This is a genomic window from Saccharopolyspora ipomoeae, from assembly GCF_029952525.1.
Classification (GTDB): Bacteria; Actinomycetota; Actinomycetes; order Mycobacteriales; family Pseudonocardiaceae; genus Saccharopolyspora; species Saccharopolyspora ipomoeae.
In genome coordinates this window covers 1-101,140 of record NZ_JASAOF010000023.1, presented here as the reverse complement: position 1 = coordinate 101,140, position 101,140 = coordinate 1, and the positions used below count along the sequence as shown (strand labels likewise).

The 101,140-nt window shown below is 71.5% G+C and carries 80 protein-coding genes, 1 tRNA gene and 2 pseudogenes; 40 read left to right on the top strand and 43 right to left on the bottom strand.

The window, feature by feature from the left end; translation table 11 throughout:
- The 6 genes from QFW96_RS25620 to QFW96_RS25595 form a co-directional block, all read right to left on the bottom strand.
- On the bottom strand, positions 1-18,738 hold an 18,738-nt coding region (locus QFW96_RS25620), incomplete at its 3' end, for an SDR family NAD(P)-dependent oxidoreductase (RefSeq protein WP_281458286.1).
- Positions 18,735-20,723, bottom strand: coding sequence for an asparagine synthase (glutamine-hydrolyzing) (gene asnB / locus QFW96_RS25615; protein WP_281458285.1), 1,989 nt, complete (start codon positions 20,721-20,723; stop codon positions 18,735-18,737). The genes asnB and QFW96_RS25620, both read right to left, overlap by 4 nt.
- Before the next feature lie 14 nt (positions 20,724-20,737).
- Positions 20,738-20,983, bottom strand: coding sequence for a phosphopantetheine-binding protein (locus tag QFW96_RS25610; RefSeq protein ID WP_281458284.1), 246 nt, complete (start codon positions 20,981-20,983; stop codon positions 20,738-20,740).
- A gap of 3 nt (positions 20,984-20,986) precedes the next feature.
- Positions 20,987-21,862, bottom strand: coding sequence for an acyltransferase domain-containing protein (locus QFW96_RS25605; protein WP_281458288.1), 876 nt, complete (start codon positions 21,860-21,862; stop codon positions 20,987-20,989).
- A gap of 600 nt (positions 21,863-22,462) precedes the next feature.
- Positions 22,463-23,530 carry an AI-2E family transporter gene (locus tag QFW96_RS25600; protein WP_281458283.1) on the bottom strand — a complete coding sequence of 356 codons (1,068 nt, stop codon included), beginning with the start codon at positions 23,528-23,530 and terminating at the stop codon, positions 22,463-22,465.
- A gap of 418 nt (positions 23,531-23,948) precedes the next feature.
- Positions 23,949-24,782, bottom strand: a complete 834-nt coding sequence (locus QFW96_RS25595) for an aldo/keto reductase (protein WP_281458282.1) — start codon at positions 24,780-24,782, stop codon at positions 23,949-23,951.
- A 99-nt stretch (positions 24,783-24,881) separates the two neighbouring features.
- Between QFW96_RS25595 and QFW96_RS25590 the strand changes: the two genes are divergently transcribed.
- A complete protein-coding gene (locus tag QFW96_RS25590) occupies positions 24,882-26,012 on the top strand; it encodes a pyridoxal-phosphate-dependent aminotransferase family protein (RefSeq protein ID WP_281458281.1) in 1,131 nt (376 codons plus the stop codon).
- 4 nt (positions 26,013-26,016) lie between these two features.
- Here QFW96_RS25590 and QFW96_RS25585 read toward each other — a convergent pair.
- The 3 genes and pseudogenes from QFW96_RS25585 to QFW96_RS25575 all read right to left on the bottom strand — a co-directional run.
- A pseudogene (locus QFW96_RS25585) lies at positions 26,017-26,307 on the bottom strand (thiamine pyrophosphate-dependent enzyme); the annotation flags it as partial.
- 35 nt (positions 26,308-26,342) lie between these two features.
- The gene (locus QFW96_RS25580) at positions 26,343-26,672 is read right to left on the bottom strand and encodes a hypothetical protein (protein WP_281458280.1); all 330 of its coding nucleotides are present in this window, start codon (positions 26,670-26,672) and stop codon (positions 26,343-26,345) included.
- A gap of 215 nt (positions 26,673-26,887) precedes the next feature.
- Positions 26,888-27,760, bottom strand: a complete 873-nt coding sequence (locus QFW96_RS25575; RefSeq protein WP_281458279.1) for an AraC family transcriptional regulator — start codon at positions 27,758-27,760, stop codon at positions 26,888-26,890.
- A gap of 86 nt (positions 27,761-27,846) precedes the next feature.
- Here QFW96_RS25575 and QFW96_RS25570 point away from each other — a divergent pair, with 86 nt between their 5' ends.
- From QFW96_RS25570 to QFW96_RS25560, 3 genes are all read left to right on the top strand, one after another.
- Complete coding sequence (locus QFW96_RS25570) at positions 27,847-28,863, top strand: aldo/keto reductase (RefSeq protein ID WP_281458278.1); 1,017 nt, start codon at positions 27,847-27,849, stop codon at positions 28,861-28,863.
- A 242-nt stretch (positions 28,864-29,105) separates the two neighbouring features.
- Positions 29,106-30,815 carry an FAD-binding dehydrogenase gene (locus QFW96_RS25565; protein ID WP_281458287.1) on the top strand — a complete coding sequence of 570 codons (1,710 nt, stop codon included), beginning with the start codon at positions 29,106-29,108 and terminating at the stop codon, positions 30,813-30,815.
- Between the two features lie 88 nt (positions 30,816-30,903).
- Positions 30,904-33,186, top strand: a complete 2,283-nt coding sequence (locus tag QFW96_RS25560) for a helix-turn-helix transcriptional regulator (RefSeq protein ID WP_281458277.1) — start codon at positions 30,904-30,906, stop codon at positions 33,184-33,186.
- A gap of 3 nt (positions 33,187-33,189) precedes the next feature.
- Here the strand turns inward: QFW96_RS25560 and QFW96_RS25555 are convergent, their stop codons facing one another.
- Entirely contained in the window at positions 33,190-33,393 is a 204-nt protein-coding gene (locus tag QFW96_RS25555) for a hypothetical protein (protein ID WP_281458276.1), read from the bottom strand.
- A gap of 224 nt (positions 33,394-33,617) precedes the next feature.
- Between QFW96_RS25555 and QFW96_RS25550 the strand changes: the two genes are divergently transcribed.
- From QFW96_RS25550 to QFW96_RS25530, 5 genes are all read left to right on the top strand, one after another.
- The gene (locus tag QFW96_RS25550) at positions 33,618-34,013 is read left to right on the top strand and encodes a hypothetical protein (RefSeq protein ID WP_281458275.1); all 396 of its coding nucleotides are present in this window, start codon (positions 33,618-33,620) and stop codon (positions 34,011-34,013) included.
- 183 nt (positions 34,014-34,196) lie between these two features.
- Positions 34,197-35,192: a helix-turn-helix domain-containing protein gene (locus tag QFW96_RS25545; protein WP_281458274.1), complete on the top strand. Its 996-nt coding sequence runs from the start codon at positions 34,197-34,199 to the stop codon at positions 35,190-35,192.
- A 475-nt stretch (positions 35,193-35,667) separates the two neighbouring features.
- Positions 35,668-36,012, top strand: a complete 345-nt coding sequence (gene tgmA / locus QFW96_RS25540; RefSeq protein ID WP_281458273.1) for a putative ATP-grasp-modified RiPP — start codon at positions 35,668-35,670, stop codon at positions 36,010-36,012.
- 9 nt (positions 36,013-36,021) lie between these two features.
- On the top strand, positions 36,022-36,978 hold the full coding sequence (gene tgmB / locus QFW96_RS25535) for an ATP-grasp ribosomal peptide maturase (RefSeq protein WP_281458272.1): 957 nt from the start codon (positions 36,022-36,024) through the stop codon (positions 36,976-36,978).
- The gene (locus tag QFW96_RS25530) at positions 36,975-38,093 is read left to right on the top strand and encodes a methyltransferase domain-containing protein (protein WP_281458271.1); all 1,119 of its coding nucleotides are present in this window, start codon (positions 36,975-36,977) and stop codon (positions 38,091-38,093) included. The genes tgmB and QFW96_RS25530 overlap by 4 nt, the downstream gene beginning before the upstream one ends.
- Positions 38,094-38,154: 61 nt before the next feature.
- On the opposite strand, the gene QFW96_RS25525 is transcribed toward QFW96_RS25530, so the two are convergent.
- The 4 genes from QFW96_RS25525 to QFW96_RS25510 all read right to left on the bottom strand — a co-directional run bounded on the left by QFW96_RS25525 (position 38,155) and on the right by QFW96_RS25510 (position 40,535).
- Positions 38,155-38,985, bottom strand: a complete 831-nt coding sequence (locus tag QFW96_RS25525) for an SAM-dependent methyltransferase (protein WP_281458270.1) — start codon at positions 38,983-38,985, stop codon at positions 38,155-38,157.
- Positions 38,986-39,043: 58 nt separating this feature from the next.
- Positions 39,044-39,805: a 3-oxoacyl-ACP reductase gene (locus QFW96_RS25520; RefSeq protein ID WP_281458269.1), complete on the bottom strand. Its 762-nt coding sequence runs from the start codon at positions 39,803-39,805 to the stop codon at positions 39,044-39,046.
- A gap of 143 nt (positions 39,806-39,948) precedes the next feature.
- Complete coding sequence (locus tag QFW96_RS25515; protein WP_281458268.1) at positions 39,949-40,152, bottom strand: DUF397 domain-containing protein; 204 nt, start codon at positions 40,150-40,152, stop codon at positions 39,949-39,951.
- Between the two features lie 110 nt (positions 40,153-40,262).
- Entirely contained in the window at positions 40,263-40,535 is a 273-nt protein-coding gene (locus QFW96_RS25510) for a Scr1 family TA system antitoxin-like transcriptional regulator (RefSeq protein WP_281458267.1), read from the bottom strand.
- A gap of 279 nt (positions 40,536-40,814) precedes the next feature.
- On the opposite strand from QFW96_RS25510, the gene QFW96_RS25505 reads away from it, so the two are divergent.
- Positions 40,815-41,402, top strand: coding sequence for a DUF1097 domain-containing protein (locus QFW96_RS25505; RefSeq protein ID WP_281458266.1), 588 nt, complete (start codon positions 40,815-40,817; stop codon positions 41,400-41,402).
- Positions 41,403-41,462: 60 nt separating this feature from the next.
- On the opposite strand, the gene QFW96_RS25500 is transcribed toward QFW96_RS25505, so the two are convergent.
- Positions 41,463-42,848 (bottom strand): hypothetical protein, encoded by a 1,386-nt coding sequence (locus tag QFW96_RS25500; RefSeq protein WP_281458265.1) that lies wholly within the window; start codon positions 42,846-42,848, stop codon positions 41,463-41,465.
- A gap of 238 nt (positions 42,849-43,086) precedes the next feature.
- Between QFW96_RS25500 and QFW96_RS25495 the strand changes: the two genes are divergently transcribed.
- Positions 43,087-43,767 carry a haloacid dehalogenase type II gene (locus QFW96_RS25495; RefSeq protein ID WP_281458264.1) on the top strand — a complete coding sequence of 227 codons (681 nt, stop codon included), beginning with the start codon at positions 43,087-43,089 and terminating at the stop codon, positions 43,765-43,767.
- Positions 43,764-44,516, top strand: a complete 753-nt coding sequence (locus QFW96_RS25490) for an SDR family NAD(P)-dependent oxidoreductase (RefSeq protein ID WP_281458263.1) — start codon at positions 43,764-43,766, stop codon at positions 44,514-44,516. Before QFW96_RS25495 ends, QFW96_RS25490 begins: the two co-directional genes overlap by 4 nt.
- Positions 44,517-44,832: 316 nt before the next feature.
- Here the strand turns inward: QFW96_RS25490 and QFW96_RS25485 are convergent, their stop codons facing one another.
- From QFW96_RS25485 to QFW96_RS25440, 10 genes are read right to left on the bottom strand one after another with little or no spacing between them, the layout of a single operon-like run.
- Positions 44,833-46,293 carry an ABC transporter ATP-binding protein gene (locus tag QFW96_RS25485; RefSeq protein WP_281458262.1) on the bottom strand — a complete coding sequence of 487 codons (1,461 nt, stop codon included), beginning with the start codon at positions 46,291-46,293 and terminating at the stop codon, positions 44,833-44,835.
- On the bottom strand, positions 46,290-47,087 hold the full coding sequence (locus tag QFW96_RS25480) for an ABC transporter permease (protein WP_281458261.1): 798 nt from the start codon (positions 47,085-47,087) through the stop codon (positions 46,290-46,292). The genes QFW96_RS25485 and QFW96_RS25480 overlap by 4 nt, the downstream gene beginning before the upstream one ends.
- Positions 47,084-48,022, bottom strand: a complete 939-nt coding sequence (locus tag QFW96_RS25475; protein WP_281458260.1) for an ABC transporter permease — start codon at positions 48,020-48,022, stop codon at positions 47,084-47,086. Before QFW96_RS25475 ends, QFW96_RS25480 begins: the two co-directional genes overlap by 4 nt.
- Positions 48,019-49,554 carry an ABC transporter substrate-binding protein gene (locus QFW96_RS25470; protein WP_281458259.1) on the bottom strand — a complete coding sequence of 512 codons (1,536 nt, stop codon included), beginning with the start codon at positions 49,552-49,554 and terminating at the stop codon, positions 48,019-48,021. The genes QFW96_RS25475 and QFW96_RS25470 overlap by 4 nt, the downstream gene beginning before the upstream one ends.
- A 31-nt stretch (positions 49,555-49,585) precedes the next feature.
- A complete protein-coding gene (locus QFW96_RS25465) occupies positions 49,586-50,356 on the bottom strand; it encodes a class I SAM-dependent methyltransferase (protein WP_281458258.1) in 771 nt (256 codons plus the stop codon).
- Positions 50,341-51,615: an MFS transporter gene (locus QFW96_RS25460; RefSeq protein ID WP_281458257.1), complete on the bottom strand. Its 1,275-nt coding sequence runs from the start codon at positions 51,613-51,615 to the stop codon at positions 50,341-50,343. The genes QFW96_RS25465 and QFW96_RS25460 overlap by 16 nt, the downstream gene beginning before the upstream one ends.
- Entirely contained in the window at positions 51,612-52,622 is a 1,011-nt protein-coding gene (locus QFW96_RS25455) for a dipeptide epimerase (RefSeq protein ID WP_281458256.1), read from the bottom strand. The genes QFW96_RS25460 and QFW96_RS25455 overlap by 4 nt, the downstream gene beginning before the upstream one ends.
- The gene (locus QFW96_RS25450; protein ID WP_281458255.1) at positions 52,619-53,668 is read right to left on the bottom strand and encodes a PLP-dependent cysteine synthase family protein; all 1,050 of its coding nucleotides are present in this window, start codon (positions 53,666-53,668) and stop codon (positions 52,619-52,621) included. Before QFW96_RS25450 ends, QFW96_RS25455 begins: the two co-directional genes overlap by 4 nt.
- Entirely contained in the window at positions 53,665-54,465 is an 801-nt protein-coding gene (locus QFW96_RS25445; RefSeq protein ID WP_281458254.1) for a Rossmann-like domain-containing protein, read from the bottom strand. Before QFW96_RS25445 ends, QFW96_RS25450 begins: the two co-directional genes overlap by 4 nt.
- Positions 54,462-55,718, bottom strand: coding sequence for an ATP-grasp domain-containing protein (locus tag QFW96_RS25440; RefSeq protein ID WP_281458253.1), 1,257 nt, complete (start codon positions 55,716-55,718; stop codon positions 54,462-54,464). The genes QFW96_RS25445 and QFW96_RS25440 overlap by 4 nt, the downstream gene beginning before the upstream one ends.
- A gap of 102 nt (positions 55,719-55,820) precedes the next feature.
- On the opposite strand from QFW96_RS25440, the gene QFW96_RS25435 reads away from it, so the two are divergent.
- On the top strand, positions 55,821-57,317 hold the full coding sequence (locus tag QFW96_RS25435) for an alpha/beta hydrolase (protein ID WP_281458252.1): 1,497 nt from the start codon (positions 55,821-55,823) through the stop codon (positions 57,315-57,317).
- Positions 57,318-57,511: 194 nt separating this feature from the next.
- Complete coding sequence (locus tag QFW96_RS30185; protein ID WP_343231407.1) at positions 57,512-58,519, top strand: TRIC cation channel family protein; 1,008 nt, start codon at positions 57,512-57,514, stop codon at positions 58,517-58,519.
- 1 nt (position 58,520) lies between these two features.
- On the opposite strand, the gene QFW96_RS25425 is transcribed toward QFW96_RS30185, so the two are convergent.
- Positions 58,521-59,408 carry a LysR family transcriptional regulator gene (locus QFW96_RS25425; protein ID WP_281458251.1) on the bottom strand — a complete coding sequence of 296 codons (888 nt, stop codon included), beginning with the start codon at positions 59,406-59,408 and terminating at the stop codon, positions 58,521-58,523.
- Positions 59,409-59,535: 127 nt separating this feature from the next.
- Between QFW96_RS25425 and QFW96_RS25420 the strand changes: the two genes are divergently transcribed.
- A complete protein-coding gene (locus QFW96_RS25420) occupies positions 59,536-59,871 on the top strand; it encodes a hypothetical protein (RefSeq protein WP_281458250.1) in 336 nt (111 codons plus the stop codon).
- A 123-nt stretch (positions 59,872-59,994) separates the two neighbouring features.
- Positions 59,995-61,410, top strand: coding sequence for an alkaline phosphatase PhoX (locus QFW96_RS25415; protein ID WP_281458249.1), 1,416 nt, complete (start codon positions 59,995-59,997; stop codon positions 61,408-61,410).
- A gap of 283 nt (positions 61,411-61,693) precedes the next feature.
- Here QFW96_RS25415 and QFW96_RS25410 read toward each other — a convergent pair whose 3' ends face one another.
- On the bottom strand, positions 61,694-62,968 hold the full coding sequence (locus tag QFW96_RS25410) for an ATP-binding protein (RefSeq protein WP_281458248.1): 1,275 nt from the start codon (positions 62,966-62,968) through the stop codon (positions 61,694-61,696).
- A 104-nt stretch (positions 62,969-63,072) separates the two neighbouring features.
- Positions 63,073-64,650, bottom strand: a complete 1,578-nt coding sequence (locus tag QFW96_RS25405; RefSeq protein ID WP_281458247.1) for a BCCT family transporter — start codon at positions 64,648-64,650, stop codon at positions 63,073-63,075.
- Between the two features lie 426 nt (positions 64,651-65,076).
- Here QFW96_RS25405 and QFW96_RS25400 point away from each other — a divergent pair, with 426 nt between their 5' ends.
- Entirely contained in the window at positions 65,077-65,868 is a 792-nt protein-coding gene (locus QFW96_RS25400) for an acetoin reductase (protein WP_281458246.1), read from the top strand.
- A gap of 42 nt (positions 65,869-65,910) precedes the next feature.
- Here the strand turns inward: QFW96_RS25400 and QFW96_RS25395 are convergent, their stop codons facing one another.
- From QFW96_RS25395 to QFW96_RS25385, 3 genes are all read right to left on the bottom strand, one after another.
- The gene (locus QFW96_RS25395; RefSeq protein ID WP_281458245.1) at positions 65,911-66,795 is read right to left on the bottom strand and encodes a universal stress protein; all 885 of its coding nucleotides are present in this window, start codon (positions 66,793-66,795) and stop codon (positions 65,911-65,913) included.
- Between the two features lie 719 nt (positions 66,796-67,514).
- Positions 67,515-68,171: a response regulator gene (locus QFW96_RS25390; protein ID WP_281458244.1), complete on the bottom strand. Its 657-nt coding sequence runs from the start codon at positions 68,169-68,171 to the stop codon at positions 67,515-67,517.
- Entirely contained in the window at positions 68,168-69,757 is a 1,590-nt protein-coding gene (locus QFW96_RS25385; RefSeq protein ID WP_281458243.1) for a sensor histidine kinase, read from the bottom strand. The genes QFW96_RS25390 and QFW96_RS25385 overlap by 4 nt, the downstream gene beginning before the upstream one ends.
- A 163-nt stretch (positions 69,758-69,920) precedes the next feature.
- Between QFW96_RS25385 and QFW96_RS25380 the strand changes: the two genes are divergently transcribed.
- The 3 genes from QFW96_RS25380 to QFW96_RS25370 all read left to right on the top strand — a co-directional run bounded on the left by QFW96_RS25380 (position 69,921) and on the right by QFW96_RS25370 (position 73,326).
- The gene (locus tag QFW96_RS25380; protein WP_281458242.1) at positions 69,921-71,258 is read left to right on the top strand and encodes a CitMHS family transporter; all 1,338 of its coding nucleotides are present in this window, start codon (positions 69,921-69,923) and stop codon (positions 71,256-71,258) included.
- Between the two features lie 139 nt (positions 71,259-71,397).
- Complete coding sequence (locus QFW96_RS25375) at positions 71,398-72,285, top strand: alpha/beta fold hydrolase (protein ID WP_281458241.1); 888 nt, start codon at positions 71,398-71,400, stop codon at positions 72,283-72,285.
- Positions 72,286-72,351: 66 nt separating this feature from the next.
- On the top strand, positions 72,352-73,326 hold the full coding sequence (locus QFW96_RS25370) for a MucR family transcriptional regulator (RefSeq protein WP_281458240.1): 975 nt from the start codon (positions 72,352-72,354) through the stop codon (positions 73,324-73,326).
- Here QFW96_RS25370 and QFW96_RS25365 read toward each other — a convergent pair.
- From QFW96_RS25365 to QFW96_RS25335, 7 genes are all read right to left on the bottom strand, one after another.
- Positions 73,284-73,865 carry a PadR family transcriptional regulator gene (locus QFW96_RS25365; RefSeq protein WP_281458239.1) on the bottom strand — a complete coding sequence of 194 codons (582 nt, stop codon included), beginning with the start codon at positions 73,863-73,865 and terminating at the stop codon, positions 73,284-73,286. The two genes, QFW96_RS25370 and QFW96_RS25365, sit on opposite strands and share 43 nt — an antisense overlap.
- Before the next feature lie 33 nt (positions 73,866-73,898).
- Positions 73,899-74,210 (bottom strand): EthD family reductase, encoded by a 312-nt coding sequence (locus QFW96_RS25360; protein WP_281458238.1) that lies wholly within the window; start codon positions 74,208-74,210, stop codon positions 73,899-73,901.
- Between the two features lie 45 nt (positions 74,211-74,255).
- A complete protein-coding gene (locus tag QFW96_RS25355; RefSeq protein WP_281458237.1) occupies positions 74,256-75,191 on the bottom strand; it encodes an alpha/beta hydrolase in 936 nt (311 codons plus the stop codon).
- A gap of 9 nt (positions 75,192-75,200) precedes the next feature.
- Positions 75,201-76,889 carry a flavin-containing monooxygenase gene (locus QFW96_RS25350; RefSeq protein WP_281458236.1) on the bottom strand — a complete coding sequence of 563 codons (1,689 nt, stop codon included), beginning with the start codon at positions 76,887-76,889 and terminating at the stop codon, positions 75,201-75,203.
- A gap of 102 nt (positions 76,890-76,991) precedes the next feature.
- Complete coding sequence (locus tag QFW96_RS25345; protein WP_281458235.1) at positions 76,992-78,002, bottom strand: AraC family transcriptional regulator; 1,011 nt, start codon at positions 78,000-78,002, stop codon at positions 76,992-76,994.
- Between the two features lie 98 nt (positions 78,003-78,100).
- Positions 78,101-78,856, bottom strand: a complete 756-nt coding sequence (locus tag QFW96_RS25340; RefSeq protein ID WP_281458234.1) for a sunset domain-containing protein — start codon at positions 78,854-78,856, stop codon at positions 78,101-78,103.
- Between the two features lie 143 nt (positions 78,857-78,999).
- Positions 79,000-80,244, bottom strand: a complete 1,245-nt coding sequence (locus QFW96_RS25335; protein WP_281458233.1) for a COG1470 family protein — start codon at positions 80,242-80,244, stop codon at positions 79,000-79,002.
- Positions 80,245-80,509: 265 nt separating this feature from the next.
- Between QFW96_RS25335 and QFW96_RS25330 the strand changes: the two genes are divergently transcribed.
- Positions 80,510-81,133: a helix-turn-helix transcriptional regulator gene (locus QFW96_RS25330; protein ID WP_281458232.1), complete on the top strand. Its 624-nt coding sequence runs from the start codon at positions 80,510-80,512 to the stop codon at positions 81,131-81,133.
- A 272-nt stretch (positions 81,134-81,405) separates the two neighbouring features.
- Here QFW96_RS25330 and QFW96_RS25325 read toward each other — a convergent pair whose 3' ends face one another.
- The 4 genes from QFW96_RS25325 to QFW96_RS25310 form a co-directional block, all read right to left on the bottom strand.
- Positions 81,406-81,546, bottom strand: a complete 141-nt coding sequence (locus QFW96_RS25325; protein WP_281458231.1) for a hypothetical protein — start codon at positions 81,544-81,546, stop codon at positions 81,406-81,408.
- Between the two features lie 648 nt (positions 81,547-82,194).
- On the bottom strand, positions 82,195-82,410 hold the full coding sequence (locus QFW96_RS25320) for a hypothetical protein (RefSeq protein WP_281458230.1): 216 nt from the start codon (positions 82,408-82,410) through the stop codon (positions 82,195-82,197).
- Positions 82,411-82,449: 39 nt separating this feature from the next.
- Positions 82,450-82,965, bottom strand: coding sequence for a hypothetical protein (locus tag QFW96_RS25315; protein ID WP_281458229.1), 516 nt, complete (start codon positions 82,963-82,965; stop codon positions 82,450-82,452).
- A 126-nt stretch (positions 82,966-83,091) separates the two neighbouring features.
- A complete protein-coding gene (locus QFW96_RS25310; protein ID WP_281458228.1) occupies positions 83,092-83,433 on the bottom strand; it encodes a hypothetical protein in 342 nt (113 codons plus the stop codon).
- Here QFW96_RS25310 and QFW96_RS30250 point away from each other — a divergent pair.
- From QFW96_RS30250 to QFW96_RS25285, 6 genes and pseudogenes are all read left to right on the top strand, one after another.
- Positions 83,330-83,545, top strand: a pseudogene (locus QFW96_RS30250) (hypothetical protein); the annotation flags it as partial. The gene QFW96_RS25310 and the pseudogene QFW96_RS30250 overlap by 104 nt on opposite strands.
- A 453-nt stretch (positions 83,546-83,998) precedes the next feature.
- Positions 83,999-84,064: transfer RNA gene (locus QFW96_RS25305), tRNA-OTHER, on the top strand.
- Positions 84,035-84,283: a hypothetical protein gene (locus tag QFW96_RS25300; protein ID WP_281458227.1), complete on the top strand. Its 249-nt coding sequence runs from the start codon at positions 84,035-84,037 to the stop codon at positions 84,281-84,283. Before QFW96_RS25305 ends, QFW96_RS25300 begins: the two co-directional genes overlap by 30 nt.
- Positions 84,280-84,951 carry a Pvc16 family protein gene (locus tag QFW96_RS25295; protein WP_281458226.1) on the top strand — a complete coding sequence of 224 codons (672 nt, stop codon included), beginning with the start codon at positions 84,280-84,282 and terminating at the stop codon, positions 84,949-84,951. Before QFW96_RS25300 ends, QFW96_RS25295 begins: the two co-directional genes overlap by 4 nt.
- Complete coding sequence (locus QFW96_RS25290) at positions 84,948-86,912, top strand: ATP-binding protein (protein ID WP_281458225.1); 1,965 nt, start codon at positions 84,948-84,950, stop codon at positions 86,910-86,912. The genes QFW96_RS25295 and QFW96_RS25290 overlap by 4 nt, the downstream gene beginning before the upstream one ends.
- Positions 86,913-86,939: 27 nt before the next feature.
- Positions 86,940-88,280 carry an eCIS core domain-containing protein gene (locus QFW96_RS25285; protein ID WP_281458224.1) on the top strand — a complete coding sequence of 447 codons (1,341 nt, stop codon included), beginning with the start codon at positions 86,940-86,942 and terminating at the stop codon, positions 88,278-88,280.
- 48 nt (positions 88,281-88,328) lie between these two features.
- Here QFW96_RS25285 and QFW96_RS25280 read toward each other — a convergent pair whose 3' ends face one another.
- Entirely contained in the window at positions 88,329-88,790 is a 462-nt protein-coding gene (locus QFW96_RS25280) for a nuclear transport factor 2 family protein (protein ID WP_281458223.1), read from the bottom strand.
- 225 nt (positions 88,791-89,015) lie between these two features.
- On the opposite strand from QFW96_RS25280, the gene QFW96_RS25275 reads away from it, so the two are divergent.
- From QFW96_RS25275 to QFW96_RS25215, 13 genes are all read left to right on the top strand, one after another.
- Positions 89,016-90,527 (top strand): phage tail sheath family protein, encoded by a 1,512-nt coding sequence (locus QFW96_RS25275; RefSeq protein ID WP_281458222.1) that lies wholly within the window; start codon positions 89,016-89,018, stop codon positions 90,525-90,527.
- Between the two features lie 10 nt (positions 90,528-90,537).
- The gene (locus QFW96_RS25270) at positions 90,538-90,978 is read left to right on the top strand and encodes a phage tail protein (RefSeq protein WP_281458221.1); all 441 of its coding nucleotides are present in this window, start codon (positions 90,538-90,540) and stop codon (positions 90,976-90,978) included.
- Positions 90,975-91,424: a hypothetical protein gene (locus QFW96_RS25265; RefSeq protein WP_281458220.1), complete on the top strand. Its 450-nt coding sequence runs from the start codon at positions 90,975-90,977 to the stop codon at positions 91,422-91,424. Before QFW96_RS25270 ends, QFW96_RS25265 begins: the two co-directional genes overlap by 4 nt.
- Positions 91,421-91,579, top strand: a complete 159-nt coding sequence (locus QFW96_RS25260) for a DUF6760 family protein (protein ID WP_281458219.1) — start codon at positions 91,421-91,423, stop codon at positions 91,577-91,579. Before QFW96_RS25265 ends, QFW96_RS25260 begins: the two co-directional genes overlap by 4 nt.
- 2,224 nt (positions 91,580-93,803) lie before the next feature.
- Positions 93,804-93,998: a hypothetical protein gene (locus tag QFW96_RS25255; RefSeq protein ID WP_281458218.1), complete on the top strand. Its 195-nt coding sequence runs from the start codon at positions 93,804-93,806 to the stop codon at positions 93,996-93,998.
- Positions 93,999-94,014: 16 nt separating this feature from the next.
- Positions 94,015-94,440 (top strand): phage tail protein, encoded by a 426-nt coding sequence (locus QFW96_RS25250; RefSeq protein ID WP_281458217.1) that lies wholly within the window; start codon positions 94,015-94,017, stop codon positions 94,438-94,440.
- Between the two features lie 6 nt (positions 94,441-94,446).
- Complete coding sequence (locus QFW96_RS25245; protein WP_281458216.1) at positions 94,447-95,154, top strand: CIS tube protein; 708 nt, start codon at positions 94,447-94,449, stop codon at positions 95,152-95,154.
- Entirely contained in the window at positions 95,154-96,950 is a 1,797-nt protein-coding gene (locus QFW96_RS25240) for a VgrG-related protein (protein WP_281458215.1), read from the top strand. The genes QFW96_RS25245 and QFW96_RS25240 overlap by 1 nt, the downstream gene beginning before the upstream one ends.
- 15 nt (positions 96,951-96,965) lie before the next feature.
- Entirely contained in the window at positions 96,966-97,277 is a 312-nt protein-coding gene (locus tag QFW96_RS25235; protein ID WP_281458214.1) for a PAAR domain-containing protein, read from the top strand.
- Positions 97,274-97,684: a GPW/gp25 family protein gene (locus QFW96_RS25230; protein WP_281458213.1), complete on the top strand. Its 411-nt coding sequence runs from the start codon at positions 97,274-97,276 to the stop codon at positions 97,682-97,684. The genes QFW96_RS25235 and QFW96_RS25230 overlap by 4 nt, the downstream gene beginning before the upstream one ends.
- Entirely contained in the window at positions 97,684-99,639 is a 1,956-nt protein-coding gene (locus QFW96_RS25225) for a putative baseplate assembly protein (RefSeq protein ID WP_281458212.1), read from the top strand. Before QFW96_RS25230 ends, QFW96_RS25225 begins: the two co-directional genes overlap by 1 nt.
- Positions 99,636-100,190, top strand: coding sequence for a phage tail protein (locus tag QFW96_RS25220; RefSeq protein WP_281458211.1), 555 nt, complete (start codon positions 99,636-99,638; stop codon positions 100,188-100,190). Before QFW96_RS25225 ends, QFW96_RS25220 begins: the two co-directional genes overlap by 4 nt.
- Positions 100,191-100,194: 4 nt before the next feature.
- The gene (locus tag QFW96_RS25215) at positions 100,195-101,109 is read left to right on the top strand and encodes a zinc ribbon domain-containing protein (protein WP_281458210.1); all 915 of its coding nucleotides are present in this window, start codon (positions 100,195-100,197) and stop codon (positions 101,107-101,109) included.
- The last annotated feature ends 31 nt before the right edge of the window (positions 101,110-101,140 follow it).

Sequence of the window (101,140 nt, the reverse complement as noted above, 5' to 3'; positions counted from 1 at the left end):
CAGGATCGAGTCCAGCCCGTAGTCCACCAGCGGCACGGCCGGGTCGATCCGGTCGGCGGGGACGCCCAGCACGGATGCGGCCTGCCGCCGGATCTTCTCGGCCAGGTCGGGTGCCGCCGCGTGCGGTTGGTCGAGCTCCGGACCGCCCGGAGCGAGGGCGGCGAGCCCGTCGATCGACCCGGCGTCGAAGACCATCGCGGGCGAGACCTCCGGCAGGTCACCGCGCACCGCGTTGACCAGCTGCAGCACCAGGATCGAGTCCAGCCCGTAGTCCACCAGCGGCACGGCCGGGTCGATCCGGTCGACCGGGAGGTGGAGGACCTCGGCGGCGCGTTCCCGAAGGTTCCGCACCAGGTCCCCGGAGGGCTCGGCCGTTCCGGTTTCGATCACGCGCCGCGGCGGTCCGGCCGGGGTGTCCCCGCCGAGCGGGGTCGCGGCCGGGCCGGGTTCGACCGCGATCGCGGGGGTCCCGCCGTGCGCGGGCCGCGGCGGTGCCGCGGGCGGTTCCTCTCCCTCGACGAGCCGCTGCCGCGCGATCCCGTCGCTCTCGGCGGCGATGATCTGCTGCCCCAGCGCGAGAGCCTCCGGCAGGACCTGCACCACAGCGGAGAAGCCCTCCCCAGCGAGGACGCCGCGCCAGCTCTCCGGGGACAGCGCCGGCGAACCCGGCACCCGCAGCGCGGTGTCCTCGAACAGCCACCAGCCGTCCAGCAGGCCGAAGGTCAGGTGGGTGAACACGTCGAACGCGGCCAGCTCGTTGAGCAGCAGCCACCCGCCGTCGCGCAGCGCCGCTTTCGCGTTGCGCAGGGTGTTGCGGGTGTCCCGCGTGGCGTGCAGCACGTTGGCGGCGATCACCAGGTCGTAGCTTCCGGGCTCGATGCCCTGGCCGGTCAGCGGCCGCTCGGCGTCGAACAGCGCGCATTCCAGGTACGGCACGTCGGGCCCGTACGCGGTGCGGGCGTGGTTGAGGAACGCCTTCGACAGGTCCGTGTAGGTGTAGGTCTCGATGCTGTCCTGGTAGGGGCGCAACGCGGTGAACATCCCCGCGCTGGTGCCGCCGGTTCCGGCGCCGATCTCCAGGATGCGCAGCCGCGCGCCCGGTTCCCGGCGCACCCGCTCGGCGACGACGGCGACCGCGGCGTCGCGCAGTGCCCGGTTGAACGCGTCGGCGAGCCGGTTGTCCCGGTAGCAGCCCTCCACCAGCTCCACCGATCCGCGCGGGAACAGCACGTCCGTGGCGAGGGTTCGGCCGGTCAGGATCGCGGGCAGCTCGGCGATCGTGGCGCTGACGAGCCGGATCTCGGCGGCCTTGTCCGGGTCCTGCGCCCACTCGGCGGCCCTCCGCTGCCATTCGCGGGTGACCTCCGACAGCGGCTCGACGGAGTCCGGGGCGGCGCGCAGGGCGTGCTCCAGCCAGCTCGTGTACTGCTCCCGGATCCCGGCGCGGTCGCGCAGGGCGACCACGTCGGCGTCCGCGGCGGTCTCGGTGATGCCGAGTTCCGCCAGGTGCGCCCGGAGCACCCGCGCCAGCAGCGGGTCCCGCTCGGTGCTGCGCCACTGCGCGAGGAACTCCAGCAGGGGCCCGTCACCGAGCGCGCCGCGCGAGCGGAGCAGGTCCGGGTCCACGCGCCCGCTCGTGCGGGCGTAGGCGGTGCTGCGTGTGCCGGGGTCGACGACGGCGAGCGCGTCCGGTCGGGTGGTCCCGATGTAGCTCAGCTGCCGCTGCGTTGCGGCGAACAGCTCGTCGAGCGCGGCCATGCCCTCGGCGGGCTCGATCGAGCGCAGGCCCCACCCGCGCATCCGGCGCGCGAAGAACTCGGTGGAGACGCTGCCGACGCTCCCCCACCAACCCCAGTGCACCACCTTCACCGGGCAGCTCCAGTGCTGCGCGAGGTGGTGCGCGTAGGAGTCGGCGAACAGGCACCCAGCCGCGTAGTTGCTCTGCCCGGCGGCGGTCGTGAACGACTGCAGCGAGGAGAAGAACAGCGCGAAGTCCAGCGGGTCGTCGCCGAAGACCTCGGCCGCGGCGGCACCGGCGTCCACCTTGGCCGCCAGCCCGGCTCGGAAGTCCCGCTCGCTCATCCGCGCGAGGCTCTGGTCCCGGAGCACCAGGGCCGCCTGCACGAGGCCGCGGATCGGGCCGCAGCGGGCGATGATCTGCTCGCGGGCCGCGCGCAGCGCCACGGGATCGGTGGCGTCGGCGGTGAGGTAGTGGACCTCGCCGGGGATGCTCGCCAGCTTCCGCTCGATCTCCTCGTCCCGCTCCCGGCGACCGATCCAGACCACGGTCGCCCCGTAGTGCTCGACGACGTGCCGGGTCCACTCCGCGCCGAGCCCGCCGGCTCCGCCGATCACCACGAAAACGGCGTCGCGGCGGTATGTTTCAGCAGGTGCGGCAGCTGATTCGGCGGGGACGAGCCTGCGCCGCAGCCACTGCCCGTTGCGGCGCACCCACACGTCGTCGGGGCTGCCCGGCAGGGTGGTCAGGTCCGCGGGCCACTCGTCGCCGTCGACGTCGGCCCCTTCGATGTCGGCGCGGCGCACCTGCCAGTGCGGGTACTCGCGGGCCGTCGAGCCGAACAGCCCGTGCAGCCCGGCGTGGGCGGGCTCGACCGGGTCGTCCGGGCAGGTCGGCACCGCGCGCCGGGTGAGCAGCGTGATGCCCAGCTCGCGGCTGTCGGAACCGGCCCGCAGCAGCGCCTTCAACATCCGGAAGGCGGCGAGGACGCCGGTCTCCTGGGCGCCGGTGAGCGCGGCCGCACCGGTCGGCGGCAGCGGCGCCTCGGGGGCGAGCCAGATCAGGTGGTCGATCGGCCCGATGGCCGCCAGCGCCTCGGCGACCTCGTCGACTTCGGCCGTGCTCGGCAGGTTCCAGCCCAGCGCCGCCGGGTGCGCGGCGGCCACCGCCGCGCGCTGCCGCTCGGTGCCGCCGACGACGAGGACGCGGTCCGCGGCGGCGGGCGCCGGCGTGCCGAACTCGTCCTCCCGGACCGGCTCCCACACCGGCTCGAACAACGCGGGGACCGCCTGTTCCGGGGCCTCCGGCCGCTCCGGTGCTGGAGCGAGGCGGGAGGTGTAGCCGGACATCCGCACGCGCACGACGCCGGAGGCGTCGACCAGGTCGACGTCGAGCCTGCTCAGCGGGCCGGGTTCGCCGGAAGCCCGGACCACCGCCCACATCCGCTCGTCGAGCGGGCCGAACCGCTCCACCGACTCCAGCGCGAACGGCACCGCGGTCGTGGTCGCCGCCGCGCCCTCGGCCAGCTGCAGCGCGATCGAGGCCTGGATCGCCGAGTCGAGCAGCGCCGGGTCGAGTGCGGCCGGGTTCGCCGGGGCGCGCAGCTCGGCGAGCACGACACCGCGGCCGACGTGCGCGACGGTGACGGCTCGCAGCGCCGGACCGTGCTCGATGCCCATCGCCGCGAGGGCCTCCCGGATCCGCTCGGCGGAGACCGGGGTGGGGCACTCGGCGCGCAGCGCCGCCAGGTCGACCGGCTCCGGTGCCGCGCCGCTGCCGCGAGCGAGGCGTCCGGCGCAGTGCACCGCGCGCTCGCCGCCGGTCACGGCGGCGATCTCGAAGGTGAACCCGGAACCGGCCGGCTCCACCCGGACCTCAGCGGGCACCGGTCCGCCCTCGACGGTCAGCGGCCGGACCCAGGTGACGTCGCGCAGCACCGGCTCGGCGCCGAGGGCGCGCTCACCGGCCTGCCGCGCCTGTTCCAGGTAGGCCACCCCGGGCAGCACGCGTGTGCCGTGCACCCGGTGGTCGCGGACGTGCGGTTCCGCTCCGGTCACCACGAACTCGGTGCGCCGCGATTCCCGCGCGGTGATGCGGTTTTCGGCACCACCGCGCTCGTCCCGGGGTTCCGGCCAGTACCGCTCGCGGGCGAACGGGTAGGTCGGCAGCGGCACGCGCAGGTGCGCGCCCGCGGGGAAGAGCTCGGCGGGGTCCAGCTCGGCACCGGCGACGTAGTGCTCGGCCAGCACGTCGAGCTCGCTGCGCAGCGCGGCGCCGTCCGCCTCCCGGCAGCAGCGCAGCTGCTCGGCCGCGTCCATTGCGCGCTGCTTCCGGCCGGTTCGGCCGCGCGGGGAGTCGAGCCCGCCGTCCAGCGCCTCGATCAGCTCCGCGACATCGCCCGCGACGCAGGCGAAGCGGTGCTCGAAGTGCGCCCGCCCGGCCAGCAGCGTGTGGGCCAGGTCCCCGAGGTCGACCGAGGGTTCGCGGCGGCAGTGCGCCGCCAGCCGCGCCACCTGCGCGGCGAGCTGCTCGCGCGACCGGGCCGACAGCACGACGAGGTGAGCCGCGCGCTGCGGCGCGGCCGCCCGCCGCGGCGGAGGTGCTTCCTCCAGCACGACGTGCGCGTTGGTGCCGCTCGCGCCGAAGGAGCTCACCACGCCGCAGCGGGGGCCCGCGTCCGACGTCTCCCACTTGTGCGTCCGGGTGTTCACGTAGAACGGGCTGCCCTCCAGCGGAATCGCCGCGTTCGCCCGCTCGAAGTGCAGCGCGGCGGGGATCTGCTCGTGCCGCATCGAGAGCAGCACCTTGAACACGCCCGCGACGCCCGCGGCGAACTGCGCGTGCCCGATGTTGCTCTTGATCGAGCCGACCGCGCAGTAGCCGGACCGGTCGGTCCGGGCGCGGAAGGCCCGCTGGAGGGCCTGGAACTCGATCGGATCGCCGAGCGGCGTGCCGGTGCCGTGGGCCTCCACGACGCCGATGCGCTCGACGTCGACCCCGGACTCCTCGTGGACCTCGCGCAGCAGGCGCTCCTGGGACACCGAGCTCGGGGCCGTGATGCCGTTGGTCGCGCCGTCCTGGCCGACGCCGGAACCGCGGATCACCCCGTGCACGTGGTCACCGTCGGCCAGCGCGTCGGACAGCCGCTTGAGCACCAGCACGCCGACGCCCTCGCCCGGCACGAAACCGTCGGCGCGGTGGTCGAAGGTGCGGCAGCGCCCGGTGGGCGAGAGCATCCCGGCGCGCCCGGCCAGCCGGTACAGCCGCGGCGTCGACTGCAGGAAGACACCGCCCGCCAGGGCCATCGACGTCTCACCGGCGCGCAGGTCCTTGCAGGCCAGGTCGATCGCCACCAGCGAGCTGGAGCACGAGGTGTCCACCGCGATCGCCGGTCCCCGCAGGTCCAGGAAGTACGACACCCGGCTCGGGATGACCGAGGTCATGTTGCCCCACAGGGTTTGCGCGGGGCTCTCGTCGGCGAGCAGGTCCTGGTAGTCCCCGGCCCACGCCCCCACGTACACCCCGCAGCGGCGGCGGCCCATCGTCCCGGCGTAGCCGGCGTCCTCCAGGGCCTTCCAGGACTCCTCCAGCAGCAGGCGCTGCTGCGGGTCCATGACCGCGGCCTCGACCCCGGAGATGGTGAAGAACAGCGGGTCGAACTCGTCGATGCCGTCCACGAAGCTGCCGTGCTCGCAGCGCGGGGAGTCCTGCTCGCCGGTGTCGCCGAGGTCCCAGCGGGTCACCGGGGTGACCAGGTCGTGCCCGGCGGCGAGGTGCTCCCAGAGCTCGTCGAGGTCGGCGGACCCGGCGAACCGGCCGCTCATCCCGACGACGGCGATCGGTTCCCGGTCAGCCGGGGCGGTGCGCCGCTCGGTGTCCGATGTGGAGCTCTCGGAAACCGAAACCGGCTCCACCGTTGCTGATCCGGTTTCCGGAGCGGTCTGCGGAGCCGGAGCGGATCCCGGGGCCGGTTCCGCCTGGGTGAGCCGGATGTCCGCCGCGTGCTCGGTCAGCAGGTGCTCGACCAGCCGGTCGGCGGAGCTGAAGTCGTAGAGCGCGTTGGTGGACAGCTCCAGCGACAGCGCGTCGTTGAGCTCGTGCACCACGCGGACCCCGAGGATCGAGTCCAGGCCGTAGTCGGCGAAGGCGTGCGCACCGTCGATCTCGTCCGGGCGCATCGCCAGCGCCCCGGCGAGCTTCTCCCGCACCAGCCTCGGTATCACCACCTCCAGCCGGGGCGGTGCGTCGGCCTCGGGTCGTGCCGAGAAGTCCGGAGCGCTCGCGGAATCCTCGGTGCCCGCGGGCGCGGCGTCCGGGACGGCTGCGGCCACCGGCTCCGCCGCGCGGGCCTCGGGGCCCGGGTCGGCTCCGGGGGCGGCGGCCGGGGGCAGGTCCCCGATCCAGTAGCGCTCCCGGGAGAACGGGTAGGTCGGCAGCGAGATCGGCCGGGGCGGTCGCGTCCCGCTCCCGTCGAGGGCGCGCCAGTCCAGCCGCACCCCGTCGACCCACAGCGCGGCGAGCTTGTCCAGCTCCCCGGTCGCGGCCCAGCGCCGCACCAGCTGCTCGCGCAGCTCGGGATCGCCCGAGATCACCGCGAGCGCGCCCCGCGGGCGGTCCGCCGTGCCCCGGTGGGCACCCGAGGCATCACCCTCGGCGACCCGGCCCAGCACCTGCCGCAGCTGCTCGGTCGAGGAGACCACCACGGCCAGGCGTTCGGCCATCGCCTCGCGCCCGGTGCGCAACGTGCGGGCCAACGCGGCCAGATCCGGCTCCGCACCCTCCAAGTGGGACAGCAGGCGCCCGGCCGCGCGGCGCAGCTCCTCCTCGGTCCGCGCGGACAGCACCACCAGCTGCTCGCCCGGACCGGCCGGCGGCTCGGGCTCGGGCACGTGCTCGGCGACGATCACGTGCGCGTTGGAGCCGCCGGCGCCGAACGAGGACACCGCGGCGATGCGCGGCCGGTCGGATCGCCACTCCCGCGTCTCGCGCTGCAGGAAGAACGGGGTCCGCTCGAAGGAGATCCCGGGGTTGGGCTCGTCCGCGTGCAGGCTCGGCACCAGCGTCCGGTGCCGCAGCTGCAGCACCGCCTTGGTCAGCCCGGCGATGCCCGCCGCGGCCTCCAGGTGCCCGATCCCCGACTTCACCGAGCTCAGGGCGCAGAACCCGAGCTCGCCGGTGTCCGCGCCGAACGCCTTGGTCAGCCCGGCGATCTCGATGGGGTCGCCGAGCTCGGTGCCGGTGCCGTGCGCCTCGACGCACCCGACGTCGCGCGCCGAGATCCCGGCCCGCGCCAGCGCGGCGCGCACCAGCTCGGCCTGCGCGGCCGGGTTGGGCACGGTGTAGCCGTTGACGCCGCCGCCGTGGTTGGCGCTGCTGCCGAGGATGACGGCCTCGACCCGGTCGCCGTCGGCGAGCGCGCGCGACAGCGGCTTGAGCAGCACCGCCCCGACGCCCTCGCCGGGCACGAAGCCGTCGGCCCCGGCGCCGAAGCTGCGGCACTCCGGGCCCGCGGACAGCATCTGCGAGCGGCACAGCTCGACGTAGTCCAGCGGGTGCGCGTAGACGTTCGCGCCACCGGCGATGGCGATCTCGCAGCTGCCGCGGCGCAGGTGCTCGCACGCCTCGTGCACCGCGGTCAGCGACGCCGAGCACATCGTGTCCAGCGTGATGCTCGGCCCGCGCAGGTCCAGCACGTGCGAGGTGCGCGCGCTCAGCGACGCGAACGACAGCCCCGGCACCACCGCTTCACCGGAGGGCAGCAGGCCCGCGCCGTGCCGGGCGTGGCCGGACTTGGTCACCCCGGCGAAGACCCCGACGTCGCGGGAGTGCCGCTCGGCCAGCAGTTCCCGCGTGTACCCGGCGTCCTCCAGCACCTCCCAGGCCGCCTGCACGAACAACCGCTCCTGCGGATCCATGGCGTAGGCGTCGCGCGGGGCGATGCGGAAGAACCGCGGGTCGAACTCGGCGAAACCGTCCAGGAAACCGCCCCACTTGCTGTAGCTGCGGCCGGTCTCGATCGCGGTCTTCGGGTCGGGCTCGTAGAAGCCCTCCAGCGGCCAGCGGTCGGCGGGCACCTCGCCGGTGCAGGTGCGCCCGGAGCGGAGGTTGTCCCAGAACTCGGGGAGGTTGCGCGCCCTCGGGTAGCGGCCGCTGAGCCCGATGATCGCGATGGGTTCCTCGGCCGAGGCCGGCTCAGCGGGCCGCTCGGAGGCGGTCACCGGGACCGTCCTCGGCGGTTGTTCGACCGGGCGGGCCGCCGGGGCCGGGTGGTGGCCGGTCCAGGCGGCGGCTTCCGCGGTGCGCTCGCACGCGAGGTGCGCGGCGAGCTCGCTGAGCGCGGGGAACTCGTAGAACAGCGTCGTGGGGAGCCCGTCGAAGCCGCGGGCGAGTTCCCGGTTCAACTGCACCACCATGATCGAGTCCAGGCCCATCGCGGCCAGCTCCCGATCCGGGTCGACGCCGGTGGCGGGCAGCTTCGTCGTCTCGGCGAACAGCTCGACGAGCTTCCGCTGCACCGCGCGCCGGAGCCCGTCATCGGCCGTCGCGGGAGCGGCCACCGCTCCCGGGGCGCGGTCGAGATCCCCGTGGTGCACCCACACCTGCGGGGTGTCGAGCGCGCACGCGGCGTCGAGCGCGGCGAGTCCGTCGGTCGTGTCCATCGGCACCAATCCCCTGCTGCGCCACAACTTCTCCCGCGCGGCCGCGTCGACGGCCATGCCGCCGTCGCGCCACAGCGGCCAGGCGATCGAGGCCGTCCTGCCGGGCCGCTCTGCCGCCCTCAGCGCCGCGTAGGCGTCGGTGAAGGCGTTGGCCGCGGCGTAGTCGGCCTGCCCGGCGTTGCCGGTGATCCCCGCTCCGGAGGAGAACGCGAGCAGGAAGTCCAGCGGCAGCTGCGCGGTCGCCCGGTCCAGGTGCACGAGGCCGCTGACCTTCGGGGCGAGCACCGCGTCCCAGTCCTCGGCGGTCTTGCGCACCAGCGCGGCGTCGCGGACGACCCCGGCGGAGTGCACGACGCCGTGCAGCGCCCCGGCCTCGGCGCGCACCGACGCCACCAGGTGCCGGGTCTCCTCCCAGCGGGAGACGTCGGCCTGCCGGTAGTCGGCGGTCGCACCGGCCGCGCGCAGCTCGTCGAGGAGCTCGGACACCCCGGCATCGGGCGCCGAACGACCGGCCAGCACGAGCACCGGTTCGCTCACCGAGCCGGCGACGTGGCGGGCCACCTCCGCTCCGACACCCCGCGCGCCGCCGGTGATCAGGTAGACGCCTCCGGACCGCCACGGCGGTCCGCTCCGCCGCGCGGCCGGGTCGGCGCGGTGCCAGGTCCGCACGTGCCGCACGCCGTCGCGGTGGAGCACCAGGTCGTCGGTGCTGGTGACGTTCTCGTCGAGCGCGGTGCGCACGGCCTCGGCGGTGGTGTCCGCGGGCAGGACGAGGACCTGCCCGGTCAGCCGCGGGTTCTCCTGCTCGGCGGTGCGCAGGAGGGCCGCCAGGCCCGGACCCGTCGCGTCCTCGGCCGTGGTCACGACCTGCACGAGCGCGGAGTTCTCCGGCTCCAGGTCGCGCACCGCTTCGAAGACCTGGCGGGACAGGTCGGTGAACCGGCCGTCCGCGCGCGACTTCTCGCTCGTGGCCCGCAGGTGGCGCGCTCGCGCGATCTGCAGATCCGCACCGACCTGACCGCAGGTGATCACGACGCGTTCGGCCGGGGCGGTGCGGTCCGCGGACGCGGGCCGCGGGGTCCAGCTCGGCATCAGCAACGTCGTGCCGACGCCCGTCTCCCCTGCGCGCGCCGGAAGTTCCGCGTGCGCCGCCTCCCCGACCGGCTCAGCGATGTTTTCCGCGGCGCCGTCGTTCTCGCCCGGGATCCAGTAGCGCTCCCGCTCGAACGGGTAGGTCGGCAGGTGCGCCCGCCCCGGCGGGTGCTCGCCGTGGAGCACGCGCCAGTCGATCACGGCACCCTCCGCCCAAGCGGTGAGCGCGGTCGTCAGGTCCCCGCTTTCGAGGGCCCGCTGCTCGTCCGGACCGGCCGGGCGCTCGGCCAGGCCGCCGGGGCGCCGCGACACCCGGCCCCGGACGCCGCCGGAGAGTTCGCCGTTCAGGAACTCGCCGAGCCGCTCGACGAGCGCCGCGCGGGAGCGCACGACCCAGCCCACCCGCTCGTCGAGCGCGACCCGGCCGCTCTGCAACGTCCAGGCCAGCGACGCGAGCGGCTCCGATGTCGCGGAGTTCTCCAGGTGTGCCAGCAGGTTCCGGGCCACGTCCCGCAGCTGCGCGTCGGTGCGCGCGGACAGCGGGACCAGCACCGGCCCGCCCGCGTCCGGGCGCTCGGCGGTGACGTGCTGCTCCAGCACGACGTGCGCGTTGGCGCCGCCGAAGCCGAAGCTGCTCACCCCCGCCCGCAACGGCGCGACGCCGCCCGTCCGGTCGCGGACCGGCTCCCAGCGCTCGGTCTCCCGCACGATGCGGAAGGGACCGTCGTCGAGGCGGAGGTGGGGGTTGAGCTCGCCGCTGATCGGGGTCGCCGGCAGCACGCCGTGGCGCATCGCGAGCAGCACCTTGAGCAGCCCCGCGATGCCCGCAGCGGCCTCCAGGTGCCCGATGTTGGCCTTGACCGAGCCCAGCCCGGTGCGCCCGGCTTCGGAACTCCCGAACGCGCTGCGCAGCGCCCGGACCTCGACCGGGTCGCCGAGCGCGGTGCCGGTGCCGTGCGCTTCGACGTAGCCGACGGTGCGCGGGTCCAGCCCGGCCAGCGCGGTGCGCACCAGCTCGGCCTGGGCGTCGGCGTTCGGCGCGGTCAGCGAGTTCGCGCGGCCGCCGTGGTTCTCGGCGGTGCCGCGCAGCACCGCCAGCACCGCGTCGCCGTCCCGTTCGGCGGCGGCCAGCGGCTTGAGCACGATCGCGCCGACACCTTCGCCGCGCACGTACCCGTCGGCCGCCGCGCTGAAGGTCTTGCAGCGCCCGTCCGGGCTGAGCATCCCGGCCCGGTGCGCGCTGACGAAGGTGTCCGCGCTCAGCAGCAGGTTCACCCCGCCGGCGATGGCGAGCTCGCAGGCTCCGGAGCGGATCGCCTCGGCCGCGCGGTGCACCGCCACCAGCGAGCTGGAGCAGGCGGTGTCGACGGGCTCGCTGGGGCCGCGGACGTCGAGCAGGTAGGAGATCCGGTTCACCAGGATCGAGTGCGCGTTGCCGGTGGCGGTGAACGCGTCCGGTGCGACGCCGTGGGCGTGCAGCAGGGTCGCGTAGTCGGTGCCGGAGACGCCGAAGAACAGGCCGGTGCTCCGCGGCAGGGCGTCCGGGGTGCGGCCGCTGTCCTCCAACGCGTGCCAGACGGTCTCCAGCGCCAGCCGGTGCTGCGGGTCCATCAGCTCGGCTTCCCGCGGGTAGATCCCGAAGAAGCCGGCGTCGAAGGCGTCCACCTCGTCCAGCGCGCCCGCGTGCTTCGGGAAGTCGGACTCGGCGACGACCTTCGCGTAGGCCGGGCCGTAGCGCTCGACGGGGAAGGACCCGACCGAGTCCCGGCCCGCGAGCAGGTTCGCCCAGAACTCGTCGAGGTCCCGCGCTCCGGGGAAGCGGCCCGCGGCGCCGATGATGGCGATCGGCTCGCCGGTGTCCGCGTCCCCGGCGATCGGGTGGGGGAGGTTTTCATGAAAACTTCCCTCACCCTCGCACTCGGAGTCCTCAATGGACGGAGGATTGGCGACCGTCTCGGATGCCGGGTCGCTTCCGGATGCCCCGGCGGTCGCCGCGCGCACCTGGTCTCCGAACTCCGCGAGCAGGTGGCGGCCGAGCGCGTCGAAGGTGGACTCGTCGAAGAACACCGCCGGGGTCAGCTCGACGCCGAACCGGGCGTGGACCTGCTTGGCCAGGGCGACCAGCGAGATCGAGTCGAAGCCGAACGCGTCGAACCCGGTGTGCGGATCGAGTTCGCCGACCTCGAACTTGAGCAGTTCCGCCGCCATCGCCCGGAGTTCGCCGACGACGGAGCCGAGCTCGTCGTCCCGGTCCTCCGGCTCTCGCCGCGCGGCCTCCTGCGGGTCGGGGGACGGCGGGACCTGGGCGCGCACGACCTGTCCGGCGGTCACCGCGGCGAACGCCGGTGTCGGTGTCGGCGCACCGAGCGCGGTGCCTTCACCGCACCGCACACCGTTGAGCTCGCCGGCCACCGCGCCGTCCCGGTCGACCAGCAGCACGCGTCCCCTCCCGTCGCGCAGCTCCAGCACGACGTGGGCGACCTCCGGTGCCTCCCGCACCCGAACCTCGTCGACGATTTCGAGGACCTGGTGCTGCCAACGGGGAACGCCGGAGCGCTTGGCCTCCAGCAGCACGCCCTGCGCGATGGCCGCGAGCACCGGTGCGTCGAAGGTCGTGTTCCGCCGCACGTGATCGCGGCGCACCTGCGGTTCGGCGGCCTCCAGCACCAGCCGCCCGTCCGGCAACCGGCAGGCCCCCGCGACACCGCAGAACAGCGGTTCGCGCACCAGCCCTCCCTCGGCCAGCTCGGCGGCGATCCGGTCCCGGTCGAGCACCTCGGCGGCCGCGGCGCGCACGTCCTCCGGAAGCCCGGCCGAGGCGGAGACCGGTTCCCCCGGGTGCACGTCGAACTCGACGACCGGAGTCCGCTCGCCGCCGGTGTCCTCGGCGAACACCGCTCCGGAGGCGGCGCCGCCCAGGACCCCGCCGAACCCGGTCACCAACCGGGACGTCCGCGACCACGGCACCGCGGCCGAGCGCAGCCCGCGCACCGCGACGGGGCCGGCGACACCGCCCGCGCGGGCCGCGCCCAGCGCCAGCTCGACCGCGAAGGACCCGACCAGCTCGGGGACGCCGTCCCGGTGGAACGCGTAGTCGCGCAGGTCGTCGAAGTGCAGGTCCAGCCCGAAGCGCAGTCCGTCCAGATCGGACTCGTTGCGGCCCAGCAGCGGATGGACCTTGTCCCGCAGCGCCAGCGGCGCCGGCACACCGGGCGCGTCCTCGTGCTGCGGAACCCAGCACCGCACCCGCTCGAACGGGTAGGCGGGCAGCGAGACCCGGCGCGGCGGCCGAGCCCCGACGACGCGGCTCCAGTCCACGGGCGAGCCGCCCAGCCAGGTGCGCGCGACCTCCCGGGGCGTCTCGGCCCGCTCGTCCCGACCGGCCAGCGCCGCTTCCTCGTCGTGCTCCCCGGCCAGGTACCGGTCCACGGCGGCGAGGGCGGCCGCCTTGTCGGCCGCCAGGAACGCCACCCGGAGCGGCAGCTCGTTCTTGCCCACGCGCAGCGTGTGCGCGATCGCCGAGAGGTCGGACTCGTCCGCCGCGGCCAGGAACGCGCGGAACCGGGTCAGCGACTCCTCCAGCGCCCGCTCGGTCATCGCCGAGAACACGAACAGCTCGTCCCGGCCGTCGCCCGGCTCCCGCTCGGCCGTCGCCGGGTGCTCCTCGACGATGATGTGCGAGTTCATCCCGCCCGCGCCGATCGAGGTGACCCCGGCCCGACGCGGGTGCACCACCGGGTGCCCGTCCTCGGTGGTGGTCACCGGCTCCCAGTCGGCGAGCTCGCGCTGCACCCGGAACGGGGTGCCGTCGAACGGGATGTCCGGGTTGAGCTGCTCGGAGTGCAGCGAGGGCGCCAGCTTCCCGGCGCGCAGCTGCAGCAGCACCTTCGTGAACCCGGCCATGCCCGCCGCCGCGAGCAGGTGGCCCACGTTCGACTTCACCGACCCGAGCGCGCAGTAGCCGCTGTCCTCGGTGTGCGCGCGGAACGCCGTGGTCAGCGCCTTGACCTCGATCGGGTCGCCGAGCGCGGTGCCGGACCCGTGGCCTTCGACGTAGCCGATCGTGCGGGCGTCCACCCCCGCGTCGTCGAGCGCCTTGCCGATCGCGCGGGCCTGCATGTGCGGGTTGGGCACCGTGAAGCCGTTGCGCACGCCCGCGTTGCTCAGCGCGGTCCCCTTGATGACCGCGTAGACGTGGTCGCCGTCGCGCTCGGCCTCGGCCAGCGGTTTGAGCACGACCGCGCCGACGCCCTCGCCGAGGATCGTTCCGTCCGCGCCGACGCCGTAGCTGCGGATGATCTCCGAGGTGGCGGTGGTGAAGTGCTCCTGCGAGGAGGAGATCAGGTTGTACGGGTGCAGCAGCAGGTTCACCCCGCCTGCCACGACCATCCGGGTCTCACCGGCCCGCAGCATCTGCACCGCCTGGTGGATGCAGGTCGAGGCGGCCGAGCACATCGTGTCCACGAAGATCGACGGGCCGGTGAACCCGTAGAAGTAGGACAGCATGTTCGGCAGCGTCGCGGTGTAGCTGCCGCTGGCCGGGGCGCCGCGCAGCAGGTTCTCGGCGAAGCCGTAGAGGTTGTAGTGGTTGCTCATCGTCCCGGCGAGCACGCCGACGTCCCCGTCGTAGTCGCGCTGCAGCGTTTCGCGGGAGTACCCGGCGTCCTCCAACGCCTGGACCCCGGCCTGCAGGAACAGCCGCACCTCCGGCGACATCTGCTCGGCGGCGCGCTTGGAGACCCGGAAGTAGCGCGGGTCGAACTCGTCGATGCCGTCCAGGAACGTGCCGGTGCGGATGGAGCTCTTGCCGAGGACCTCCCGGTCCGGGCTGTAGATCGCGTCGTGGTCCCACCGGTCGCGCGGCACCTCCGTGAAGGCGTGGCGGCCCTCCGCCAGCGCGGTCCACAGCAGGTCCGGGTCGTCGGCTCCGGGGTAGCGGCCGGACAGGCCGATGACGGCGATGTCGTGCCGCCGGGCGCGCGGGTCGTCCGCGGGCTCCGCGGTGACCGAGGCGCGGGCGAACCGCGCGCGGTGCTCCCGCTTCGCCGGTTCCCCGGTTGTGGCCGGGGTTTCGGGTTCCCCGGTCTCGGCGGGTTCCGCGGCACCGGCCTCGCCGAGCAGGGCCGCGAGGGTGCCGGGGTGCTCGGCCGCGAAGTACCCGGCGACGCCGTCGAGCGTGGTGTGCTCGAAGAACAGCGTCTTCGACAGCGGTCCGAAGAGGTCCTCCAGCCGCGTGGTCATGTCCAGGATGCTCAGCGAGTCGATCCCGTACTCGACGAGGTTGACCGCGCCGTCGATGGCACCGGGATCGCGGTGCAGCACCTGCCCGAGCAGGTCCTTGAGCAGCGTCACCGCACCGGTGGCCAGTTCCTGGGCGGACTGATCGCCGACCTGGACCGGACCATCCGATGTGGACGGATCGGCCCATTCCCGGGGAACGAGAACGGGATCCGCGCCGTAGGCGACGATCGCGTGCTCCGGCCCGTCCTCCAGCAGTCCGCCCAGTGCGCGCAGTCCCGCTTCGGTGGGCAACGGCTCCCAGCCGCGCCGTCGGCGCAGCGCCTCCTGGGTCACCTCGTCGGCGGTCATGCCGCCGTCGGCCCACAGCGGCCAGCTGATCGCGACGGTGCGGCCGGTCCGCTCTCCCGCGGAGACCAGCACCTGGCGGTGCTCGGCGAAGGCGTCCAGGAAGGCGTTCGCCGCGGCGTAGTCGGCCTGCCCGGTGCCGCCGTAGACCCCGGCCACCGAGGAGAACAGCGCGAAGAAGTCCAGATCGAGCTCGCGGGAGGCCGCGTCCAGGTGCAGCGCCCCGCGCACCTTCGGCGCCAGCACACCGCGCACGTCGTCGAGGTCCTTGCGCAGCAGGTATTCGTCGGCCAGCACCCCTGCGGCGTGCACGATCCCGTCGAGGCGGCCGTGCTCGCGCACGATCGCCCGCGCCGCGCGCAGCACCTCTTCGGCGTCGGTGACGTCGGCGACGAGGTGGTGGGCGTCCACACCGGACTCTCGCAACTCGGCCAGCGCCGCACCGGGTTCCGACCGCCCGCTGAGCACGACGACGGCGCCCGCGCGGGCGAAGTAGCGGGCCACGTGGCGCCCGAGGCCGCCGAGTCCGCCGGTCAGCCAGTAGACCCCGCCGTCCCGCAGCGGTGGCACGCGCGGTCCGGCGGGAGTCGCGGCGTCGATCGGGCGCCGGACCCGGCGGGTGCCGTCGGCGGCGTGGTGCACCTCGGCGTCACCGCTCGCGTCCGCGGCCTCGGCGCGCAGCACCTCCGCGAGCCGCGCGGTTCCGGCGACCCGGACGACCCGGCCGGACACCAGCGGGTTCTCCAGCGCGACCGTGCGGAACAGACCGGTCAGCGGGGCGTGGAAGTGGCGCGGCAGCCGGTCGTCGACGAGCACGACGAACCGGTGCGGACTGCGGGGAGCGCTGCGCAGCACCTCCTGGACCCGTTCGAGCACGAGGTGCGCGGTGCGCTCGACGCCCTCACCGGCGCCGTCGGGGGCGATCAGCGGCAGGTGGGTCGCCGCGAGGCCGTCGGGCAGGGACCGACCGGCGTAGAAGGCGTGCACCTCGGCCGTGTCGGCCTCCGGTGATGCGGCCTGCTCGACCCAGCCGGTGGTGGCGGTGACCAGCGAGCGGGACCGATCGCGCCGCTGCACCAGACCCCGCAGCCGGGCGCGCACCGCGCCCTCGGCGTCGCAGACGTCGATGTCGAAGGTGTCCGGGGCGTCCTCCCGGTACCGCACCCACGCCCAGGTCTCGGCGGTGCACGGCGCGAACACCTCCAGGCTCTCCAGCGCGAACGGCATCGCCGGGCCACCGGCCGGGTCCGCACCGCCGGAGTCGAGCAGCGCCACGGACGCCTGGAAGGCCGCGTCGAGGACGGCGGGCGCGAGCACGACACCGTCACCGGAGTCGCCGGTCGGTTCGATCCGCGCCAGCAGTTCCCGCCGGCCCGAGAAGATCTCGCGCAGCCCGCGCATCGCCGGGCCGTACTCCAGGCCCTGCTCGTGGAACTCCGCGTAGACCTCGTCGCTCCCGCGCCGCTCGGGGCACGCCGCGCGCAGCCGCTCCAGGTCCACCGGCGCTGGCCGGTCGGCGGGTGCGATCTCGACGGAACCGCGGGCGTGCACCACGGCGTCGTCCCGCCCGCCCGCGTACACCTCGAAGGCGGTGCGGGTCTCCCCCGGGACGAGCGCCACGTGCACCTCGACGGGCTCGGCACCGGCCACGACCGGCCGGAGCCAGGTCGCGCCGCGCACGACCGGAACCCCGGTCGAGACCTCGGCGAACGCCCGCTCGGCGGCGGCGCGCACCATCTCCAGGTGGGCCACCGCGGGCAGCACGCGCTTGCCGCGCACCCGGTGGGCGGCCAGGAACGGCTCGGCACCGGTGAACGCGGAGGTGTAGCGCTGCTCGACGAGGTCCGAGGTGTTGCGGTGGAGCAGCGGGTGCAGCGCACCACCGGTCTCCGGGGCCCGTTCGGGCACCCGGAACCAGTACCGCTGCCGGTCGAACGGGTAGCCGGGCAGCCGAACCCGGCGCGGCCGGGGGCCGTCGCCGCGCAGCGCGGCCCAGTCGACGTCGTCGCCGCCGACCCAGCGCTCGGCGGCGGCCCGCAGCTCGGGTGCTGCGGCGTCGCCGCGCACGGCCGCGTCCTCCGCGCCGGAGGCGAACCCCTCCAGCGCGGCGATCAGCTCCGGGGTCCCGTCCACCACGAACGCCGCCCGCGCGGCCATCGGCTCGCGGCCGATCTGCAGGGTGTGGGCGACGTCGGCGAGCTCCTGCGGTGCGCGCAGCGCCGCGGCCTCGGCGGCCGGGCCGCGCAGGTGCTCGGCCAGCCGGTGCGCGACCGCGCGCAGCCGCTCGGGGTTCTTCGCCGACAGCGGCACCAGGTGGGGCCCGGGGATCGGCTCGCGCTCGCGGCCGTCGGGGTGTTCTTCGAGCACCACGTGCGCGTTCGTCCCGCCGAACCCGAACGAGCTCACGCCCGCGCGCCTCGGCTCCGGGGCGTCCGGCCACTCCTGGGTCCCGGCGACGATGAAGAACGGGCTGCCGTCCAGCCGGATCATCGGGTTCTGCTGCTCGAAGTGCACCGTCGCGGGCAGCGTGCGCCCGGCCATCGCGGCGATCACCTTGACCATCCCGGCCACGCCCGCCGCACCTTCGAGGTGCCCGATGTTCGTCTTGATCGAGCCGATCCCGGTGCTGCCGGGGCGCGGCTCGGTGCCGTGGCGCGCGTGCAGCGCGGCGAACGCGCGCTTGAGCGCCACCACCTCGATCGGATCCCCGACCTGCGTGCCCGGCCCGTGCGCCTCGATGTAGCCGACGCTGTCCGGGCGGATCCCCGCCCGCGCGTACAGGCCCTCGATCAGCTCGCTCTGCGCGGACGGGTTGGTGACGGTCAGCGAGCTGGTGCGGCCACCGTGGTTGGTCGCCACGCCCTTGATCACCGCGTGCACCGGGTCCCCGTCGGCGACCGCCCGCTCCAGCGGCTTCAGCAGCAGCACCGCGCCGCCCTCACCGCGCACGTAGCCGTCGGCGTCCTGGTCGAAGGCCTTGCTGCGGCCGGTGCGGGACAGCATGCTGGCCTGGCTGAAGGCCACGAAGTGCTTCGGCGACCAGACGAGGTTCACTCCCCCGGCCAGCGCCTGCTCGCACTCCCCGCGCTGCAGCGCCGACACCGCCTCGTAGACCGACACCAGCGAGCTGGAGCAGGCGGTGTCGTTGGTGATGCTCGGACCCTGGAGGTCCAGCGAGTACGACACCCGGTTGGCGATGATCGAGTAGGCGGTACCGGTCGGGAAGTAGGCGTCGGTGGCCGCGCCCTCCCGCTCCATCAGCTCCGCGTAGTCCTGGTGGCAGACGCCCATGAACACGCCGGTGCGGGTGCCCGCCAGCTCCGCCGCGCGGTAGCCGGCGTCCTCGACGGCCTGCCAGGACAGCTCCAGGGCGAACCGCTGCTGCGGGTCCATGGACTCGGCTTCGCGCGGGGAGATGGCGAAGAAGTCGGCGTCGAAGCGGTCCGCGCCTTCCAGGAAACCGCCCCAGATGCTGCTGGTCTTCTCGGCGCCGCGACGCGCGTCGCCGAACCAGCGCTCCTTGGACCACCGCTCGGCGGGCACCTCGCTGATGAGCGAGCGGCCCGCGGTCAGGTGGCCGTACAGCTCCTCCAGGGTGTCCGCGCCGGGGAAGCGCAGTGCCAGGCCGGTGATCGCGATGTCGCCGGTGTGCTCGGTGCTCATCGGGTTCCTCCCAGGCGGGCGCGGCCCCGCCGGTCAACGGTGGTGCGCAGGTTCAGGGCGCCGTCGGGTCCTGCGCCGCCGGGCAGTGCGGCGCCTTGCACGAAGCGGTGGTGCAGGACGGCGGTCGAGAGCAGGAGGACGAACGCCTGGTCCTCCTTGGTGCTGATCTCCGCCGCCGGGGTCGCCATGATCTTGTTGACCAGCTTGCGGGCGAAGACCGGATCGATCGGGTCGATCCGGCTGAGCTCGGTCTCGGACAGCAGCAGCTCCAGGTACTCCGGGCGCTGCTCCTTGAACGCGGCGCTGCCGGGGGCGCGGTACGGCTGCTTGGGCCGGGTGACGCTGCGTTCCGGCAGCACGGCGCGGAACGCGTCCTTGAGCAACCGCTTCTCGTCCGAGCCGTCGTCGAAGCGCAGGTTCACCGCGCGCGCCGCGCGCACCACGTCCGGGTCCAGGAAGGGGCAGCGGTTCTCCACCGAGTGCGCCAGGCCCATCCGCTCTCCCTGGGTGGACAGCAGGTACCCGGCCAGGAGGGTCTTGTACTCCAGCCACTGGGCCTTCTGCGTCGCCGACAGGTCCGCGTAGCCGGGGGTGTCCCGCACCAGCGCGAACAGGTCGGCGAACGGGTCGGTGGCCCGGTCCTTGAGCAGGCGGGTGGCGAATCTGCCGTTCTGGTAGCGGATCTCGTGCGAGAAGAGGCCGGGCATCCGCTCGGTGGCGAACTGCTCGAACAGCCCCAGCAGGTGCTTGCGGTGCGCGGAGCCGAAGTGCGCGAGTTCCGGGTTGAGCCCGGCGAGCCGGTCGAGGCGCTGCTGCTCGGACAGCTCGCCCCACTCCGCGCGCAGGGTGGTCTCGCGGAACAGCGAATAGCCGAGGAAGGCCTCGTCGGCGCCCTCCCCGCTCAGGATCGTCTTGATCCCGGAGTCCCGGACGTGCCGGGACAGCAGGAACATCGGCACGAAGGCGGTGCGGAACGCGGGCGCTTCGGCGTGCTCGACGGCGTCCGGGAAGTGCGCGGCGATGTCGGCGCCGGTGATCTTCAGCGCGGAGTGCCGGGTCCCGAGGTGCTCGGCGACGAGCTCCTGGTGGCGGGACTCGTCGAACTCGGCGTCCTCGAACGACACCGAGAAGGTGCGCACCTGGTGCGGCGAGAGCTGCGTCGCGAGCTGGGTGACGATCGACGAGTCCAGGCCCCCGCTGAGGTAGACCCCGACCTCCACGTCGCTGCGCAGCCGCAGTTCCACGGCGCGGTGCAGGCTCTCCCGCACCAGTTCGACGGCCTCGTCCGCGCCGCCCTCGAACGGCAGCGCGCCCACCGCCAACGGCTCGTAGGTGCGCACTTCGCGGCGATCGCCCCGCACCACCATGCAGGAGCCCATCGGCAGCTGCCGCACGCCCTGGAACACCGACCGGTCCGGCAGCGGGGTCCAGGTCGCGAACGTGGAGGCCAGTTCGCGCGGGTCCAGCTCGTAGCGGAATCCGGGCACCGCGCGGAACGCCTTGAGCTCGGAGGCGAACAGCAGCTCGCCGGGCCGGTCGGCGTAGAACAGGGGCCGCTTGCCGAAGCGGTCGCGGGCCAGGAACAGCTCGTCCGCCTCGGCGTCGCGGACGGCGAACGCGAACGCTCCGTTGAACCGACGCAGGCAGTCCGGGCCCCATTGGATCCAGGCCTGCAGCACGACCTCGGTGTCCGAGCGGGTGCGGAACGGGCGGCCCAGCGCGGCCAGCTCGGCGCGCAGCTCGACGTGGTTGTACAGCTCGCCGTTGAAGCAGATCCAGAACCGCTCGGTCGGGTCGCCGATCGGCTGGGAACCGCTGTCGATGTCCACGATGGACAGACGGGCGGTGCCCATCGCCACCCCGTCGTCGACGTAGTACCCGGCTTCGTCCGGCCCGCGGTGGTGGATCAGCGCGAGCATCGAGGGCAGCACCTCGTCGGCCCGCCCCGTCAGCGCTGGAGCGGCGAATCCCGTGATTCCGCACATGCTGGTTCTCCCCGTTACCGCGCGAGCTTCGCGGCCACGTAGCCGTCGATGGACTCCAGCGAGACCAGGACGTTGGTGAGCATGTCCTCGTGGTCGATCTGCAACGCGAACTCCTGCTCCAGGAACGCCATCAGCTGCACGTAGCCGAAGGAGTCCAGGACGCCGACCTTGAACAGGTCGTCCTGCGGGGTCACGTCGGTGCCGAACTCGACGAGGCAGCGCTCCTCGATGAACTGCGTGATCTTGGTGGTGCGGTCCACTGCTCACTCCCTGCTCTCGGTGGTGGCGACCGGGGTCGCCTGGCGGATGCGGGTGACCATGCGCTGCACGGCCCGGCCGCCGATCTCCTCGTGCTCCAGGTCCGGGTCCGCGGACAGCAGGTGCCGGACGCTGTCGGTCCAGCGCACCGGCGACACCAGCTGCTCGCCCAGCGCCGCGACCAGGCCGTCCGGCCGGTGCGGGCGTCCGGTGGTGTTGGCGATGACCGGCGTGTGCGGGGTGTCGAAGGTGAAGCCCCGCAAGAACTCCTCGAACTCCGCGCGGACCGGAGCCATGTAGCGGGAGTGGAACGGGGCGCTGACCTTCAGCGGCGCGAACCGCACGCGGTGCTCCTTCAGCGCCGCGTGCGCGGCCCGCAGCACCTCGTCGGTGGCGGCGATCACCAGCTGCTGGTCGGTGTTGTACCCGGCGATGTCCACACCGGACACGTCGTGCTCGGCGAAGATCTCCCGCAGCCGGGGCTCCGGGACGTCCATCACGGCGGTCATGCCGCCACCGGAGGCGGCGTCCATCAGCTCGGCGCGCTTGGCGACCAGCCGCAGCCCGGTCTCGAAGTCGAAGGCACCGGCGGCCAGCAGCGCGTTGTACTCGCCGAGGCTGTGGCCGAGGTAGTAGTCCGCCCGCCGCTGCTCGTCGTGCTCGCGCTCGAAGGTGTGCAGCGCGTTGACGACGAACAGAGCGGGCTGGGTGTAGCGGGTCCGGGCGAGCACCCCGTCCGGATCGTCGCGGCACAACGCGGCCAAGTCGTAGCCGAGCACACCGGCCGCGAACCGGGTCAGCCCCGGATACCGCCAGAACAGGTCGTCCCCCATTCCGCGGAACTGGGCCCCTTGCCCGGGAAAGAGCAGCGCAAATACCATACTCACCCTCGACTCGGAGAATTGAGATCAGCGAAGACCCGCCGGAGGCACTCCGGTGTGCCCGGCGAATCCTGACTGCGACAGCGCGCAGAACAGCACGGCCCAGCGCACCGCGAACTCCGGGTGCCGAGCCGTGGAAATGCGAGAACGGGCAGACGCGCGAACGCGCCCTGCGACGAACAGGTCGGATCGCTTGAGGTCACCGCTAGATGATCAAGCTCTTCCGTCAACCTAGAGTAACCGCACGACTACCCGCAAGAGCTCGTCGCGTGGCCAGCGACACGGCCCCGCGCGCGGACACTGACAATTTCCCTAGCCGTGCGCGGACTAAAAGGCGGCGCTCGCACCCGAGCACCAATTCAGCTCCGGCAGCCTCCGCATAACACCGCCGAAATTCGACGCACAACGCCTGAACGGATGACTCGAGAAACAACCGGACGCGGCGGAAAACCGACACCGATTACCATCGGCCGCGCGCGCAAATGCGCCTTATACAGTTCGTCTCCGATTTCTTCCAAACGGGAATTTCCACGGGGGTTCAACACGCAACGGACACGCATTCACACCGCGGAATCGCGCCGGTGGCGGAACGCGTTCTCCTCAGGCGGCCGATCGGGTCGTCATCTCGGTCCTCGCGTGGCGGTAGAGGACCTTGAGCGCCGCGGTCACGGGAAGGGCCAGCATGGCGCCGAGGACTCCGGCGAGCGCCCCTCCGATGAGGATCGCGACGAACGCGCCCAGCGGGCTGAGCTCGACCGCCTTGGCGAAAACCCGTGGTGTGATCAGGTAGTTCTCGACGGCCTGGTAGACGATGAAGAACAGCAGCGTGATCACGGCCAGGGGCAGGCTCTCGCTCAGCGCGACCACCGTGCCCGCCACCGAGGCGAGCGTGGCCCCGATCTGCGGGATGGTGTCCAGCAGCGCCACCACGATGGCGAGCAGCGCCGGGTACGGCACGCCGGCGATCAGGAAGAACGCGTAGGACGCGATCCCCGCGCACAACGAGACGACCGCTTGCCCGGTGACGTAGCCGCCCACCCGGCTCATCGCGGTGCGCAGCGCCTCCGCACGACCCCGGCCGGTCTCCTCCGACCGGTCGACCGCGGCGTGGATGCGCGGCATGGCCAGCGCGAAGTAGACCATCAGCGCCCCGGCCGTGCAGGCGGCGAACACGCCGCCGAAGACCACGCCCAGGGCGGCGAAGCCCGCGGTCAGCGCCTGCAGGGCGAACGTCGCCGCCGCGCTCGCGGTCTCCTTCAGCTTCTCCTGCACGGCCGGGTCGTGCAGGTGCGCGCGCAGACCGCCGGGTTCGCCGAGGTTCGCACCGAGGCCCGCGAGCAGGTCGGGGACGCGCGCGACGAAGTGGCCGAGCTGACCGATCGCCGGGACCAGCGCGAGCAGGACCAGCGCTCCGACGACGATCAGGACCGCTGCGACCAGGCACGCGATCGCCAGACCTCGTCGCACGTGATGCCGCTGCAGCCAAGCGACCGCCGGCTCGATGCCGAGCGCGAAGAAGAACCCCAGGAACACCAGCACGAGCATGCCGCGCACCGTGTAGGCAAGGACCGCGAGCACGCCCACCGCCAGGTACACGCAGGCGATCTGCGCGTGGCGCACCAGCGCTGCGGGACCGCTCCCCCGTCCGTCCGGCGAGTTGCTGGTCATGGGCGCCGCCCTTCGGAGCGACAACGGTGGTCAGCCCACAGCCTAAGGACGAGCTCGGGAATCGCACGTCGGCGCCGACCCGGCCTCCCGCGTGAACGGAGGTTCGACAGCTACCCGTTCACCGCTCCCGCTCGAACAGTCGTCCGAGCCGACGGTTCACCGCGCTCCCGTTGCGCGTTCGGGCAGCCGAGTTGCCCCGCGTCCATCACCCGCGGCAGGACCAAGCGAGAACGCCGAGCAAGTACGTGATTCTCGTTGGCCGCGCGCACACCGGACAGCACTCGTTCACCGGAGACCGAACCAAGCTGATCGACGAACCCACCCACCTCGTGGGTCGAACGCCATCCTCGTACCGGCCACCCCACCAGGAATCCGTGAGCACCGCCGTTACGACACCGCCCGTGGTGGCGGCGGTCGCTCAGAGGATTTCGAGCGGTGTTGCGCGGTTCGGGGCGGGGAACTGGGCGTCGAGCTCGGCGAGATCGTCCGCTGACAGCCGGACGTCCAGTGCCGCGCGGTTCTGCTCGACGTGGTCGCGGGTCGCGGCCTTGGGGATCGCGCACAGACCTTCGCCTGCCAGGACCCAGGCGATGGCGATCTGCGCGGGCGTGGCCTCGTGGCGCTCGGCGACCCGTCGCAGCACCGGGTCCCCGAGCAGCCGCCCCTGCTCGATCGGCGAGTAGGCCATCACCGGCAGCTCGCGTTCCCGGCACCACGGCAGCAGGTCGTGCTCGATGCCGCGCCGGGTGAGGTTGTAGAGCACCTGGTTGACCGCGCAGTCGCCACCGCCGTCCTGCGCCGACAGCTCGGCCATGTCGTCGGGGTCGAAGTTGCTGACCCCGAAATGCCCGATCTTGCCGCTTTCGCGCAGTTCCTCGAACGCGTCGAGCGTCTCGGACAGCGGTGTTCCGCCCCGCCAGTGCAGCAGGTAGAGGTCGAGGTGATCGGTCTTCAACCGGCGCAGGCTGCGCTCGCACGCCTCGACCGTCCCCCGCCGGTCGGCGTTGTGCGGGAACACCTTGCTGACCAGGAACACCTCGTCCCGCCGACCGTCGATCGCCTCGCCGACGACTTCCTCGGCACCGCCGCTGCCGTACATCTCCGCGGTGTCGATGAGGCCCATGCCGAGGTCGAGCCCGTGTCGCAGCGCCGCGGTCTCCGCGGCGCGGTCCGCACCGCGCTCGCCCATGCCCCAGGTGCCCTGCCCCAGCGCGGGCAGGTCGCCGCCGGACGGGAGTCGCAGGTGTCGCATCGTTCGCACTCCGTTTCGCGTCGCCGCTGAACAGGCCGCGTCGGACCCGGCCGCGGTGCTGTCCGCAGCCGGCTCCACCGCATGTGTCAGGCTAACGTCATGGCACTGCCTCATGACGACATCGACCCCGGTGGCCTGCTGGAATACTCCGTGGTGTTCACCGACCACTCGCTGAATCACATGTCGCAGCGGTTCGCAGGCGTGATGCAGGGCATCATCGACGTCCTGCGGACGACCTACCGGGCGCACGGCGTCGCGGTGGTCCCCGGCGGTGGCACCTACGGCATGGAGGCCGTCGCGCGCCAGCTCGCGACCGGCCGCCGCTGCCTCGTGGTGCGCAACGGGCTCTTCTCCTACCGCTGGTCGCAGATCCTCGACATGGGGTCGATCGCGCAGGAGCACGCGGTCCACCGGGCACGACCGGTCGACGAGTCGCACCAGGCCCCGTGGCGGCCGGCGCCGATCGACGAGGTCGTGGCCGCCATCCGCGAGCAGCGACCCGAGGTGGTCTTCGCTCCGCACGTCGAGACCGCCGCGGGCATGCTGCTGCCGGACGACTACGTCCGCCGCCTCGGCGAGGCCGCCCACGAGGTCGGTGGCCTGCTGGTCCTGGACTGCATCGCGTCCGGAGCGCTCTGGGTCGACATGACCGACCTCGGCGTCGACGTGCTGCTGAGCGCACCGCAGAAGGGCTGGAGCGGGTCCCCCTGCGCCGCCTACGTCATGCTCAGCGAGGCCGGTCGGGCCGCGGTCGAGGCGAGCACGTCGACGAGCTTCGCCGCCGACCTGAAGAAGTGGCTGTCGATCTCGGACGCGTACACGCAGGGCCAGACCCCGTACCACGCGACCATGCCGACCGACACCCTCGCGCACAACCTGGAGCTCATGCTCACGACCCGCGATCGCGGCTTCGAAGACCTCCGCGCCGCGCAGGTCGACCTCGGCGGCCGCGTGCGCGCGCTCCTCGCCGAGCACGGGCTCCCGTCGGTCGCCGCCGACGGGTTCGCCGCCCCCAGCGTGGTCGTCGTCCACGCGGACGACCCGGAGCTGCGCAGCGGCGCCGCCTTCAAGGAGGCAGGCATCCAGGTCGCGGCCGGAGTGCCGCTGCACTGCGACGAACCCGCCGACTTCTCCACCTTCCGCGTGGGCCTCTTCGGCCTCGACAAGCTCGGCGACGTCGAAGGCACCGTCGCCCGCCTCCGGACGGGGTTGGAGAAGGTCAGCGGCTGACGGCTCAGAGGTGGGTCGATGCGAACATCCGCAAGGCGGCGGGCAGGACGACCACGCTGGGGCCGCGCGTGCTGAGCGCTTCTGCGAGATCGGCGCGCAGCGACTCGGCGTCGGTCAAGGTTGCCGGGACGCCGAATGACCTGGCCAGCGCCACGAAATCGGGCCTGGCCAGCTCGGTGGCGTGCGTCTGCCCGAACGCGCTGGTCAGGTAATCGCGCAGGATCCCGTAGCCGCCGTCGTCGGCGATGAACCAGGTGACGTCGAGCTGGTGCTGCACCGCGCTCGCCAGCTCGGCACAGCATCAAGGCTTGTGGGAACAGCGCGCGTAGCCTAGGGCTTCGTCACGGGGTCGAACAGGGCCAACTGGCCGTCCTCGTCTTCGGCGAATTCGACGTCCGAGCACGGATCCGCCGTGTTGCACAGCTTTCGGCACTTTCGGCAGTCGGCTCTCAGCTCGACCGCTTCGCACTCGAACAGCGGGCCTCGGCTGATCAGCTGGCCGCAGACCGTCGTCGGCTGGTGCACGCCACTCTCGGAGGTGACCTTGACGCGGTGCACCTTGCGTCCGGGACCGATGCGGAGGTTGCGGTCTCGGAATCGTCTGAGCTGCTTCTCGGCTTCTGCTGCGACCTGGTCCGGACTCCCATCGGACGTAGACACATGATCATGCTCGCCCGGCCTCGACTCCCGGCGGAACCGCGAGACCGGTGATTGCATTGCTCCAACCGGCAGGCACCGCACGGATTCACGGGAATCTGCAGCCGACTCCAGGGATCAGTTGAGGGAACGACGGCTTGAGCTGGACCGGTTGGGCGTCGACCGGGATTCGGTCCCCGGCGCGAGGGAGCTCGCGGAGGTCAAACCAGCGCGTCCGGCTACTGCGCCCGGCCGGTGCTGGTCAGCTCTCCGCGGAGGCGGGCGGTGTCCTGGGCCGGTGGGAGGCCGTAGGTGCGGCGGTATTCGCGGTTGAACTGGGTGGGGCTGACGTAGCCGACGGCTTCGGCGGCTTGGGCTGCGGTGGTGTTTCCGGCGAGGAGTCGGCGGCGGGCTTCCTGGAGCCTGAGGTGCTTCTGGAAGTTGAGCGGGCTCATGCCGGTGGCGGCCTTGAAGTGCCGGTAGAGGGTCGCCGTGCTCATGTGGGCGACCGCCGCGATCGCGTCGACGGTGAGCGGTTCGGTGTAGTGGGCGCAGATCCACCTGGCCGCCGACCGGATCCGGGCCGTGGCGGTGTCGGCGAGGGTGAGGTCGCGCAGCATCGGACCGAGGGGGCTGACGAGCAGGCGGTAGAGGATCTCGGCCTCGACTCGGTGCGCCAGCGGGCCGATGTGCTCGGGTGTGTCGAGCAGCCGCACCCAGCGGGTCACCGCGTCGGTGATGTCCGGGGTCATCGGTGCGGTGATCTGGCCACCCGGGTTCGGACGCGCGGGCGCGCTCGGCGCCAGCTCCAGGACGAGGTCTGCGAGCGTCCCGCCGTCGAGGCTCAGCACCGCTGAGCAGTAGGGCAGCTCCTCGAACGTGGCCGTGACCGGCATGACCAGCGAGTTGAGGAACATCTCGCCGCGGCCGACGGTCCAGCTCCGCTCCCCCGCGACACCGCGCTTGGAACCGGCGGCGGTGAAGCAGACCAGCGGCTCGTAGAGCACGTCGGAGGGCACGACGGGCTCGTCGATGATCGCCAGCGAGAGGCGGGGCACGGCGGACCCGTCGCCGACGTGCCGGGTGATGGCGGCTTCGAGATCGTCGAGCACGGAGCACTCCCCGTTGAGAAGATCAGGCAAGTTCATGCTACCCGCAGCCCATGCCCCCGGGACGCGGCGAACCTAGCGTTGACGGCATGACGCAGCAGGACAACACCACGACTCCGCCGAAGCGCGCGCTCGGCACGCAGGGCCTTCAGGTCGGGGCGATCGGCCTCGGGACGATGGGCATGACGATGGCCTACGGCGCCGGCGACGAGTCCGGCGGCATCGCCGCCATCCGCCGGGCGCACGAACTGGGCGTGACGCTGTTCGACACCGCCGAGCTCTACGGCATGGGCACGGGCAGCAACGAGCAGCTCCTCGGCCGCGCCGTCGAGGGCATCCGCGACGAGGTCGTGCTCGCCACCAAGTTCGGCTTCGACATGGGCACTCCGCCCGGCCCCGACGGGTTCGCGCTGAACAGCAGGCCCGACAACATCCGCCAGGTCGCCGACAACAGCCTGCGCCACCTGGGCACCGACCACGTCGACGTGCTCTACCAGCACCGGGTCGACCCGGAGGTCCCGATCGAGGACGTGGCCGGAACGGTCGGCGAGCTGATCGCCGCGGGCAAGGTGCGCTACTTCGGGCTCAGCGAGGCGGGCCCGGACATCATCCGGCGCGCCCACGCCGTGCACCCGGTGTCGGTGCTGCAGACCGAGTACTCGGTGTTCGAACGCGCCGTGGAGCCCGACGTGCTGCCGGTGGTGCGCGAGCTGGGCATCGGCTTCGTGCCGTACTCGCCGCTGGGACGGGGCTTCCTCACCGGTTCGGTCAAGCCCGCCGCCGAGTACCCCGCCGATGACATGCGCAGCTGGGACGAGCGGTGGCAGCCCGGCAACTACGAGGAGAACCTGACCGCCATCCGCGAGCTGACGGCCGTCGCCGGCACCAAGGGCATCACGGTCACCCAGCTCGCCCTGGCGTGGCTGCTGGCCCAGGGCGACGACATCGTGCCCATCCCGGGGACCCGCAGCCCTGAGCGGGTCGCCGAGAACACCGCGGCGGCGCACATCGCGCTCACCCCGCAGGATCTCGCGCGCATCCGGGAAATCCTGCCCCGCGGCTCGGCCGGATCCCGCTACCCGGAGTCGGTCATGCCGACCTGGTGAGCCGAGCGGACGCTCCCGTTCCGCCGACCTGCGTCCGTTTCCTAACGAATGATCCGGAAGTCTTGTGCCCCGTTCGGTAAACGGTGTTCATTGCACGGTGGCGCGGTCGCCGAGAGCCCGGTGTCTCCGCGCTGTCGATGCAGACCGAACGGCGGAAGGACGTCATGAGCGATCGCGAGAACGGCTTGGTCAGTCGACGCTCCGTGCTGGTCAGCGGCGGTGTGGCCGCCGCAGGTGCCGCGATGCCGGTGGGGGCCGCGGGTGCCGCTCCGGCGGCTGGTGGCGATGCCGACGCGATCGTGGTGGGCGGTGGTCTGGCCGGGCTGGTCGCGACCTCGGAGCTGGTGGCGCAGGGCCGCAAGGTGCTGCTGGTCGATCAGGAGCCCGAGGCGAGCCTCGGTGGTCAGGCGTTCTGGTCGCTGGGCGGGTTGATGTTCATCGACTCCGAGGAGCAGCGGCTGGCCGGCATCCGCGATTCGCTGGAGCTGGCCCGCGCGGACTGGTTCGGGAGCGCCGGTTTCGACCGGGGCGTCGACGACCCGCTGGGTGAGGACTACTGGGCGGCGCGGTGGGCCGAGGCCTACCTGCAGTTCGCCGCGACCGAGAAGCGTTCCTGGCTGCACGGTTTGGGCGTGCGGTGGGTGCCGGTCGTGGGGTGGGCCGAGCGCGGCGGGCAGCACGCCGACGGCCACGGCAACTCGGTGCCGCGCTTCCACCTCACGCTCGGCACCGGCCCCGGTGTCATGGAGCCGTTCGAGAAGATCGTGCGCGAGGCCGCCGACAACGGCCTGGTGACGTTCAAGTTCCGCCACCAGGTCGACGAGCTCACGGTCACCAACGGCGCCGTCGACGGTGTGCGGGGCGGAATCCTGGAGCCCAGCAACGCGCCGCGCGGCAAGCCGAGTTCGCGCACCAGGGTCGGTGATTTCGAGCTGCGCGCGCCCGTGGTCATCGTGACTTCCGGTGGTATCGGCGGGAATCAGGACCTGGTTCGGCAGAACTGGCCGGAGTGGCTGGGCGCCCCGCCGAAGCGCATGATCACCGGCGTTCCGGCGCACGTGGACGGCCGGATGCTCGGGATCACCGAGCGGGCCGGTGCGCGGCTGGTCAACCGGGACCGGATGTGGCACTACACCGAGGGTTTGGCCAACCACACCCCGATCTGGCCCGATCACGGCATCCGGGTGCTGGCGGCGCCGTCATCGCTGTGGTTCGACGCGCGCGGGCGGCGGTTCCCGAACCCGGGCATCCCGAGCTACGACACGCTCGGCACGCTGAAGCTGATCAAGGACACCGGCTACGACTACTCGTGGTTCGTGCTCAACCAGCGGATCATCAACAAGGAGTTCATCCTCTCCGGTTCCGAGCAGAACCCGGAGCTCACCCGCAAGGACCTCGCCGCCTACCTGGCGAGCCGCGCGCTCAACGACACCCCGCCGCCGGTCAAGGCGTTCCAGGACTTCGGCGAGGACTTCGTGGCGGCCGATTCCGTCTCGGAGCTGGTGGCCAGGATGAACGACCTCAGCGGTGACGATCTGCTCGACGCCGCCGACCTGGAACGCCAGATCGTCCAGCGGGACCGCCAGGTGGACAACAACTACACCAAGGACGAGCAGGTCATGGGCGTCCGCAACTCCCTGGCCTACGTCGGCGACAACCTGATCCGCACCACCCCGCTGCACAAGATCCTCGACCCCGAAGCGGGCCCGCTGATCGCGATCCGGATGAACCTGCTGACCCGCAAGACCCTCGGCGGCCTGCAGACGAACCTCGACGGCCAGGTCCTCGACGGCCGGGCCAACCCCATCCCGGGCCTCTACGCCGCGGGCGAGGTCTCCGGCTTCGGCGGCGGCGGAGTCCACGGCTACCGGGCGTTGGAGGGCACGTTCCTCGGAGGCTGCCTCTTCTCCGGCCGCCAAGCGGGCAAGGCAGCGGCCCGGGCGACGGCCTGATCCGCGCGCCGGGACGAGCTTCTCACCAGGACTACACTCGGAGGTAGCGGTGCTGGGCACCGAGCTGACGGTGTGAGCTGGTGGTGACATGTCCCGGCGTGTGGGCAACCTCCCCGGCTCGGAGAGCGTCACGAGCTTCGTCGGCCGGCGGGCGATGGTCGGCGAGATCCGCGGGCTGCTCGGATCCGCCCGCCTGGTGACGCTGGTCGGCACCGGTGGCATGGGCAAGACCCGACTGGCCATCCGCGTCGCCGAGTCCGCGCACCGGGCTTTCACCGACGGGGTCTGGATCGTCGAGCTCGCCGAGCTCCGCGATCCGACCCTGACCGACCACGCCATCATCGACGCCCTCGGCGTCCCGGACCGCTCGGCGGAGTCGTCCCGGGACGTGCTGGTCGAGCACGTGCGGGACAAGTCGCTGCTGCTCGTCCTCGACAACTGCGAGCACCTGATCGACGCGTGCGGCGAGGTGATCGCCGCCGTGCTGCGCGCGGCACCCGGCGTGCGCGTCCTCGCGACCAGCCGGGAAGCGCTGCACGTCCTCGGCGAGCACATCGTCCCCGTCCCGCCGCTCAGCTTCTCCGGCAACGGGGACCCGCTCCAGCACGAGGCGATCCAGCTGTTCGCCGAGCGAGCGGCCGCCGCCGTGCCGGGGTTCACCCTCGACGCCGACAACCGCGAGGCCGTCGCCAGGTTGTGCGCCAGGTTGGAGGGGATGCCGCTGGCAATCGAGCTCGCCGCCGTGCAGCTGCAGGCGATGGGCGCCGACGAGATCCTGGACCGCCTCGAAGACCGGTTCCAGGCGCTGCCGACCGTGCTCCGGGGTGCGCCGGCCCGCCAGCAGACCCTGCGCGCCGCCGTGGAGTGGAGCTACGCGCTGTGCTCGCCGGCCGAGCAAACGGCGTGGGCGCGGCTGTCGGTCCTGCCAGGGGGGTTCGACCTCGCCACGGCCCTCGCCGTCATCGGCCGAGATTCCCTCACGACGCAGGAGGCCACCGACGCGATCACGGGCCTGGTCTCCAAGTCGGTCCTGTCCCGCTCGGCCCGCAGCAGCCGCTACCACGTCCTGGAGACCATCCGGCAGTTCGGCCGGGAGCTCCTGCGCGGCAGCGACGCCGAGGTCGACGTGAGCAGACGGCACCTGCACCACTTCGCCGACCTGGCGGCGCGGGCCCGCCACGACTGGTCGGGGCCGCGGCAGCCGGAGTGGGCGGCGATGGAGCGGCGGGAGCAGGTCAACTTCCGGGAGGCGCTGCGCTTCGGCTTCGACACCGACGCGGACCGGCCCGCGACCGTGCGGATGGCCGTAGACCTGCGCCACCTCTGGGTCATGGGCGCCGGCCGCGAGGGGCGGGAGTGGGTCGACCGGGCGCTCGCCGAGCTCCACGACGACACTCCCCTGCGGGCCGAGGCGCTGTGGGTGGCGGGATGGGTCCGGCAGGTCCAGGGCGATCCGATCGGCTCCGCGGCGATCTTGACCGAGTGCATCGCCGTCGCCGAGCGTCTCGGCGAGCAGCTCACGCGTGCCCGCGCCGAGCAGTTCCTCGGGGTCAACGAGCTGCTCGGCGGCCACCTCGACGAGGCGGACGCGCTCCTCTCCGGCGCGCAGAGCACCTACCGGTCACTCGGAGTCGCCGACTCGGAGTCGCTGATCGGGTTGGCCGCTCACGGGTGGCTCCGCCTGATCGAGGGCGAGGACCGGGAGGCCGAACGCATCGCCGAGCAGTGCCGCCGCCTCAGCAGGGAGGTCGGCGAGAGCTGGGCGGCGACGTGGGCGCTGTGGGTGCTGGGCCTCATCGGCTGGACCCGTTCCGACGAGATCCTGGCCTCGGCGGCGCTGCGCGAAGCGATCGAGATCAAACGGGAGCTCGGCGACTGGCTCGGCATCCCCTGCTGCGTCGAGGTGCTGATCTGGGTGCTGGCCGAATCCGGTCGGCACCGGCGCGCGGCCCGGCTCGTGGGAGCGAACCAGGAGCTCTGGCTGCCGATCGGCCTGCCCATGTTCGGTTTCGCCGACTACCTCCAGGCCCACGAGCACTGCACCGCCACCCTGCGCGAAGCGCTGGGCGACACGCGGTTCGACGCCGAGCGCACTGCGGGCGCGCACATGTCACCGGAGGCCACCGTCGACTACGCGCTCGGCACACCGCAGCAGACCCGCACCGCCGATTCCTCACCGCTGACCCGCAGGGAGGGGCAGGTCGCGCGACTGGTGGCGGACGGGCTGACGAACCGGGAGATCGCCGCGCAGCTGATCATCTCGCCGCGCACCGCCGAAGCGCACGTCGAGAACATCCTGAGCAAGCTCGGCTACACGTCGCGGACCAAGATCGCCGCGTACCTGCGCGCGGATCCCGACCTGGCCGACTGATCCTCAGACCTCGGCAGCTCGGGCCGGGATCGTGGTCACCGCGACGAGCACCGCCTCGCGGTGGGTGCGGCAGACCGTGCGAGCGCTGTCGGGGCCGGGCTCGGCGCGGGTGCCCTCGAAATCGCAGATCCACGTGCCGGTGCACGGGTTGCGGTACACGTGGGACGTCTGGTGCGGCAGCTGACCGGTGGTTCGGCGGGAGGACATGATCGAGCTTTCTCGCGAAGGGCCGGGGGATCTGATGCACTCCAACTTCCCGTGCGGGTGCTCGGACGACCAGGGCAGAACTACCGAGTTCGCTACCTAGACCGCCACCGTCCTCGGCCCGCCCCGCCCGGTCTACGCAGTGACCTACGCAGTGCCACGGATGCCACCGGGACCGGGACCAAAGACCCTGGACAAGTCCTCGCACCACCGACCTGGGCGTCCAGATGCTCCTCCAGAACCGACCGCACCCACATCCCGCCGAGACCCACCGCCGCTACGCGCACCTCCGCGACCGCCGCCTGGCCGGTGTCCTCATCGACGAGGACACCGCCGAGGACCGCGAGGAGCTCTCCGCCCTCGAACGCATCAGCTGTCGCGTGCACCGCCGCTGGGCCCACGAGTGCATCAGCTCGCCCACCCACGTCATCGCCGTCACCGGCCACCGCTGGTGCCGCCCCTGCGAAGCCGAGGCCAACATCGCCGTCGACGAGCTCACCGGCGACATCACCATCACCTGCACCCGCTGCGCCCGAACCCCCACCACCCCGGCAACCAGGCAGATCCTCCGCACCTGCAGAGCAAGCCTCGCCACAGCCACCGAACACCGCCGACGCGCATAGCCGCACGAAAACCAAGAGCGACCGCTGCGCGGGTTAAATGCGTGACACGCTCGGCCCGGACAAGTCCTGTCCGGGCCGAGCGGTATCTCGGTAGCCTTGGTTTTCTGCGTCCCACCGGACGTAGCGCCCCCGGGTCATTGTTGGGGCATCGGCGGGCGAGTTCTCCAGCGGGAGGCACAACCCATGACCAACGAGTCATTCGGCCAGGCGCTCAAACGGCTCCGCGAAGCAGCCGACCTGTCCCAATCGACCCTGGCGCGTCGTGCCTACATCAACCAAGGCAACCTGTCGCGGTACGAGGCGGACCGGCAACGCCCCACCGCGAAAACCGCCGAGGTCCTGGATGGCGTGCTCGACGCGAACGGAGAACTCGCACGGTTGGCCACAACGCCTGGTGAAGATGCGCTGAATCCCGATCAGCGCGAGCGCCTGGCCGTCGTCATGGACCGACCTCACCGGCTCGACGGCGGGACCGTGGAGGCGCTGGCCGGAGTGCTGGCTACCCAACGCCGATTGGACGACACATTGGGCCCGGCGCCGCTGCTGCCGGTGACCCTCGCGCAGCAGCAGCTGGTGGAAACGCTGGTCAAACAAACCGCAGGTCCGCACCGGGCCGCGCTCGCGGAGGTCGCCGCGGAGTGGACCCAGTTCGTCGGCTGGCTCTACGCCTCGCTGCGGCAGGATGCTCAAGCGCTGCGGTGGCTGGCTGAGGCTGAACAGGCCGCTGACGAGATCGAGAACGGTGTTCTGGCTGCTCAAGCCGCGAATTTCAGGGGCTACGTGGCCAGGCAGCAGGGCAATTGGCGCGGTGTCGTGCGCTGGTTCCTCGCTGAGCACTCCACTCCTGGCGCCTCGGTTCACCAGCAGATCGGCGCCGCTGCACAAGCCGCCCAAGGTGCCGGTCGGCTCGGTGACCGTGACGGCGCACGCCGGATGCTCGACACCGCTGACACTCTCCTCGAGCAGGCCAGCCAGAACCCGGCACCGCGAACCGCGTACTGGCTGGACAGCAATTTCCACCGGCTGAACCTCGGACTGGCCAACCTCTCCCTCGGGGCCTACGACGTCGCCGCCGATCACCTGAACGCCGCTCTCAACTCCCTACCCGCTGATCAGCGGGGTGCGGCTTGGACGGTCGAGTACCGCGAAGCGCTGGCCGCAGCCAACTCCCAGATGTAACCGGTAGACCTATGCGCCGCTATGCGCATAGGTCCGCAATCTCTCAACCGGCCGTCGCCGATCGACGACGGTGAGTACATGACCATGGGGGACTTCACCGCCACTCGCAGTGGGGCGGTACTCGGACCAGCCCGGACCGTCGTGCACATCCGCAACGCCGTAACCGGCGAGACCTTCTGCGGCGAAAAGGTCGCGCCCGCACCAACGCTCGCGCGGCCGAGGCGTCCGGCTCCTGCCGTACCTCGAACCGCGCTGTGTCGGCCCACGCCTGCCCGGAGTGCGTCGCAGCCCACCTGGAAGCCGAGGGCGACCGAGACCGCCTCGCCCGGTGCGGAGAGGCCCACCCCTCCCGGCCTCGTCCCCTCCAGCCCGCACCGGGCGAGGCATCCACCCGATCCGCGACCGGAACGGAGGTTCCGCAACCACCCAAACACGCGCAACGATCAGCGAAACCAACACAAGGGAGATTTTGAGGATGACCGCTGTACTGAACGACACCTTCGCCAAGGACCCGTTCGCGCCGCACTCCGGGCAGTTCCCACTGGGACGCGTCAACGAGACCGAGGGCAACGCCGACGTCCCGTCCGAGCCGGACGTGCGGCCGTGGAACCTGCGGCGCATGACACCGGTCGAGATGCCCGCCGCGACCGGGACGGCCGGGGTGTACGACCCGCAGAAGCAGTACGCGGTGACCGCCGACGGCGCCCCCGTGGTCGCTGCGGAGCCGTCGGCGAACTCCGTGTCCAACCTGGACGGTGACGAAGGCGCGTCGGAGGACTGGACGTACGACTTCGCTCCTGACGCCCCGTACCAGGTGTAAGGAGTCGCCATGTCGATCCTGCTCTTGGCCGCCGAGGACGATCCGAGCGCTGACGCGATGGTGCGCACCCTGACCGGCCGTCAGGCGGCCGTGCACCGGATCGACACCGCCTGGTTCCCGCGTCAGCTCACCCTCGCCGCCGAGCTGACGCGGGGCCGGTGGGGCGGCACCCTGGCAACCCCGCACCGCACGATTGACCTCGGCGAGGTCAGCGCGATCTGGTACCGCTCACCACGCGCCTACGAGTTCCCCGCCGAGATGTCACCGACCGAACGCCACCACGCCGGCATCGAAGCGAAGTACGGACTGGGGGGAGTGCTGTCCTCGCTGCCGGTGATCTGGATCAACCACCCCGCTCGAATGGCCGACGCGACCTACAAACCGCACCAACTCGCGCTTGCCGCTTCCTGCGGACTGACCGTCGCTGACACCGTGATCACCAACAGCGCTCGGGCTGTGCGGGACTTCGCCGCAGGCGGGCCGACCGTGACCAAGATGCTCGGCATGGGATCGCTGGTCGAGAACGGAGCACGCCGGGCGCTCTACACCCAACCGCTGGATACCTCTGACCTGGCAGACCTGCGCGGCATCGAGCACACCGCCCACCAGTTCCAGCGATGGGCGGACAAGCACCACGAGGCCCGCGTCATCGCCATCGGGCACCGGATCAACGCCTTCGCGATCTACGCGGGCAGCGACGCCGGGCACGTCGACTGGCGCACCGATTACGACGGCAACCGCTACGAGCTCACCGAGCCGCCAGCCGACGTGGCCACCGGAATCCGCGACCTGATGAAGCGACTCGACCTGGTTTACGGGGCACTGGATTTCGTCATCGGCCCCGATGGGCAGTGGACGTTCCTGGAGATCAACCCGGGTGGCCAGTACGGGTGGTTGGAACACCACACCGGAGCGGACCTGACCGGCCAGCTGGCCGACCTGCTAATGACCGGGGAGACACGATGAACTGGCAGCACGACCTCAACCAGCTGGCCGAGGAACTGATCAAAGCTGGGAAACTCAGCTCTGCACGGTGGGTAGATGCCTTCACGCAGGTGCCCCGCCACGTGTTCGTGCCCCGCTTCTGGCTCCAGGACAAGAACGGTTGGCGGCAGGTCGAGGCCAGCTCCGACGAAGGTTGGGAGGCCGTCTACTCCAACCGCGGATTGTTCACCGCGCTGGATGACAACCAGCTCGGGATCTCTTCCTCGTCCATGCCGAGCCTGATGACGCGGATGCTGGAAGCCCTGGACATCCAACGCGGCCATCGCGTGCTGGAGATCGGGACCGGCACGGGCTACAACGCCGCCTTGCTGTCGACTTTCCTCGGCGACGGCGACGTCTACAGCATCGATATCGACTTCGTGGGCACCGCCGCGCAACGCCTCGCCTCGATCGGATTGCAACCCACCCTCGCCACCCGCGACGGCCGAGAAGGTTTCCCCGAGGCCGCCCCGTTCGATCGGATCATGGCCACCTGCGCTGTCTCGTCGATCCCGCTCACATGGGTTGAGCAGCTGACCCCGGACGGGATGATCCTGGCAGACCTCAAGACCGGCCGATGCGCCGGAAACCTGGTGCTGCTGCACCGGCTCGGACCCGAGCATGCAGAGGGCAGGTTCGTGTCCGGCTGGGCCGATTTCATGCAGATGCGCACCGGCACCACAGCCGACGTTCCCGCCACCGGGCAGGCCGACGACCACGGCCAGCCGGAGTGCAGCACCACTCGCATCACTGGACGTCCCTGGGCGCACACCGTGCCGTGGTTCCTCGCGAGCTTCCGCCTACCGGCCGGAACCGGATTCGGGATGCGCATCCGGGAGGGGGAAACCTGGTGGACCATCACCAGCCCAGACGGCTCCCGCGCCGAGGTCCGAGACATCGACACCGGCCAGGACCGGGACGTTCTCCAGTTCGGCCCCCACCGGCTGTGGGACGACATCGAGACCGCCTTCGACGAGTGGGAGAAGGCAGGCACACCGGACTGGGACCGGTTCGGATTCACCGTCGAACCAGGTGCGCAGGTCGTGTGGTGCCTGGACACCGACCAGTCGTGGAAGGTCGAGTCCGGCACGAGCTGACCAGCCTCAGGCCGACTCGTTCACGTTCATTTTCGCCCCCGTGGAGCTGGCCGCCGCCACGTCAGGTGCGGAGGATTCCGACTGCTCCGAGGACGTTGCCCTTGTTTGCTTCTTCGTCCTTGACCGGGGTGTCCGGGCGCCAGTGGGCTGCGGCGACTACTCCTGGGGTGACCAGGGTGTAGCCCGGGAACAGGGCTTCTACTTCGTCGGGGGTGCGGATGTGCAGGTGTGGGGTGGAGGTTCCTGCGAGGAGGGAGCGGAGGGCTTCGATCTCGGTGTCGGTGCGGGAGAGCTGGGCGTTGTTGGAGACCGCCAGGGCACTGCCGGGGACGCAGGCGTCGCGGTAGCGCTCGACGAGCGCTGCGCCGTCCGGGTCGGGGACCAGGTCGAGGATGCCGAAGGCCAGGACCGCGACCGGTTTCGAGAAGTCCAGCAGATCGGCCACGCCTGGGGCTCGGAGGACGGCTTCGGCGTCGCTGACGTCGAGTTCGGTGACCGAGACCTGCGGGTCGTCGCCGAGGAGGTGGCGGGCGTGGTGGCAGGCGATGGGTTCCCAGTCGACGTAGGCGACCTTCGCGTGCGGGCAGTGCTCGCGGGCGATCTCGTGCACGTTGCCGACCGTGGGGACACCGGACCCCAGGTCGAGGAACTGGTCGATCCCGGCCTCGGTCGCCAGGTACCGGACCGCGCGGCCGAGGAACGACCGGTTCGTGTAGCTGTAGTCCCGTTCGGTCGGGACGAGCGCGAGGGCGTGATCGGCCGCCTGGCGGTCCACCTCGAAGTTGGCGGAACCGCCGAGCAAGTAGTCGTACATCCGGGCGATGTTCGGCCGGGTGAGGTCCGCGTGCGAAACCTCGGCCGCCAGCTCGACTTCCCCGGTCTCGTCGGTCATGATCTCACCGTATCGGAACGGGCGGCGACCGATCAGCCACTCAGCGCGATCGCCTCGATCAGTCGTTGACCAAGCCGCCGTCGACCACCAGGTTCTGGCCCGTGACCGCCCGCGACCACGGCGAGGCGAAGAACAGAGCGGCGTCGGCGAACTCGACGGGCGTCACCACGCGACGCAGCGGCGTGTTCGCGGCGATCGCGTCGAACACCTCCTCGGGAGTGGCGGCGCTCGCGTCGGTGGTGCGCAGCAGCCCACCAGAGACCATGTTGACCGTGATGCCGCCCGGCCCGAGATCGGCGGCGAGAGTGCGGGTCAGCGACAGCAGCGCCGCCTTCGCAGCCGTGTAGTCGTGGTAGGGCACGACCGGGTTCTGGAACAGGTTCGTCCCGACGTTGATGATCCGGCCGGCACCGAGCTCCCGCATGCCCGGCAACGCCGCCTGCGCGACGTTCAACGCACCTCGAACGCTGCCCTCGAACTGCCCGGCGAACTCGTCCCACGTGATCGCGTCGGCGTGCGAGCGGGCGTCGCCGTTGAAGGCGAAGTCGGCCAGAGCGTTGTTGACCACCGTCGTCACCGGGGTTCCGAAACGCTCACGTGCCGTGGCGAACAGGGCATCGACCTGGGTCCGGTCGGTGACGTCGGCCGCGACGGCGATCGCCCGGTCGCCGAGCTCGTCGGCCAGCGCTTCGGCCTGCTCGCGGCTGCGGCGGTAGTCGATCACGACGCGGGCGCCCTGCCCCGCGAACGCGCGCACCAACGCGGCACCCAGTCCGCGCCCACCTCCGGACACCACGACAACCTGATCGGCGAAATCCATAGGCCGCACGGTAACGCCCGGCAGCAGCACACCAGCACCCGCGGGTGCCCCTGACCTGCTAAGAGGATGCCCGAACTCCGGTCACGACAACGATGCCCCCGCATCCCCGGTGGCGAGGAGCGGGGGCACCGCACGAGCCGTGCTCACGGTCGATCGAACCTGTTGGCCTTCACCGCGCGGATGAATAACGACCACTGATCGCCGGTGGCCGTGAAGAAACCCGCAGCTCGGTCCTTGGTGTCGCGCACGGCAGCGCCGTCGCCGACCCGGCCCACCTCGACGCAGTTGTCGACTTGCGCCGAGCGCGAGCTCTTGCGCCATCCGATCGGACCGGTGTGGTCAGGCATCCTGTTCCTCCCATTCCTCGACGATGTCGGCGATGAGCGAGGTGGACTCCGCCTCGCTCATCGCCATCTGCTCAACCCTAGGCAAGGCGGAGCGGTATGCCGACACATCTTCAGGTTCGCCGAGGCGGGTCGCGATCGTCGAACTCGAACAGGCTGAACGGACCCTCAAGTCCGGCGTGCCAGCCAGTGCGGATCGGGATCACGCGAAGTTCGATGTTGCGCTGCTTGGCGAGTTTCAGCAGTTCACGCAGTTGGTCGGCCATGACCTCAGAGCTGCCGACGATCTGCCGCAAGTCCACCTCTCCGACGTAGGCAGTGAGATGCGCGGGCACTTTGCGCGCGATCGTGTCGCGCCGCCCAAGTCGGATGGCCCCGGGGAACATCCGTTCGCCCGGGGCTGGCGGTCCGCGAGGACGGTGGCCGGTTCTTCGCGCACGTGTTCACATTCCGACACCCGCAATGCGAGAAGTTCTACAACGGAGCCACTTTCGTTGTACGGAGTGGGCGCACCGGGCCTGTGAGTGGAAGTCTGACAACGACCCGCTGGTCGGTTTTCCGTCCGACGCCGCTCACCCGGTGTCCCGCACGTTCACGAACCGATGTGCGAGGCGAGTGCGCACGACGAGGTTGGTCAAAGGAGTCGACCTTCAAGAGGAGCAGCAATGAAGTCCATTCCCCTGTGGGTGGCCGTGCCGGTGACCGTCGCTGTCGCCCTCCCCTTCGGACTGTGGCTGGGCACGTGGTCGCTGCCGTTGTGGCTGGCGTTCATCGTGTGGGCCGAGTACTTCGCCCTGGGCGCGAGGCCGACGGTGCTCCGCATCGTGGTCCCGTCATTCCTGAGCGGTGTGGTCAGCGCGGCGATCGCGCTGATCTTCTCGCTGCTCGTCGGAACGGTCGTGGGCAACGCCGCGATCGTCACGAGCGGTGACGTGTCGTGGTTCGTAGGCCTGCCGGTGGCCCTCGTTCCGCTCATCTACGCGATGCAGTTCCTGCCGTTCGCGCGGGACACCGGGACCCTCCCCTTCTTCAACGGCCTGTCCATGGGTCTGGCCACGTTCTTCATCGGGATCTACACGAACTTCGGAGGCCTGGCGCTGCCCGCTGACAGCGTGCTCCTGCCGCTGATCACCTCGGTTCCCGCGGTGCTGGGCGGACTGCTCGGCGCTTTCCTCGGATGGTTCAACGTCGCCATCATGACGCCCTTCGGCCGCCGAGCACCCCAGGAGGCCGAAACGTCCGTCGACGCCTGACCTCCCGTCGCGCACGCCGAGCAGCCGCCCGCATCCCTCGGCCACCGAACGCGGTGAGAATCAGGGTCGCGGGAAGCGGCCTTCGCCGCGGCGGCCGACGAGGCCGGCGACCAGTTCTCGCAGCTCGTCCTCGGTCTGGGCCGCGCTGATGCGGGCGTTGTAGTCGCTTTCCACTTTGCGCAGGAAGTCCGGCCAGGGCTGGGGGAACTCGGCGAGGTTGACGTAGCGCTGGTTGTCGCGCAGCTTGCCCGCGCCGATCTTGTCCTGCTTGTGTCCGTGGACGCTGGACTCGGGGTTGGCGGTGGCCTCCGTCGAGCGCCAGTTGTGCACGTGACCGACCGGGCTGTCGTGGTTGCCGGGCGCGAGCGTCTCCAGCCCGACCTCCAGGGAGCCCGCCCTGGTCGACCGCGGCGGTGTGTAGATCAGCAGCAGGTGGCCGTGCGCCCCGTTGGGCATGATCAGGTCACCGTTGCAGTCGAGATTGCCCTTGCCGCCCATGCCGGCGTCCAAGCCCCTCACCAACACCTGGTGCTGCTTCAAGCGGGGCAACAAGTTGCGGACCGTGGCGGGCCAGCCGCCACGCTCCTTGAACGCCCCTTCACTGCCGCCTCGGTCGTCGCTGATGGACATGTGGTGGCTCGCGTACGTCCGTTCGGTGACGTGCTCGGGGAGCTCGCCCTGCGCGTCGGCGATCTCCAGCCACTCCGCCAGTTCGTAGCGCCCGGGCCCGTCCTGCGACAGCGGCGGGATGCGGATGTTGACCCGGCCCCCGTGCGCGAGCGCCCGCGCCACGTCGCCCTCCCGGTAGTCAATGTGCTCCGCCCCCGGGGCCGGCCGGATCTTCAGGCCGTTCTGCAGGATCAGGAAGACGCGGGTCAGCAGTTGTTGCGCGTGGGCCTGCTTCTGCTGCTCGGCGGTGGCACCCTCCCCGGACGGTTCCTGCGGGTGCAGGGTGTCGACGAAGGCGTTGCGGATCTGCTCGTCCCGCTCGGCGTGCAGCGGTGCTCGCTCCTCCGCGGGCTGCGCGTTCGCGGTGAGCGTGCGGCCGAGGGTGTAGGCGGGACTGTCCTGCCGTCCCTCGCGCACCCTCTCGCGGAATTCCAGGGTGGCGATGAGCAGGCGTCGGCCCGGGGGCAGCTGCAACCAGTCGTGGTACTTCCCGTTGCGGGCGTAGGACGCGGCGTCGTCATAGGTGCCTACCCCGGCCGATTCCAGCCAGCCCCGGCGCTGCTCCTTGATCACCCGAACCTCGTCGTCGCTGAAGAGCGGCCCCTTCTTCAACCGCTGCAGCAGATCGGATCTCAGCCGCTGGGCGCTGACCAGCCTCCCCAACCACCAGGCCTCGTCCGGCGCGGCCACCGACCGCTCCCCCGCCCGCTGCACGGCAACCGCCGTGGCCCGGTTCCCGGCCTTCCGCTGCAGCGCGAGCAAATCCTCCGGCGCCACACCCGAAGCGCTCCGCCGCAGGTCAAGGGCAGGACGGGACGTGCCGGCCCCCTCCATCCGGCTGTCCTGCCGACGTTCCGTGTTCCGCGCGTTGCCCATCCGCTCCAGCTTCACGATCACTCCCGCACACCACCAGGCACCGAAGGGCAGAGGTGCGGGCAGATCGCTCACTGGCGTGGTGCCGTGCGGGCGGGTACGAATCGTTCGAGGCTTCATCTCGATCTGGGAGGGGATCGTCATGCCCACGCGACCGCAGGTGGTGGCGTTCGACGTGGTGGAGACGCTCATGGCGCTGGAACCCTTGCGGCCGCGGTTCGCCGAGGCCGGGTTGGCGCCTGAGCTGGTGGAGCGCTGGTTCGACCGGTTGTTGCGGGACGGGATGGCGTTGAGCCTGGCCGGTGACTACGCGGACTTCCCCACGGTCGCCGCGTCCGCGCTGCGGACCCTCTCGCGGGGGCGGATGAGCGACGCCGGGGTCGCGCACGTGCTCGCCGGGTTCGGGGAGCTTCCCGCGCATCCCGACGTCGAACCGGCCATGCGCACGTTGGCCGACGCCGGTATCTCGATGGTCTGCCTGAGCAACGGCACCGCCGAGACGACGACCGCGTTCCTGGAGCGCACCGGGCTCGCCCACCACGTCGACCGGGTCATCAGCGTGGCCGACGTCCGCAGCTGGAAACCGCCGGTCCACGTCTACGAGCACGCCCTCGACCAGCTCGGCCGGGCTCCGCACGAGGTCGCCCTGGTCGCCGTGCACGCCTTCGACTGCCACGGCGCGAAACGCGCCGGGCTCACCACCGGGTGGGCCGGCCGCCTGGAGGGCCACTACGCCGAGGTGTTCGCTCCCGCGGACATCGTCGGGGACGACCTCGTCGAGGTCGCCCAGCAGATCGCCGCAACCGCTCAGGAGGAACGGTGACCGACCTCTTCACGCTCAACGGCAGGAACGCGATCGTCACCGGTGGCGCGCAGGGCATCGGCGAGGCCATCGTGCTCGCGCTCCGCGACGCGGGCGCGCGCGTGTTCATCTGCGACGTCAACCCCGACACCGGCAGAGCGGCGGCCGAGCGCCACGGGGTCGAGTTCGTGGCGGGCGACGTCACCGACCCGGACAGCGTGGAGGCCGCGTTCGAGCACGTCGTGGACGCGGGAGGTTCCGTCGACGTCGCGGTGAACAACGCCGGCATCGTGCACAACCACCCGAGCGAGGAACTCGATCCCGCCGACTGGCGCCGGGTCATGGCCGTCAACCTCGACGGCGTCTTCTACTGCTGCCGAGCCGCGGGCAAGCGGATGCTGGCGCAGGGCTCCGGCAGCATCATCAACACCGGCAGCATGAGCGGGCACATCGCCAACCACCCGCAGCCCCAATCCGCCTACAACACCGCGAAAGCGGGCGTCATCCACCTCACCAAGTCGCTGGCGGGCGAGTGGTCCGGGCGCGGTGTGCGGGTCAACTCGATCTCCCCCGGCTACGTCGGCACCGACATGACCAAACGCGGCCTGAGCAACGAGGAGTGGCGCCGCGTCTGGCTCGACGACACCCCGATGGGCCGGGTCGCCGAACCCCGCGAGATCGCCCCGGCGGTCCTCTTCCTCGCCTCCGACGCGAGCAGCTACTGCACCGGCACAGACCTCGTCGTAGACGGCGGCTACACGGTCTGGTGACCGGGTTTCTCCCGTCGTCAGGCTGATCACCCGGGGCGGGGCCGCTCCGGGGGCCGAGTCCTGGGCAGTGGACAGTTTCAGCCATAATCACCCATGATCGATGCCCGAATTGTCCGGACAGTTATGGCTAAAACTGTCCACTGGTGACCAAGGCACGAGGCGGTGGGGCACCACTCCGGGTGAGGCTCCGCGATGAGCGCCGTGGCCGCCGTTGAGGTCGGTAAGAGGTTGCCGTTGAGGTCGGTAAGAGGTTGCCGTTGAGGTCGCGGAAGAGGTTGCCGTTGGGGTTGGGGGCTTCCTCGAGGGACGGGGAGTTCTAGGTGCTGCCCGGGTTTTGGGCCAGCGGGCGGGCCGGGCGGACCAGGTCGGCGGTGGCCGGGTGCTGCGGTGATTCGAGGACGTCGGTGGTGGGCCCGTGCTCGACGGCGCGGCCTTCGTGGAGGACCAGGGTCCGGTGGGTGAGGGCCGCCACCGCGCGGACGTCGTGGGTGATCATCAGCAGCGCGCAGCCCGTGTTCGCCTGCAGCTCGGTGAGCACGCGCAGCAGGTCTTCGCGGTGGCGGGCGTCGAGCCCGGAGGTGATCTCGTCGCAGATCAGCACGTCCGGTTCGGCGAGCGTCGCGCGCACCAGGGCGGCGCGCTGCAGCTCACCGCCCGACAGGCCCGAGGGCAGGCGTCGGGCGGTGGGTTCGGGGAGGCCGAGCGCGGCGAGTTCGGCGGTCGCGCGGGCTCGGGCCCCGTCGCGGTCGGTGCCGCGGAGTCGTTCGGCGGTGCGAGCGACCTGGTGCAGGACCGGGGTGAACTCGTCGAACGAGGCGCGGGAGTCCTGGAAGACGTACTGGACGCGGGCCAGCTGCTCCCGGGTCCGGCGGCGCAGCACGGGTGGGAGCGGGTGGTCGTCGAGCAGGACCTCGCCGCGGAAGCGGTGGAGCCCCGCCAGGCAGCGGGCCAGGGTCGTCTTGCCGCTGCCGGACCGGCCCAGCACCGCCACCCGCTCCCCCGCCGCGACGTCCAGGTCGATGCCGTGCAGGACGTCGGCGCGTCCGTGCGCGGCGCGCAGGCCGCGCACCCGCAGGATCGGCTCGTTCGAGTTCGCCTGCGGCGTCGGCAATCCTGGCGGCAGAAGGTCCACTTCGGACTCGGTCAGGTGGCCGTCGGCGAGGGTCAGGACGCGGTCGGCGATCTCGCGCACCAGCTCCAGGTCGTGGGTGAGCAGCAGGATCGCGATGCCCTGCTCGGCCGTCGCGCGCAGCTCGGCCGCCAGCTGGGCGCGGATCACCGGGTCCTGGCCGGTCGTGGGCTCGTCGGCGATGAGCACCCGGGGCCGTCCGATGAGCGCCTGGGCCAGCACCACGCGCTGCTGCTGGCCGCCGGAGAGCTGGTGCGGGTAGCGGCGCAGGTACCGGTGCCCGTCGGGCATCTGCGCCTGCCGCAACGCCTCCAGAACCCGCTCGCGGACCTGCGGTTTCGGCACGTGCAGGCGGGCGATCTCGGCGAGAACCGAACCCACCCGGCGCACCGGGTTGAGGGCGGCGGAGGGCTGCTGCGGGATGTGACCGACGGCGCCCGGCTCGGACGGGATGCCCTCGACCTCGCCGGACACCCCGATACCCGCCGGGGTGTCGCCGAGCAGGACGCGGGCCAGGGTCGTCTTCCCGCTGCCGGATTCGCCGACCAGCGCGGTGATCTGCCCGGCCGGCAGGGTGAACGACGCGCCCGCGAGCAACGTCCGCTCCCCTGCCGAGATCGTGATGTCGTGTGCGGCGACAGCGGTCACCGTGCCTCCAAGAAGTTCACGTCGCGGTGGCGGAGCCAGCGGTCGAACAGCAGGTTCACCCCGACCGACAGCCCCACGATCAGCAGCGCGGGCACGACCACCGCCCACGGTTGCAGGAACAGGCCGACGCGGTTCCGGTCGACCATCGCCGCCCAGTCGCTCACACCGGGGGCCACGCCGACGCCGAGGAAGCTCGCCGAGGCCGCCAGGTAGACCGCGCCGGTCAGCCGGGTGCCCAGGTCTGCGGCCAGGGTGCGGCGCATCGCCCGGGCCACGTAGCGGATCGCGATGCGGGCGCGGTGCTCGCCCTGCAGGCGCATCGCCTCCACGGCGGGCCGGGTCGACAGCGACAGGGCGGCGGCGCGGCTGATGCGCACCACGTCGGGCAGGTTGATCAGCACCACGACGCCGACCAGCACCCACGTGTTGCCCGGGGCCAGCGCGGCCAGGAGCAGAAGCATCAGCATCGACGGCAGCGCCAGCAGCACGTCCAGCGGCCGCATGAGGATCTCGTCGAGGACGCGGCTGCGGGTCATGCCCGCGATCAGGCCCATCGGCACCGCCAGCAGGTAGGTGCAGGCCGTGGCGGTCAGTGCCGTGACGACCAGGGTGCGGCCGCCGCGCAGCACCTCGTCGGTGACGTCGCGGCCGAGGAAGTCGGTGCCCAGCAGGTGCCCGCCGCCGAGCAGGAACGCCACGTCCTTGGTGGTGTCCTCGGAGGCGAACAGCGGTCCGAGCAGCGCCAGCAGCACCGGCACCGCCACCAGCGCGCCCGGGAGCAGGTACTTGGTCATCGGCCCACCTCCGAGGTCGGTGACAGGGCGCGGGCGGTGATGTCCGCGCCGAGGTTGACCAGCACCGTCGTGCAGGCGAACACCAGCGCCAGCCCCTGCACGACCGGCAGGTCGCGGGCCGAGACGGCGTCGAGCAGCGCGGTTCCCAGGCCGGGCACCACGAAGATCGCCTCGACCACGATCACCCCGCCCAGCAGCCAGTCGGCGGTGCGGGCCAGCTGCTGCACCGCGGGGGCGGCCGCGTTGGGCAGCACGTGGAACACGCGGATCCGCGTCGGCGAGAGACCGAGGCGCCGGACGTGCTCCACGTGGGGGGCGCGTTGGGCGTCGATCGCGCCCGCTCGGACGAGCCTGCTCAGCGAGCAGATCGGGCGCAACAGCAGGACCAGCACCGGAAGCACCAGCAGCGCCGGGTTCGCGGTGAGCGAGCCGCCGACGGCCGTGGGCGGGAACCAGCCCAGCTGGACGGCGAACACGGTGACCAGCAGGACCGCCATCGCGAACTCCGGTGCGGCGTAGAGGCCGAGGGTGGTGCTGGTGATCGCCCGGTCCAGCCGCCCGCCCTCGCGGCGTGCGGCCAGCATCCCGAGACCGGTGGCCAGCGGGATCAGCAGCGCCAGGGCCAGGACCGCCAGCAGCAGGCTCGGGCCGAAGGCCGAGCCGATGACCTCCGACACCGGGCGCGGCGCCACCAGGGACGTGCCGAGGTCGCCGTGGGCGGCGGCCGCCAGCCACTCCGCGAAGCGCTCCCCGACCGGCCGGTTCAGGCCGAGCTGCTCGCGCAGCCCGGCGATGACCGCCGGGTCGGGGTTGTCGCCCGCGATGGTGACCGCCGCGTCCCCCGGCAGTGCCTCGGTCAGCGCGAACACCCCGGCCGCGACCAGCAGGACCTGCACCACGCCGAGCAGCAACCGGCGGGCGATGTAACCGATCACGCCAGCCACACCTTGTCGAACCGCGCCCAGTGCAGAGTGTTCGCCGGTGAGCGCTCGTCGATGCCGCCCACGTTGGGCGCCGAGCCGACGATCCAGTCGGACACGCCCCACCAGAGGAAACCGCCCTCGTCGAACAGCTGCCGCTGCATCCGGGTGTAGAGCTCGGCGCGCCGGGCTTCGTCCGCTGTGGACTGGGCGGTGTCGTACAGCTCGTCGAACTCCGGCCGCCGCCACGCGGTGTTGTTGGTGGTGGAGCCGCTGAGCAGGCGCTGCGAGAAGTGCGAGTCCAGCGGCATCCCACCGGACCGGTAGCTGGCCAGCACGCCGCTCTTGTTGATGTCGGACCAGTAGGTGTCCTTGTTGCCCAGCTTGACGTTCAGGTTCAGGCCGATCTCGCGGGCCTGGTCGCTGATGGCCAGCGCCGCCTCCTTCAACCCGGTGGAGGCGTCGGAGGTGTCGAAGTCGATGGTCATGCCCTCGGCGCCCGCCCGGCGCACCAGGTCGCGGGCGCGGTCGAGATCCTGCCTGCGCTGCGGGAACTCGGCGTAGTAGCGGTACCCCTGGCCGTAGACGTCGTTGCTCACCTGGCCGGAGCCCTGCAGCACCGACCGCACCAGCTCCTCCCGGTCGACGAGGTGGAACATCGCCTGCCGCAGCTCCGGCCGGTCGAACGGCGGGCGGTCGACCTTCATCGCCAGGCCCTGGAAGTTGCTCAGCGGCAGCCGCACCACCCGGATCTGACCGCCGGCCTCGTAGGTGCGGGCGCTGGTGAGGGTGAGGTCGTTGGCGTAGTCGACCTGCTTGCCCAGCAGCGCGTTGACGCGGGCGGCTTCGTCGTTGGTGACCACGATCTGCAGCTCGTCGAGCAGCGGCGCGCCGTCGAAGTAGTCCGGGTTGCGCGCGCCCAGGAACGACCGGCCGGGTTCGAAGGAGGTGAAGCGGAACGGTCCCGACCCGATCGGGCGGGAGAAGTCGGTGGTGCCCTCGGGGATGATGTAGGCGCCGAGGGTGGCCAGCGCGTTCGGGAACTCCGCGTAGGGGCGCTTGAGGCGGAACTCGACGGTGCGGTCGTCGATCGCGCGGCTGTTGGGCAGGTCGATCACCGAAAGGCTCGACTTGGCGCGCCTGCTGCTGCCCGGTTCGGTGATGCGCGCGTAGCTGGCGAGCACGTCGGCCGCCCGCACCGGCCGCCCGTCGTGGAAGGTGGCCTGGCGCAACGTGATCCGCCAGGTCTGCAGGTCGGCGGAGGGCTCCCAGCGCTCCGCCAGGCGCGGTTGCGGGGACATGTCGTTGCCGTAGTCGGCGAGCTTGTCGTACAGGGCCTTCGCGCGGGCGATCTCGACGTAGAGGTCGCTGTCGTGCGGGTCGAGGACCTCGGCGGAACCGCCACCCGCGAAGGCCGCGCGTAACCGGCCGCCGGGCCGGGGCGCGCCCGCCCGGGGACCTCCGCTCGGGCCGCAGCCCGCGAGCAGGGCGCCGGTGGTGGCGGCACCGGCCAGGCCGAGGAAGCGTCGTCGGTCGAAGGTGAACATCACAGGTCTCCTGCTCCGTCGGGGGTGTGCGTCAGATGCGGCGGGCGACCAGGTGCAGCCGGTCGCCGGACATGCGCTCGGACAGCTCGGCGTCGGCCGTCCACGGGGTGTCGGTGCGCGGGCCGGGCTCGTCGAACAGCGCGAGGACCTCGAAACCGGTGCGGGCGGCGAAGTAGCGCAGCTCCTGCGGGAACAGCAGCCGCCAGGCCGAGCGCTGTTCGAGCTCGTCGCCGTCGGGCAGCCGCCAGCGGCGTTCGCGGCGCAGCAGCTGCGCGGCGTGGTCGATCCACAGCCGCGTGCGGGAGCTGTAGGACCGCCCGTCGTGGTGCAGGGTTCGTTCGGCGACGCCGTCGAGGAGTTCGGTGCTGCCGAGGAAGAACGCGCCGTTGCGGGCTTCGGCGACGAGCAGCCCGCCGGGTCGCAGGTGGTCGTGGCAGCGCCGGAGGAACTCCTCCAGCTCGGCGTTGTCGTGGCAGTACAGCAGCGCGCTGTCCAGGCAGGTGATCACGTCGAACCCGCCGGGCAGCGAGAACTCGCGCATGTCGGCGACGACGAACTCCGCGTCCGGGCAGTGCCGCGCGGCGTGGGCGATCATCTCCGGCGAGTTGTCCAGCCCGGTCACCCGGTAGCCCCGGCGGGTCCAGAACCGGGCGTCGCGGCCGGTTCCGCAGCCCACGTCGAGCAGGTCGGTGCCGCCGCCGAAGCGGCGCGCGACGTCGTCGACGAAGCGGGCCGCGACGTGCTCGGGATCGGGGAACCAGGCCTCGTAGACGGCCGGGTTGTCGGTCAGGAAGTTCGGCACGAGGTCTCCTCGTTCGTGGTGGGGCGCGGGCCGATGCCGCTGCGCCGGTGCAGCGCCAGCACGGCCGCGGCCGAGGCGAGGCCGATGGCCAGGCACAGCGCCGAGGGCAGCCACGGCACCTCGGCCCCGGCCAGGTCGGTGGCCCAGCCGATGAGGGCGTTGCCGCCCGCGGCGGTCAGCCCGGAGGCCAGGTAGAACACGCCGAAGTAGGTGCCGGAGAGCTCGTCGCGGCCGTAGGCGGGGATGAGCTCGTAGGCGAAGGGCTGCGCGAGCATCACCCCGACCGACAGCGCGAACGCGGTGACCAGCACCGGGCTCAACCGCAGCACCAGCTCCCCCGTCGAGCTCGCCGGCTGCGCCGGGATGGCCGTCGCGGCGATCGCGGTGACCGCGAAACCGCCGCCCATCACGGCCAACCCGGTGGCGATCGCCCTCCCCCGGCTCCAGCGGCCGTCGCACCAGCGGGTGATGCGCACCTGCAGCGCGAGACCGGCGACGGTGGTCACCAGGAAGATCACCGACACCGACACTGCCGTGCCGGTGAAGCGCGAAGCGAGCATCGGCAGCACCAGGTACAGCTGGTTCTGCAGCGCGAACAGCCCGGTCATCGCACAGGTGAACAGCACGAACCGCCGGTCGGTGAGCACCTCGCGCCAGTCCGCCAGCAGCGTCGTGCGCGGCGTGGGCACCTCGCGGGCCGGCAGCACCAGGACCTGGGCGACGGTGAGGACCGCGAAGATCAGCGCGGCGCAGATCGCCGAGACCTGGAAGTCCACCAGCAGCAGGGCGCTGCCCAGCAGCGGGCCGATCAGCATGCCGGTGTTGGCGAAGACGTTGAACATCGAGAACATCTCCGCGCGCCGCTCACCGGCCTCGTGGCTGAGGTAGGAGCGCACGGCCGGGTTGAACAGCGCGCCCGCCAGCCCGGACAGCACCGAGGCCGCCAGCAGCACCGGCAGCGACGTGCCGAACGCGAACAGCCCGAACCCCACCGCCCGCAGGGCGCACCCGGCGATGATGACGCCGCGCGCCCCGAGCCGGTCGGAGGCCGACCCGCCGAGCAGGAACAGGCCCTGCTGGCTGAGGTTGCGCACCCCCAGGATCACGCCGATGACCGCGGCCGATAACCCCAGGTCGTGCCCGAGATACCCGGCCAGGTAGGGAATCAGCAGGTAGAAGGCGGTGTTCACGCCGAGCTGGTTGATCAGCAGCACCTGCACGGCCAGCGGGTAGCCGCGGAACAGTCGCAGCGCGCTCACGCCGGACGCACCCCGAGACCGACGAGTCCGGCGATGCGCAACGTCCCGCTCTCCCCGCCGAGCCCGGTCCACGGGTCGCGGGCCAGCAGCAGGTGCCCGTCGAGGTCGACCCAGCGGGCCGCGCCCGCCAGGTGCACGGCGGGCGCGATCCCCAGCGAACTGGCGACCTGGCAGCCCAACATCACGTCAATATCCAAATCCCTTGCGGTATCGATGATTTCGAGCGCCGCGCGCGGGCCACCGCACTCCGGGAGCTTGATGTTGACGCCGTGCACCCGCGAACCCAGGCGCCGGACGTCTCCGGGGGTGCGGGCGTCCTCGTCGGCGATCACCGGGACCGGCGAGTCCGCGGCGACCTCGGCGAGCAGGTCCGGGGTGCCCGAGGCGATGGGCTGCTCCACCGCCTCCACCTCGAACTCCGTTGCGGCGCGCAGCATCCGACGGGCCTCGTCGGGCTGCCACGCCCCGTTGGGGTCGAGCAGCAGGCGGGCGTTCGGGGCGGCGTCGCGGATCGCCGCCACCCGGGCGAGCTCGTCGGCACCGGTGCCGAGCTTGACCTTGAGCACCTCGAACCCCTGCCCGACCAGCCCGGTCGCCTCGGCCACGGCCCGCTCGGCGGAGGTGATGCCGATCGTGCGCGCGGTCGGCACCGCACCCGGTGCTGCGACGCCGAGGAGTTCGTGGACGGCGATGCCGCGGCGGCGCGCGACGAGGTCGTGCAGCGCCGCGTCGAGCGCGGCCCGCACCCCCGGCGAGACCTGCGGCAGATCGGTGACCAGCGCTTCCTCCGGGGTGAGCGCGGCCAGCGCCGCGCGCGCCCCGGTCAGCTCGGCGTCGATGCGCGCCACGTCGAGCTCGTAGTGGACGCTGGTGACGACCTCGCCGTGGCCGAGCTCGCCGTCGTCGTCGAGGATCACGGTCACCGCGTCGCGCTCGGCCATCACCGACCGCGAGATCCGCAGCGGCTCGCGCAACGCCAGGCCGCTCGCTCGCCAGTCGAGCCTCAAGCGGGCACCTCCATCGTCATCAGCGGGTCGAAGACCGTCCGGCAGCGGGTCCAGCCCGTCGCCTCCACCTCCGGGCGCGCCACCTCGATCGGGCGGGTGGCGACCGGGGCGTCCAGCAGTCCCCGCGCGCGGCAGTAGTCGTCGTCGAACACCGTGCCCAGGTAGCGGTGCGGGCCGTCGGGGAACACCGTCACCACGTTCGCGCCCGGATCCACCCGCGCCGCCCACGCGGACACGAGAGCCACCGCGCCGGTGCTCCAGCCGCCGGTGACGAAGGCGTTGCGCGCCAGCTCCCGGCAGGTCGTGACCGCCTCACCGGCGCCGACCCAGTGCACCTCGTCGAACTGCGGGTAGTCGACGTTGCGCGGGTGGATGCTGCTGCCCAGCCCGCGCATCACCCTCGGGCGGTTCGGCTGGCCGAAGATCGTCGAGCCCACGGTGTCCACGCCGATCAGCCGCACCTGCGGCCACCGGCGGCGCACCGTGCGGATCATCCCGGCGCTGTGCCCGCCCGAGCCGACGCTGCACACCAGGACGTCGACCCGGTCGAGCTGGCGGCAGATCTCCGCGCCCATCTCCGCGTACCCGGCCGGGTTGTCCGGGTTGTTGTACTGATCCGGCCAGTACGCGCCGGGCAGCTCCCGGCAGATCTCGCGCACCCGGTCCAGGCGCGCCTGCTGCCAACCGCCCTCGGGATGCGGCCGGTCGACGATCTCCAGGCGCGCGCCGTGGGCGCGCAGCAGCGCCCGCATCCCGGGTTCGAGCTCCTCGTCGACCACCAGCACGATCGGATGGCCGAGCGCGTTGCCCGCGAAAGCCAGTCCCACGCCCAGGGTTCCGCTCGTCGACTCCACCACCGGCGCACCGGGCCGCAGCTCACCGCGAAGACGGGCGCCGCGCAACATCGACAGCGCGGCGCGGGCCTTCATCCCGCCCGCGCTCAGGCATTCCAGCTTCGCCCAGAAACCCGGGTGGGTCCGGGGAAGCGGCGCCGAGACCCGGGCGAGCGGCGTATCGCAGACCAGGTCGAGCAGGTCCGGATTCATGCGGGTTTCTCCTCCGAGTAGCGGTAGAGCAGGCTCGGGCCGCCGTCGAGCCAGAAGAACGGGTACGGCTCGGCCGACACGGCGGTGACCCCGGATCCCAGGAAGCGCGGCAGCACACCGCTACCGGTCTGGGCGAACAGCACCAGGGGTTGTCCGGTGTCGCGGGCGTGGGTCAGCAGCGGGTCGAAACTGCCGTTGCCCAGCACCATCCCGGAGGCCAGCACGGCGTCGCACTCGCCCAGCACCGCCTCGGCGTCGGCGTGCACCGGCTCGCCCCACTCGGTCCGGCCGCCCTTGTAGTCGCAGGCCAGGTAGTCGACGCCGCGTTCGCGCAGGTGGTGCAGCAGCGAGTTGACCACGCCGATCACCAGCACCCGCCGCACCGGTGGCAGCAGATCGACCACGATTTTCGCCCGGTGCAAGGACTTCTGCAGCGAACCGCCGCGCCCGATCACCACCTCCTCGGCGTGCCGGTGGTGCGGGCGCATCGACTGGAGGTAGCCGTCGAGCGCCGCCACGCGCACCGCCGTCGACGGGTGGCGCAGGAGTTCGGCGACGGGCGTGCCGACGCAGTCGAGCACGACGTCCTCGGTGAGCTCACCGGGTTCCACCGCGCACGAGCCGACGGCGTCGCCGACGCGCAGGCTCAGCACGTGGTTGCGGTAGGAGGTGCTGCGGGAGGCGTGCCGGACGCCCTGCTGGGTCAGGAAACCCACGCTGACCTCGGCTTCGCCGATCTCCTCGCCGTGCTGTCCCCCGTGGACTTCGTCGATCAGGGCTGCCAGCGACAGGTTCACGCGGCGTCCTCGTAGCGCACGTCGAGACCGGAGACCAGCAGCTCGGCGTGCGGGCGCGCCGCACCCGGCCGGTCGCTGGTCACCATCACGTGCCCCAGGTAGTTGTTGTTGCTGGTCGCAGCTCCGGCGTGGTGCCCGGCGGGCTTGATCCGGTAGTCCACCACCGCCGGGTCCTGCAGCGCGTCCGCACCACCGATCTCGGCGATCGGGCCGGTCTTGGGCGGCAGCAGGAACGAGATGGCCGCGCTGGCCGCGCCGGTGTCCACCGGGGTCAGGTCGGGCTTCTCCCCCAGCGCGACCTGCGCGTGGACGGCGGCGAGGTCGATGCCGGTGACCCGGCGGATCAGCTCGGTGATCTGGTTCCCGGCGGGCCTCGGGTTGACCTCGACGATCTTCGGGCCGTCGCCGGTCAGCTTGATCTCGGTGTGGCACACGGTGTTGTCCAGCCCCAGCGCCTCGATCGCGGCCACCGCCGTCGCGGAGACGGCTTCGCGGGTGTCGTCATCGAGGGCGGCCGGGAACATGTGGCCGGTCTCGACGAACCACGGTGCGCCGGCGACGCTCTTGTCGGTGACGCCGACGACCGTGGTCCGCCCGCCGAAGGTGACCGTCTCCACGCTCACCTCGGCACCGGTCAACAACTCCTCCAGCAGCACCACGGGACTGCGCTGCTGGCCGCGAGCGTTGACCGGAAACCCTTGCAGCGCCTCGAACGCCTCGCGCAGCTCGGCCTCGGATTCGACCTTCCGCACGAACATCCCCGCGCACAGGTCCACCGGCTTGAGCACCAGCGGGAAGCCCATCGCCGCGGCGGCCTCCTCCAGCCCGCGCAGCGTCTCGGCCAGCGCGAACGCCGGGCCGGGCGCACCGGCCTCGCGCAGCGCGCGCCGGGTGCGGTCCTTCGAGCAGGCGGCTTCGACCGATTCCGGCGCGGGGCCGGGAAGTCCGAGCCGCTGCGCGATCCGCGCCGCGGTGGGCAGGTAGTAGTCGCACGAGGTCGTGACGCCGTCGAAGCCCAGCACGGGCTGCAGGCGCTCCAGGTGCGGCAGCAGCACGTCGAGGTCGTTGGTCTCGCAGGTGAGCACGTTGTCCGCGCCGAGCAGCGGGTGCGGCCCCGGTCCGGGCGCGGATCGCAAGTAGTGCTGCAGATCCCGGGTGACGAAGCTGAACCGGTGTCCCTCCTCGTGAATCGCCCTGGGGAGCAACGTGCTCATCGCCCCGACCCAGCTCTCCACCAACAGCAGGTGACTCACCAACGACTCCCATCCCGACGATTGCACTGCAACAGTCGGTGATGATAATCGTTTTCAAAAGGGGGATCAACCTCCATTTAGTGCGAATGGATGTGACTCGACGTGACGAAGAAAACGGCAGCCGCCGCAGCCCTGGTGCTCGCCGTTCCCCTGCTCGGCGCCGCGCCCGCGGAGGCGAAACCGCTGGCCTTCGGCCCGTGCCCGTTCGAAGGCGCCGAGTGCGCCGAACTCGCGGTACCGCTGGACGAGCGGCATCCCGAGGACGAGATCATGATCTCGATCTCACGCGTTCGGGCCACCGGCACTCCCGAGGAGTACCGAGGGGCACTGCTGGTCAACCCGGGCGGCCCGGGCGGCTCCGGCCTGGAGTACGCGGTGAGCAAGGGGGCCAAGCTCCCCGAACAGGTGCGCCGCGCCTACGACATCGTCGGCTTCGACCCGCGCGGCGTCGGCCGCAGCGCCCCGCTGGACTGCGGCGACCTCGGCGGCCTGTTCCAGCACCCCTCGCCGGAACCGGTCCCCGCCGGCCCCGACCAGGAACGCGCGCACCTCGACCGATTATCCGCCCAGGCGCGAGACTGCCTGCGGCACAACCCGAACGCGGCCGCGATGAACACCACCAGCACCGCCCGCGACATGGACCGCATCCGCGACGCCCTCGGCGAGGAGGAGCTGAACTTCCTCGGCGTCTCCTACGGCACCTACCTGGGTGCCGCCTACGCCCACGAGTTCCCCGAGAACGTGGGCCGGATGGTCCTCGACAGCGCCGTCAGCCCCGACCGCTGGCACGACTTCGACGTCCTCCAAGCCCACGCCATGCTCCACCAGCGCGATATCCTGTTCGACTGGATCGCCGCCCGCCCCGACCTGGGCCTGGGCACCACCCGCGAGGAGGTCCGCGACACCTACACCCGCGCCCGCGCGAGCCTTTCCTCCGCTGACGACGATTTCGGCGCGGGTTCTCGAAACGCCTTCGGCGCGGGTGCACGAAACGCCTTCGGCGCGGGTGCGCAAAACGCCTTCGGCGCGGGTGAGTTCGACAACCTCGTCTACAAGACCCTCTCGCGCACCGAGCGCTGGCGCCCCTTCGCCGAAGCCCTGCGCACCTACGTCGGCTCGGGCAGCACCGAAGCCCTGGAACCCGCGCTGCCCGAACCCGACCCGGAATCCCGCAACTACGAAGCCGCCCTCCGCACGGTCAAGTGCAACGACAGCGCACGCCCGACCCCGGAGGAGGTGCTGGCCGACATCCGCGCGCTCCGCGCCGCGGACCCCCACCCGATCCTCACCGGCCTGGAGGCGACCACCTGCGCCTTCTGGCCGAACCCGGCCGAACCCGCGCGGCTCGGTCACCCCGACATGCCCCCGGTGCTGCTCACCCAAGCCGACCACGACCCCACCACTCCCCTGCCGGGAGCCCGCCGAATGCAGGCGCTCCTCCCGGGCTCCCGCATGATCACAGCCCGCAACACCTACTCCCACGGAGTCGTCGCCAGCCAGAACCTCCCCTGCGTCGACGACCCCACCGCCACCTACCTCCTCACCGGCCAACTCCCCGTCCGCAACACCACCTGCCCAGGCCCAGGCCTCCCCACCTGACCCGGCTCGGTCGACCCGATTTCAATGGAACTCGGATTCCTGATTTCCATTGAAATCGGGAACGCCCGCCGTCTCCCGGGGCCGTGACCCGAATTAATTTCAGTTATTACTGAACTCATCGCGGCGGCAGACAGGTCTCATCGCTCAGCGCGCCTGATCGCGTGGTGGGGTGTCGCGGACGTCAGACTGTCGGGATGGCTCAAGCTCCGCTGCTGCTCGCGCTGGACCTGACCGGGACGTTCGCGTTCGGGCTCAACGGGGCGCTCACCGCCGTGCGCGTCGTGCGCCTGGACCTGGTCGGCGTGATCACGCTGGGCATGATGACCGCGCTCGGCGGCGGCATCCTCCGCGACATCGTGATCGGCGCGCTGCCGCCGGCGACCTTCAACGACGCGCTCTACCTCGGGGTGGCGGCGGCCGGGGCGCTGGTGGCGTTCTTCATCAGCGTCGAACTGGAGCGCTTCACCCGGCTCATCACGCTCTTCGACGCGGTCGGGCTGGGCGTGTTCTGCGTGACCGGGGCCAGCAAAGCGCTCGACTACGGGCTGGGCGGCACGCAGGCCGTGCTGCTCGGGGCGCTGACCGCCGTGGGCGGCGGGACGCTGCGCGACGTGGCGATCAAGCGCGTCCCCTCGGTCCTGACCAGCGACTTCTACGCGGTCCCCGCCCTGGTGGGCGCGGTGCTGACGGTGGTGGCGGTGCGCTGGGAGGTCTACGGCATCGCGACCGCGCTGGCCGCCGCGGCGGTGTGCTTCGCGATCCGCATGCTCGGCGTCCGCTACCGGCTGCGCGTGCCCAGCACACCCCGCCGGAAGGTCCCCGACGAGAAGCCGGCGCTCGACGCCCGGCTGTCCTGGCAGGAGGAGTTCCTCCGGAACGCGGGCCCAGGAGCCGAAGAACGGTTGCGCGAGTTCGGTTTCCAGGTCTCCGACGGCATCGGCGTGCTGGAGAACGGCGCCGGGCCCGCGGTCCTGCTCCGGGCCGCCTCCGGCGAATCCGCCGACGTGGCGTGCGTTCTCGGCGCAGCACAACTGCTGTCCGAGGACGCCGACCGCTGGCGCGGCACCCTCCTCGTGCAGCTCCACGGCGAGCCCGACGCACGTCCCGACGTCGTCCTCGCCCACCACGTACCCGACCCGACCCGCGCGGCGCTGAGCACCGGCGCCGAATCCCTCGTCACCGCCGCCCTCTCCTGGCTCTGAGCTACTCCGCTTCCGGAGGGACCTCCTCCCGCAGCAGCTGGAGGAAGGCCTCGGTCGCGGGCGAGGTTCCGGAGGTCGGCCAGAGCACCTGCACCGTGCGCGGCGGGACGCCGGTGGTGGGAACGCTGCGCACACCCGACATCCGGGCGGCGGTCGGAGCGGAGACGAGCCCGACTCCGAGCCCCCGGGCGACGAGCTGTTCCAGCAGGGCCATGCTGTCGGCCTCGAACGCGACCGCGCGGGTCACACCCGCCGCGTCGAACGCCGCGTCGTTGTGCGGGCGGATGCCCGAACCGCTCTGCATGTCGACCATGTCCTCCTCCGCCAGCTGCGCGGGGGAGAGCCGCGGCGCGTCGGCCAGCGGGTGCCCGTGCGGGACGATCGCGACCAGTTCGTCCTGGCGGAGCACGCGCCCGGCCAGCCCGCGCGGGAGCTCGCCCGGACGCGCGTCGACGAACGCGACGTGGCACGCGTGCTCGCGGACCTGCTGCAGCAGGTCTCGCACGAGTCTCGTGCGGAGGGTGATCCGCACGGCCGGATGCCGGTCTCGGTAGGTCGCCAGCACCCCGGGCAGGTCCACCGCCGTGAGCGGGGTGATCGTGCCGATCACCAGGTTGCCGCGCACCTCGCCGCCGCACGCCACGGCGTTGCCCGCGGCCCGCTCCGCGGCGGCCAGCGCCTCGCGCGCGGGACCGAGGAACGCCTCACCGGCCGGGGTGATCCGGACGCGACGGCTGGTCCGCTCGAAGAGCTTGGTGCCCAGCTCCTTCTCGAGCCGCGCGATCTGCTCGCTGAGCGCGGACTGAACGACGAAGCAGCGGTGCGCGGCCCGGGTGAAGCTGCCGGACTCGGCGACGGCGACGACGTAGGTCAGCTGGCGGAGCTCCATGACATCCATCGTGATGACCGATCGCTGCGATGACAAGAACCTGTTGGACCGATCGACGGTGGTCGGAGAGCATCGAGGTACCGGCACGACGCCGGAAACGCGAACTCCAGGAAGGCAGGGAACAGAGGTGGCCCCCTCACCGACCGAGCACACCGCTCCGCCCGCGAACGCGACCCGTCACGAAGCCCGGCGCCGGATCATCTCCGCGCGCATGAGCTGCTGGTTCGCCGGCGGGGTGCTCGGGGTGATCCTCGTCGGCCTGGTCTACCCGCAGCGCGGGTGGACCGGCGTGGGCGTGCTCTGCGCAGCGCTGGCGCTCGCGCTGTGCCTGGTGTGGCTGGGCAACAGCGGCATCGGGGCTCGACGCCCCGATCCTCGACCGCTGCCGTCGATCGCGGTCGCGCTGGTGCTGGGCGGGGGTTGGCTGGCGGTGATCGCAGCGGTGCTGCGCCTGACGCTCTGACCCGGGACTCGGCCGCGTTCTTCGGGATTGCGACGTTGTTTCGCTTCGTCGTGTTCATCCGGTGGTCGTCTGCGATCGCGAGGCTGATGCGCTGTTCCCGATCTCGATCACCAGGAGTTCCCGATGGACCTCTCTCGCAGGCAGTTCGTCCACCGCTCGCTGCTCGGTGGCATCGGAATCGCGCTCGTCGGCAACGTCGGCGCGGTCACCGCCGCGGCCCCGGCCGTCGCCGAGGGTGGCGCGATCCCCGGTTACGGGCCGCTGATCGCCGATCCCGCCGGGAAGCTCTCGTTGCCCGAGGGATTCAGCTACAAGATCGTCACCGAGGCGGGCAAGACGACGCTGGAGTCCGGTGAGCCGACCCCGCAGAAGCACGACGGCATGGCCACCTTCGTCCGTCCCGACGGCGGCAGCGTGATCGTCTACAACCACGAGATCAAGGTCAGCCACAACGCCGAGTTCCCGGTCCCCCGCGTCGAGGGGCTCACCTACGACCCGGTCGCGCCGGGCGGCTGCACCGTCGTCGAGGTCGACGCCGACGGCAACCGGGTCACCGAGTACGTCGCGCTGGCCGGCACCTCCACCAACTGCGCCGGTGGCCGCACCCCGTGGAACACGTGGCTGAGCTGCGAGGAGACCGAGGCCAAGGCCGGCGAGGACGGCCACGAGCACGACCACGGCTTCACCTTCGAGGTCGACCCCTACGACCGCGAGGCCAACCGGGACCCGAAGCCGATCAAGGCGCTCGGCCGGTTCTCCCACGAGGCCGCGGTGGTCGACCCCAACACCGGGCACCTCTACCAGACCGAGGACGCCTCCGGCCCCAACGGCCTGTTCTACCGCTTCACCCCGCCGGCCTCAGCGCTGCCGCTCGGGCCCGGCAAGCTGCGGGCGCTCGGCGACACCGACGGCGTCCTGGAGGCCATGAAGGCCGCGGACGCGTCAGGTCAGCACGTCGACGACCTGTCCCGGGCGACCGAGGTCGGCACCACCTACGCCATCACCTGGGTCGCGGTTCCGGACCGGTTGGCGGCGAAGAAGTCGATCCGCGAGCAGTTCGGCGACCGCGACATCACCCGGGGCCGCAAGCTCGAAGGCGCGTGGTGGGGCGACGGCGGTGCCTACTTCGTGTGCAGCTACGCGCGCATCGAGGACAGCCCGGGCGAGCCGCACGACGGTCAGGTGTGGTTCTTCAACCCGCGCAACCAGACCATCGAGCTCAAGCTGCGCTTCGAGTACGACCAGGACGACGCGGCCGCGTTCGACGGCCCCGACAACATCACCGTCTCCTCGCGCGGCAACGGGCTGATCCTCGCCGAGGACGGCGACGGCCAGCAGCACCTGTTCGGCGCCACGCTGGAGGGCCAGACCTACCCGCTGGCCCGCAACGAGATCAACACCGGCACCGACGTCGAGCCCGAGTTCAGCGAGTTCTGCGGCCCGGTCTACTCCCCCGACGGCAACACCCTGTTCGCCAACGTCCAGAACCCCGGCGTCCTCTACGCCATCACCGGCCCCTGGGACTCCCTCCGCGCCTGACCCAAACCCCGGATTACGGCCGTAATCAGACACCCGATTACGGCCGTATTCCGGTACCCGATTACGGCCGTATTCCCGGTTTCCGGGGTGTGCGGGGGTAGCAGTGGACAGTTTTAGCCAGAATCGCCCGGGGTTTCGGGGGTGAAACCCCGGGCGATTCTGGCTAAAACTGTCCGCTCCGCCGCGCCACCGCCCTCCGCCGCGCCACCGCGCTCCGCCGCGCTCCGCAGTCCACCGCGCTCCGCAGCCCAACGCCCTCCGCAGTTCACCGCCGTGAGCGGGGTTAGAGGCGGGTGTAGATGTCTATGTCCCGTTCGAACTCGGTGATGGCTTCGGCGGACAGGGTCGGGCGGGCGTCGGCGATGGCGCGGAGGTAGTCCTCCGTCGTCGCCGGTTCGCCGCTCTGGTGCAGGACGTCGCGTTCGAAGGCGGCCTGGGCGCCCTGGCGGGCGGCGAACTCGATGTCGGCCGGGGTGAAGAACTCCGAGCGCTCCACCAGCTGGTCCACGTCGACGTGCTCGCGGGCCGGGCCGAGGTAGCGGGACCACACCGCGCGGCGCGCGGGCGGGTCAGGCGGGCCGACCGGGATGAGGTAGTCGAACCGCCCGGGCCGCAGGAATGCCGGGTCCAGCGAGTGCACCGCGTTGGTGGCGCACACCAGCAGCCGGTGGTCGTGCTCGCGGAAGCCCGGGATGAGCTTGAGCAGCTCGTTGGTCACGCCGTGCGCCGGGCCCGCCGACGGTGACGAGCGGGTTCCGGCGATCTCCTCGACCTCGTCGATGAACAGCACCACGTCGTCGAGCTCCTCCAGCTGGGCGAAGCTCTCCCGCAGCGATGCCGCCAGCCCGTCCGGCGAGTCCGCTGCCAGCCGCGACGGGAACAGCTCGACGAACGGCCAGTGCAACCGGGACGCGACGGCCTTGGCGAAGCTCGTCTTGCCGGTGCCGGGCGGGCCGAACAGCACGATCGCCTTCGGCGGCAGGACGCCGTGCCGCTCGGCCTGCTCGCTGTGGGTGATCGGCAGGACGACGCGGCGTTCGATGATGTCCTTCTCCCGCTGCATGCCCGCCAGCTCGTCCCACCGGCCGGCGGGGATGAGGCTGCCGCCGAGGTGTTCGAGCATGTCGACGTCAGCCGGATCGAGTTCCTCCACCTTCTCGAAGTAGGTGAGGTCGGTGCGCGGGCGGTAGCCCGAGTTGGACATCGCCTTCGCACCCGAGGCGCCCTCGGGCACGAGGCTGGCGATGCGGTGCACGCCCTGGGTGCGCAACTTCTTCTCCAGCTCGCCGAGCAGGGCGCTGCCGATGCCGCGGTTGCGCCACCGCTCGTCGAGGGCGAACAGCGCCAGCCACGCGCGTTCGCCCTCGACCTTGGCCGCGGCCATGCCGACGACGTCGTCCTGCACGACCGCGACCATCGCGGGGTGCCCGGCCTGGGCCATGCCCACGACCTCGGCGGCGGAGAAGACCGGTTCCACGCCTTCCCGGCTCTGGTCCCAGATGCGAATCGCCTGGTCCAGGTCGTCGCTGTGGAAATCGCGCACCCGCCACACCGGCACGGCACACCTCCTGCGGTCTCGGTCCGGCCTCCAGTTGGCCTGGAGTACAGCACCCGACCACCGGCCGCGCCAGCACGCCGCATCGATGTACCGATAAGGGAGTCCTATCGCTGCGGCACGGGCTCCTCCTCCGGCGTCTCCGGCTCGGCCGACACCGATCGGGGTGCTGACAGCCCGTGGTCCTCGCGCAACGCCTTGTGGAAGGCGAAGCAGATGCCGACGAGGATGATCGCGAACGGCGTCCCGGTCAGCACCGAGGCCTTCTGCAGCCCGTCGAGCCCGCCGGAGACCAGCAGCACCGCCGCGACCCCGGCCAGCAGCAGGCCCCACAGCAGCCGCACCCACGTCTTGGGGTCGGGCCTGCCGCCGGTGGACAGCTCGCCGAGCACGACGGTGCCCGCGTCGGCACCGGCCACGAAGAACACCCACAGCACGAGCAGCGTGATCACCGACAGCAGCCCGGCCAGCGGGTACTGCTGGATGAACACGAACATGCCTGCCGCCGGGCTCTCGCTCACGGTCCGGGCGATGTCACCGGCCAGGCCGCTGCGGGCCAGGTGCAGCGCGGCACCGCCGAACACCGCGATCCAGATCACGCTGACCAGGCTGGGCACCAGGACGGTGGCGGCGACGAACTCGCGGATCGTGCGGCCCTTCGAGATGCGCGCCATGAACAGGCCCACGTACGGCGCCCAGGCGATCCACCAGGACCAGTAGAAGACGGTCCAGCTGCCCATCCACGAGTTGTTCGGGTCGAAGGCGTCGAGCCGGAAGCTCATCGGCACGATGTCGCCGAGGTAGTTCCCGAGCCCTTCGGTGAAGGCGTTGATCTGGGTGATGCTCGGGCCGACGACGAAGTAGAAGATCAGCAGGATCGGGGCGATGAGCATGCTGATGTTCGACAGCCACTTGATGCCGTGCTCGATCCGCGTGGTCGCCGATCCCATGAACGCGGCCGTGGTCAGCGCGAGCACGACCAGCTGCACGCCGATTCCGGTTGACATGCCGAAGGTTTCGCCGAGCCCGGCGGTCATCTGCAGGCCCGCCTGGCCCAGCGCGACGGCGATGCCGAAGACGACGGCGAGCACGGCGAGGATGTCGATGAGCTTGCCGATCGGCCCGTCGACCCGATCTCCCAGCAGCGGGCGGAAGATCGCGCTGAGCAGGCCGCGTTCACCCCTGCGGTGCGTGAAGTAGGCGACGGCCAGCCCCGCGACGGCGTAGATCGCCCACGGGTGAAGTCCCCAGTGGAAGAACGAGTACTCCATCGCCACACCGGCCGCAGCGTCGGTTTCCGGTGGCGCGAGTCCGAAGGGGACGTCCACGTAGTGCGAGAGCGGTTCGGCCAGGCCCCAGAAGATGATGGCCGGACCCATCCCGGCCTGGAACATCATGGCGAACCAGGAGAACCGGCCGAACTCCGGCTTCTCGTCGTCGGCGCCGAGCTTGATCCGGCCGTAGCCGCTGAGCGCCAGGTAGATCGCGAACACCAGCAGGATGTTCGCCGCCAGCAGGAAGAACCAGCTCATGTCCGACACGACGTGGTCGAAGAGCCGCGTCGTCACGTTTCCGAAGCCGGTGGGGTCGACCGCTCCCCACAGGACCACCAGCGCGGACACGGCGATCGACACCGCGAAGACGGCATGATTGGCCGCACCGCTGCTGTTCTGTTTCGTTGTCATGGTGAAAACCCTGTTGTGTCGAGAAATTCGGCACGAGCGAGCCGCATCGCCGCTTTCTCGTTGCGCCGCAAGCGATGTCGCATCCCGCACCCGGACGGGCAGGACCTCTTTCGTTGTGTGCTCGAAGCTGAGGCTCTCAGCTGGACGGCGCTCGATCAAACAGTTCTAGGGATTCGTCCATACTCATCCTGAAAGGGAGCGATAGAAAGCGTCTATCTGCACAGCCTGCCGGTGCCGTCGCGGCGAACCCCCGGAAAGTGGACGTGGCGCGTTCCAGCTCGACGCGGCACCCGGATCGTGGCGAAGCGCCTTCCGCTTCGCCCGATCCGTCTCAAAGTGAGACAGCCGAGCCCTGCCCGCTGCGCGTCCGCCTCCCTAGCGTCAACGGGCGGTTCCAGCGAACACCACGAAGAAGTGGAGAAACCCATGGCTGCTCAGGACAAGTCGCGCGTCGTGCTGGTCACCGGCGCCGCCCGCGGGATCGGCAAGGGCATCGCGCTGCGGCTCGCCGCCGACGGTCACGACGTCGCCGTCAACGACATCGAGGCCAACGGCGACCAGCTCAAGGCCGTCTCCGACGAGATCACCGCGATGGGCAGGCGCTCGGCGGTCGCCCTGGCCGACGTGTCCGACGCGGACGCCGTGCAGGGCATGGTCGACGGCGTGGCGAGCGAGCTCGGCAGGCTCGACGTGATGATCGCCAACGCCGGGATCGCCCACGTCAAGCCGCTCCTGGAGGTGACGCCGGAGGAGTTCGACGAGCTCATGTCGATCAACCTGCGCGGCGTGCACCTCTGCTACAACGCCGCCGCCAAGCAGATGATCAAGCAGGGCGACGGTGGCAAGATCATCGGCGCGGCCTCGATCGTCGGCTACCGGCCGTTCCCGCTGCTGGCGCACTACTCCGCGTCGAAGTGGGCGGTCCGCGGTCTGACCCAGGCCGCGGCGATGGAGTGGGCGCAGTACGGCATCACGGTCAACGCCTACTGCCCCGGCATCGTGGGAACGGCGATGTGGGACCACATCGACGAGAAGCTCGCCGAGCACGAGGGCCTGCGCAAGGGCGCGGCCATCGACAAGTACTCGGAGCTCATCCACCTCGGCCGCGTCTCGGTCCCCGAGGACGTGGCGTCGTTCGTCTCCTACCTCGCCTCGTCCGACTCGGACTACATGACCGGCCAGTCGGTCATGATCGACGGCGGAATCCAGTTCTCCTGAGGGGGACGACCCCGCCGGGCCGGTGGCTCCGGTCCGGCGGGGTCACTCCGCCGGGAGGACGGCGACCGGGCAGGGGGCTTGGTTGAGGACGGCGTGGCTGACCGAGCCGAGGAAGGCGCGGCGGACCGCTCCCCTGCCGTGGCTGCCGACGACCAGCAGGGTCGCGCCCTCGGACTCGCCGAGCAGCATCTGGGCCGGCTGTTCCGGGCCGACGACGTGGCGCACCGGCACGTCCGGGTACTGCTCGGCCCACCCGGCCATCGACTCGCTGAGGACCTCCCGCGCCCGGTCGCGGAACTCGCTGCGGTCGGCGTCCCACTCGTCGACGATGTCGAACGGGTTGAACGCCGTCTCACCCCACGAGTGCACGCCCACCAGGGGACGGCCGAGCCGCCCGGCGGTCTCGTAGGCGAAGGCGATGGCGCGCTCGCTCACGGTCGAACCGTCGACGCCGACGACCACCGGCGCGTCGGCCTTCGCGCCGGCCTCGCCGCGCACCACCACGATCGGGGCGGCGGCTCGGCGGGCGACCACCTCGGCGGCGGTCACGCCCAGGCGGTCGGTGCGCGAACCCACCAGCGGCCCGCCCAGCACGACCAGCTCGACGTCGGCGGCCAGCTCGACAAGGACCTCGGCGGCGTCGCCGATCGGCATGTCCTTGCTGATCTCCAGGTCCGGGTCGATCTTGCGGCACTCGTCCTCGAGCGCTTCGAGTTCCCGCAGCACGGCGCTGCTCAGCTTCTCCATCACGTCCTGCTCGTCGGGGATCCGCATCGGCAGCGAGTGCTGGAACGGCCGCGCCAGCACGTGCACCAGCGTCAACGGCCGCTTCCGGCTCGACGCCTCCCGCGCGGCCCAGCGCACCGCCTCCCGCGATGCCTCCGACCCGTCGAACCCCGCGAGCACCGGCAACCGACCCTCGGCCATGCGACCCACCTCCACTCGACTCCCGCCCCACCCGCGTACCCGCTCACCCCCACCCCCAACCACCACGACCGGGCGATCCCACCGGGGCCGCCCAGCCGTCCCGGACTGCCGTGCGTCACCAGGGGGCAGTTTTAGGATGCGTTTCAAAAGGAACGCGCCCAAGACGACCAAGCTTCGGTAGAGGCGACCCACTACGGGTACGTTTCGACAGGCAGGGGAAATTTCTTCTGAAATTGGCAGACCCCACAACGTGAGAAAACCCCAAGACGAAGCCAATTTCAGGAGAAATTGCCACTCCGCACGCAAGCAACCCGACCCCGCGAAGCGCTCCCGAGGAACCCCGTGGGGGTGGTGACAGTTTTCATGAAAACTGTCCGACCCCACGGGATCTCTCTGTGGAGGGGACTCCAGACCCTCGAGGTGGTTGAGCTGGTATTTTGGGGTCCCGCCTTGTGGGTGGAGTGACAGTTTTCATGAAAACTGTCCCGACCCCTCGGGGGTCGTCTTGGGAGCGCTCCGCGGGGTACTTTGGGCGCGTGCGGAGGGGCAATTTCGTCCGAAATTGGCTTCTTTTCGTGGTTTTCTTGCGTTGTGCGGTCTGCCAATTTCAAACGAAATTTCCCCTGCCTGTCGAAACGTACCCGTAGTGGGTCGCGTTTACCAAAGCTTGGGTCGTCTTGGTCGCGTTCCTTTTGAAACGTCATCGGGGTGGGGCCCGATCAGGCTGGTTCGTACTGGTGTTCCGGGCGGCCGCTGGCTCCGTAGCGGAGGGTCATGGTGGCCGTGCCCTCCTGGGTGAGGGCTGCGAGGTAGCGCTGGGCCGTGGCGCGGGAGATGCCCAGCTCGTCGGCGATCTCGGCCGCGGAGCGGGGGTGCGGGGCGTTGCGGAGGGCGTCGCGGACGAGCTGGGTCGTGAGGGTGGAGCGGCCCTTGGGGGTGGCGGGGCGGTCCCCTTCGCGGAGCAGGCGCAGGGCGCGGTCGATCTCCTCCTGGTCTACCGCGCCGCCCGTGACCGGAAGCCGGGCGTGGAAGCGGGCGTACGCCCGCAGGCGTTCCGCGAGCTGCTCGGCGGTGAACGGCTTGACCAGGTAGTTCAGGGCTCCTGCGGAGAGCGCCGCGCGGACGGTGGCCGGGTCGGTGGCGGCGGTGAGCACGATCGCGTCGGTTTCGAGCTCCGCCAGCAGGGCGACGCCGTCGGCGTCGGGCAGGTAGTTGTCCAGCAGCACCAGGTCGGGGCTGCGGGCGTCGATGAGCTCGCGGGCCTGGGCCGCGGTGTGGGCGATGCCCAGCACGCGGAATCCCGGGACCTGCTCGGTGAACTCGGCGTGCACCTGGGCCACGCGGAAGTCGTCGTCCACCACGACCACACCGATCACGCTCGTGCCTCCTCGCTCGCGGGGTTTTCGAGGGCTCGCGGCAGCTTCGCCACGAACGACGAGTCCGGGCCGGTCACCCACACGTCGCCGCCCAGACCTCGTGCCGCCTGGCGGCTCAGGGCCAGGCCGAGGCCGTTGCCGTCGGGTTTGGAGGAGACCGCTTCGGCGAAGATCTCCTCGCGCCGATCCTCGGCGACGCCGTCGCCGGTGTCCACAACGGACACGTGCAGCGTCGTGCCGTCGGCCAGCAGGTCCACCTCGACGCGCGCGGGCCGCGTCGCGCCCACCCGGGCGGCGTCGATGGCGTTGTCGACGAGGTTGCCCACCACCGTGATCACCTCCACCGGGGCGGCCAGCGCCGTCGGAACCCAGCTGGTCCCGGCGAGTTCCAGCGCCACGTCCTTCTCGGCCGCCACCGACTTCTTCGCCGACAGGAACGCCACCAGGTACGGGTCGCGGACGGCGTCGCTCGCCGGACCGAGCCCGGTGATCTCGCCGCGGGTCAGCGCCTGCACGTAGTCGACGGCCTCCTGCTGGCGTCCGGTCTGCAGCAGCCCGGAGAGGGTGTGCAGGCGGTTGGTGAACTCGTGGCGCTGCGCGCGCAGCGTGTCCGCGGTGCTGCGGACCTTGTCCAGCTCGCGGTTCAGCGACTCCAGATCGGTGCGGTCGCGCAGGGTCAGCACGCTGCCCAGCGCCACCTCGCCCCTGGTCACCGGCCGGTGGCCGACGACCAGGACGCGCTCGCCGGTGAGGGTGATGAGGTTGTCGACCTGCCCGCCTTCGAGCAGCAGCTCCCGCAGCCGGGGCGGCAGGTCCAGGTCGGCGACCGGTGCGCCGACCTCCAGCGGGACGCCGAGCAGCCGCTCAGCCTCCCGGTTGCGGACCGACACCAGCCCCGCGGCGTCGACGGCGAGCACGCCCTCGCCGATGCCGTAGAGCACGGCCTCGCGCTGGCGCACCAGCTCGGCGAGCTCCTGCGGTTCCAGGCCCAGCGTGCGGCGTTTGAGCATCCGCGTCAGCCACGCCGCCCCGGCGAAGCCGACGAACAGCGCTCCCCCGGTGAACGCCGCGGTCGTGCCGATCAGCCGCAGCAGCGCGGTGGTGATGTCCTCGGCGTCGAACCCGATGCTGACCTGCCCGATCACGGCACCGTCGGGGCCGCGCAGCGGGACCTTGCCGCGGGCGGAGTAGCCGAGCGTGCCGCGCTGGACGGCCACGACCTCCTTGCCCGCCAACACCTCTCGCGGATCGGTGCTGACGCGCTCGCCGATCTCGGCGGGGTTCGGGTGCGACAGGCGGATCCCGGTGCGGTCGGTGATGACGACGAACAGCGCGCCGGAGGACGCGCGGGCCCGCTCCGCCTGCGCGCGCACCGCCGGTTGATCGCCGCGCGCGACCTGGTCGGCCAGGTCGGTGTCGGTGGCGATCACGCGGGCGGCGGTCAGCGCGCGCTGCGAGTACTGCTCGACGAGGTGTCGATCGAGCAGGGACGCGACGAGCACGAACCCGATCGCGGTGACCAGCGTGATCAAGCCGACCTGCAGCACCAGGGCCTGCCGCGCGAACCGCATCGGGCGGTGGGGCATGCCCCGACGATACGTGGTGAGCAGAACGCGCAGAACGCCGCGAACGCGGGATACGCGGACAACATCGACAACTCTCGTCTCGATGACCGAGGTCACCTACGGTTCCCCGGAACGCAACGCCGCTGCAATGAGGACCACTGCCGGTCCACGGGAGGAGGACGCGTTGATCGCGCTGCTCGGCTTAGGCATGGTGACCGTTTTCCTCTACCTGGTGATGAGCAAACGGCTGTCCCCGATGGTCTCGCTCATCGCCGTTCCGGCGGTGTTCGCGCTGGTCGGAGGCTTCGCGCCGGACCTCGGCGACATGATCACCGACGGCATCACCTCGGTCGCGCCGACGGCGGCGATGCTGCTGTTCGCCATCCTCTACTTCGGGATCATGATCGACGCCGGGTTGTTCGACCCGATCGCGCGCGGCGTGGTCCGGCTCACCCGCAACGACCCGCTGCGGTTGATCGTCGGCACGGTCGCGCTGGTGGCACTGGTGTCGCTGGACGGCGACGGCACGACCACGTTCATGATCACGGTCTCGGCGCTGCTGCCGATCTACCGCAGGCTGGGCGTGAGCCCGGTGGTCATGACCGGTCTGGCGTGCCTGACCAACGCGATCCTCAACGTCGTGCCCTGGGGCGGTCCCGCCGCGCGGGCCGCCAGCGCGCTGCGGCTGGATCCGCAGCAGCTGTTCGTGCCGATGATCCCGGCGCTGCTCGCCGGCCTGGCCACCGTGTTCGTCCTCGCCTACGTGCTGGGCCAGCGCGAGCGCATCCGGCTGCGGACCGCCGCTCCCGCGCTGGTCGGAGCCGGTGGCTCCGACGACGTCGCACCCACCTCCTACAGCGGGTCGGCCGACTTCGACGTGCTGGCTCCCGACCGGGAGTCGTTGCGCCCCAAGCTGTACTGGTTCAACGCCGGGCTCACGATCGCGCTGCTGACCGCGCTCATCATCGGCGTGCTGCCGATCTCGGTGCTGTTCATGATCGGCTGCGCGCTGGCGCTGATCGTCAACTACCCGCGGCTGGAGCAGCAGCGCGACCGGATCGCCTCGCACGCCGACAGCGTCGTGGCGGTGGTCGCGATGGTCTTCGCCGCCGCGGTGTTCACCGGCGTGCTCTCTGGCACCGGGATGATCGAGCAGATGGCGCAGTACCTGCTCACGGCGATGCCGGACGCGCTGTTCCCGTTCTTCAGCGTGATCGTGGCGGTGCTGAGCGTCCCGTTCACCTTCTTCATGAGCAACGACGCGTTCTACTTCGGCGTGATGCCGATCCTCGCCGAGGCCGGTGCGCAGCACGGCATCAGCGCGATGGAGATCGCCCGCGCCTCGCTGCTCGGCCAGCCGATCCACATGCTCAGCCCGCTGGTGCCGGCGATGTACGTGCTGATCGGGCTGGCGAAGGTCGACCTCGGCGATCACCACCGGTTCGCGATCAAGTGGGCGCTGCTGGTGTGCGCGGTGGTCATCGGCTCCGGCCTGGCGCTGGGCCTGATCTCGATCCACTGACCACTAGCAGTAGTCACTCCGCGACGCGTTCTTAGGTCTAACGAGTGACACCTTGAAAGGCCAACTACCTTCCGTTACCTTCGTGGGGACATCACGGTTCGGTCACGGCCGTGTCCCCGATCGGAAGGCGCGGTGCTCGATGACCAGCCCAGCGAGGACCGCGACGCAGTCCACCGCCGTCACCGCCACCGACGGGGTGCGGCTGCACGTGGAGGTCGAGGGTGATCTGGACTCCCCGGTGACCGTGGTGCTCTGCCACGGCTACCTGGCCGACGGCGCCATGTGGCTGTTCCAGCGCTCCTCGCTGGCCCGTCGCGCCCGCGTGGTCTGCTACGACCAGCGCGGGCACGGCCGCTCCGAGCTCGGCGACCTCGACCGGCTCACCCTCGACCAGCTCGGCGACGACCTCGCCGCCGTGCTCGACCAGGCCGCCCCGACCGGCCCGGTCGTGCTGGTGGGGCACTCGATGGGCGGCATGGGGATCATGGCCTTCGCCGAGCGCCACCCCGAGCTCTTCGCCGACCGCGTCATCGGCGCCGGACTGGTGACCACGGCTGCCGCGCCGGTCAACGGCCGGGCCGTGCTGCCACCCCAGGCGGCGAACCTCGTGCTGGCCGCCATCGACCGGCTGCGCCTCACGCGGGTGTCCTGCCAGGCGATGCGGCGGACCGCGCTGATGGTGGCGCGCAGCTTCGCCTTCGCCTCCCGGGTGCCGCCGGCGCTGGTCGACTTCGTGCTCCAGCTGACCCGGTCGAACCCGGTGCACGCGCTGATCGCGCTGGTCCCGCAGTTCCTGACCCTCGACCGGCGCGCGGCCCTGCCGTCCTTCGCCGGGGTCGAGACGCTGGTCATCGGCGCCGAGCAGGACCGGACCATCCCGCCCGAGCGGAGCAGCGCGATCGCCGACGCGGTCCCGGGATCGCGGCTCGCGATGATCCCGCGCTCCGGCCACATGGTGACCCTGGAGCACCCGGAGCTCGTCGACGAGCTCCTGCACGGCCTCGTCTCGCGGGCCGCCGCCCGCTGAGGACGGGACTTCCCGAAGATCGACCCACCCGCTAGTCTCACTGTTACTAGCGAGCGGGAGGCAGTCTTGTCGCAGTACGCACCGACCGGCGTCGTGGTCCGCGAAGGAGACCGGGTGCTGTGCCACCTGTGCGGTGAGTGGTTCCGGTCCATCCCGGCCCACCTGTCCGCGCACGGCTGGACCCACCTCGCCTACCGCGAGGCGTTCGGGCTGGAGCGCAACCAGTCGCTGGAGGGCGACGGCACCCGTCAGCGGCGCGCGGTGGCGATGCGGACCCGGCGCCTGCGGGACCCGCACGTGCGCGCGGGATGCGAGCAGGGCGAGGTCTGGCTGCGCAGCGGCGAGCTCACCAAGGCCGCCGCCCGCGCCTCGCGCGGGCGCAGGCAACCCGAGCAGCGGCGCGCCAAGACGCTGCGCACGCTGGCCGCGATCTCCCCGGCCGCGCGAGCCGAGGGAACCCGGCGGCAGAAGCTCGCCAAGCTCCGCGAGACCGCCCAGAACGCCGCCACCGCACTGGGTTTCGCCGACATCGGCGCGCTGGTGCGCGATCGCGTCGCCACCGGGAACAGCCTGGCTGCCATCAGCCGGGAAGCGGGACTGCACAAGGACTGGCTGTGCCGCCACCTGTCCAACGTGGACCCAGAAGCGGCACGCGAGATCGACGGGATCGCCGCGCGGCGCCGGTTCGACGCGCCGTGGCTGCCCCGGATCGGCGAGTGGGGCTTCACCGACGTCGCCGCCTACCTGCACGACCGGCACGTGCTGCAGCGCCGGTCGATCCGGGCGATCGCCCACGAGGTCGGGTTCGGCCGCGGTGCCGTCGAGACGGCGCTGGCGCGCCACGGCATCACCAAGACCGCGCACGCCACCAACCGGCAGCGCTGCGCCGAGCGCGCGGCCCGGGTGGCCGCCGAGTTCGGCTTCGCCGCCATCACCGACTACCTCGACGACCGGCGCGCCGCCGGGATGACGTGGCGCGAGATCGCCGCCGAGTGCGGTCAGCCGCCCTCGTGGGTCCGCCGCCGCGCCGGGCTGCCCTGAGGTCCCGGACCGCACTGAGACCCGGGGCCGCCCTGGGTCTCCAGCTCGGCGACGAACCGCAGCGCGGCGTCGGCGCTGGTGTAGCGCCAGGTCATGAGCACTTCGGTGAAGCCGTCGCCGTCCGCGCGCTCCTGGTCGAGGGCGGTGACGATCGGCTCCAGCACCTCCCGCTGCCGCCGCAGCAGCACCTCGTGGCCGAGTTGGCGGCGCTGCAGCAGCGCCAGCTTCATCAGCAGCGTCGAGCGGATCTCGCGCACGTGCTCGACCGGCCGGTGCAGCCACTCCTCCACCGCGTCGCGGCCGGAGTCGGTCAGCGCGAACACCGTCCTGGACGGACCGCGATCGGACTCCACACCGGACGGTGCGATGAGCTCGGCCTTGGCCAGCCGGTCCAGCGCCCGGTAGATCATCGGTTTCGGGACGTGCCAGACGCGGCCCAGCTCGCCCTGCCGCGCGGTCAGCCCGGCGAGGGCGAAGCCGTGCCGGGACTCCTCCCGCAGCAGGGCGAGCACGGTCCACTCGGGCAGCGCCAAATCCACCCCGCCAGGCTAGGGCAGATCAACGCCGCCGGGCTAGACGGCCTCGGTGAGCTCCTGGAAGAACAGGCGGACCTGGTCCGGCTCGGTGAAGTTGCCGAGGTCGGCGGTGCCGGCCTGCCCTTCCGGGGACTGCAGCGCCGCCATCGCGTCGTCCTTGCTGGCCCAGTCCAGCGTGGCGACCACGAAGTGCGGCGGCGCGCTGCCGTCGGGCATCTCGCACACGCCCCACTCGTAGGACTGGAGCCGGGGCATCTTGCTCGCCAGCACCGCGTGCACGTCGCGGTAGTGCCGCAGGAACGCGTCGGGATCCGCGGGGTGGTCGTAGATCACGGTGAGTCGGTACATCGCCTCTCCTCCGTCGCCAATCGTCCGGCCGCCGACGAGCATGCCCTACCGAACACCGCGCATCGCGGCGCGGAACGCCGAGACCAGGTCGTCGATCAGCGCCGCCCCGCTGGGCGTGGCGCCGAGCGTCCAGGCGAATCCGTGCAGCATCCCGGCGTACCGCTTCGCGGTGACCGGTACCCCGGCGGAGCGCAGCTCGTCGGCGTAGGCCTCGCCCTCGTCGCGCAGCGGGTCGAACTCGGCGGTGGCCACGAACGCCGGTGGCAGTCCGGCGAGGTCGTCGGCGCGGGCCGGGCACGCGCACGGGTCCTTGCCCAGGTCCTGGGCTCCCAGGTAGTGGGCCCAGAACCACTGCATCGACCCCTTGGTGAGCAGGTAGCCCTCGCCGTTCTCGATGTAGGAGTCGGTGGTGAAGTCGAAGTCGGTGACCGGGTAGATGAGCAGCTGCGCGGCCAGGTCCGGGCCCTGCCGGTCGCGGGCGGCGAGGGCCACCGCGGCGGCGAGGTTGCCGCCCGCGCTGTCCCCGGCGGTCGCGACCCGGCGCGGGTCGCCGCCGAGCTCGGCGGCGTGCGCGGCGACCCAGGCAGTGGCCGCGTAGCAGTCGTCGAAGGCCGCCGGGTAGACGTGCTCGGGCGCCAGCCGGTAGTCGACGGAGACGACGACGGCACCGCTGCGGTTGGCGATCTGGCGGACCGGCCGGTCGCAGATCTCGATGTCGCCGACCACCCACCCGCCACCGTGGAAGTACACGATCACCGGTGCGGGGCCTTCGCCTCCCGGTGTGTAGATCCGCACCGGGATCGACCCGGCGGGACCCGGGATCGTGCGGTCCTCGGTGGCGATGTCCTCGGGTGGTCCTTGCAGGTCGATGAACCCGTTCGTGGCGGCGCGCGCCTGCGGGACGGTCATGTGCTCGAACGGCGGCATTCCGGCCTCGCCGAGCGCGGCCAGCAGCTGCTGGGCTTCGGGATGCGGTGGCATGGTGGCTCCTCAGGAGGCCTCGGCGGCCAGTTCGTCGAAGGTGGCGCGGGCGACCCCGGCGAACCCGCCGCCGGTCGTGCGGCCCGCCGAGCCGGTGGTGAACCCGTCGTAGCCGCGCGCGGCGACCCGGTCGCAGATGACGCGGTAGACGTCGAGCCCGCCCACGTACGGGTAGAGGCTGCGCGGTTTGCCGGGGATGTTGGCCCCGACCCACCACGAGTTCGCCCGCGGCAGCAACGTCGTCGCGGTGACCTCGTCGTGGTGGTCGACCCAGTCCCGCTCGGCCTCCGGCAGGGGCTCGATCAGGTCCGCTCCCCGCTCGCGCAGGTGCCGCAGGCAGTCGGTGATCCAGTCCACGTGCTGCTCGATGGCCACCGGCATGTTCGTCAGCACCGACGGGCTCTGCGGACCGGTGATCATGAACAGGTTCGGGAACCCCGAGGTCGTGACGCCGAGGTAGCTGGTGGGTCCCTTCGCCCACTTCTCCCGCAGGTCGAGGCCGTCGCGACCGCGGATGCCGATCTTGAACAGGGTGCCGGTCATCGCGTCGAAACCGGTGGCGTAGACCAGGGTGTCGACCTCGTACTCCCCGTCGGCGGTGCGCACGCCGCGCTCGGTGATCTCCTGGATCGGCGCGTCGCGCACGTTCACCAGGGTCACGTTGTCCCGGTTGAAGGTGTCGTAGTAGCCGTTCTCCAGCGGTGGCCGCTTGGTGAAGAACGGGTGATCGCGGGGGCTGAGCAGTTCGGCCACCTCCGGGTCGCGCACGCGTTCGCGGATGCGCGCGCGCAGGAACTCGGCGGCGGTCTCGTTGGCGTCCTCGTCCACCAGCAGGTCGTTGAACGTGGTGCCGAGCCGGAAACCGCCTCGCTGCCACGCTTCTTCGTAGATCTGCCGCCGTTCGTCGTCGGACACCGACAGAGCCGTGCGCTCCGGCGTGCGGTACGGGAAGCCGAAACCGGTTTCGCGCGTGGTCTGCCAGATCTCCCGGTAGTTGTCCTTGATCGCGCGGCCGTCCTCCTCGGTCATCGGCCGGTTCCCGCCCGCGATGTCGTAGTTCGGCGTGCGCTGCAGGACGTAGACGTGCTCGGCCTCCTGCGCGATCTCCGGGATGGCCTGCACGCCGGTCGCGCCGGTGCCGATGACCGCCACCCTCTTGCCGGTGAAGTCCACGCCCTCGTGCGGCCACAGCCCGGTGTGGTACCAGTCGCCGCGGAAGGAGTCCCGCCCGGGGAACTCGGGCAGGTTCGTCGTCGACAGGCATCCGACGGCGGTGATGAGGTAGGTGGCCGTCGCGCGCTCACCGGCGTCGGTGCGCACCGACCAGCGGCCGGAGGTCTCGTCGTACTCGGCGGCCACGACGCGGGTGCCGAACCGGATGTCGCGGTAGAGGTCGAACCGCTCGGCGACGTGCTGGAGGTAGCCGAGGATCTCGGGTTGCCCGGCGAATCGCTCGGTCCAGGTCCACTCCTCCAGCAGTTCTTCGGAAAGCCGGTCGGAGAAGCTGTAGAAGTAGCTCTCGGAGTCGCAGCGGGCGCCGGGATAGCGGTTCCAGTACCAGGTTCCGCCGACGTCATCGGCCGCCTCGAAGACCCTCGCGGTGAGCCCCAGGGTGTCGCGCAGCCGGTGGAGCATGTACAGGCCGGAGAAACCGGCCCCGATGACGACGGCGTCGAAGTCGTTGTCGGACGGGCGCACAACCTCCCACCTCCTCGTGGAAAGTCACTGTTCTGTCCTGAACGTGCGGTTCTCGACGCTACGAGGTCATCGCGGGTTCAACTATCCGATTAACGCGGGCGATCACCGGTTTCGCGCAGAACCGTCCGCGCGCAGCGTCCGGGACGGGGCGACGCCGTACTTGCGCTGGTAGGCGGCCGCGAACCGGCCCAGGTGGGTGAACCCCCAGCGGCAGGCGACGTCGGTGACCGTGGTCGTCTCCGGTGAGGCCTGGCTCAGGCAGCGGTGGGCGCCGACGAGCCGCACGTCGCGGAGGTAGGCCATCGGCGAAACCCCGACGTGCGCGCGGAACCCTTCCTGCAGCGAGCGCACGCTCACCCCGACAGCCTCGGCGACGTCGGTGACCGACAGCGGCTCACCGGCCCGAGCCTCGATGATCTCCACTGCCCGCCGCACGGTGCTCGGCCCCGGGTGCGGATGCGGTTCGGCCAGCGCGGCGGAGTGGTCGTGGCGCGCGCCCAGCAGCAGCCCGGTGATCAGGATGCGCTCCAGGTGGCCTGCGGTGCGCGGGTCCAGCAGGACGCTGCGCGAGCGGTCGATCTCCGCGACGGCCAGTCGCACGGCCGAGAACCAGCTCTGCACCGCCGATTCCGCGAGATCCATGCCGAGGTCGAAGCGGATCGGCCCGGTGATCGGACGCCCCAGCAGCCGCGCGAGCTCGTCGTCGAGGGCGGCGCGGGTGATGTTGACGGCCAGCTGCGTGCACCCGAGCGTCCACTGCCCGACGTAGCGGGCCCCGGGCACCATCACCGCCGGGCGTCGCGGGCCGGCGATGATGGTGTCGCGACCGTCGCTGATCTTCATCGCGCCGGTGACCGGGATGTTGATCTGGTACGTGTCGCTCATGTCGGCGACGGTGATCCGCACCGGCGGCCCGTAGCGGACGTAACCGATGGTCACGTCCTGGATTCCGACGGCGTTGACCAGCGCGTCCAGCGCACCGGCCCGGCCGGACAGCTCCAGCCGGTGCGGGGCGAACAGCCGCTCCCCCAGCTCCTGCACCTCGTCGAGGTCCCGACTGCGCAGGACGGGGTGGTCCCGCAGCGGCTCCGCACCTGCCCCGGTCAGCACCATCCCCGGCCTCCTCGTCAGCGACGCCTACGAGGATCAGCCGACCCGACGAACCGTGTCAACGCCCCGAACGGGACGAAACCGGAGGACGTCGTTCCTGATCAGAGGGGGTTCTTGGTGCGGGCGTTCCAAGCCGAGAAGCCTGCGGCTTCGGCGTCGGCGGCGGAGCGGAACCAGACGCCGGCCTTGGTGCGCTCGTAGTAGGGGGACTGCATCGTGTGGTACCGCTTGGAGCGGGTGTTGCCCTTGACGCGGTAGTCGCCGCGCGGGGACCGGCCGTTGGGCTTGGCCTTCACAGAGCCCGGGTACGGTCCCGAATCCTGTTCTTCCGCAACGGTTTCGGACTCCCTGACCTGCTGGGTCGGGATGGCGGGCTCCACGACGTAGGCGGCACCGAGGTCGGCGAAGCCGACTCCGGCGAGCTCGCCGCCGGACTGGTCCGAGCCGTCGTTCCCGGAGACCAGGACCGTCACCTCCAGGTCGTCGGACGAGGTGAACGCCGGGGTCTCGTCGGTGCGCGGCGCGGCGCTGGGCCGCTCGGGTGCGGGCGGGGACTGCGAAGCGGGCAGGGATTTGGGGCGTTCCGCCGCGGGCGCCTGCTCGATGGCCTCGGGTTCGCGGACCGCCGAGAAGACCAGGTGCCCGTCCTGGCGCAACGGCCGGGACAGCAGCATCGAACCGGCCATCGACCCGGTCGCGAAGCACAGCAGGAGCAGCACGAAGGTCCAGGCGACGGGCATCGCCCCGCCGATCGGGGCGACGACGGCGAACGCGGCGGCGGCCACCAGGGCCGCTACCGCCCAGACGATCCACTGGCGCAGGCAGGCGGTGGGAGCGCGGTGTCTTGACTTCGGCACGAAACCCTCCTGGGTCTCCTCGAGTGACAAGATCGGCTGCGCAACGTTCTAACCAGACCAGTCGCGCTCAGCCACCGGAGATCACCCGTTCGGGGACTTCACAGGGATGGTTCACCCTCTCGTGCCATGAACATGAACACGCTTCAGCGCGGAGCGGGGGCCACGGTGCCGCTGACGTTGAGCTGCTGGACGCAGCGGGCCTCCGTCGGGCCGTAGGGCGGGGTGCCCGGGCGGGCGCAGCGCACCGTCGCCTCGATCGCGGCCTCGCTCGGGACCTTGATCGGCGTCACCCAGTGGTAGTCCTGGTTGCGGAAGGTCTCCAGCGCGATGGTGGTGATCGTCCGGCCGTCGAACTCGATGGTGAGCAGCCCCTCGTCGCCCTGGTAGTTGGCCAGCACCAGGTCCGTGACGTAGAAGTCCTGGCCCTCCGGAACCGCGTAGGAGCGCGCCCCCGCGCCGCCGGGCCGGGTGTTGACCTCGATGGTGGCCGAGTGCTGCTGACCGGTGGCCGCCGGGTTCGCGGGCGGAGGCGGTTCGCCACCACCGGGTTCGCCGGGTGGCGGTTCCTCGGCCGGTGGCTGCGGCGGGGCGAGCTCGCCGTCGGCCACCATCTGCTCGGTCTGGCGCCGCGCGGCCTCCTGCGCGGCGCTCGTCAGCTCGGGCAGCACCAGCGCGTACCAGAGCAGCAGCAGCGCCAGCAGCAGCCCGAGCAGGGCCAGCAGCCATCGCGGCAGCAGCGGGAGCTGGACGAGCTCGCCGTCGAGCTCCTCCGCCTCCGCTTCCTCGGTGCTGCCGGACGCGGTGACGTGGAAGGGTTTCGACGCGGGTTTCCCGAACCAGATGAGCCCTCCGGCGCGCACCCGAAGGCGGACCTCGGTGCGGTCGCCGGGGTTCAGCGCGAGCCGCTCGGAGTCGAAGGAGAACGCCAGCTCCTCGGCCGGATCGGTGGCCGCGAGCGGAACCGCGATGGGGGTGTTGCCCTGGTCGTGCACCGACACCACGAACCGGCCGCTGCGCCACGCGCGCCGCCGCTGCGGGGTGAGCGCGCCGCGGAACCGGTGGAACGGGGCGATGACGACGGTCGTCTCCGGCACGGCCACCAGGTCGGGCTGCTCGACCGGCACGACCCGCACGGCCAGCGGGACCTCCCCGGCCGGCACCTCGGAGGACTGCGGCGGGCGCAGGACGAGCGTGACGGTGCCCTGCTCGCCCGGGTAGACCGGGAGGCGTTCGGGGATCACCGCGGTCCAGTCCGCGCATTCGCCGACGACTTCGAACTCGTACGCCTCGACGATGTCGGTGTTGTTGCGCACGGTGAAAATCGCTGTTGCCTCACCGCCGGGCGCGACTTCCACCCGCTCGCCGTCGAATTCGGCTTGAGTCGTCACGGGAGGAGAAACTAGGCGCCGCGCGGCCGCGCGAGTCAGAGCGGCGAGGGCAGCGCGGAGGCAGCGGGAGTGCCCCCGACGGGCATCGAGTTCTGCCCGACGCTGCTCGTGGAATATGCCGAAAACGTCCGGAACATCGCTCGCATGAGCGGAAAACCGGCCTGTCATGGCCCATTCCACAGTTTCCTTCCCCGAATGGCCGTCCCGCGGCGCTCGGAATTGGCGTAACACTGGAACGGGGGCAGGTTCTTAGGGAGGAGAGCCGATGACGAGAGTTCCGGTCGCGATATGCGCGGCCGACCCCATCCTGGAGAGCGGTGTCAGCCACCAGCTGCGCCCGCGCCCCGAGGTGGAGGTGCTCAGACCCGGCGAGGAGGACCGCGCGGAGGTGGCGCTGGTCGTGGTCGACCGGTTGGACGAGGAATCCGAGCAGCTGCTGCGCAGGTTGCAGCGCACGTCGACGGTCAGAACCGGGCTCATCATCGGCGAGTTCGGCCAGGACGCGCTGCAGACCAGCATCGAGTGCGGGGTGGCGGCGGTCCTGCGCCGCCGCGACGCCGACGCCGACCGGCTGGTGGGGCTGGTGACCGCGCTGATCCGCGGCGAGGGGGTGCTGCCCGGGGACATGCTCGGCAGGCTGCTGGATCACGTGGGCCGGTTGCAGCGCGGGGTTCCGAGCGCGTCCGGCGCGACGCTGTCGACGTTGTCGGCTCGCGAGGGCGAGGTGCTGCGCCTGATCTCCGACGGGTTCGACACCCGGGAGATCGCGACCAAGATGTCCTACTCCGAGCGGACCGTGAAGAACATCCTGCAGGAGGTCACCACCCGTCTGCAGCTGCGCAACCGCGCCCACGCCGTCGGCTTCGCGATGCGGCAGGGCTTGATCTAGCTCGCTTGCCCGAAAGTGCCTCCGCTCTTCCCGCCGCGGTGCCTCGCGGTTCCTGGGCACCGGGGCGGGAACCGGTGAAGCTGCGGGGAGGCGTCGAGCGGGCGGAGGGTGATCGTGGTCGGCAACGTGCCCGGTTTCCGACGTGGGAGGACCCGCTGGGGGATCGTCCTGCTCGGTGTGATTCTGCTGCTGTGCGGGCTGATCGGCGCCCCGACCGCCCCGGCACCGGCGGCCCCGGCTGAGGGGGCTGAGGTGGAGGCGAGCCGCATCTCCTACGCCGGGACCGCGCACCGCAGCTTGGGCATCGCCGCGCCGGGGCTGTCCGACCAGGTGCCGACGTCGCCGCTGTTCGACGAGCCGAGGCAGCACTTCGACCAGGACGTCTCGTCCCGCGACGGGCTGCTGGTGTTCACCAGCCTCCGCGACGAGAGGACCCCGCAGGTCTACCTGCGGGACACCGACGGCACCGTCCGGCGGCTGACCCGGGGGATGGACGCGGCCAACCCCGAGCTGTCCCCGGATCTGCGGTGGGTGGCGTTCGATTCGGCCGGGTCGGACGGCGAGCGCGACCTCTGGCTGGCGCGCACCGACGGCAGCGGTGCGCACCGGATCGCCGACACCGCGAACAACGAGACGCACCCGACGTTCTCGCCGGACGGGACGCGGATCGCCTTCGCCTGCGACGCGGGCGGCCGCTGGCAGATCTACGACCAGCCCGCCTCCGGCGGTGCGCTGCGCCGGTTGACCGACGAACCCTCGGGCTCGGCCGGGGAACCGTCGTGGAACCCGGTCGACGCGAACCGCATCGCCTACACCCACTACGACGCCGACTCCCCGGACGACAACGCCGCGCACCAGGTGCGCGTCCTCGAATCCGGTTCCGAGCAGCCGCTGTTCGCCGACGACCCGGGCTGGCAGACCCGCCAACCGCGGTGGCTCCCGGACGGCAGGCGGCTGCTGTTCCTCAGCCCCACCTACCCGGCCGCCGAGCCGCAGCCGAACAGCGTCGGCGATCAGGTGTTCCGGGTCGACGCCACGGGAGCGCCGGTGTCGGCGACCGCTCAGCGCCTGCTCTCGGAGGACCGCCTGGTCGACTCGCCGACCTGGTTCACCGGCGGCGGGATCGGGCGCCTGGTGGTGGCGCGCACGACCGGGTCGTCGCGGAACGTGGTGCGGTTGCAGGACATCCGCTCCGACGGGGTCGATCCGCGCGATCTGGGCGTGGACGTGATGACCGAGGACCCGAACGCGTTCCAGGACTCCAGCCTGCTGTTCACGCCGACCGAGGGCTTCGACCCGTGGACGGAGCGGCAGGCCTACTCCCCCGACGGCAGCCGGATCGCGATCAGCCGGTTCGAGGACGTCGGCGGGCAACGCGTCCAGCGGATCTGGCTGGTCGACGCCGACGGCTCCAACCCCAGGCGGCTGCCCATCGCCGACCGGCAGGCCGACGACTGGGAGTCCGACGTCGCGTGGTCGCCGGACGGCGAGTCGCTCGCGGTGGCCCGCAGGTCGCCGGGCGCGCTCACCCCGGCCGACGAGCGCGGCCGCAGCCGCATCGTCGTCGTGGACGTCGACTCCGGCGAGGTGACCAAGCGGCTGGGCAACCCGGATCCGTCGCTGGACGACACCCAGCCCGCGTGGTCGCCGGACGGCACGCGGTTCTCGTTCAGCCGCGGCCGGGTCTCCGACGTGCCGGACGAGCAGCGGCGCAACCACATCTGGATCGCCCGCGCCGGTGATCTGGGCGGCCAGCAGGACCTCAGCGAGACGATCTGCCGGTGCGAGGTGGTGGACGACAGCCCGGTGTTCGCGCCGGACGGGCGCAGCATCGTGTTCAACCGCGAGCGCGCCGGGCTGTACCGGATCTACCTGGACGGCAACCGGTGCGAGGTGCTGCTGCCCCGGAACCAGGCCAGCTGCGTGGATATACCCGACCAGCCGGAGGGTTCCGGGACCTACCAGCCGCGCGACGCGACCTGGTCGCCGGACGGCGAGCGGCTCGTCCTGTCCCGGCGGCTGAGCAGCGACAACAACGCGCCGGAGCACCTGTCGATCCTCGATCCCGCCACGCGCGAGGTGACCTCGCTCAGCGACCGGCTGCCGGGACGGCAGAAGGAGCCGAGCTGGCGGGCGACGGTGGACCTGTCGATGACCGCGCCGGAGTCGGCGGAGCAGATCCAGGTGGACAAGTCGGTGACGGTCACGGGCGTGGTGCGCAACAACGGCCCGGCGACCTCGCCGGGCACGACGGCGACGCTGGACGTGCCGTCGGGCGTGAAGCTGACACGACTGCGCACCGAGCAGGGATCGTGCGAGGGCGCGCGGTGTTCCCTCGGCGTGCTGGAACCCGGGCGGTCGGTGCGCGTCACGGCCGAGCTGGTCGGCGACGACCCCGGCGATCACCCGCTGACCTGGACCGCGACGGGCTCGGTGCGCGACAGCCGGCCCGGCGACAACACCTCCCGCACGGTGGTGCCGGTGCGCCCGGAACCTCCACCGCTGCAGGCCAACCCGGCTGTCGGACTGACGAGCGCACCCGATCCGTCCTATGTGGGCGGTGGAACCGAGGTGGTCTTCGCGGTCCGCAACACCGGCGAGGCGCGGGCGACCGGGCTGGAGCTGGACATGGCGCTGCCTCCGGGTGTCCCCGTGCGGAGCGCACCGCCGGACTGCTCCGGAACCCGGTGCCCACTGCCCGATCTGGAGCCCGGTGGAGTCGTCGAGCGGCGGGTGGTGCTGGCGCCCAACGCGGCCCTGGAGGCCGAGATCGGGGCTGCGGTGCGCACCGGCGGGTCGGACTCCGATCCCGGCGACAATCGCGCGACCAGGCCTTACCGCGTGCTGCAGCCCCGGATCGTCTCGGTGCCGGAGGTCGGTGAACCCGGTTTCGTGACCTCGGTGCGCGGGTTCGACTTCCCGCCCGGCACGCCGGTGCGTCTGGAGTGGTCGCCGGGGATCACGGCCTCGGCGGCACCGACCCTGCCGGGCCCGGACGGGCGGTTCGCGGCGCAGCTGCTGATCCTGCCGAAGGACGAGACCGGTCCGCGCACCATCACCGCCTCGGGTGCCGGGTTCAGCCCGGTGACCGCGCGATTCCTGGTGGTCGATCCGGCGATCGCGCCGCCCGGGATGGTGGGCCGGCGGTGATCCACGAGGTCGACGAGGCGCTGCGGCTGCTGCTGGCCGAGCACGACCTGCCGGGGTCGGGCGTGGAGCTGGGTTTCGAGGCCCCGACCACGGACTGGGCGGCCAAGCGCAACGCGCCGACGATCAGCGTGTTCCTCTACGACATCCGGGAGGAGCCGGGACTGCGGCAGGGCGGGCGGTTCGAGCGGCGCGACGAGGCGGGCGCGGTGACGGGCTGGCAGGAGCCCCCGCACTGGTTCCACCTCGCCTACCTGGTGACGGTGTGGACGAACCGCCCGCAGGACGAGCACCGGCTGCTCGCGGAGGTGCTGCGCTGCCTCGTCCGCCACGACTCCCTGGCGCAGCGTTGGCTGACCGGCACGCTGGCCGAGCTCGGGTTGACGGTGGCCTTCGAGGCCGGCGGGTCGATGGCGGAGGGGCGTTCGGCGGCCGATGTGTGGTCGGCGCTGGGCGGGCAGCTCAAGCCGTCGATCAACCTGCGGGTCACGGCTCCGCTGTCCGGGGACCTGATCCCGGCCGGTCCGCCGGTCACCGAGGGCGTGGTGCTGCGCTCCGACGACGAGGCCCGGCGCCTGCGCTACGACGGGTCCACCGCCGAGGGCGAGGCGTTCGCCCCGGCCCGCCCGCGCCCGGAACCGAAACGTCGACGCCGAGGACCGGTCTCGTGACGGCCGCCGACCTGCACCACCTGTGGGCGCGCTTGGGCCGGGTCGAGCAGCGGGTCCGCACGGCGGTGGACGCCCGGCGAGCCACCGATCCGCAGCCGGACGACCCGCACCGCGGTCTCTACCTGACCCCGGAGCAGGTCGAGCGCATCCTGGCGACGCCCGCGACCTCCTGGTCCGGCGACGGCCTGGCCTCGGCCGATCCCGGTCCGAGGTTGCAGGGGTTGAGCGAGGGCTTCGGGCTCACCGAGCTCGACGTGGAGCTCCTGCTGGTGGCGCTGGCACCGGACGTCGACGTCCGCTTCGAACCGCTCTACGGCTACCTCAACGACGACGTGACTCGCCGCCGGGCGACGACCGGGCTCGCGCTGGAGCTCTGCGGGATGCCGTCGGCGGGAGACGGCCGGTTCCGGTTCACCTCCCGCGCTCCGCTGGTGAGGGGCGGGCTGCTGGAGGTGCTGGAGCCCGAGCGCCCGGCGTTGTCGCGCACGCTGCGGGTGCCCGACCGCGTGGTGGCGCACCTGCTCGGCCACGACGAACCCGACATCGGACGCCTGGTGCAGGGCGGCCCACCGGGCGAGCTCGCCAAGCGGATCGGCGCGGCCCTGGACTCCGGGGTGCGGCTGGTGCACCTGCACGGTGCGGAGGGGGCCGCGCGAGTCGCGCTGGATGCCCTTTCGGTCAGCGGCAGGGCAGCGCTCGTCATCGACGTCGTCGACCTCTCCCCGGATTCCGTTCCGGTGCTCGTCCGGGAAGCGGCGCTGAGCCGGGCCGGGATCGTGCTGGGACCGCTGGAGAAGCTCGGCCCGGAACGCGCTCGCCTGCTGCGGGATCTCGTGCGCACCTCGGAGCACGTCCCGCTGCTGCTGCACGGAGGCGGGAGCTGGGACCCGGCCTGGTCCCAGCGGGCCCCGGTGTCGATCCGCGTCGCGCCGCCGAACTCCGAGGAGCGCGCGCAGGAGTGGCGGCGAGCCCTGGCGGCCGTCTCGGCCGAAGTTGCCGAGGACACGCTGGCCGAGGCCGTCGGCGGCTACCAGCTCGACACCGAAGCGATCGGCCGCGCCGCATCGGTGGCGGTGCAGCTCGCCGCGTTCGACTCCCGCCCGGTCGGCACCGACGACCTGCGCGCGGGCGCCCGAGTCCAGAACGGCGCGGGCCTGGACCGGCTCGCCCGGCACATCACCCCGACCGTGACCTGGGACGACCTGGTGCTGCCCGAGCCGACGCAGCGCCAGCTCACCGAACTCGCGATGCGCGCCCGGCACCGCGACCGGGTCCTCGGCGACTGGCGGATGCGCCCCGGCGGCAGCCGAGGCCGCGGCGTCCTCGCCCTGTTCGCGGGAGAGTCGGGCACGGGCAAGACGATGTCGGCGGAGGTCGTGGCGACCGACCTCGGGATGGACCTCTACGTGGTGGATCTGTCCACAGTGGTCGACAAGTACGTGGGCGAGACGGAGAAGAACCTCGAACGCATCTTCACCGAAGCCGCCGGCGTCAACGGAGTCCTCCTCTTCGACGAGGCCGACGCCCTCTTCGGCAAGCGCTCCGCCGTCCAGGACGCCCACGACCGCTACGCCAACGTCGAATCCGCCTACCTGCTCCAACGCATGGAAACCTTCGACGGCATCGCCATCCTCACCACCAACCTCCGCGCCAACCTCGACGAAGCCTTCACCCGCCGCCTCGACGTGATCGCCGACTTCCCCATGCCCGACCACGAACAACGCCGAGCCCTCTGGGACCGCTGCCTCGGCCGGGACCTCCCGCGAGCCGAAGACCTCGACCTCGACTTCTGCGCGACCTTCGAACTCTCCGGCGGCTCAATCCGCTCCTGCACCATCACAGCCGCCTACCTGGCAGCGGAGGCGGGAAAGCCAGTCGGTGGAGAAGAGCTGATCACGGCAATTCGCCAGGAATACGGAAAACTGGGCCGCCTGATCTTGGACTCCGAGTTCCGGACATGAGCGCCAATTCCCAGAAGGGAGACAATCGTGTTCTCACATGAGAAATCAAACGAGACGGCCACGGGACGCATCCCGTCGCGCACGACGGTGACATCGGTGAGCGTCAGCGCCAACACGACCTCGCCGGCCGGACTGGTGGCGCTGCAACGCACGATCGGCAATGCCGCCGTTGCCCGAATGCTCAATGACCAAAAGCCCATCCAACGATCAGCGGTGCACGACGTGCTTCGTCAACCGGGCAAGCCGCTGGAGGCCTCGACTCGAGCCGACATGGAAACCAGGCTCGGCGCGGATTTCTCCGATGTCCGACTGCACACCGACCCATCGGCGCAACGGTCGGCCACCGAGATCGGAGCCCGCGCGTACACCTCCGGCAACCACGTGGTGATCGGCCCCAGCGGGGCTGACGCGCACACGCTCGCCCACGAGCTGACGCACGTCATCCAACAACGCCGAGGAGCTGTGGACGGAACCGACAACGGTGCCGGCCTGCGGATCAGCGACCCCGGGGACCGGTTCGAGCGCGAAGCCGAGGAGAACGCGTCCAAGGCGTTGTCGGCGGACTCTCCGATACGTCCGGATCGCACGGCCTCCGCCGACCGCACGAGCGGCGACCAGCACGTCCAACGCATGATCATGCAACGGGACGACAACGGTGAGGATCTGCTCGAACCGATGCCACCGGAGCAGGTCCCGAGCCTGCCGCAGGTCCGAGATCTCCCCTCCGACCGAATCGAGCGGTTGCAGGCCTTGGCCACGTCGGCGGACGACGTCTTCACCATCGAGGAAGCGTTGGAGCAATCGCGGAACACCGTGGTCGGGGCGATCAGCGGCCCACATCCCAACGAGGGCGATTTCTTGGCCAACGTCCAAGACTGGCGAAAGCAAGGGTTCTCCGCCTACGACCCATCGATGATGGAGAAGCCCCTGCGCAACCGGCTTGAAAAGCGGGGTGTTCCCGCGAACGCCAGTGTCCTCCGGCAAGCGTCGATCACCGAGTTCGGAACGCGCGTACCGCACACCGACGTCCTGGTCCCCCACCCTGGCCCGTGGGTTTTCCAAGCCGAACCGAACGATCTCGCCAGCTGTTTGGAGAAGGTGCTGGGAACCGACAGCCACGCCTACGTACTCACCGACAGCGAGCCCACAGCTTCGTACGCGGACACGCTCGAAAAGCGGATCACAGCGATCAACGAAGCCAACGCAGGCGTGGACGGGTACCAGCGATTGACCGTGACCGTCGAGGTACTGCCGATCGGCAACTACGGCTCGACCCGACTCGGCGCCAATGCCGAGGGGCAAGTCGGCGCCATCTTCAAAACCAACCACCCTGGAGAATATCGCCTGATCAAGGTCAGCCGGAACTGACCGCCGAGTCACGCAGATCCCCGACCTGGGAGCACGTTCTGCCGGGAACTACTGGAGCGGGATGTCGAGGCCGTGCTCTTCGGTGGGTCGGGGGCCGTGGATGCGGCGGTCGGCCTCGGTGATGGGGACGTCGTTGATGCTCGCTTCGCGGCGTCGCATGAGGCCGTGCTCGTCGAACTCCCACAGCTCGTTGCCGTAGCTGCGCCACCACTGGCCATCCCGGTCGTGGCACTCGTACTGGAAGCGGACGGCGATCCGGTTCTCGTGGAAGCTCCAGAGGCTCTTGCGCAGCGCGTAGTCCAGTTCGCGCTCCCACTTCCGCGTCAGGAACGCGATGATCTCCTCGCGGCCGGTGAGGAACGCGTCCCGGTTCCGCCACGTCGAGTCCGGCGTGTAGGCCAAGGCCACCCGCTGCGGGTCTCGGGTGTTCCACGCGTCCTCCGCGGCCTGGACCTTCTGCACCGCCGTCTCCTCGGTGAACGGCGGGTACGGCGGACGACCTTCCGGCATGGCTACCTCCCCACGTTGAGAACGTGCGCTTTCTACCAGAGAACACCTTGAGTCGCAGTCGGCCCACCAACGCGCCCCCGGCCCGCTCGACCGGAGCTGAAAGGCACGGTGGTGTGTTCGGGGAGGCAGTGGTGTTGCCCTCGTTGGGGGGCTGGTGGACATGTTCGCGGGGGTGGCGGGGCGCGAGGGTCGGGTGTGGCCGTGCCTTGAGCTGAAGGAGCGAACATGCCGTCGTACCTGTCTCCTGGCGTCTACGTCGAGGAGGTCCAGAACGGGTCCAGGCCCATCGAGGGGGTCGGGACCGCTGTGGCCGCCTTCGTCGGGTTCGCGTCGCAGGGACCGGTGCACGAACCGACGCTGGTGACGAACTGGAGCCAGTTCACCCGGACCTTCGGGGGTTTCGGCGACGGCTACCTCGCGCACTCGGTGTACGGGTACTTCGCCAACGGGGGTGGTTCCGCCTACGTCGTGCGGATCGGCGGGCCGTCCGCGCCCGCCTCGCCCGCCGCGGCGAAGCCCGTGGAGCTCGGGGGCCTGCGGGTGTCGGCGCTGCCCGGGGCCGGGGCGGGTCTCACCGTGGAGGTCGCCGACGCCGAGGGCGAGAACCCGCCGGAGGACCGGTTCCGGCTGGTGGTCAGCCAGGACGGGAAGGTCTCCGAGACCTTCGACGTGTCCGCCAAGAAGAACGTCAAGAGCTACGTGGTCACGCAGGTGCGCGAGCGTTCGCGGCTCATCGAGATCACCGAGGCCACCTCCGGGTCGCTGACCAGGCCCGAAAACCAGACGGTGCCGGTCGCCGCGCCACCCAGCGCACCCGCACCGGCCGCCGTGGACGCGCAGGAGTACGTCGGCGACCTCACCGCGCGGACCGGGTTCGGCGGGCTGGAGACCATCGACGAGATCACGATGGTGTGCGTCCCCGACCTGATGAGCGCGCACCAGCGCGGGTTGATCGACGCCGAGGGCGTGAAAACCGTGCAGCTGGCGGCGATCTCGCACTGCGAGCAGATGGGCGACCGGGTCGCGCTGCTCGACCCACCGCCGGGGCTCAACGCGCAGCAGGTGCGGGCGTGGCGGATGGACGAGGCCGGCTACGACTCGAAGTACGCGACGCTGTACTACCCGTGGATCAAGGTGTTCGACCCGTCCAGCGGGCGCAACACGATGGTGCCGCCGAGCGGTCACGTCGCCGGGGTGTGGGCGCGCAGCGACACCGAGCGCGGCGTGCACAAGGCGCCCGCCAACGAGGTCATCCGCGGGGCCGTGGACCTGGAGACGAACCTGAGCAAGGGCGAGCAGGACCTGCTCAACCCGGTCGGCGTGAACTGCGTGCGCTCCTTCGCCGGGCGCGGCATCCGGATCTGGGGAGCGCGGACGCTGTCCTCCGACCCGGCGTGGCGCTACCTCAACGTGCGGCGGCTGTTCAACTACCTGGAGGAGTCGATCCTGGTCGGCACCCAGTGGGTGGTGTTCGAGCCCAACGACGACCGGTTGTGGTCGAGCATCCGCCGCAACATCGGCGCGTTCCTGCACCAGTCGTGGCGCGACGGGGCGCTGTTCGGGCGCACCGCCGACGAGGCGTTCTTCATCAAGTGCGACCGGGAGAACAACCCGCAGGAATCCATCGACCTCGGCCAGGTGGTGTGCGAGATCGGGGTGGCACCCGTGAAACCCGCCGAGTTCGTGGTCTTCCGGCTCTCGCAGTTCTCCGACAGCACCAGCCTGGTCAGCGAGTAAGGGAGACGACATGGCACAGGGCGACACCCTCTCCACGCACCGGTTCGGCGTGGAACTCGGCAGCGTCACGGTGGAATCGGTCAAGGAAGTCTCCGGTCTCACCGTCGAGCAGGACGTGATCGAGACCCAGCAGGTGACCCCCACCGGCGAGCGCATCAACAAGAAGCAGCCCGGCGGGCAGAAGGGCGGCGAGGTCACCATCACCCGCGGCCTCGACAAGAGCACCGAGTTCACCGCCTGGATTAAGAAGACGCTGCTCGACGGCGACGTGGAGGGCGCGCGGGAGAACCTCACCATCGAGATCCAGGACTCGATGGGCGAATCGGTCCGCCGCATGCAGCTCTACGACTGCTGGGTCAGCAAGTGGGAGGGCCCGTCGTTCAGCGCGGGCGAGTCCAACCCGGCCACCGAGCAGGTCACCATCGTGTTCGAGCGGATCGAAGTCGAATGAGACGACGCATCACCTCGCTTAGCGACCTCGACGAGGTCGCGGGCAACCGCGCTCCCGAAGCACCGGAGACGTCGACCGGGCACGAGGAGTTCGAGTTCGAGCTGCCCCGGGGTTACGTGCACGGCGACGGGACGGTGCACCGGCACGGCCGGATGCGGCTGGCCACCGCCAAGGACGAGCTTCGGCCGCAGGTCGACGTGCGGGTCAAGGAGAACCCTGCCTACCTCAGCGTCGTGCTGCTGGCGCAGGTCATCACGAGGCTCGGCGAGATCACCGACGTGCACGCGGGCGTCGTGGAGAACATGTACGCCACCGACGTGGCGTTCCTGCAGGACTTCTACCGGCGGATCAACAGCGAGGGCCACACCCGCGCCGGGGTCACCTGCCCGTCGTGCGCGGCCGCGTTCGAGGTCGACCTGGCAGGTGGTCGCCTGGGGGAATCGTGACGTACGCGCCGGAGCGGCTGCACGCGGAGGTCGCGTACGTCGCCTACCACTTCCACTGGACGCGCGAGGAGATCCTCGATCTCGATCACCACGAGCGCCGCCGGTGGGTGCGCGAGATCGCGCAGATCAACACGCGGATGAACGAGGGGGGATGAGCCGGTGGGCCTGCTCGACCTGTTCCGCCGACGACGCCCTGCCGGGAGCTCCTCGCCCGTTGCGGTTCCCGCGTGGGACGGCGGTTGGCGGCGCGCCGGCGGCGACCCCGGGGTGCTCCAGCGCTCCGGGATCGGGGTGGTCGAGAGCGGGTTCCGCGACTCGGTCGCGTCGTACCGGGAGCACGGGGTGATGACCGGGATGGGGCATCTCGTCGACCCGGCCGCCCCGTCCGGGCTGGTGCACGGGCTGTTGCGCCCGACCGCCGGGTTTCCGGTGCAGCGGTCATCGGGGGTTGAGCTGCCGGTGCGGACCGTGCAGCGGCAGGCGGATCCGGCCATGCGTACCGGTCGGGTTCCCGTCGCGACTCAGGTTCGAGCCAACGAGCCGTCGGGATCGGTCGCCGACTCGCCAGATCCGGATGGTTCGGCGGACGCCGTTGAGGGTCCGACGAAACCGTTTGATGGCCCGACGAAACCGGCTGGTGGTTCGCCGAAAACGGCCGCTGCGCGGTCGATTGGCGCGGTGGAAAGCCATTCCTCGCCGACTACCTCGCCCAGCGTTCCCCTGGTTCAACCGCGCCGACCATCACCGCCGCTGACGATCGCTCGCCGCGCTCGGACCCTCCCGCCGCGCCCGGTGCCCGCGATCCGGCCGACCCCTCCACCCGAGGCCGCGACGGCTCCGCCACCCGCGAATGCCGCCCAGCAGTCTTCGACCGGCACAACCCAACGCCGCTTCGCGCCGAGCAGCTTCCCCGGCGAACCTCTCCTGAGCCTGCCACCCACCGCGGCCGTGGTCCCCACGACCGACCCCGAACCCGACACCCGTTCCGAGCCACCCGCGTCGAACACCCGCTCCGCACCCGAACCCAAAGCAGCTCACGAGGACGTGACCACTCCACCGGTCCTCGACCGAACCCCCTCACCCCACGACAACGCGACACCCGCTCCGGAACGGACCAACGACCCACCGACGATCCAACGCACCCGGAGAACTCCCGACCCGCACTCCTCACCACCTCCCGGAAACCGCCCACGCCCGGGAATCGGACCCCCACTACCCCACCTCCCCCGCTCAGCACGGCCTCTCCCCGACTCCACCCCCACCTCACCCCCGTTGGGTGAGGGAAGTTTTCATGAAAACCTCCCCACCACCTCCACCGAACGAGGTGACAGTTTTCATGAAAACCTCCCTCCCCCACGAGACCACCTAACCGTGGAACAAACTCATGAAAACTTCCCCGTCACGAGCAACGACCGAGTTCAGGGGCGTTCTCCCGGGGACGTTCCCCCGTCGCGTTCTCGACGGGGTGGGGGACGTTTTCATGAAAACTTCGTCGTTCCAGGTGACGGACGTGGGGACAGTTTTCATGAAAACCTCCCTCCCTCGGGAGGTGAGTTCGTTCAGCGGCGAACGTTGTCCGGTCCTGATCCCTCTCATTCAGGACTTCCTGTGGAGCGCGTCGAGGAGAGCTCCGGGGATCGGGTGGGGGTCGTTGAGGGCGCTGCGTCGGAGGTCGGGCCGGTTGTTCCGGGCGGGGTTGCGGGTGAGGTGGGAGTGATCGAGTCCACGCGGGGTGCCGTTCCGTCGGATGAGGATGCATCTGGGACAGTCGGATCGTTGATCGCGGATTCTCCCTCTGTGCAGCGGATTCCGATGGATGTTGCGAGTGGAGATGGCGGTGTTGGGCCTTCGGGTGAGGCGAGTGCGCCTTCCGATCCGCTTCCGGTGAACGCATCGGCGACAGCACGCGCATCAGCGGACTCGCAGAGCGGAGCCACAGAACCTACCGTTGATATTCTCTCGCTCTCGGGAACTTCCACCGACTCTGACCCGGATCTGACTGTCCAGCGGCGCCTCTCGCCGCGACCTCGTTCGCCGATTCCCCCGAAGTCCGACTCACCGACCCGGGCTCAGGTCCGGCCAGTGGTCTCCGCGCGGCCGCTGATCGTCCGCACCGGGCGAGGCTTCGAAACCGCTCCCCGAACCCCCGAATCAGGCTCTCCCCCAAGGACTTCGCCGGTCCGGTGGAACCCGCCGGGTCCGACGATCCAACGCGCCCCGACGACTCGGCCGCACCCCACGACGCCACCGACGGGCACCACCGAGCTCGTCGCGCCCACGGCCCGACCGGCCCCGACGACCGGCTCCCCCGGCACCAGCCCTCCCCCGGCCCAACGCACCCCCACCCCGCCGACGTCGATCCCCGGTGTCCCGGCCGGAGTGCCGGTCACCGTCGTCCAGCGCGAGGCGAAGAAAACCGATCCAGAACCCGTCCCGCAGCAGGAACCCGCCCGCCAGCAGGAGGACACCGAGGAGCTCGCGCGCAGGCTCGTCGAGCCGGTGAGCCGGTTGCTGCGGGCCGAGCTCCGGCACGGCCGGGAGCGCCTCGGACGCCTGAACGATCGCCGCAGGTGAGGGAAGGAGTACGTCGATGTCGCAGAACATCTTCGCGTCCAGCGTGTTCTTCCAGCTGAAGATCGCCGGTGACGACCTGGGCCCGTTCCACACCTGCTCCGGCCTGGGCGCCCAGGTGGAGGTGGAGCAGTTCACCGAGGGCGGCAACAACGGGTTCACCTGGCAGCTGCCCACCCGCATCACCTGGTCGAACATCACGCTGACCAGGCCGGTCACCTCCGACACCACCAAGATCTCCCGCTGGATCTCGCGGATCATCCAGCGGGCCGACCGCAAGGACGGCGAGATCGTCGCGCTCAAACCCGACCGCACTCCCCTGGCCCGCTGGCAGGTGCTCGGCATCGTCCCGGTCAGCTGGCAGGGGCCGTCGTTCGACCCGGCCACCGCGCAGGCCGCGGTGGAGACGCTGGAGATCGCCCACGAGGGCCTGCGGGCGGGGTGAGGGACGATGGCACGCAAGAACCTGGCCCGCGCCAAGTTGCTGATCATGGAGCCGCCCGCGAAGGTCGGCGCCGGGGCCGGTGCGCGGCTCAAGGAGGTCCGGTTCCAGTTCAACCCGAACCGGCTGAGCCTGACGAAGAGCACCGAGTGGCGCCGCAAACCCGCGCGGATGGCCGACGAGTCCGCCACGCCCGAGTTCGTCGGCAGCGGCCCGCGCTCGCTGTCGCTGGAGGTCTTCCTCGACGCCACCGACAAGCACGACGGTTCGGTGGAGAAGAAGGTCGAGGACCTGATGCTGGCCTGCGTGCCCACGCCGAAGAGCCTGGCGGCGAAGAAACCGGCGAGCCCGTGGGTGCGGTTCGAGTGGGGCACCGCCAAGACGACCTCGTTCGACGGCGTGCTGTCGAGCTTCTCCGTGGAGTACTCGCTGTTCGACGTCGACGGCACGCCGCTGCGCGCGACGTGCTCGCTGAGCATCGAGGAGGCCGGTGCCGACACGCCCGGCCAGAACCCCACGTCGGGCTCGGAGAACGCCAGGCGCACGCACCGGGTGGTGGCCGGGGACAGCTTGGCGCACCTCGCGTGGCAGGAGTACGGCGACGCGACCGCGTGGCGGCTGATCGCCGAGGCCAACGACATCGACGATCCCATGATCCTGGCACCGGGCGCGGAACTGCTGGTGCCCGCGCTCGACGACGAGAGGGAGCCTGACTGATGGGCAACGACTCCTCCGGCCGGTCGGTGGCCGCCGATCCCGTCGTGGGCATCCCGGCGGCGCTGCCCGCTGCCTGGCAGCAGCAGCTGACCAGCTGCGTCGTGGACGAGAACGTCGCGTTGCCCGACGCCGCGACGCTGGTGTTCCGGGACCCGAACCACGAGCTGCTGACCGCCACCGGGATCGGCATCGGCTCGGAGCTGACGGTGAAGGTGACGACCACCGCGAGCGCGGCGGCCGAGGAGCTCTTCGCCGGCGAGGTCACGGCGCTGGAGCTGGACTCGGACGGGACCGGGTCTTTCACGGTCGTGCGGGCGATGAGCAGGGCGCACCGGCTGATGCGGGGCCGGAAGGTCAAGGCGTTCCGGAACATGACGGCGGAGCGGATCGTGCGCGAGGTCGCCACCGGGGCGAAGTTGAAGCCGGGTCGGATCAAGGCCAAGCCGATCACCTACACCCAGTTGTCGCAGGCCAACGTCTCGGACTGGGAGTTCCTGCAGAACCTCGCCCAGGAGCACGGCGTCGCGGTGCGCGTCGACGGCGACGGCCGCCTCGACTTCGCCGAGCTCACCCCCGCATCGAAGGCGCCGTCCCCGTCGACCCCGGCGAACAAGAGCCCGTTCGTGCTGGAGTACGGGCGCAACCTGATGGCGCTGCGGGCGGTGCTGACCGCCGCCGACCAGGTCGACGCCGTCGAGGTCCGGGGCTGGAACGTCGACACCAAGAAGCCCCTCGTCGCCCGGGACACCTCCGCCACCAGCGAGGTCGTGCGACCGGGCCTGACGGCGGCGAAGACGAGCTCGAAGTTCGGCAAGCCCGAGCTGCTGGTCACCGACATGCCCTACGGCACGCAGGCCGAGGCGCGGACGACCGCCAAGGCCCTGGCGGCGTCGATGCGCGCAGGGCTCGGGGAGGTCGAGGCCGTCGCCGAGGGCAACCCGAAGCTGCGGGCGGGCGTGCCGGTGGCGCTGGGCAACGTCGGCGAGGACTTCGCGGGCAAGTACACCGCGACCGCCGTGCACCACGTCCTCGAACCCGGCCAGGGTTACCGGACGACGGTGCTGGTCAGCGCCTCGCCGGACCGGTCGCTGGTCGGGCTGGTCGCCGGCGCCGGTGCGCCCGACCGGGGTCCGCGCATCCCGGGCGTGGCCACCGGGATCGTCACCGACATCAAGGAACCCGGGAAGTCCGAGCGCGGCTGGGTGAAGCTGAAGTTCCCGTGGCTGTCCGACGACTACGTCACCGACTGGGTCCGCACGGTGCAGCTCGGCGGGAACGGCGGTGGCGGGGTGTTCAGCCCGGACGTCGACGACGAGGTGCTGGTCGGCTTCGAGCAGGGCAGCCTCGACCACCCCTACGTGATCGGCGGGCTCTACAACGGGGTCGACTCGCCGTCGGAGCACGACGGGCCGCTCGTCGACCGCACCAGCGGCAAGGTCAACCGGCGTTCCCTGGTGTCCCGCAAGGGACATCGGCTGGAGCTCATCGACTCCACGACCCGGTCGCCGGGCGTGCACGTGGCCAGCGGGAACAAGCGGCTCGACATCAGGATGGACGAGCAGGCGCAGACCGTCGACATCACCGTCCGCGCCCCGGGCGGGCGGCGGGTGCTGACCTCGATGTCGTTGTCCCCCACCGGGATCGAGTTGGACGCGGGCACCGGGGACATCACCCTGTCCGGCCGGTCGATCTCCCTCGACGCCACGACATCGGTGTCGATCAAGGGCCGGACGAGCGTGGACATCGACGGCGGCGCGACCGCGGCGCTGCACGCCCCGACGGTTCGCATCAACTAGACGAGGAGTTCCGCGATGCCCCCAGCCGCTCGCATCGGCGACCCCACCAGCCACGGCGGCACCGTCGGCCCGCCGCGCGTCAACGCGCGAGCGGTCGCCGGCGTGTTCATCGGCGGGAAACCCGCTGCGGTGGTGGGGAGTCAGCACGTGTGCCCGGTCCCGCCGCACGCCGTGATCAGCGGCGGCAACGTGATCACGCCCAGCCCGCCGGGCACCTCGGTGGTGCTCATCGGCGGCCTGCCCGCGGCCTGCGTCGGTGACAAGACCACCTGCGGGGCCCAGGTCGCGATGGGGGTGCTGAACGTGCTGATCGGGGGTCCGCTGTGAGCGATCGGTTCATCGGCCGCGGTTGGGGTTTCCCGCTGCGGGTGGGCCCGACGGGCGGGATCGGCATGGTCGAGCGGGAGCGGGAGATCGAGGAGGCGATCCGGCTGGTGCTGGGCACCGCGCCGGGTGAGCGCCCGATGCGCCCGGAGTTCGGCTGCGGCATCCACGACCACGTCTTCGCCCCCGGTGACGGCGCGACGGCCGGCCGCATCGCCCACGAGGTGCGGGTGGCGCTGCGTCGGTGGGAACCGCGGATCGAGGTCGCCGACGTGGTCATCGCCTTCGACGCCGTCGACGACGGGGTGCTCTACATCGACGTGCACTACGCGGTGCGGGCCACCAACGATCGCCGCAACCTCGTCTTCCCCTTCTACACGATCCCGCGCAGCGACGGAGACGCCGAGTGATGGCACTGCCCACGCCGAACCTGGACGACCGCCGGTTCCAGCAGCTGGTCGACGAGGCCAAGCGCTTCGTGCAGCAGCGCGCGCCGGAGTGGACCGATCACAACGTCTCCGATCCGGGCGTGACGCTCATCGAGACGTTCGCGCAGATGGTGGACCAGCTGGTCTACCGGCTCAACCGGGTGCCGGAGAAGAACCACCTCGCGTTCCTGGACCTGCTGGGCGTGCGGCTGTTCCCGCCCGCGGCGGCGCGCGCGGACGTGACGTTCTGGTTGTCGGCGGCGCAGGCGGAGACGGTGCTGCTGCCGCGCGGCACGGAGGTGGCCACCGCGCGGTCGGAGTCGGGCGACGCGGTCGTGTTCGGCACGACCGAGGAGCTGCCGATCGTGCCGTGCGAGCTGAAGTCGCTGGTGACGATCTCGGCGTCCGGTGAGCAGGCGAACCGGACGAAGGACCTGGACGTGGCCAAGGACGTGCCCTGCTTCCAGCCGGAACCGGCCGTGGGCGACGCGATGCTGTTCGGGTTGTCCGAGGCGGTGCCGCGCTGCGTGGTGGCGGTGCGGCTGGACAGCCAGGTCGAGGGCATCGGCGTCGACCCGCGGCAGCCGCCGCTGGTGTGGGAGTCGTGGGACGGGATGCGCTGGAGCGAGTGCGCGGTGTTCGGCGACGCCACCGGCGGTCTCAACCGGCCCGGTGAGGTGCTGCTGCACGTGCCCGCCGGGCACAGCACGTCGGTGGTGGCCGGGGTGCAGGCGGGCTGGTTGCGCTGCCGGGTCGTGGCCCCGGCCGAGGATCAGCCGTTCTACTCGGAGTCGCCGACGGTGCGGGTGGCCGAGGCGTTCACGGTCGGCGGCATCACGCCCGTGGAGCACGCGGAGACGATCATCGACGCACCGCTGGGCGTGTCGGCGGGCGTGCCGGGTCAGCGGTTCCGGCTGGACCGGGCTCCGGTGCTCACCGACGGGGAGCCGGTGGTGGTGCAGGTGTCGGCCGGTGCGGGCTGGCAGGACTGGCGCGTGGTGGAGCACTTCGGCGAGTCGGGACCCGCTGACCTGCACGTCACGCTGGACGCCACGACCGGGGAGTTCGGGTTCCCGCCCGCGGTCCGCGCTGCCGACGGCTCGTTGACGTCGTTCGGCGCGGTGCCGCCGAAGGGCGCGCACATCCGGGTGCCGTCCTACCGCACCGGCGGTGGCCGGGCGGGCAACGTGGCACGCGGGGCGATCTCGGTTCTGCGCAGCTCGGTGCCCTACGTCTCCGGTGTCGAGAACCGCGAGGCCGCCACCGGCGGTGTCGACGGCGAGACGGTGGAGGAGGCGAAAGTCCGCGCGCCGCACCAGATCCGGGTGCAGGAGCGGGCGGTGACCGCCGACGACCACGAGCGGATCGCGCGGCAGGCGGCCCCGTCGGCGGCGCGCGTCCGCTGCCTGCCCGCCGGGCAGGAGCCGGGTTCGGCGCGGGTGCTGGTGGTGCCGGACGCGACCCCGGACTCGGGCGAGCAGCTGCGGTTCGAGCAGCTCGTGCCCTCCGAGCAGCTGCTGGCCACGATCGCCGCCCGCCTCGACGAGCGCAGGCTGCTGGGCACCCGGCTGGTCGTGGAACCGCCCTTCTACCAGGGCATCACGGTGGTGGCGCGGATCCGCTCGGCGGATCAGGACCTCAACCGGGTGCGACGCGACTGCCTTGCCGCGCTGCACCGCTACCTCAACCCGCTGCGCGGCGGGATCGACGGCGCGGGCTGGCCGTTCGGGCGCCCGGTGCAGCTGGGTGAGGTGTTCGGGGTGCTGCAGCGCGTCGAGGGGGCGGAGCTGGTCGACGAGGTGCGGTTGTTCCCGGCCGATCCGATCACCGGGCAGCGCGGTTCCCCGGTGGAGCGGGTGGAGCTGGCCGAGCACGCGCTGGTGTTCTCGCACCAGCACCAGGTCATGGTGCAGCCGGTGTCCGGGAGCGCGGGATGAGGCGCGCGATCCCCGGTCTGCCCAGCCGCCACCCGCTGGGCGAGATGCTGCCCGCGATGTACGCCGACGACGATCTGGCGCAGCGCTTCACCGCGGGCCTGGACACCGTCCTGGCACCTGTTCTGTCCACATTGGACAATCTGGCGCACTACTTCGATCCTCGTGTGACGCCGGAGGATTTCGCGTCGTGGCTGGCCGGGTGGGTCGCCGTGGAACTCGACCCGCGGTGGCCGCTGGAGCTGCGGCGCGCGGTGCTGCTGCGGGCCGTGGAGCTGCACCGGCAGCGCGGCACCGCGCACGGCCTGATCGACCTGCTGCGGTTGTGCGCCGGTGTGCGAGCGCGGGTGCTCGACGGCCCGGGCGCGGCGTCGTCGACCAGACCGGGCACCCCGCTTCCCGGCAGCGCGGTCACCGGCGTGGTGGTGCAGGTGTGGCCGGACCGGTCGGAGGTGGATCGGCAGCGGGTGGCAGCGCTGGTCGACTCCGTCCTGCCGGTGCACCTGACCTGCACCGTCGAGGTGCTCACCGGTCCACCCGAGCGAAGGGGGTAGCGCGATGCGCTCCTGTCCGACGTGCGGCGCGCAGGTCGCCCGCGACGACGACTTCTGCGGCACGTGCGGCACCTACCTGGGCTGGGAGGCCGACACCGGGCAGGCTCCTCCCCCGCCGTCGGAGGCCCCGACCCGCCGGATCCCGGTCGCCGAACCCGAGCAGCCGGAGGCGGTGCAACCGGCCGAACCGGTCGCGCCCCGGCCAGAGCCGACCGCTCAGATCGAGGAACCCGAGCCGGACGGGCCGCCGTGCCCGTCGTGCGGCACGGCGAACCCGCCGGGGCGGCGGTTCTGCCGCCGCTGCGCCCACCGCCTCCAGCCCGACGACGCTCCCGCGCCCCGCGCGCAGTCCCGCCGGCTGAGCAACCACGACCGGCACAAGTCGTGGCGGCGCCTGGTGATCCTGGCGACGGTGATCCTGCTGGTCGTGGCCGCGGTGCTGCTGTACCCGCTGGGCGAGGCGGCGGTGCAGGACGTGCTCGACAAGACCTCCGACGCGGCACCGGTCGCCCCGGCAGGGGTGACGGCCAGCGACGCGGTGCCCGGTCATCCGGCCACCGGACTCACCGACGTGCGCACCGACGTCTACTGGGGCGCACCCGGTCCGGGCGCGTGGGCGGAGTTCACCTTCGACCACCCGGTCCGGCTGGTCCAGATGCTGGTGCACCTGGGCCCGTCCTCGAAACCGGACCGGTTCGCCAAGCAGGCCAGGCCCTCGCACATCGACGTCGAGCTCACCCGGGCCGACGGAGAGACCCGCACGATCCCGGTCGCCCTGACCGATCAACCGCAACCCGACCCGATCAAGCTCCGCACCAGCGACGTCGTCCGCGCCCGCATCGTCATCCGTGACGCCGTGGACCTCACCGGGAACCGCCACATCGCGATGTCCCTGGTCGAGTTCTTCACCCGCAGTTGAGTGGTGGGGGGGGGGGGGGGGGGGGTGGTTG

Bases quoted from the DNA above. Each gene is read 5' to 3' on its own strand.
- QFW96_RS25600 (WP_281458283.1), bottom strand. From the start codon at position 23,530: ATGACCAGCAACTCGCCGGACGGACGGGGGAGCGGTCCCGCAGCGCTG.
- QFW96_RS25450 (WP_281458255.1), bottom strand. From the start codon at position 53,668: ATGAATCCGGACCTGCTCGACCTGGTCTGCGATACGCCGCTCGCCCGG.
- QFW96_RS25510 (WP_281458267.1), bottom strand. From the start codon at position 40,535: ATGTTCCCCGGGGCCATCCGACTTGGGCGGCGCGACACGATCGCGCGC.
- QFW96_RS25225 (WP_281458212.1), top strand. From the start codon at position 97,684: ATGGCACTGCCCACGCCGAACCTGGACGACCGCCGGTTCCAGCAGCTG.
- QFW96_RS25495 (WP_281458264.1), top strand. From the start codon at position 43,087: ATGCCCACGCGACCGCAGGTGGTGGCGTTCGACGTGGTGGAGACGCTC.
- QFW96_RS25240 (WP_281458215.1), top strand. From the start codon at position 95,154: ATGGGCAACGACTCCTCCGGCCGGTCGGTGGCCGCCGATCCCGTCGTG.
- tgmB (WP_281458272.1), top strand. From the start codon at position 36,022: ATGTCGATCCTGCTCTTGGCCGCCGAGGACGATCCGAGCGCTGACGCG.
- QFW96_RS25595 (WP_281458282.1), bottom strand. From the start codon at position 24,782: ATGCGACACCTGCGACTCCCGTCCGGCGGCGACCTGCCCGCGCTGGGG.
- QFW96_RS25400 (WP_281458246.1), top strand. From the start codon at position 65,077: ATGGCTGCTCAGGACAAGTCGCGCGTCGTGCTGGTCACCGGCGCCGCC.
- QFW96_RS25250 (WP_281458217.1), top strand. From the start codon at position 94,015: ATGTCGCAGAACATCTTCGCGTCCAGCGTGTTCTTCCAGCTGAAGATC.
- QFW96_RS25590 (WP_281458281.1), top strand. From the start codon at position 24,882: ATGGCACTGCCTCATGACGACATCGACCCCGGTGGCCTGCTGGAATAC.
- QFW96_RS25330 (WP_281458232.1), top strand. From the start codon at position 80,510: ATGACGAGAGTTCCGGTCGCGATATGCGCGGCCGACCCCATCCTGGAG.
- QFW96_RS25530 (WP_281458271.1), top strand. From the start codon at position 36,975: ATGAACTGGCAGCACGACCTCAACCAGCTGGCCGAGGAACTGATCAAA.
- QFW96_RS25505 (WP_281458266.1), top strand. From the start codon at position 40,815: ATGAAGTCCATTCCCCTGTGGGTGGCCGTGCCGGTGACCGTCGCTGTC.
- QFW96_RS25265 (WP_281458220.1), top strand. From the start codon at position 90,975: ATGAGACGACGCATCACCTCGCTTAGCGACCTCGACGAGGTCGCGGGC.
- QFW96_RS25215 (WP_281458210.1), top strand. From the start codon at position 100,195: ATGCGCTCCTGTCCGACGTGCGGCGCGCAGGTCGCCCGCGACGACGAC.
- QFW96_RS25270 (WP_281458221.1), top strand. From the start codon at position 90,538: ATGGCACAGGGCGACACCCTCTCCACGCACCGGTTCGGCGTGGAACTC.
- QFW96_RS25280 (WP_281458223.1), bottom strand. From the start codon at position 88,790: ATGCCGGAAGGTCGTCCGCCGTACCCGCCGTTCACCGAGGAGACGGCG.
- QFW96_RS25560 (WP_281458277.1), top strand. From the start codon at position 30,904: ATGTCCCGGCGTGTGGGCAACCTCCCCGGCTCGGAGAGCGTCACGAGC.
- QFW96_RS25395 (WP_281458245.1), bottom strand. From the start codon at position 66,795: ATGGCCGAGGGTCGGTTGCCGGTGCTCGCGGGGTTCGACGGGTCGGAG.
- QFW96_RS25315 (WP_281458229.1), bottom strand. From the start codon at position 82,965: ATGCTGCGCCCGTCCGGCGCGAACACCGGGCTGTCGTCCACCACCTCG.
- QFW96_RS25345 (WP_281458235.1), bottom strand. From the start codon at position 78,002: ATGGTGCTGACCGGGGCAGGTGCGGAGCCGCTGCGGGACCACCCCGTC.
- QFW96_RS25235 (WP_281458214.1), top strand. From the start codon at position 96,966: ATGCCCCCAGCCGCTCGCATCGGCGACCCCACCAGCCACGGCGGCACC.
- QFW96_RS25220 (WP_281458211.1), top strand. From the start codon at position 99,636: ATGAGGCGCGCGATCCCCGGTCTGCCCAGCCGCCACCCGCTGGGCGAG.
- QFW96_RS25480 (WP_281458261.1), bottom strand. From the start codon at position 47,087: ATGACCAAGTACCTGCTCCCGGGCGCGCTGGTGGCGGTGCCGGTGCTG.
- QFW96_RS25570 (WP_281458278.1), top strand. From the start codon at position 27,847: ATGACGCAGCAGGACAACACCACGACTCCGCCGAAGCGCGCGCTCGGC.
- QFW96_RS25545 (WP_281458274.1), top strand. From the start codon at position 34,197: ATGACCAACGAGTCATTCGGCCAGGCGCTCAAACGGCTCCGCGAAGCA.
- QFW96_RS25385 (WP_281458243.1), bottom strand. From the start codon at position 69,757: ATGCCCCACCGCCCGATGCGGTTCGCGCGGCAGGCCCTGGTGCTGCAG.
- QFW96_RS25405 (WP_281458247.1), bottom strand. From the start codon at position 64,650: ATGACAACGAAACAGAACAGCAGCGGTGCGGCCAATCATGCCGTCTTC.
- QFW96_RS25275 (WP_281458222.1), top strand. From the start codon at position 89,016: ATGCCGTCGTACCTGTCTCCTGGCGTCTACGTCGAGGAGGTCCAGAAC.
- QFW96_RS25605 (WP_281458288.1), bottom strand. From the start codon at position 21,862: ATGGTATTTGCGCTGCTCTTTCCCGGGCAAGGGGCCCAGTTCCGCGGA.
- tgmA (WP_281458273.1), top strand. From the start codon at position 35,668: ATGACCGCTGTACTGAACGACACCTTCGCCAAGGACCCGTTCGCGCCG.
- QFW96_RS25360 (WP_281458238.1), bottom strand. From the start codon at position 74,210: ATGTACCGACTCACCGTGATCTACGACCACCCCGCGGATCCCGACGCG.
- QFW96_RS25520 (WP_281458269.1), bottom strand. From the start codon at position 39,805: ATGGATTTCGCCGATCAGGTTGTCGTGGTGTCCGGAGGTGGGCGCGGA.
- QFW96_RS25375 (WP_281458241.1), top strand. From the start codon at position 71,398: ATGACCAGCCCAGCGAGGACCGCGACGCAGTCCACCGCCGTCACCGCC.
- QFW96_RS30185 (WP_343231407.1), top strand. From the start codon at position 57,512: ATGGCTCAAGCTCCGCTGCTGCTCGCGCTGGACCTGACCGGGACGTTC.
- QFW96_RS25555 (WP_281458276.1), bottom strand. From the start codon at position 33,393: ATGTCCTCCCGCCGAACCACCGGTCAGCTGCCGCACCAGACGTCCCAC.
- QFW96_RS25565 (WP_281458287.1), top strand. From the start codon at position 29,106: ATGCCGGTGGGGGCCGCGGGTGCCGCTCCGGCGGCTGGTGGCGATGCC.
- QFW96_RS25355 (WP_281458237.1), bottom strand. From the start codon at position 75,191: ATGCCACCGCATCCCGAAGCCCAGCAGCTGCTGGCCGCGCTCGGCGAG.
- QFW96_RS25415 (WP_281458249.1), top strand. From the start codon at position 59,995: ATGGACCTCTCTCGCAGGCAGTTCGTCCACCGCTCGCTGCTCGGTGGC.
- QFW96_RS25245 (WP_281458216.1), top strand. From the start codon at position 94,447: ATGGCACGCAAGAACCTGGCCCGCGCCAAGTTGCTGATCATGGAGCCG.
- QFW96_RS25525 (WP_281458270.1), bottom strand. From the start codon at position 38,985: ATGACCGACGAGACCGGGGAAGTCGAGCTGGCGGCCGAGGTTTCGCAC.
- asnB (WP_281458285.1), bottom strand. From the start codon at position 20,723: ATGTGCGGAATCACGGGATTCGCCGCTCCAGCGCTGACGGGGCGGGCC.
- QFW96_RS25425 (WP_281458251.1), bottom strand. From the start codon at position 59,408: ATGGAGCTCCGCCAGCTGACCTACGTCGTCGCCGTCGCCGAGTCCGGC.
- QFW96_RS25550 (WP_281458275.1), top strand. From the start codon at position 33,618: ATGCTCCTCCAGAACCGACCGCACCCACATCCCGCCGAGACCCACCGC.
- QFW96_RS25470 (WP_281458259.1), bottom strand. From the start codon at position 49,554: ATGTTCACCTTCGACCGACGACGCTTCCTCGGCCTGGCCGGTGCCGCC.
- QFW96_RS25515 (WP_281458268.1), bottom strand. From the start codon at position 40,152: ATGCCTGACCACACCGGTCCGATCGGATGGCGCAAGAGCTCGCGCTCG.